The sequence below is a fragment of the Streptomyces fuscichromogenes genome (assembly GCF_014645815.1).
Taxonomy (GTDB): domain Bacteria; phylum Actinomycetota; class Actinomycetes; order Streptomycetales; family Streptomycetaceae; genus Streptomyces; species Streptomyces fuscichromogenes.
In genome coordinates, this window is sequence record NZ_BMML01000011.1 from 1 (window position 1) to 115,343 (window position 115,343).

At 70.8% G+C, this 115,343-nt stretch carries 88 protein-coding genes and 8 pseudogenes (1 of these 96 running past the window's edge); 37 read left to right on the top strand and 59 right to left on the bottom strand.

Going from position 1 to position 115,343, the window contains the following annotated elements; all coding sequences use genetic code 11:
• Positions 1-7,831, top strand: a 7,831-nt coding sequence (locus IEZ11_RS52005) for a non-ribosomal peptide synthetase (RefSeq protein WP_189264924.1), incomplete at its 5' end; no start/stop codon positions are given.
• 19 nt (positions 7,832-7,850) lie between these two features.
• Positions 7,851-8,453 carry a class I SAM-dependent methyltransferase gene (locus IEZ11_RS23985; RefSeq protein WP_189265164.1) on the top strand — a complete coding sequence of 201 codons (603 nt, stop codon included), beginning with the start codon at positions 7,851-7,853 and terminating at the stop codon, positions 8,451-8,453.
• Positions 8,454-8,573: 120 nt separating this feature from the next.
• Here IEZ11_RS23985 and IEZ11_RS23990 read toward each other — a convergent pair whose 3' ends face one another.
• The 6 genes from IEZ11_RS23990 to IEZ11_RS24015 form a co-directional block, all read right to left on the bottom strand.
• The gene (locus IEZ11_RS23990) at positions 8,574-10,355 is read right to left on the bottom strand and encodes an ABC transporter permease (protein WP_189264925.1); all 1,782 of its coding nucleotides are present in this window, start codon (positions 10,353-10,355) and stop codon (positions 8,574-8,576) included.
• 5 nt (positions 10,356-10,360) lie between these two features.
• Positions 10,361-11,098 (bottom strand): ABC transporter ATP-binding protein, encoded by a 738-nt coding sequence (locus IEZ11_RS23995; protein WP_189264926.1) that lies wholly within the window; start codon positions 11,096-11,098, stop codon positions 10,361-10,363.
• Positions 11,095-11,619 (bottom strand): PadR family transcriptional regulator, encoded by a 525-nt coding sequence (locus IEZ11_RS24000; RefSeq protein WP_189264927.1) that lies wholly within the window; start codon positions 11,617-11,619, stop codon positions 11,095-11,097. Before IEZ11_RS24000 ends, IEZ11_RS23995 begins: the two co-directional genes overlap by 4 nt.
• A gap of 150 nt (positions 11,620-11,769) precedes the next feature.
• Positions 11,770-12,558 carry a transcriptional regulator gene (locus tag IEZ11_RS24005; protein ID WP_229713311.1) on the bottom strand — a complete coding sequence of 263 codons (789 nt, stop codon included), beginning with the start codon at positions 12,556-12,558 and terminating at the stop codon, positions 11,770-11,772.
• Between the two features lie 780 nt (positions 12,559-13,338).
• Positions 13,339-14,823: a glycoside hydrolase family 76 protein gene (locus tag IEZ11_RS24010; RefSeq protein ID WP_189264928.1), complete on the bottom strand. Its 1,485-nt coding sequence runs from the start codon at positions 14,821-14,823 to the stop codon at positions 13,339-13,341.
• A 111-nt stretch (positions 14,824-14,934) separates the two neighbouring features.
• The gene (locus tag IEZ11_RS24015) at positions 14,935-16,446 is read right to left on the bottom strand and encodes a glycoside hydrolase family 3 protein (protein WP_189264929.1); all 1,512 of its coding nucleotides are present in this window, start codon (positions 16,444-16,446) and stop codon (positions 14,935-14,937) included.
• 279 nt (positions 16,447-16,725) lie between these two features.
• Between IEZ11_RS24015 and IEZ11_RS24020 the strand changes: the two genes are divergently transcribed.
• Genes IEZ11_RS24020 through IEZ11_RS24040 form a run of 5 tightly spaced genes read left to right on the top strand, consistent with a single transcriptional unit; the run spans position 16,726 to position 21,970 of the window.
• Positions 16,726-17,799 carry a phytanoyl-CoA dioxygenase family protein gene (locus IEZ11_RS24020; RefSeq protein ID WP_189264930.1) on the top strand — a complete coding sequence of 358 codons (1,074 nt, stop codon included), beginning with the start codon at positions 16,726-16,728 and terminating at the stop codon, positions 17,797-17,799.
• Positions 17,781-19,100 carry a DUF6271 family protein gene (locus IEZ11_RS24025; RefSeq protein ID WP_189264931.1) on the top strand — a complete coding sequence of 440 codons (1,320 nt, stop codon included), beginning with the start codon at positions 17,781-17,783 and terminating at the stop codon, positions 19,098-19,100. Before IEZ11_RS24020 ends, IEZ11_RS24025 begins: the two co-directional genes overlap by 19 nt.
• 8 nt (positions 19,101-19,108) lie before the next feature.
• Positions 19,109-20,287 (top strand): type III PLP-dependent enzyme, encoded by a 1,179-nt coding sequence (locus IEZ11_RS24030; protein ID WP_189264932.1) that lies wholly within the window; start codon positions 19,109-19,111, stop codon positions 20,285-20,287.
• Complete coding sequence (locus IEZ11_RS24035) at positions 20,284-20,829, top strand: GNAT family N-acetyltransferase (protein WP_189264933.1); 546 nt, start codon at positions 20,284-20,286, stop codon at positions 20,827-20,829. The genes IEZ11_RS24030 and IEZ11_RS24035 overlap by 4 nt, the downstream gene beginning before the upstream one ends.
• Positions 20,807-21,970 (top strand): MFS transporter, encoded by a 1,164-nt coding sequence (locus tag IEZ11_RS24040; protein ID WP_189264934.1) that lies wholly within the window; start codon positions 20,807-20,809, stop codon positions 21,968-21,970. The genes IEZ11_RS24035 and IEZ11_RS24040 overlap by 23 nt, the downstream gene beginning before the upstream one ends.
• A gap of 40 nt (positions 21,971-22,010) precedes the next feature.
• Here the strand turns inward: IEZ11_RS24040 and IEZ11_RS24045 are convergent, their stop codons facing one another.
• The 8 genes from IEZ11_RS24045 to IEZ11_RS24080 form a co-directional block, all read right to left on the bottom strand.
• Complete coding sequence (locus IEZ11_RS24045) at positions 22,011-22,751, bottom strand: class I SAM-dependent DNA methyltransferase (protein WP_189264935.1); 741 nt, start codon at positions 22,749-22,751, stop codon at positions 22,011-22,013.
• On the bottom strand, positions 22,738-23,607 hold the full coding sequence (locus IEZ11_RS24050; RefSeq protein ID WP_229713312.1) for a helix-turn-helix transcriptional regulator: 870 nt from the start codon (positions 23,605-23,607) through the stop codon (positions 22,738-22,740). The genes IEZ11_RS24045 and IEZ11_RS24050 overlap by 14 nt, the downstream gene beginning before the upstream one ends.
• Positions 23,608-23,768: 161 nt before the next feature.
• Positions 23,769-25,529 (bottom strand): hypothetical protein, encoded by a 1,761-nt coding sequence (locus IEZ11_RS24055; protein ID WP_189264937.1) that lies wholly within the window; start codon positions 25,527-25,529, stop codon positions 23,769-23,771.
• Positions 25,526-28,981 (bottom strand): vWA domain-containing protein, encoded by a 3,456-nt coding sequence (locus IEZ11_RS24060; RefSeq protein ID WP_189264938.1) that lies wholly within the window; start codon positions 28,979-28,981, stop codon positions 25,526-25,528. Before IEZ11_RS24060 ends, IEZ11_RS24055 begins: the two co-directional genes overlap by 4 nt.
• A gap of 3 nt (positions 28,982-28,984) precedes the next feature.
• Positions 28,985-30,148 (bottom strand): ATP-binding protein, encoded by a 1,164-nt coding sequence (locus IEZ11_RS24065; RefSeq protein WP_189264939.1) that lies wholly within the window; start codon positions 30,146-30,148, stop codon positions 28,985-28,987.
• A gap of 76 nt (positions 30,149-30,224) precedes the next feature.
• Entirely contained in the window at positions 30,225-35,165 is a 4,941-nt protein-coding gene (locus IEZ11_RS24070) for a hypothetical protein (RefSeq protein ID WP_189264940.1), read from the bottom strand.
• On the bottom strand, positions 35,162-36,016 hold the full coding sequence (locus tag IEZ11_RS24075) for a DUF4132 domain-containing protein (protein WP_189264941.1): 855 nt from the start codon (positions 36,014-36,016) through the stop codon (positions 35,162-35,164). The genes IEZ11_RS24070 and IEZ11_RS24075 overlap by 4 nt, the downstream gene beginning before the upstream one ends.
• A gap of 412 nt (positions 36,017-36,428) precedes the next feature.
• On the bottom strand, positions 36,429-36,821 hold the full coding sequence (locus IEZ11_RS24080) for a DUF5997 family protein (protein WP_189264942.1): 393 nt from the start codon (positions 36,819-36,821) through the stop codon (positions 36,429-36,431).
• A gap of 59 nt (positions 36,822-36,880) precedes the next feature.
• On the opposite strand from IEZ11_RS24080, the gene IEZ11_RS24085 reads away from it, so the two are divergent.
• Together IEZ11_RS24085 and IEZ11_RS24090 are read left to right on the top strand one after the other, a co-directional pair.
• On the top strand, positions 36,881-37,681 hold the full coding sequence (locus tag IEZ11_RS24085) for a LysR family substrate-binding domain-containing protein (RefSeq protein ID WP_189264943.1): 801 nt from the start codon (positions 36,881-36,883) through the stop codon (positions 37,679-37,681).
• A gap of 141 nt (positions 37,682-37,822) precedes the next feature.
• Complete coding sequence (locus IEZ11_RS24090; protein WP_189264944.1) at positions 37,823-38,854, top strand: methyltransferase; 1,032 nt, start codon at positions 37,823-37,825, stop codon at positions 38,852-38,854.
• A gap of 13 nt (positions 38,855-38,867) precedes the next feature.
• Here the strand turns inward: IEZ11_RS24090 and IEZ11_RS24095 are convergent, their stop codons facing one another.
• From IEZ11_RS24095 to IEZ11_RS24110, 4 genes are all read right to left on the bottom strand, one after another.
• Positions 38,868-40,316 (bottom strand): MFS transporter, encoded by a 1,449-nt coding sequence (locus tag IEZ11_RS24095; protein WP_189264945.1) that lies wholly within the window; start codon positions 40,314-40,316, stop codon positions 38,868-38,870.
• 130 nt (positions 40,317-40,446) lie between these two features.
• The gene (locus IEZ11_RS24100) at positions 40,447-43,236 is read right to left on the bottom strand and encodes a beta-L-arabinofuranosidase domain-containing protein (protein ID WP_189264946.1); all 2,790 of its coding nucleotides are present in this window, start codon (positions 43,234-43,236) and stop codon (positions 40,447-40,449) included.
• Positions 43,237-43,399: 163 nt separating this feature from the next.
• Positions 43,400-44,077 carry an HAD family hydrolase gene (locus tag IEZ11_RS24105; RefSeq protein WP_189264947.1) on the bottom strand — a complete coding sequence of 226 codons (678 nt, stop codon included), beginning with the start codon at positions 44,075-44,077 and terminating at the stop codon, positions 43,400-43,402.
• 15 nt (positions 44,078-44,092) lie between these two features.
• Positions 44,093-44,569, bottom strand: coding sequence for an Lrp/AsnC family transcriptional regulator (locus tag IEZ11_RS24110; protein ID WP_189264948.1), 477 nt, complete (start codon positions 44,567-44,569; stop codon positions 44,093-44,095).
• Between the two features lie 214 nt (positions 44,570-44,783).
• Here IEZ11_RS24110 and IEZ11_RS24115 point away from each other — a divergent pair.
• Both IEZ11_RS24115 and IEZ11_RS24120 read left to right on the top strand, forming a co-directional pair.
• Positions 44,784-45,647: pseudogene (locus IEZ11_RS24115) on the top strand (FUSC family protein); the annotation flags it as partial.
• Between the two features lie 199 nt (positions 45,648-45,846).
• Positions 45,847-47,346, top strand: a complete 1,500-nt coding sequence (locus tag IEZ11_RS24120; RefSeq protein ID WP_189264949.1) for an FUSC family protein — start codon at positions 45,847-45,849, stop codon at positions 47,344-47,346.
• Between the two features lie 204 nt (positions 47,347-47,550).
• Here the strand turns inward: IEZ11_RS24120 and IEZ11_RS52465 are convergent.
• Together IEZ11_RS52465 and IEZ11_RS24130 are read right to left on the bottom strand one after the other, a co-directional pair.
• Positions 47,551-47,922: pseudogene (locus tag IEZ11_RS52465) on the bottom strand (transposase family protein); the annotation flags it as partial.
• 170 nt (positions 47,923-48,092) lie between these two features.
• A pseudogene (locus IEZ11_RS24130) lies at positions 48,093-48,728 on the bottom strand (transposase); the annotation flags it as partial.
• Positions 48,729-48,957: 229 nt separating this feature from the next.
• Between IEZ11_RS24130 and IEZ11_RS24135 the strand changes: the two are divergent.
• Positions 48,958-49,278 (top strand): hypothetical protein, encoded by a 321-nt coding sequence (locus tag IEZ11_RS24135; RefSeq protein ID WP_189264950.1) that lies wholly within the window; start codon positions 48,958-48,960, stop codon positions 49,276-49,278.
• 488 nt (positions 49,279-49,766) lie between these two features.
• Here the strand turns inward: IEZ11_RS24135 and IEZ11_RS24140 are convergent, their stop codons facing one another.
• Positions 49,767-50,681, bottom strand: a complete 915-nt coding sequence (locus IEZ11_RS24140) for an IS982 family transposase (protein ID WP_189264951.1) — start codon at positions 50,679-50,681, stop codon at positions 49,767-49,769.
• A gap of 86 nt (positions 50,682-50,767) precedes the next feature.
• Positions 50,768-51,706 (bottom strand): helix-turn-helix domain-containing protein, encoded by a 939-nt coding sequence (locus IEZ11_RS24145; RefSeq protein ID WP_189264952.1) that lies wholly within the window; start codon positions 51,704-51,706, stop codon positions 50,768-50,770.
• Between the two features lie 529 nt (positions 51,707-52,235).
• On the opposite strand from IEZ11_RS24145, the gene IEZ11_RS52755 reads away from it, so the two are divergent.
• Positions 52,236-52,487: an ATP-binding cassette domain-containing protein gene (locus IEZ11_RS52755; protein ID WP_308426489.1), complete on the top strand. Its 252-nt coding sequence runs from the start codon at positions 52,236-52,238 to the stop codon at positions 52,485-52,487.
• 329 nt (positions 52,488-52,816) lie between these two features.
• On the opposite strand, the gene IEZ11_RS24155 is transcribed toward IEZ11_RS52755, so the two are convergent.
• A complete protein-coding gene (locus IEZ11_RS24155) occupies positions 52,817-53,971 on the bottom strand; it encodes a substrate-binding domain-containing protein (RefSeq protein ID WP_189264953.1) in 1,155 nt (384 codons plus the stop codon).
• A 437-nt stretch (positions 53,972-54,408) separates the two neighbouring features.
• Between IEZ11_RS24155 and IEZ11_RS24160 the strand changes: the two genes are divergently transcribed.
• Genes IEZ11_RS24160 through IEZ11_RS24175 form a run of 4 tightly spaced genes read left to right on the top strand, consistent with a single transcriptional unit; the run spans position 54,409 to position 58,430 of the window.
• Positions 54,409-56,922 (top strand): ATP-binding protein, encoded by a 2,514-nt coding sequence (locus IEZ11_RS24160; RefSeq protein WP_189264954.1) that lies wholly within the window; start codon positions 54,409-54,411, stop codon positions 56,920-56,922.
• A gap of 1 nt (position 56,923) precedes the next feature.
• Entirely contained in the window at positions 56,924-57,379 is a 456-nt protein-coding gene (locus tag IEZ11_RS24165) for a roadblock/LC7 domain-containing protein (RefSeq protein ID WP_189264955.1), read from the top strand.
• A gap of 48 nt (positions 57,380-57,427) precedes the next feature.
• Entirely contained in the window at positions 57,428-57,868 is a 441-nt protein-coding gene (locus IEZ11_RS24170) for a DUF742 domain-containing protein (RefSeq protein WP_189264956.1), read from the top strand.
• Positions 57,816-58,430: a GTP-binding protein gene (locus tag IEZ11_RS24175; RefSeq protein WP_189264957.1), complete on the top strand. Its 615-nt coding sequence runs from the start codon at positions 57,816-57,818 to the stop codon at positions 58,428-58,430. Before IEZ11_RS24170 ends, IEZ11_RS24175 begins: the two co-directional genes overlap by 53 nt.
• A gap of 207 nt (positions 58,431-58,637) precedes the next feature.
• Here IEZ11_RS24175 and IEZ11_RS24180 read toward each other — a convergent pair whose 3' ends face one another.
• Positions 58,638-59,546, bottom strand: coding sequence for an alpha/beta hydrolase (locus tag IEZ11_RS24180; RefSeq protein ID WP_189264958.1), 909 nt, complete (start codon positions 59,544-59,546; stop codon positions 58,638-58,640).
• An 81-nt stretch (positions 59,547-59,627) separates the two neighbouring features.
• Between IEZ11_RS24180 and IEZ11_RS24185 the strand changes: the two genes are divergently transcribed.
• Positions 59,628-60,278, top strand: coding sequence for a TetR/AcrR family transcriptional regulator (locus IEZ11_RS24185; protein WP_229713313.1), 651 nt, complete (start codon positions 59,628-59,630; stop codon positions 60,276-60,278).
• Positions 60,279-60,653: 375 nt separating this feature from the next.
• On the opposite strand, the gene IEZ11_RS24190 is transcribed toward IEZ11_RS24185, so the two are convergent.
• A complete protein-coding gene (locus IEZ11_RS24190; protein WP_189264959.1) occupies positions 60,654-61,001 on the bottom strand; it encodes a hypothetical protein in 348 nt (115 codons plus the stop codon).
• Between the two features lie 166 nt (positions 61,002-61,167).
• On the bottom strand, positions 61,168-62,169 hold the full coding sequence (locus IEZ11_RS24195) for an MBL fold metallo-hydrolase (protein WP_229713314.1): 1,002 nt from the start codon (positions 62,167-62,169) through the stop codon (positions 61,168-61,170).
• 118 nt (positions 62,170-62,287) lie between these two features.
• Between IEZ11_RS24195 and IEZ11_RS24200 the strand changes: the two genes are divergently transcribed.
• The 5 genes from IEZ11_RS24200 to IEZ11_RS24220 all read left to right on the top strand — a co-directional run bounded on the left by IEZ11_RS24200 (position 62,288) and on the right by IEZ11_RS24220 (position 66,406).
• On the top strand, positions 62,288-63,175 hold the full coding sequence (locus tag IEZ11_RS24200) for a LysR family transcriptional regulator (protein ID WP_189264961.1): 888 nt from the start codon (positions 62,288-62,290) through the stop codon (positions 63,173-63,175).
• A gap of 389 nt (positions 63,176-63,564) precedes the next feature.
• A complete protein-coding gene (locus IEZ11_RS24205) occupies positions 63,565-64,326 on the top strand; it encodes an alpha/beta hydrolase (protein WP_189264962.1) in 762 nt (253 codons plus the stop codon).
• Between the two features lie 557 nt (positions 64,327-64,883).
• Positions 64,884-65,531, top strand: a complete 648-nt coding sequence (locus IEZ11_RS24210; RefSeq protein ID WP_189264963.1) for an LUD domain-containing protein — start codon at positions 64,884-64,886, stop codon at positions 65,529-65,531.
• A gap of 49 nt (positions 65,532-65,580) precedes the next feature.
• Positions 65,581-65,934 (top strand): DoxX family protein, encoded by a 354-nt coding sequence (locus tag IEZ11_RS24215; protein ID WP_189264964.1) that lies wholly within the window; start codon positions 65,581-65,583, stop codon positions 65,932-65,934.
• Positions 65,935-66,031: 97 nt separating this feature from the next.
• Positions 66,032-66,406, top strand: coding sequence for a nuclear transport factor 2 family protein (locus tag IEZ11_RS24220; protein ID WP_189264965.1), 375 nt, complete (start codon positions 66,032-66,034; stop codon positions 66,404-66,406).
• A gap of 290 nt (positions 66,407-66,696) precedes the next feature.
• On the opposite strand, the gene IEZ11_RS24225 is transcribed toward IEZ11_RS24220, so the two are convergent.
• The 3 genes from IEZ11_RS24225 to IEZ11_RS24235 all read right to left on the bottom strand — a co-directional run bounded on the left by IEZ11_RS24225 (position 66,697) and on the right by IEZ11_RS24235 (position 69,578).
• On the bottom strand, positions 66,697-67,464 hold the full coding sequence (locus tag IEZ11_RS24225) for a 3-hydroxyacyl-CoA dehydrogenase (protein WP_189264966.1): 768 nt from the start codon (positions 67,462-67,464) through the stop codon (positions 66,697-66,699).
• 40 nt (positions 67,465-67,504) lie between these two features.
• On the bottom strand, positions 67,505-68,680 hold the full coding sequence (locus IEZ11_RS24230) for a thiolase family protein (RefSeq protein ID WP_189264967.1): 1,176 nt from the start codon (positions 68,678-68,680) through the stop codon (positions 67,505-67,507).
• A 100-nt stretch (positions 68,681-68,780) separates the two neighbouring features.
• Complete coding sequence (locus tag IEZ11_RS24235) at positions 68,781-69,578, bottom strand: crotonase/enoyl-CoA hydratase family protein (protein WP_189264968.1); 798 nt, start codon at positions 69,576-69,578, stop codon at positions 68,781-68,783.
• 211 nt (positions 69,579-69,789) lie between these two features.
• Between IEZ11_RS24235 and IEZ11_RS24240 the strand changes: the two genes are divergently transcribed.
• The 7 genes from IEZ11_RS24240 to IEZ11_RS24270 are packed head-to-tail and all read left to right on the top strand — an operon-like array spanning position 69,790 to position 77,941.
• The gene (locus tag IEZ11_RS24240; RefSeq protein ID WP_189264969.1) at positions 69,790-71,019 is read left to right on the top strand and encodes an acyl-CoA dehydrogenase family protein; all 1,230 of its coding nucleotides are present in this window, start codon (positions 69,790-69,792) and stop codon (positions 71,017-71,019) included.
• On the top strand, positions 71,016-72,650 hold the full coding sequence (locus tag IEZ11_RS24245) for a long-chain fatty acid--CoA ligase (RefSeq protein ID WP_189264970.1): 1,635 nt from the start codon (positions 71,016-71,018) through the stop codon (positions 72,648-72,650). The genes IEZ11_RS24240 and IEZ11_RS24245 overlap by 4 nt, the downstream gene beginning before the upstream one ends.
• Positions 72,647-73,852: a CaiB/BaiF CoA transferase family protein gene (locus tag IEZ11_RS24250; RefSeq protein ID WP_189264971.1), complete on the top strand. Its 1,206-nt coding sequence runs from the start codon at positions 72,647-72,649 to the stop codon at positions 73,850-73,852. Before IEZ11_RS24245 ends, IEZ11_RS24250 begins: the two co-directional genes overlap by 4 nt.
• On the top strand, positions 73,849-74,895 hold the full coding sequence (locus IEZ11_RS24255) for an LLM class F420-dependent oxidoreductase (protein WP_229713315.1): 1,047 nt from the start codon (positions 73,849-73,851) through the stop codon (positions 74,893-74,895). The genes IEZ11_RS24250 and IEZ11_RS24255 overlap by 4 nt, the downstream gene beginning before the upstream one ends.
• A 13-nt stretch (positions 74,896-74,908) precedes the next feature.
• Positions 74,909-76,078 carry an acyl-CoA dehydrogenase family protein gene (locus IEZ11_RS24260; protein ID WP_189264972.1) on the top strand — a complete coding sequence of 390 codons (1,170 nt, stop codon included), beginning with the start codon at positions 74,909-74,911 and terminating at the stop codon, positions 76,076-76,078.
• Between the two features lie 58 nt (positions 76,079-76,136).
• Positions 76,137-77,201, top strand: coding sequence for a phosphotransferase family protein (locus IEZ11_RS24265; protein ID WP_189264973.1), 1,065 nt, complete (start codon positions 76,137-76,139; stop codon positions 77,199-77,201).
• Positions 77,198-77,941, top strand: a complete 744-nt coding sequence (locus IEZ11_RS24270) for an SDR family NAD(P)-dependent oxidoreductase (protein ID WP_189264974.1) — start codon at positions 77,198-77,200, stop codon at positions 77,939-77,941. The genes IEZ11_RS24265 and IEZ11_RS24270 overlap by 4 nt, the downstream gene beginning before the upstream one ends.
• A gap of 781 nt (positions 77,942-78,722) precedes the next feature.
• Here IEZ11_RS24270 and IEZ11_RS24275 read toward each other — a convergent pair.
• From IEZ11_RS24275 to IEZ11_RS24310, 8 genes and pseudogenes are all read right to left on the bottom strand, one after another.
• The gene (locus IEZ11_RS24275) at positions 78,723-79,715 is read right to left on the bottom strand and encodes an NAD(P)H-dependent flavin oxidoreductase (protein ID WP_189264975.1); all 993 of its coding nucleotides are present in this window, start codon (positions 79,713-79,715) and stop codon (positions 78,723-78,725) included.
• Positions 79,716-79,818: 103 nt separating this feature from the next.
• Positions 79,819-80,319 carry an enoyl-CoA hydratase/isomerase family protein gene (locus IEZ11_RS51025; protein WP_308426490.1) on the bottom strand — a complete coding sequence of 167 codons (501 nt, stop codon included), beginning with the start codon at positions 80,317-80,319 and terminating at the stop codon, positions 79,819-79,821.
• Positions 80,246-80,554: pseudogene (locus tag IEZ11_RS52475) on the bottom strand (enoyl-CoA hydratase/isomerase family protein); the annotation flags it as partial. The pseudogene IEZ11_RS52475 and the gene IEZ11_RS51025, both read right to left, overlap by 74 nt.
• Positions 80,555-80,699: 145 nt before the next feature.
• Positions 80,700-81,656, bottom strand: a pseudogene (locus tag IEZ11_RS52480) (acyl-CoA dehydrogenase family protein); the annotation flags it as partial.
• Positions 81,544-82,338, bottom strand: coding sequence for an enoyl-CoA hydratase (locus IEZ11_RS24295; RefSeq protein ID WP_189264977.1), 795 nt, complete (start codon positions 82,336-82,338; stop codon positions 81,544-81,546). The pseudogene IEZ11_RS52480 and the gene IEZ11_RS24295, both read right to left, overlap by 113 nt.
• Before the next feature lie 191 nt (positions 82,339-82,529).
• Entirely contained in the window at positions 82,530-83,984 is a 1,455-nt protein-coding gene (locus IEZ11_RS24300; RefSeq protein ID WP_189264978.1) for an aldehyde dehydrogenase, read from the bottom strand.
• Positions 83,985-84,592: 608 nt separating this feature from the next.
• Positions 84,593-85,273 carry a TetR-type transcription factor C-terminal domain-containing protein gene (locus IEZ11_RS24305; RefSeq protein ID WP_189264979.1) on the bottom strand — a complete coding sequence of 227 codons (681 nt, stop codon included), beginning with the start codon at positions 85,271-85,273 and terminating at the stop codon, positions 84,593-84,595.
• A 131-nt stretch (positions 85,274-85,404) separates the two neighbouring features.
• The gene (locus tag IEZ11_RS24310) at positions 85,405-86,655 is read right to left on the bottom strand and encodes an oxygenase MpaB family protein (RefSeq protein WP_189264980.1); all 1,251 of its coding nucleotides are present in this window, start codon (positions 86,653-86,655) and stop codon (positions 85,405-85,407) included.
• 60 nt (positions 86,656-86,715) lie between these two features.
• Here IEZ11_RS24310 and IEZ11_RS24315 point away from each other — a divergent pair, with 60 nt between their 5' ends.
• Positions 86,716-87,408, top strand: coding sequence for a TetR/AcrR family transcriptional regulator (locus IEZ11_RS24315; RefSeq protein WP_229713316.1), 693 nt, complete (start codon positions 86,716-86,718; stop codon positions 87,406-87,408).
• A gap of 273 nt (positions 87,409-87,681) precedes the next feature.
• On the opposite strand, the gene IEZ11_RS24320 is transcribed toward IEZ11_RS24315, so the two are convergent.
• Complete coding sequence (locus tag IEZ11_RS24320) at positions 87,682-88,758, bottom strand: hydroxyneurosporene dehydrogenase (RefSeq protein ID WP_189264981.1); 1,077 nt, start codon at positions 88,756-88,758, stop codon at positions 87,682-87,684.
• Positions 88,759-88,917: 159 nt separating this feature from the next.
• On the opposite strand from IEZ11_RS24320, the gene IEZ11_RS24325 reads away from it, so the two are divergent.
• The gene (locus IEZ11_RS24325) at positions 88,918-89,448 is read left to right on the top strand and encodes a TetR/AcrR family transcriptional regulator (RefSeq protein WP_189264982.1); all 531 of its coding nucleotides are present in this window, start codon (positions 88,918-88,920) and stop codon (positions 89,446-89,448) included.
• On the opposite strand, the gene IEZ11_RS24330 is transcribed toward IEZ11_RS24325, so the two are convergent.
• The 9 genes from IEZ11_RS24330 to IEZ11_RS24370 all read right to left on the bottom strand — a co-directional run bounded on the left by IEZ11_RS24330 (position 89,437) and on the right by IEZ11_RS24370 (position 101,482).
• Positions 89,437-91,902 (bottom strand): ATP-binding SpoIIE family protein phosphatase, encoded by a 2,466-nt coding sequence (locus tag IEZ11_RS24330; protein WP_189264983.1) that lies wholly within the window; start codon positions 91,900-91,902, stop codon positions 89,437-89,439. The genes IEZ11_RS24325 and IEZ11_RS24330 overlap by 12 nt on opposite strands.
• A 128-nt stretch (positions 91,903-92,030) precedes the next feature.
• A complete protein-coding gene (locus IEZ11_RS24335) occupies positions 92,031-92,864 on the bottom strand; it encodes a pirin family protein (protein ID WP_373294962.1) in 834 nt (277 codons plus the stop codon).
• Positions 92,865-93,004: 140 nt separating this feature from the next.
• Positions 93,005-94,675: an NAD-dependent malic enzyme gene (locus IEZ11_RS24340; RefSeq protein WP_308426491.1), complete on the bottom strand. Its 1,671-nt coding sequence runs from the start codon at positions 94,673-94,675 to the stop codon at positions 93,005-93,007.
• A 42-nt stretch (positions 94,676-94,717) separates the two neighbouring features.
• Entirely contained in the window at positions 94,718-96,457 is a 1,740-nt protein-coding gene (locus IEZ11_RS24345) for a pyruvate dehydrogenase (protein ID WP_189264985.1), read from the bottom strand.
• Between the two features lie 122 nt (positions 96,458-96,579).
• A complete protein-coding gene (locus tag IEZ11_RS24350; protein WP_308426492.1) occupies positions 96,580-97,326 on the bottom strand; it encodes a maleate cis-trans isomerase family protein in 747 nt (248 codons plus the stop codon).
• Between the two features lie 29 nt (positions 97,327-97,355).
• Positions 97,356-98,168, bottom strand: coding sequence for an alpha/beta fold hydrolase (locus IEZ11_RS24355; protein WP_189264986.1), 813 nt, complete (start codon positions 98,166-98,168; stop codon positions 97,356-97,358).
• Between the two features lie 12 nt (positions 98,169-98,180).
• Positions 98,181-98,933 (bottom strand): acetoacetate decarboxylase, encoded by a 753-nt coding sequence (locus IEZ11_RS24360; RefSeq protein WP_189264987.1) that lies wholly within the window; start codon positions 98,931-98,933, stop codon positions 98,181-98,183.
• 14 nt (positions 98,934-98,947) lie between these two features.
• Entirely contained in the window at positions 98,948-100,126 is a 1,179-nt protein-coding gene (locus IEZ11_RS24365) for a homogentisate 1,2-dioxygenase (protein ID WP_189264988.1), read from the bottom strand.
• A gap of 39 nt (positions 100,127-100,165) precedes the next feature.
• A complete protein-coding gene (locus IEZ11_RS24370; RefSeq protein ID WP_189264989.1) occupies positions 100,166-101,482 on the bottom strand; it encodes an alpha/beta hydrolase in 1,317 nt (438 codons plus the stop codon).
• A gap of 185 nt (positions 101,483-101,667) precedes the next feature.
• On the opposite strand from IEZ11_RS24370, the gene IEZ11_RS24375 reads away from it, so the two are divergent.
• The 3 genes and pseudogenes from IEZ11_RS24375 (at position 101,668) to IEZ11_RS52020 (ending at position 103,544) form a co-directional block, all read left to right on the top strand.
• On the top strand, positions 101,668-102,474 hold the full coding sequence (locus IEZ11_RS24375) for a GntR family transcriptional regulator (RefSeq protein ID WP_189264990.1): 807 nt from the start codon (positions 101,668-101,670) through the stop codon (positions 102,472-102,474).
• A gap of 350 nt (positions 102,475-102,824) precedes the next feature.
• Positions 102,825-102,947 (top strand): annotated as a pseudogene (locus IEZ11_RS52015) (helix-turn-helix domain-containing protein); the annotation flags it as partial.
• Positions 102,948-103,028: 81 nt separating this feature from the next.
• A complete protein-coding gene (locus IEZ11_RS52020) occupies positions 103,029-103,544 on the top strand; it encodes an IclR family transcriptional regulator (RefSeq protein ID WP_373294966.1) in 516 nt (171 codons plus the stop codon).
• Between the two features lie 704 nt (positions 103,545-104,248).
• On the opposite strand, the gene IEZ11_RS24385 is transcribed toward IEZ11_RS52020, so the two are convergent.
• Genes IEZ11_RS24385 through IEZ11_RS24415 form a run of 7 tightly spaced genes read right to left on the bottom strand, consistent with a single transcriptional unit; the run spans position 104,249 to position 111,445 of the window.
• A complete protein-coding gene (locus IEZ11_RS24385) occupies positions 104,249-105,436 on the bottom strand; it encodes a cytochrome P450 (protein WP_189264991.1) in 1,188 nt (395 codons plus the stop codon).
• Positions 105,433-106,851 (bottom strand): alkaline phosphatase family protein, encoded by a 1,419-nt coding sequence (locus tag IEZ11_RS24390; protein ID WP_189264992.1) that lies wholly within the window; start codon positions 106,849-106,851, stop codon positions 105,433-105,435. The genes IEZ11_RS24385 and IEZ11_RS24390 overlap by 4 nt, the downstream gene beginning before the upstream one ends.
• Positions 106,848-108,005 (bottom strand): metabolite traffic protein EboE, encoded by a 1,158-nt coding sequence (gene eboE, locus IEZ11_RS24395; protein ID WP_189264993.1) that lies wholly within the window; start codon positions 108,003-108,005, stop codon positions 106,848-106,850. Before eboE ends, IEZ11_RS24390 begins: the two co-directional genes overlap by 4 nt.
• Before the next feature lie 7 nt (positions 108,006-108,012).
• Entirely contained in the window at positions 108,013-108,879 is an 867-nt protein-coding gene (locus IEZ11_RS24400) for a TatD family hydrolase (RefSeq protein ID WP_189264994.1), read from the bottom strand.
• Positions 108,880-108,881: 2 nt separating this feature from the next.
• A complete protein-coding gene (locus IEZ11_RS24405; RefSeq protein WP_189264995.1) occupies positions 108,882-109,574 on the bottom strand; it encodes an EboA domain-containing protein in 693 nt (230 codons plus the stop codon).
• Positions 109,575-109,623: 49 nt separating this feature from the next.
• Entirely contained in the window at positions 109,624-110,469 is an 846-nt protein-coding gene (locus IEZ11_RS24410; protein ID WP_189264996.1) for a sugar phosphate isomerase/epimerase family protein, read from the bottom strand.
• Positions 110,470-110,500: 31 nt separating this feature from the next.
• The gene (locus tag IEZ11_RS24415; RefSeq protein WP_189264997.1) at positions 110,501-111,445 is read right to left on the bottom strand and encodes an SCO3242 family prenyltransferase; all 945 of its coding nucleotides are present in this window, start codon (positions 111,443-111,445) and stop codon (positions 110,501-110,503) included.
• A gap of 196 nt (positions 111,446-111,641) precedes the next feature.
• On the opposite strand from IEZ11_RS24415, the gene IEZ11_RS24420 reads away from it, so the two are divergent.
• The gene (locus tag IEZ11_RS24420) at positions 111,642-111,947 is read left to right on the top strand and encodes an integrase core domain-containing protein (protein ID WP_189264998.1); all 306 of its coding nucleotides are present in this window, start codon (positions 111,642-111,644) and stop codon (positions 111,945-111,947) included.
• Positions 111,948-111,977: 30 nt separating this feature from the next.
• Here the strand turns inward: IEZ11_RS24420 and IEZ11_RS52835 are convergent, their stop codons facing one another.
• From IEZ11_RS52835 to IEZ11_RS52500, 5 genes and pseudogenes are all read right to left on the bottom strand, one after another.
• Complete coding sequence (locus tag IEZ11_RS52835; RefSeq protein WP_505996366.1) at positions 111,978-112,652, bottom strand: RHS repeat-associated core domain-containing protein; 675 nt, start codon at positions 112,650-112,652, stop codon at positions 111,978-111,980.
• Positions 112,653-112,795: 143 nt separating this feature from the next.
• Positions 112,796-113,080: pseudogene (locus IEZ11_RS52840) on the bottom strand (hypothetical protein); the annotation flags it as partial.
• 116 nt (positions 113,081-113,196) lie between these two features.
• Positions 113,197-113,598: pseudogene (locus IEZ11_RS52845) on the bottom strand (hypothetical protein); the annotation flags it as partial.
• A gap of 362 nt (positions 113,599-113,960) precedes the next feature.
• Positions 113,961-114,500 carry a hypothetical protein gene (locus IEZ11_RS24440; RefSeq protein ID WP_373294968.1) on the bottom strand — a complete coding sequence of 180 codons (540 nt, stop codon included), beginning with the start codon at positions 114,498-114,500 and terminating at the stop codon, positions 113,961-113,963.
• The gene (locus IEZ11_RS52500) at positions 114,493-114,906 is read right to left on the bottom strand and encodes a transposase (protein ID WP_189265001.1); all 414 of its coding nucleotides are present in this window, start codon (positions 114,904-114,906) and stop codon (positions 114,493-114,495) included. The genes IEZ11_RS24440 and IEZ11_RS52500 overlap by 8 nt, the downstream gene beginning before the upstream one ends.
• Before the next feature lie 300 nt (positions 114,907-115,206).
• Between IEZ11_RS52500 and IEZ11_RS24455 the strand changes: the two genes are divergently transcribed.
• Positions 115,207-115,343, top strand: partial view of a helix-turn-helix transcriptional regulator gene (locus IEZ11_RS24455; protein WP_229713318.1) — the 5' end (the start) only. The gene runs 2,131 nt beyond the window's last position; 137 of the gene's 2,268 nt are visible here — the first part of the coding sequence; it begins with the start codon at positions 115,207-115,209; its stop codon lies beyond the right edge, outside the window.

Sequence of the window (115,343 nt, forward strand, 5' to 3'; positions counted from 1 at the left end):
GGCGTGTCCGTTCGGGGCGTCGGGTGAGCGGATGTATCGGACGGGGGATCTGGTCCGTTGGTCGGTTGATGGTGAGTTGGTGTTCGTGGGGCGGGCGGATGAGCAGGTGAAGGTCCGGGGGTTCCGGGTCGAACCCGCGGAGGTCGAGGGAGTATTGGCCGCTCATCCCCGCGTGGCCCAGGCCGTCGTCGTTGCCCGTGAGGACACCCCGGGTGACAAGCGCCTCGTCGCCTATGTGGTGCCGGAGGGGGGCGGTGCTGGGGAAGCGGATCGGCTCCTGCCCGCGGAGCTCCGTGCTTTGGTGGGGCAGCGGTTGCCGGAGTACATGGTGCCGTCAGCGGTGGTGGTGCTGGACGCGTTGCCGCTGACGGTGAACGAAAAGGTGGACCGGGCCGCCCTGCCGGTGCCGGACTACGCGAGGACCGGTGACGGACGTGCGCCCGCCACCGTCGCCGAGGAGCTGATGTGCGGGGCGTTCGCCGACGTGCTCGGTGTGGACCGCGTAGGAATGGACGACAGCTTCTTCGAGCTCGGCGGGCACTCCCTGCTGGCGATGCGGCTGGTGTCGCGGGTGCGGTCGGTGTTCGGCGTCGAGCTGAGCGTGCGGGCCCTGTTCGAGGCACCGACGCCTGCGGGTCTGGCACTGCGTATCGGCGCTGCGGGTCCTTCGCGCGCCGGTCTGGTACGGCACACGGAGCGGCCCGAGCGGGTGCCGTTGTCGTTCGCGCAGCGGCGGTTGTGGTTCCTGGCCCAGCTGGACGGCCCCAGCCCGACGTACAACATGCCGATCGTGCTCCGCCTGACCGGATCGCTGGACACCGGGGCGCTGCGGGCGGCTCTGCGTGACGTGGTCGAGCGCCACGAGGTACTGCGCACCACATTCCCCACGGCGGATGGGGAGCCGTGCCAGCGCGTGCTGGGCGTGGGCGGGTTGGGTGAGGTCCTGCGTCAGGTCGGCTCCGCCACCGAGGACGACGTGGCGGCTCTGGTGGCGGCCGAGACGAGGCACGCGTTCGACCTGGGGGCCGAGATCCCCTTGCGGGCCCTGCTGATCGAGACCGGCCCGGATGCGCATGTGCTGGTGGTGGTGTTGCATCACATCGCGGGGGATGGTTGGTCGATGGGCCCGTTGGGCCGTGATCTGTCTGTCGCGTACGCGGCGCGACGCGAAGGCCGTGAGCCGGGATGGGCGGAGCTGCCGGTCCAGTACGCCGACTACACCCTCTGGCAGCACGACCTGCTCGGCAGCGAGAGCGACCCGGGGAGCGTGCTGTCCCGGCAGGTGACGTACTGGCGGAAGGTGCTCGCCGAGACCCCGCAGGAGCTGGAGCTGCCGGTGGACCGGCCGCGTCCGGTGGTGGCGTCGCATCACGGACATGTCGCGGCGTTCGAGGTGTCTGCCGAGGTGCATCAGCGGCTGACGGGGTTGGCGCGTGCCCAGGGCGTGACGATGTTCATGGTGGTCCAGGCGGCGTTGGCGGTGCTGCTGTCGCGGCTGGGGGCGGGGGAGGACATCCCGGTCGGTACAGGAGTGGCCGGACGGACGGACCAGGCGCTGGACGATCTGGTCGGGTTCTTCGTGAACACGCTGGTGCTGCGGACTGATGTGTCGGGTGACCCGACCTTCGCCGGTCTCCTGGAGCGGGTACGGGAGACGAGCCTGGCTGCCGTTGAACATCAGGACGTGCCGTTCGAGCGGCTCGTGGAGTTGCTGGCCCCGGACCGGTCGCTGTCCCGGCACCCGCTGTTCCAGGTCATGCTCACCGTGCAGAACCTGGCACAGGCGACCCTGGAACTGCCCGGCCTCCAGGTGGCGCCGATGGCAGCCGGCCCGGCGCCGGCGAAGTTCGACCTGGACGTGACGGTCGGCGAGGTGGCCGACGGCGACGGCCGTCAGCTGGGACTGCGGGGGTCGGTGACCGGGGCGGCGGATCTGTTCGACGCGGAGACGGTCGCGTTGCTCACCGAGCGCCTGGTGCGGGTGTTGGAGACGGTTGCTGCCGATGCCCAGGTGCGGGTGAGCCGGGTGCCGGTGCTGTCGGACGCCGAACGACAGAAGGTGGTGACGGACTGGAACGACACGGCGCTGCCGGTCGCGGAGGTGACCTGGCCGGTGCTGTTCGCCCAGCGGGTGGCTGAGGACCCGGACGCGGTGGCGGTGATCTGCGGGGCTGAGCAACTGACCTACGCGGAGGTGGACGAGCGGGCGTCGCGGCTGGCGGAGGTGTTGACGGAACTGGGGGTGGGCCCCGAGTCGCTGGTGGCCCTGATGATGCAGCGGTCGGTGGACGTGGTGGCCGCGGTGATAGGGGTGTGGAAGGCGGGGGGTGCGTATCTGTTCGCTGATCCGGCACTCCCGGCCGGGCGGGTCGCGGCGACACTCGCCGACGCGGGACCCGTGTGCGTGGTGACCACCAGCGATCTGGTGCCGACACTGCCGACGGGTGTCGCCGTACCGGTGCTGCGGATGGACGAACTCGGGCGGGCGGTGGAGCCGGCCAGGGAGCCGATGGCGGGGCGGCCGGGTGCTGCGGCGTACGTGATGTACACATCGGGTTCGACGGGATGGCCGAAGGGCGTGGTGGTCTCGCACGCTGCCGTGGTGCATCTGGTGGCGGCCCTGGGCCCGGTGACCGGCGTCGGGCCGGGGACGGGAATGCTCCAGTTCGCGTCGTTCGGCTTTGACGGTTCGGTGTTGGACATGGCGGTCACGTTGGCGTCGGGCGGCCGGCTGATGGTGGCGACCACGGCGGAACGCGCGGATCCCGCACTGCTGGCGGCGGCGCTGAACAAGGCCGGGGTGACGGTGGCGAGCGTGGTTCCGTCGCTGCTGGCGGTCATGGACCCGGGCGCGGTGGGGAGTCTGCAACGCGTGCTGGTGGGCGGTGAGTTGCTCACCGGCGAGCTGGCGCGGGCATGGGCTGACGGTCGCCACCTGGTCAACACCTACGGGCCGACCGAGGCGACGGTCATGGTCACCACCACGTCGGTGGAGGAGGACGCTGTTGCCGCGCCGCCGGTCGGCAGGCCCGTGGCGAACATGCGCATGTATGTGTTGGACCGATGGCTGCGGCCGGTACCGCCCGGTGTGGCGGGAGAGTTGTACGTGGCGGGGGCGGGTCTGGCCCGTGGCTACCGGGCCCAGCCTGCCCTGACCGCCGAGCGGTTTGTGGCGTGCCCCTTCGGAGCATCCGGCGAGCGGATGTACCGGACGGGGGATCTGGCGCGCTGGACGGCCGACGGTCAGTTGGTGTTCGCCGGCCGGGTGGATGATCAGGTCAAGGTGCGCGGCTTCCGGGTCGAGCCGGGTGAGGTCGAAGCGGTGGTGGCCGCTCACCCTGGGGTGGCGCAGACGGTGGTGGTCGCTCGCGAGGCTGTAGACGCCGGCAGTCGGCTGGTGGCCTACGTGGTGGCGGCCGAGGGGAGTCGTGCTGGTGGACTGCCTGCGGGGGTGCGGGCATTTGCCGCTGAGCGGTTGCCGGAGTACATGGTGCCGTCGGCGGTGGTGGTGCTGGACGCGGTGCCGCTGACGGTGAACGGGAAGGTGGACCGGGCGGCGCTGCCGACGCCGGAGTACGGGGTGACTGGCGCTGGCCGGGGGCCCGCCACGGTGTCGGAAGAGATCGTGTGCCGGGTGTTCGCCGAGGTGCTGGGCCTGGAGCGGGTGGGGGTGGAGGACAACTTCTTCGAGCTGGGCGGGCATTCGCTGTTGGCGGTGTCGTTGGTGCAGCGGTTGCGTGAGCGAGGGCTGGGTGTGTCGGTGCGGGCGCTGTTCGAGGCGCCCACTCCGGCGGCGCTGGCGTTGGCCGGCGACGGCGGTGGTGTGGTGGAGGTGCCGGCGAACGGGATCCCGGAGGGTGCGGAGGTGATCACGCCGGAGATGCTGCCGTTGGTCGATCTGTCCGCTGCGCAGGTGGAGTTGGTGTGTGCGGCGGTGGAGGGCGGGGCGGCGAACGTGGCGGACGTGTATCCGCTGGCCCCGCTTCAGGAAGGGATCTTCTTCCACCACCTGATGGCCGGGCCTGGCGCTGCGGATGTGTACCTGGCGCCGATGACGCTGGTCTTTGACGGGCGTGAGCGGTTGGACGGGTTCTTGTCGGCGTTGCAGTGCGTGGTGGACCGGCATGACATCTACCGGACCGCGTTGGTGTGGGAGGGGTTGCCGGAACCGGTGCAGGTGGTGCGGCGGCACGCGGCCGTACCGGTCACCGAGGTGACGCTGTCGGCGAACGGGATCGAACCTGCCGCCGAGTTGCTGGCTGTGGCGGGCGAGTGGATGGACCTCCGCAGGGCGCCGTTGCTGCGAGTGCATGTGGCGGCGGAGCCGGACAACGAGCGGTGGCTGGCGCTGGTACAGGTGCATCACCTGCTTCAGGACCACACGGGGCTGGAGGTGGTGATGGGTGAGGTCGCGACGCTGATGGCGGGGCGCGGGGCCGAGTTGCCGGCGCCGCTGCCGTTCCGTGACTTCGTGGCGCAGGCGAGGCTGGGGGTCTCCCGTGCGGAGCACGAGGAGTACTTCGCGGGGCTGTTGGGGGACGTGACGGAGCCGACGCTGCCGTTCGGTCTGTCCGACGCCCATGGCGATGGCACCGGTCTGAAGCGGGCGCGGTTGACCCTGGAGGACGGTCTGGCGGAGCGGATTCGGGAGGGTGCGCGTGGGTTGGGGGTGAGTCCGGCGACGTTGTTCCATGTGGCGTGGGCGCGGGTGTTGGCGAGTCTGTCGGGTCGTTCGGATGTGGTGTTCGGGACGGTGTTGTTGGGTCGGATGAACGCTGGTCGTGGGGCGGACCGGATTCCTGGCCCGTTCATGAACACGTTGCCGGTGCGGCTCGATACGGCGGCTCATGACGTGGTCGCGGCGGTCAGGGCGATGCAGTCCCAGTTGGCAGGCCTGCTGGTGCACGAGCACGCCCCGCTCGTGCTGGCTCAGAAGGCCAGCGGTGTACCCGCGTCGGCTCCGCTGTTCACCTCGCTCTTCAACTACCGCCACGGTGGGCGCGCCAGTGACACCGAGAGGCCGGTCGGGGGCCAGGGGATGCGCATGTTCCTGGCACAGGAGCGGACCAATTATCCGTTGGCTGTGGCGGTTGATGATTTGGGTGTTGGTTTTGGGGTGACGGTTGATGTGGTGGAGCCGGGGGATGCGGGGGTGGTGTGTGGTTTGTTGCGGACTGTGGTGGAGGGTTTGGTGGGGGCGTTGGGTGTGGGGGCTGGGGTGGGGCTGGGTGAGGTGGGGGTGTTGTCGGCGGGTGAGCGGGAGGAGATTCTGGCGGGGTGGGGTGTTGGTGTTCCGGTGTCTGGGGTGTCTGGGGTGTCTGGGGTGTCTGGGGTGTCGGGGTTGTCGGTGCCGGAGTTGTTTGCGGCGCAGGTGGTGTCGGATCCGGGTGCGGTGGCGGTGGTGTGTGGTGATGAGTGTGTGTCGTATGGGGAGTTGGATGAGCGGGTGTCGCGGTTGGCGGGGTTGTTGGTGTCGCGTGGGGTGGGTGCGGAGTGTGTGGTGGCGGTGGTGTTGGAGCGGTCGGTTGATCTGGTGGTGGCGTTGTTGGCGGTGTTGAAGGCGGGGGGTGCGTATTTGTTGGTGGATCCGTCGTATCCGGGTGAGCGGGTGGCGTTCATGTTGGGGGATGCGGGGCCGGTGTGTGTGGTGACGTCGGTTGGTCTGGTGGGGGTGCTTCCTGAGGGTTTGGGTTTGGGTGTGGGGGTGGTGTGTGTGGATGATCCGTTGGTGGTGGCGGAGTTGGGTGGGGTGGATGTGGGGGTGGTGTTGTCGGGGCCGGTGTCGGTGGGTGGGGCGGCGTATGTGTTGTATACGTCGGGGTCGTCGGGGGTGCCGAAGGGTGTGGTGGTGTCTCATGGGGGGTTTGGTGGTTTGGTGGCGGGTCATCGGGAGTTGTTGGGGGTGGGTCCGGGGTGTCGGGTGGGGCAGTTTGCGTCGCCGGGTTTTGACACGTTCGGGTGGGAGTGGTCGATGGGGTTGTTGACGGGTGCGGCGTTGGTGGTGGTGCCGGAGGGGGAGCGGTTGGGTGAGGGGTTGGTGGGGTTTTTGGGGCGGGAGGGGGTGACGCATGTGACGTTGCCGCCTGCGGTGTTGGCGGTGGTGGATGAGGGTGGTGTGGGTGGGGATGTGGTGGTGGTTGCTGCGGGTGAGGAGTGTTCGCGTGAGGTGATGGAGCGGTGGTCGGCGGGGCGGGTGATGTTCAATTCGTATGGGCCGACGGAGACGACGGTTGATGTGTCGTTGTGGCGGTGTGATGTGGATGCTGGGCGGGTGGCTATTGGTGGGCCGGTGTTCGGTACGCGGGTGTTTGTGTTGGATGGGGGGTTGGGGCCGGTTCCGGTTGGTGTGGTGGGGGAGTTGTATGTGGCGGGGGTGGGTCTGGCGCGTGGGTATCTGGGTCGTTCGGGGTTGACGGCGGAGCGGTTTGTGGCGTGTCCGTTCGGGGTGGCGGGTGAGCGGATGTATCGGACGGGGGATCTGGTGCGGTGGACGGCGGAGGGGGAGCTTGTTTTTGTGGGGCGGGCGGATGATCAGGTGAAGGTGCGGGGGCGGCGGATCGAGCCGGGGGAGATCGAGGCGGTTCTGGTGTCGTGTGTGGGGGTGGGGCAGGCGGTTGTGGTGGCTCGGGAGGATGTGCCGGGTGACAAGCGGTTGGTGGCGTATGTGGTGGCGGGGGAGGGTGCTGGGGGTGATCTGCCGGCCGGGTTGCGTGCTTTTGCGGGTGACCGGCTGCCGGAGTACATGGTGCCCACCGCTGTCGTGGTCCTGGACGAGCTGCCGCTGACCGCCCACGGCAAACTCGACCGAACCGCCCTGCCCGCACCCGAGTACGCGACCGTCGGCAGCGGCCGTGCGCCGGCGACAGCGGCCGAAGAAGTCATGTGCGGGGTCTTCGCCGACGTTCTCGGTCTCGACCGGGTCAACGCCGACGACAGCTTCTTCGAGCTGGGCGGGCATTCGCTGTTGGCGGTGTCGCTGACGCAGCGACTGCGCCTTCACGGATTCGACCTCTCGGTGCGTGCGGTGTTCGAGGCTCCGACACCCGCCGGGCTCGTCACCCGGCTGGATCTGCCCTACGAGGGCAACGAGTTCGATGTCCTCTTCCCGATCCGGCCTTCGGGAAGCCGGCCCCCGTTCTTCTGCGTCCATCCGGCCGGCGGACTCAGCTGGTGCTACATACCGCTGACCCACTATGCGCCGGAGGAGTATCCGCTTTACGGGCTCCAGGCCCGGGGCGTGAACGGCACGGGCGAACTGGCCGGTTCGGTAAGGGAAATGGCGGCGGACTACATCAGGCAGATGCGGTCGGTCCAGGAGTCCGGCCCGTACCACCTGCTGGGATGGTCGCTCGGGGGAATCGTCGCACACGAGATCGCGGTGCAGCTGCGGGCCGCGGGCCACGAGGTCGGCGCACTGGTCTCCATGGACGCGGTGCCGTTCAGGACGGGCGACCCGGAACCCGCTGACGGGGTGCGGGACGAGACGCCGGACGACCCTGACCGGGCCGAGGCGGAGTTCGCCAGGGCGGAAGAGACGCGCAGGCCCGGCGCCGCGCGCATGCTCAGGAACGCCGCGACGCTGAGTCTTGAGCACGAGATCGGCACCTTCGACGGAAACATGCTGCTCGTGACCGCCACCGAGGACAAGCAGGAAGGCGCGTCGAGTGCGGCTGCCTGGGAGCCGCATGTCTCGGGCGAGGTGGCGGAGACCTACGTTTCCTGCAAGCACACGGAGATGGCTCGTCCTGAGGTGCTGGCGCGGGTCTGGGCCGGTATTTCGGACTGGCTGGGCCGGGACGACGCCGCTGGTTCGGCGGAACCGGGCCGTTAGCGAGGGAGGTTGTGACGTGGTGACACGGTCGGCTGACTGGGACTCGATATATCAGGCATCGGAACAGGCACCCTGGGAGGCCGGGCGCCCGCAGGAGGCGTTCGTCCGTCTCGCGGAGAGCGGCCTGCTCTCCGGACGTGTGCTGGACGCGGGCTGCGGTACCGGCGACCACACCCTGCTGGCGGCTCTGCACGGTGCCGAGGCCACAGGAATCGACTGCTCGGCGACCGCCGTCGGCAGGGCACGCCGGAAAGCCGACGAGCGTGGGCTGAAGGTCCGCCTGGAGGTCGGTGACGTCCTCGACCTCGGCAGCCTCGGGACGACCTTCGACACGGTGGTCGACGTGGGGATGTTCCATGTCCTCGACGACGAGGAACGCCGACGGTACGTCGACAGCCTCACGTCCGTCACGGAGCCGGGCGGCACCTGCCATCTGATGTGCTTCAGCGACCGCCAGCCCGGCGCGCTCGGCCCCCGGCGCATAGCGCAGGCCGAGCTGCGCCGGGCCTTCGACGCGGGGTGGGAGGTGGCCGGCATCGTCCCGGAGACGTTCGCGATCGCCCCCCGGTTCGGCACGCAGGCTCATGCCTGGCTGGCCACCATCCGCCGGGCAGCGCTCTGACCGGCTGGACCCGGCGGACGTTCGTACAGTTCATGCAGCTGAGCCGGCTGAGATCACTCAGCCGGCTCAGGTCGCTCCGTCGGTTCAGGCCACTCGGTCGGTTCGGTTCCCTCGGTCGGCTCAGGTGATTTCGGCGCTGAGGGTCTGCGCGACGGACCGGCGGGCCGCGATGCGGGCGGGCAGGGCGGTGAGTGCCGCTGTGATCACTACCGTCGCGAGCGCGGCGCTGAACAGCCACCACGCGGGCGGGTAGACCGTCCCCGCGGCGCTGAAGGGCCAGACGAACGCGATCCCCAGGGGGATGCCGACGAGGGCGCCGGGCACGGTGGGCAGGAGCTGTGCGGCGGACAGTCCGGCGGTGACCTGCCCGGGGGTGGCGCCGAGGGTGCGTGCGACGGCCATGGTGTGCCGGGCCTCCAACGCCGTGGTCCATGTGGTCGTGAGCGTGTTCACGCCGGCGAGGACGACCAGCGCGGCGGCGACGACGACGATCATGTGTCTGCTCTGAGCGTCCTTGAGGTTGCCCAGGTGGGGTGAGTCGATGCCGTAACTCACCTGGCGCTGGACGAAGATGATCAGCAGTGCGGTGATCGTGATGACGGTCGCCGTGATGCTGCAGGCCTGTAGGAACGCGCGGCCGGGCCGGCGGGCGATCAGGCGCAGCCCGAGCAGGACCGGGACCGGCAGCATCGCGGACACCCGGGTCAGGCGGGACCGGTGGTCGGGTTGGCGTGCGGTGTCGGAGAGCGCGGCGACGGTTTCGGTGCGCAGGGCGCGCATGGTCGGGCCGAGGGTGGTCAGGATGGCCACGGCCAGGGCGACGACCGTGGTGAGAATGATGGTGCCGGTGCTCGGTCCGGCGGTGGTGGTCAGCAGGCTGGCGGTGGGGTTGACGACGGCGGGTTGGGTGAACCGCGCGGCCGTCAGACCGAGTGCGTCGGCGAGCAGTGCCAGGGTCACGTACTCCGTGAGCAGAACGGCCCCGATGAGGCCCGGGGTGGCACCGACGGCCTTGAGCAGTCCCACCCGGCGGGTCTGCTTCGCGGCCCGTCCCGCGGCGAGGGTGGCCACGCCGGCGATGGCGAGGAAGCTCAGCAGCCAGCTGCCGATGACCAGGATGGGCTGGCTGCCCTCGATGATCGTGGCGTCCTGGCCGATCATGAACTGCCAGCTCTGGAAGTTCGCGTAGACCGTGGGGCCGCGGTGGGCGCTGACGAACGCCTGGGTCGCGTCCGGGTCGCGCAGCTTGAGGTAGAGGAGCGAGGACACCGAAAGATGCTTGGCGGCCAGTGGCTTGGTGTCCTGCTTGGTCATCCAGACCAGGCCGCTGTAGTCGCTCGGCCCGCCGTCGGGACCGGTCAGCTGCGCGAACGGATAGACGGTGGTGGCGGCGCTCACGGCGGTTCCGATGACCGGCAGAGAGCGGCCGGCGACGGTGATGCGGTCGCCGACGCGGACGCCCAGCGCGTTGGCGAAGCCGCGTTCGACCACGACGCCTCCGGAGCGCACCCAGGTGCCCGAGGTCACCAGCGGGTGGTCCACCGCGCCCGGTTCGGCGTCGGCGGCCGTCACCACCACGTGCGAGGTGGAGCCCTTCGCCTTGAGCTTCGAGTAGTACTGGAGGTAGGGACCGCTGTGGGCGGTGACCGCGGGGTCGCTGGTCAGCGCGTCCTGGGTGCGGGCCGTGGCGGCGGAGTTGTCGGGGGAGACCGCGACCACGTCCGGACCGGCCGTGACGGCGCGGGTGTGGCGGTAGAGCGCCTCGGTCGCCCCGCCCAGCGACCCGCCCAGGGCGAGCATGCCGGTGGCGACCGAGAGGGAGAGGAGAAGCATCGCGGCCTGGCCGGGATGGCGGCGCACATCGGACCAGACGAGGCGGAACACGAGCAGGAAGCGGCCCATGGCGGTCAGCCCTCCCAGCCGTGGACGCCGTCCACCGGCTGCCTGCGGTCCGCCATCCAGGTGTCGTCGACGAGCCTGCCGTCGCGCATCGACACGAGCCGGTCCGCGGTGGCCGCGACCCGCTCGTCGTGCGTGACGATCACGAGGGTCTGTCCCGCGGCACGCAGGTCCTCGAAGAGCCGCAGCACGTCGAGGGTGGCCGCGGTGTCCAGGTTTCCGGTCGGCTCGTCGGCCAGCAGCACCAGCGGCTCGTTGGCCATGGCGCGGGCGATGGCCACCCGCTGGCGCTGTCCGCCCGACAGCTGCCAGGGCAGATGCCGGGCACGGTCGTCCAGCCCGACCTGTGCCAGCAACTCGTCCGCGCGACGCCGGGCGGTGCGCAGCGAGCGACCGGCCAGCAGTACAGGCAGTTCCACGTTCTCCGCCGCCGAGAGTTCCTCGACCAGGTGGAAGGCCTGGAAGACGAAACCCACGGAGCGACGGCGCAGTTGGGCCAGGGCCCGTTCGCTGAGATCGTCGATGCGCCGGCCGTCCAGCCACACCTCTCCGTCGCTGGGCCGCTCCAGACCGCCCAGCAGATGCAGCAGGGTGGACTTCCCGCAGCCGCTGGGGCCCATGACGGCCAGCATCTGACCGGCCGGAACGTCCAGGTCGACGCCGTCCACCGCGTGAACCAGGCTCTCCCCTCGGCCATGTGTCCTTAACAGGTCGCGGGCCTGGAGCACCGCCTGGAACTGGTTCATTCATCCTCAGCTTTGTTCTCGACCCTCGACCAGAATTGCTCGCAGGCCCGCAACCAGCGCAGATCCGCCTGGAGCCGCAGAGCGACACCCTCCAGCAGCAGGCCGGCGACCGAACCTTCCGGCTCGGCCAGCAGTGCGCGCTGCGCCTGCCGCAGGCGTCTCAGTAACTCGCGGCGGTGCGCGGCCACCAGCTCCACCGGATCGGCGAGCCGGGCGGCTCGCGCCGCCGCGAGTTTGAGGTGCAGCTCGGCCAGGTCCTGTTTCGGCCAGCTCACCTCGGTCAGCCAGGTGGTCACCCGCTGCTGCCCGGCCGGTGTCAGCGCGTACACCTTCCGGTCCGGCGGCCCTTCCGTTTGTTCGCGGACGACCAGTCCCGCTCGCTCCAGCCGGGCCAGGGTCACGTAGATCTGGCCCGCGTTCATCGACTCCCCGAGCGGACCCAGCGCCCGCCGCAGCCACTCACGCAGGTGGTACCCGTGCGATGGCTCCTTCGCAAGCATCGCCAGCACCACGTCTTGCATGCGTCCCCCTAACGGCTAGCTCATGAATAGCGGTTAGCCGTCACAGGAGTCAACCGAGGTCCCACCCGCACCTGTCACCTTCCGTGATCATGCCTGGTGGGGGTGGGTGACCCGCCGGGGTGCTCGGGGGCGTCGAACGCGGGACCCGGTTCAGGCCTCCCTACGGGACGCGTCCTGGGTGCACTTGTCGAGTTCCTTCGCGAACTCGTACCAGGTCTCGGCGTACTGCCGGGCCAGCTTCACCACGAGTTCTCTGCAGTGCGGCGGTACCGCGACGGTCAGTTCCGACGACATGGCGATCGCGTTCTGCTGCAGCAGCCGCAGCAGGTTCCGTCCCTCTTCGTTGTGGCGCAGCGAAGGATCCCGCAGGAGCTTTCTGAGTACCGGGGCGGGATCGACCTGTTCGAGTCGTCTCGGACTCCGGCTGCCTCTGACACCGATCTCCTGGGCGGGCGTGGCCGTGTCGGCGTGCGGGTCGTCCGCGCCGGGCCGTACGGCCACCGGCAGTTCGCCGAGCGCGATGCGTTTGCGTACGTCGCTCACCGTCGCCGGGGAGATTCCGGCTATCCGCGCCACCTCGCGCAGTGAGGCCTCCGGGCGTTCGGCCAGGACTTCGGCGGCCTTGAGGCGCCCCTCCACGCTGTTGAGCGGACGTACCTTTCCGTCGCTCCCGACCCGTGCGTTCACGCAGGTCACCGCGTCACCGGAAGTGCGGCGGATGGCGGCGACGGTCTTGGCCCCCAGGCCCGAGGCCCGCGCGATGGCCCGATCGGACATGTGCGGGTGCGATGTGACGATCCGTGCGGCCGCCGCTTTCCGGTCGGCGTGCGACAGCGGAAGTCCGTGTGTCACATTGGCCGTTACCCCGCGGAGGAAGGCGTCCTCCGTGCTGCCGTCGAAGAACTCGACCTCGATCGTCTCCTGCCCTTTGAGCACCATGGCGAAAAGACGATGAAGCCCGTCAATCACCCGCATGCTGCGGCGTTCGACGAGAATCGGTGGCAGCGGCTCCTCGATCTCGGCTAAGCGGGCGATATGCCTCTCGTCCTGTCCCTCGGACCGCGGAGAATCACCAGGCAGGAGGGAGGAAATGGGAACTCTTGCCGTTCCACAATCCGTTGGATCTGGGCCGGTGGATGACTGGTTCAAGATATTCACCCCGTTGGAACAGATATTCAGGACGCAGTTCTCTGAGGAAGGATGTCGGCGGAGGGGGCAGGAGATCAGCGACTCGCGGCACGGCCGGCTCTTCCTTCGGCGCCGGCGGCGCGCGGTCGTAGCCGCCGAGGACGGCCGGCATGAGGTCCGACAGGGACCTGGCCATGGCTGAGCCCTCAGCGCCTCCCCTCATCGCCGCGGACACGGTGCGCCCACGCTACGGCGGATGTCTACTTATCCATGTTGAGACTTGTCGGCGTGGGTGTCCAGAGGGCGTCCTTCCTTGTGCTGTTCTGATTCCACGTCTGTTGGACGACCTGGCTTGACTCCGCCGGTGACCTCACACCGATTCGGCGGTATACGGACGGAATGCGGAGGCCGGGGTGGTGGGCCTTCCGGCTGCCGGGTGCCCGACGGCGACGGCGCTGGCCGAAGTCGTGCGCCGCGGACCGGGTTTCACCTCTCGCCGACTGCCGGGCTCGCACGGGGGAAAGCCCATACTTTCGGTGGGCTAGGGGGATTTGGTGCACCGGACGTGATCCGGACAACGCCGTCGCAGGGTCAGGGCGCCGCGTCGAGCAGGTCGACGGCACTCTGCTGGCGGGCGGCGTCCACCTGGTCGAGGGGCCCGTACCAGTGCAGCCCGTACTGGTCGAGGGCGTTGCGGTCGCTCGCGAGGGCGCGGTCCGCCTGGAGCTTGAGGTAGGCGGTGTAAGGGTGGTCCGGCAGCAGCGAGTCGAACTCGCCGAGGCCGCGCACGTCGGCGCCCTTGAAGGACGGCCCGTCGGCTCCGCAGTCACCGCTCTCGCACGGATCACGCAGGATGCCGTCGGAGGTGTGGAGCAGGGAGCTCGTGGTGGCGGCGTCGGCGATCTGCCGCGCGCCGGTGAGCAGTTGGGCGTCGCCCGTGGCCCGGTACAGCTCGGCCAGGGCGCCGAGGACGACGCCCTGGTTGTACGACCAGACGGCCTGCCCGTTGTTGCCGCAGGTGGCCAGGTCGATGCCGTCGTTGACCAGGTGCGAGCCGTTGATCATGCCGGCGCCCTGGAACCAGGACCAGCCTGCCCGGGCCCGGTCGAGATACGTCGTGTCCCCCTGGACGCGGTTGTGGAGGGCCGCGTTGAGCTGGATGTAGAGGGAGTTGGCGATCGCGTTCTTGTACGTCCTCGCGGTGCTCCACCACACCCCGCCGCCGCAGGTGCCGTCCCAGTAGGCGGCCATGTGGTCGGCGTCGGCGCGGGCGGTGCCGAGATAGCGGCTGTCTCCGGTCAGGTCGTAGGCAGCCACCCAGGCGAGGCCCCACCAGCCGGTGTCGTCGAGGTAGTCGTTGCGGAACTGCCCGCCCTGGGCGTCGATGTTCAGGTCGTAGGTGCGGGCGATCGCGTACCGGTAACTGCCCATGCCCGTCACGCGGATGTTGTCGATGACCGCGGTCAGGGCGTTCGCGGAGTTCCACCAGCCGGTGGTGTCGAACAGGCCGGTTCCGTAGTCGTAGAAGGTCATCAGACCGGTGGCCGCGGCGGTGCGCGGCTCGCCCGCGTTCCAGGTGGTGCGGGCCCAGGGGGTGCACGCGATCTCGGCCCGGTCCGCCGCCTTTCCGCAGGCGCGCAGGGCGCCGACGCCGAGGTTGTTCCAGTCGTCCACGTTGTACATGAGCGTGCGCCAGCCCCGTTGCCCGCTGGGCACGGTGGTGTCGCCGAGTCTGCTGCCCGAGCTCCAGGAGCGGCCGCCGTCGAAGGAACGGTCGAGCCAGACCTCGTCGTCCGGGCTGCCGTTGTCGATGGAGGCCCAGCCCATGGCGTCCGCGTCATCGAAGTGCAGGACGAGCGACCGGGAGTAGATGCTCGCCGTGACCGGTGTGCGGTCACCCGGGGAGAGCGCGGGGTCCCGGGCGTCGCAGTACGTGTTGCAGACGGTGGCCGCCGCCGAGGTGCCGGCGGCGGATGCCGGGGGCGTGAGCGGGACGAGGACGGTGAACAGGGCCGGAGCGAGTGCCACCGCCAGTCGGCGAAGGAGGCGGCCTCTCGGTCTGCGGACGGACAACATGGGACCTCCCTGCTTCGCGGGACGGGCGTGAGAGCGCTCTCGGAACGTAGGGAAGAGGGAGACCGGGCGTCAACGTCGCGCGCGGGTACGGACGTTGCCCTCCGGCCTGCCCTAGAGGGCACCCGCCAGCACCTCTGCGGCGGCCACCCCGGAGGCGGCCGTGGCACCGTGCGTGAAGATCTGGGCGGCCGAGGGCACGACGGTCCCCGGCAGGCCCATCTCCACGACGATCGCGTCGGGGCGGGCGGCGACGAGCTCCGCGAGGGCCCGGGCCATCCACGCGTGCCGGGCCGCGTCGCGCACCACCACGACCAGGGGCCGTCCCGAGGCGGGCGCGAGGGCCTGCGCCTCCAGGGTTCCGGCCCGTGACAGCAGTTCCTCGCGGCCCACCCGGACGGAGGTGGTCCCGGGCAGCCGCTCGCCCAGCGGGGCCGCCACGCCCCACGGGGTCTCCTTCCCGATGGCCAGATTGGTGGTGGGCGCAAGTTCCACCACGTGCGGTGCGTTGACCAGCGGCAGGACGTGCCGTACCGCTCCGGTCAGCCGGATGGCGCGGCGGGCCGCCGCGAACCCGATGCCGTCGGCGTCCCAGACGGCGCTGCCGGCCGGGCTGAGCCCCGCCGACCAGACCGCGAACTCCCGGACACGCAGGCTCGCTTCGGCGAGCCGCTCCTCCGGCAGACCGCCCGCCAGGACGGCCTCGGTGAGGGCGTTGACGAGCAGGCCGACGGTGGCCTCATCGGCGTTCTCGCCGCCGACACAGACGGCGTCGGCACCGGCGGCGACGGCCCTGACCGTGGCCCCGCCGATCCCGTAGCGGCCGGTCACGGCGCCCATCTCGATCGCGTCGGTCACGATGACACCGTCGAACCCCAGCTCCTGGCGCAGCAGTTCGTCCAGGATGCGGCGGCTCAGCGTGGCCGGCAGGTCGGGGTCGTAGGCGGGGACGAGCAGGTGGCCGCTCATCACCGCACGGACGCCCGCGTCCAGGGCGGCACGGAACGGTGGCAGGGCCTGCTCGGCGATCCGGTCGCGGTCGGCGTCGTAGACCGGCAGCCCGTGGTGGGAGTCGACGGCCACGTCGCCGTGGCCGGGGAAGTGCTTGGCGCAGGCGGCGACACCGGCCGACTGGAGCCCCCGGATCCAGGCGCCGGTGTGCCGTGCCACCACCTTGGCGTCGACCCCGAAGGACCTGACCCCGATGATCGGGTTGTCGGGGTTGGAGTTCACGTCCGCGCTCGGCGCGTAGTCGAGGCTCACGCCGGCCGTGCGCAGCTGACGGCCCAGGTCGGCGGCGACGGCCTCGGTGAGCTCGGTGTCGTCGACGGTTCCGAGCGCGAAGTTCCCAGGCCTGGTCGAGCCGGTGGCCGACTCGATCCGGGTGACGTCGCCGGCCTCCTCGTCGATCGCGATGATCAGCTCGGGGTTCTCCGCGCGTAGTCGCCCGGTCAGGCGGGAGACCTGTTCGGGCGTGGCGATGTTGCGGGAGAAGAGTACGACCGAGGCCAGTCCGTCCCCGATCTCGCGCAGCACCCAGTCGGGGGCCGTGGTGCCCACGAACCCCGGTTGCAGGACGGAGCGCGCCAGTCGTCGCAACTCCTCGCCGTGCTTGTGGGAGACCATAGCGTGCGCCCTCCTGTTGGTACAGACCAATGCGTCACCGTCAGGCTAGCCGCACGTGTCAAGTGGGCCTAGGTCGTGCCCTGTTGGCGAAACGCGCCCTCAACTGTGGTGTTTGACAGGATGAGTTGGTCTAGTCCAAGTTGGAGATACGCGAGTTCGAAGAGGGGCTGGTGCGGCCCGTGGTGCAGTGACCCTGCCGAAACGGTCCCCGCCCCTCACTCCGCGCAGTTGGCGACCCGGTCGGGCCGCCGTACCCGAGATCGAGGTGTGGAGCACCGTATGTCCACGACTGACCGTTATCTCCATCGAGCCCCCTCGGGCATCCCCTACTTCAGCTCGGACGGCGAGACCTACCTCGCCCAGACACCCCTGCGGGACCTGACCAAGACCCGCCCGCTGCGAGTCCTCTCCGAAGAGGACCTCGCCCACTGGCAGACGTACGGCTATGTGGTGGTCAAGCAGGCCATCCCCGCCGCCTCGGCCCGTGAACTGCTCGACTTCGCCTGGGAGTTCGAGGGGCTGGACCCCGAACGCCCGGAGACCTGGTACGAGGAGCGCGAGTACCGCTCCGACCTCGACCGGGACCTGCACGTCTACGGCTTCGTCGAGGCCTACCACCACCAGCTCCTCTGGAACAGCCGCCAGGCCCGCCGGGTCTACGACGCGTTCGTCGACGTCTGGGACTGCGAAGAGCTCTGGGTGACGCTCGACCGGCTCAACCTCAACCCGCCCAACATCAGGAACCGTGACCGGGCCCTGATCCCGGGCACGCGGGAGGGCTTCGACATCGAGCTGCACTGGGACGTCGACACCACGCTCGGCGTCCTGCCGCAGCGCGTCCAGGGGATCATCGCGCTGACCGACACCCGGCCCGAACTCGGCGGCTTCCAGTGCTGCCCCGAGCTGTTCAAGCGGTTCGACCAGTGGAAGGCGTTCCAGCCGGAGGACCGCGACCCGATCCGCCCGAGGATCGACCGCACCGAGTTCCCCGTGGTGCGGCCGGAGCTCGAAGCCGGCGACCTGCTGATCTTCAACGGCCTGCTGGCACACGGCGTGGCGCCGAACACCTCCGAGCAGACCGTGCGCGCGGTCCAGTACCTCTCGATGATGCCGGCGCTGGAGTCCCACGACGCGCTCAGGCGTTCCCGGGTCGAGTCGTGGCGCACCCTCGCCACGCCCGACTGGAACGCGACCCTGCTGGGCGACGCCAAACGGCACGAGTCCCTGCGGTACGGAAGGGCCACCCTCGACGAACTCGGCGCCAGACTGCTGGGCCGCACGTCCTGGAGCGGTGCGGACCTCGACGGCACGGAGCTGCCGGCCGGAGAAGAGACATGCGCCGAATCTGCCTGACCCTGCCGACCAACCGGCCCTGCACGGCGACGATCACGGCCGTGGCCGAGGAAGCGGCCTACGCCGTCCGGCACTTCGACGTCGAGGTGCACCTCCTGATCCTGGACTCCTGCGCCGCACCGGCCCACGCCGAACACGCCGAGGCGGTGCGCCGGATACCCGCCGACCCACGGATCGTCGTACACCATCTCGACGAGGTGCGACAGCGCGACTTCCTGCGGCGCACGATCGACCGGTCCGCGGCCATGAAGCCCGACCTCCTGCTGGACCTGATGCTCCCGGCCCGCCTCTCCTACGGCGCCTGCACCAACCGCGCCTTCCTGCTCGCCGCCGCGCTCGGCTGCGAGTCCGTGCACCGCAGGGACTCCGACAGCCGGTACCAGGCAGTCGACGGCGAGCCCGCCTTCCCCGTCCACCACGAACTGACGTCACTCGGCAGCCGCGCGGCCGACGCCGCCCGCCACGTCACCGAGACCGCACTCGCCGCCGACCGCATGGATCGCCGGGTGGCGATGGTCGGCAGCTCCTTCGTCGGCGAACTGTCCGTGGACATCGGCGAGATACTCTCGCTCGACCCCCGCGTGTACCACGACATGGTCGGCCTGTGGGCACCCGCGCACTGGTCGCCCGAGCAGAAGCGGCAACTCGTCGACGAGTCCTTCCGGGGCGCGGGCACGGACCCCTTCACCGCGGACCACTCCACACTGACCGTGGTCGATCCCATGCGCGTGGACATGTGCAACATCGCCTTCCACGGCGTGCACGAACACGTGCCCCTGCCACCAGCGACCGACACCATCGGCAGCGACTACTTCCTGATCCACCTGGTCCACGACGCCGCGCTGCCGGGCGTCCTGCACAACCGGAACATCGTCAACTTCTACACCGGCGATCGCCGGACCGACGCCGGGTTCACGGCGTACCAGCTGCGCTTCGTCAAGTTCCTGCTGTCGATGCTCTACTTCAACTTCGTCTACGACCGTATGGCCCGCGCGGGCGGGTCGCTGCTCGACGGGCGGGGACAGGTGAGCGCGCCCGCCGTGGCCCGGCTGGCGAGGGAGAGCGCGGGGCTCGACCGCAGCGAGAACATCCACCGGCTGGACGTCCTCGACACCGCGTACCGCGAACTCGGCGGCCGGTACGCCGAGTTCGCCGACCTGCTGGGCCGGCGCCGCGAACGCCTGCTCGACGAGGCACGGGGCGACATCGAGGACTTCGCCCTGCTGACCGAGACCTGGGAGCAGCTGGTCGGCGCGGCCCGCCGCACCTACGTGCCCCGGACACCCGGGCAGCAGCGGTGACGGCGGCCATGGCCCACCCCTCCGCACCCCTGCTCGCCGCACTGGCGGACGCCACCGAGGACGGGATCTTCTTCGACCTGGCCGGGATCCGGCGCGGCTACGACACCCTCCGGCGCGAACTGCCCGGCGTGGACATCCGGTTCGCCATGAAGTCCTGCCCGGTGGACGAGGTGCTCGCCTGTCTCGCGAGCGCGGGAGCGGGGGTCGACGGCGCGAGCCCCCGCGAACTGGAACAGGCGCTGCGCGCCGGAGTGCCGGTCGACCGGATGCACTACGGCAACACCGTCAAGTCCGACCGGGACATCGCCGACGCCCACCGCCTCGGCGTACGGGACTTCGCGACCGACAGCGTCGAGGACCTGGCGGCGGTCGCGGCCCAGGCCCCGGGGGCCCGCGTGTTCTGCCGGCTGGCGGCGAGCGGTGACGGGGCGCTGTGGGGACTGAGCAACAAGTTCGGCTGCTCGCCCGCGGACGCGGTACGGATCCTGGAGACGGCCCGGGAGTCGGGCCTGACACCCTCCGGCCTGTCCGTGCACGTCGGCTCCCAGCAGATGACCGCGGACGCCTGGCACAGCGCCGTCGAGTGTCTGGCGGACGTCCTGGCCGTCCTCGGCCGGCGCGGGATCGTCCTCGACCATGTCAACCTCGGCGGCGGTCTGCCGGCCCTGGGATACCTCGACCGGCACGGCCGGCCCCTGGAACCCCCGCTGGACAAGATCTTCGCCGTCGTCCGCGAGGGCATGCGGCACCTCAGGGAGGTCCACGGCGAGCACCTCGCCTTCGTGATGGAGCCGGGGCGCCACCTCGTCGCCGACCACGGAGCCATCCGCGCCCACGTGGCCCGGCTGGCCGAGCGCCGCCGACCGGACGGCGAGCCGCGGCACTGGCTCTACCTGAGCTGCGGCAAGTTCAACGGCCTCTACGAGATGGACGCGCTGCAGTACCCGCTGGTCTTCCCCACCCACCCCGATGACGAGCACCTCCCCGCCGTCGTGGCGGGTCCCACCTGCGACAGCGACGACGCCTACCCGCAGGGACACGCCCTCGTCCACGTGCCGCGGGAGCTGGCGTCCGGCGATCCCGTCTGGGTGCTCGCCAGCGGCGCCTACGCGCTCAGCTACACCACCCAGGGTTTCAACGGCTTCGCCCCGCTCCCGTACACCTGCGTCGGCGGAGGCCGGCCATGAGCGGCGACGGCGTACGCGTACGCCACATCACCGACGCCGACTGGGACGCCATCGTCGCGCTGGAGTCCCGCGCCTATGCCGGACTCGGCCTCTCGGAGGGCCGCGCGGCCCTGCGGTCCAGGGCGGACGCCTCGCCGCAGACCTGCTTCGTCCTGGACATCGGCGCACGGCCGGCCGGGTACCTGCTGGCACTGCCCTATCCGCCCTTCGGATACCCGGACCTGGCACGGGCGGAGGAGCCCGTGGTCCCCTCGCACCCGCCACGCCACCTGCATCTGCACGACATCGTCGTCGCGGAGCAGCTGCGTGGCAGGGGACTGGGGGAGCGTCTCCTGAACCACCTCACCCTGGCCGCCGCCGCACGCGGATTCGAGCGGATCTCGCTGATCGCCGTCGGCCGCAGCGAACCGTTCTGGTCGGCACGCGGGTTCACCGCACACCCCGGGATCTCCCCGGCCGGATACGGCGCGAACGCCGTCTACATGTCCCGTACGACGGCCGAGTCCACGAAGCGAGTTGATGTGCGTGTTCCCTGTCCGTGATCCCTTCCGGCGCAGTCGGCTGGCCATCGCCGCGCTGTTCTGCACCCTCGGTTTCCAGTACGCCACCTGGGCCGCCCGGATCCCCGCCATCAAGGCGGACCTCGGGCTGACCGCGGCGGAGGTCGGGGTCCTGCTGATGGCGGCCGGCATCGGCGCCGTGGCCTCGTTCCCCCTGGTGCCGGCGCTCATGAGACGGCTGGGCTCCGCACGGCTGTCGCTGCTGTCGGCCCTCTGCCTGACCGTGCTGCTGCCGGCCCTCGCCCTCGCCCCGGACTATCCGGTCGCGCTGCTGGTCATGGTGGCCGACGGCGTGTTCGTGGGGTGCCTGAACGTGGCCATGAACGCACAGGGAACGGCCCTGGAGACCCGGTACGCGCGCAACACCATGGCCAGACTGCACGCGACGTTCAGCGCCGGCTCCCTGCTCGCCGCCCTGCTCGCCTCCGGCATGAACGCGGCCACCTCCTCCGTCACGGCGCACTTCGGCGTGGCCGCCGTCGTCCTGGTCCTGCTGGCGGCGGTGGCGCGCCCCGGTCTGCTCCAGGACGAGGCTCCCGCGCCGGAGAAGCCGAGCAGGAGCCGCTCCGGATGGAGCCTGCCGACCCGTGTGACGCTCTGGATGTGCGGCGCCATGGCGTTCGGCACCGTGACCGAGGGCGCCATGAACGACTGGTCCGCCCTCTACCTGAGGGAAGTCGCCAGGTCGACGGCGGAGTTGGCGCCGATGGGCATCGCCGTGTTCTCCGGGATGATGGTGCTGGCCCGCCTCTTCGCCGACGGCTGGCGCAGCCGCTGGGGCGACGGGCGCGTCGTGCTGCTCGGCAGCGCCCTGGCCGCCGCCGGGCTGGCCTTCGCCCTGCTGAGCGGGGGAGTGGTGGCGGCGCTGGCCGGGTTCGCCTGTGTCGGACTGGGCTGTGCGGCGGTGACCCCGTGCGTCTATGTCGCCGCGGCGAAACAGGGTTCGGAGGCCCTGGCACTGGTCGCGGCCATGGGCACGACGGGCCTGCTCGCCGGGCCGCCGGTCATCGGCTTCGTGGCGAGTTCGAGCAGCCTGGTGTGGGGCCTCGCACTCGTCGCGGCGGCGGCCGTCGTGGTCTCCCTGTGCAGTACGCGGATCCAGTGGACACCGGCGAGCGGCTGACCGCCGACCGCTGTCCCCGCCGGTCACGGCTTCCGGGCGGTCACACCGGTCTGCGCCACACCGAGATGTGCTTGGTGGACTCCTGGGTGAACGGGGAGCCGTCCCAGTCGGCCACCCGGCGCTCCAGCGTGAGGCCCGCGATCCTGGCCATCAGGTCCAGCTCCGCGGGCCATGCGTACCGGTGCCGGGAGGCGCCCCGGCGGTAGCGGCCGTCCGCGCCGTCCCGGGTGAGGTGGTGCGAGACGAGCATCTGCTCGGCCAGGTCGAAGGTGTCGAAGCCGAGGTGCCCCGCGGAGACGTCGAACGGCACCGCGACCTGACCGGGCGGCAGCAGCCGCAGCGGCGGCACCCCCAGCTCGATCACGAACCGGCCGCCGGGCCGCAGATGCCGGGCCGCGTTGCGGAAGCACTCGACCTGCTCGTCCTGGGTGAGCAGGTTCGAGATCGTGTTGTAGACGAGATAGACCAGCGCGAACTCACCGGGCACGGCGGCCGTCGCCATGTCCCCGATCACGACCGGCAGGGTCTCCTCGTCGGTCTTGCGGCGCAGCACCGCCACCATGTGCTCGGAGAACTCGATGCCCGCCACCGGCACCCCGCGCCCCCGGAGCGGGACACCGACCCGTCCCGTGCCGACGGCGAACTCCAACGCCCGGCCGTCTCCGGCGAGTTCGGCGAGGAAATCGACGGTCGGACCGAGCACGGCGGCCGAGGACATCTCGTTCTCCTCGCCGTCGTAGCGCTCCGCCTCGGCCTGGCTCCACAGTTCACTGGTCGTCACGATCGGTCACTGTGCCGTGCGGGCGAAGGCGCTGTCCACGGGATTTCCCGGCCGCCGGCCCACGGCCGTGCCGGGCCTGGCCGGGCGACGGAACCAGCCCGAGCCGCTGGGCGTGCAGCACCGTGCCGAGGCGGTCGCGGGTGCCGAGCTTGCGGTAGATGTTCTCGACGTGCTTGTGCACCGTACGCGCCGAGATGCCCAGCCGGCGGCCGATCGCGTCGGCGGTCAGGGCGTCGGTGAGCAGCAGGAGGACGGTGAGTTCCCGGGGCGTCAGCGCGCTGTCCGCCGCTCGCTCCTCCGGCTCCCCGGCCGACCGGCGCCACTGCCGGAGGAGTTGGCGCTGTTGCTCGACGGCGGCCAGCAGCGGTTGCGCGCGCTCGGCGATCCGTACCTGGTCGTCGGTGAAGTCCGTGCCGGAGCGGTAGACCAGACAGCCCGTGATCGGCGCGACGGTACCGGGCAGCGGAAGCGCCAGCACGTGGTTCAGGTCAAGGGTGCCGCCGAGCACCCGCGCGGTCGCGCTCACCGGCCAGGCGCGGCCCGCGAGCCGACGGGCCGTGACAGGGGCGCGGCCCGGTCCCCTCGCGTAGTGGTGGGCGAACGGGTAGCCCGAGCGCAGCACTCCCAGCGCCTCGTCGTCGAGCCGGCCCAGCGCGGTGGCGGCGGCGGGCGACAGGCCGAGCGTGCCCTTGTCCTCGCTCCAGTCGTCCAGCTTGTAGATCAGCGTCTCCCCGCCGCACAGGCCGGTCACGGCGTCCGCGAGCAGCGGCCAGAGCCGTTCGGGCTCGCGCTCGTTGAGCACGGCCACGGCCAGTGCGGTGAGGCGTTCGTAGGCCCTGTCCAGCCCCTGCGACACGTCTTCCTCTCCGCTCGTGCAGCTACGCAGTTGTACGCATACCCATGCGACGGCCCGGTGTCGCATGCTTCAACCTGGCACCGACACCGGACGGGACGACTCCGGTCACGCGGGCCGCCGGCACGGGGGAGCGGCGGCCCGCATCCGGTTGCGGTGCCAGGTCAGCCACCCCAGGCGGCGGCGCACAGCACCCGGTCGACCTCGTCCGTGTAGCGTGCCGCGGCCAGCCAGGCCCGCGCGAAGCGGCGGGTGTCCGCCGGAAGGAGCCGGCCGAAGGCGTCCCGCGAACGTTCCGCCGCCGCGGCGAGCAACTCGTCGAGGATATCGCCGGCCGTGCCCAGACCGTGCCGGTGCAGACGGTGCGCGTCGGCCGCGGAGTCACCGGGGAAGGCGAGCACCCGCCGTCCGCCCGAAGCCGCCTGCTCGACCCGGCGGCGCAGCAGGTGCAGGGGCGCCTCGGGCCCGGCATCACAGGCAGCCGCGGGCGCGGCGGCCGACGCGGGCGCCGGAGCCGGCAGGTCCGCGTGCTGGAGCCGGTCCAGCCCCAGGTCGACACGGGTCCCGACGCCGCTGGGATGCTCGGTCGCGAGGAGCTGGGCGCGGGCGTGCGGGGCCACGGCGAGGCGCGCGATCACGCGCAGTCGGCCGCCCCGGGCGCGGGCCAGCAGCCGCAGGTTGTCGCGGTGCGGGAGCGCCGGATGGTCGTGCGCCGCCGTCAGCCGCAACGGCACACCGCCGCAGTCGGCCAGCAGACAGTCACCCGCCGCCTCGCGCACCGCGCCGACCGGCGTCACCTCCAGGAACAGCAGATCGCGGCCGCCGCCCAGGGCCCGTCCGACCTGCTCGGCCACGGGCACCGCCCACAGCCGGTCCAGCGGCTCGGCCCGCCAGTCCGCACCGGACGCGCGCACCGCCCGCACCCCCGCGCCCGCACCCAGCCGGCCGGTCGGCGACACCGTCGCCCCGGACACCGCGAGACCCGCCCGCGCCAACTCCCGGTGCGTCAGCGCCGTGTCCCCGACGCGTACGGCACGGTCGGCGGCGCCCACCGCCCGGCCCGCGCCGCCCGGCGCCACGTCCGAGACCGTGTACAGGCGGCCCTCGGCGTCGGCGGTCCACGTGACCGCCCCCGCATAGCCGCTCGCGGTGAGCACCGGCTCCGAGAACAGGCCGTACAGCCGCAGCGAACCGTCCGGGGTGTACGGCTGCCGCAGCGTGCCGCGCAGTTCGGCCAGTTCGGCACCCGTGGCGAAGGGAACGCGGTGAGCCACGAACAGGGTCTCCGACACGGCGGTGACAAGCGCGGTGAGCCGGAACGCCGGGTCCGCCGCACGGGCCGCGCGCAGCGCGGTGACCACGGAGACCGCCGCCGCGGCCGCCCGGGGCAGACCGGCGAGGCGCGCGGCGTGCGCGGCCCGCAGCAGTTCCGCCTGGAGCACGGCACCGGAACCGTCCGTACCGGCGTCGAGCACGGCGGCCACGGCGCCGAAGACGGCGTGCGTGGCATCGAGTTGCGAGGGGGACGCGGACTCTTCGACGGCGGCTGCTCCGCCCTCCGCGCCCTCCCCAGCCCCGGCGTCCTCCTCGGTCCCCGCGCCTCCCGTGCTCTCGGCGGGCGCCGTCATGTCGGCCACCGGTGCCGCCGAAGCGGCCGCCGCGCGGTGCAGGCAGTCCGGGGCGAGCAGACAGCCGCACCGGATGGCCGCTGCGTCGGCCACGACACCTCCGGGAGCGTCCAGTTCGAGCGTGGAGCCCTCGTCGTCGACGGTGATGCGCACGGTGTCGCCGTCCCGGACCACCGGCCGGTCCGCCAGCTTGGCGATGCCCGCGTCGAGCCGTTTGCGCAACCGGGGCGAGAGGGCCGCGACCAGCTCGGCGGTCACGGCCGGGGCGACGGCGGGCAGGTCCCGTTCCGCGCTCATGCGATCTTCTCCCCTACCCAGCGGGCGAGTTCGAGCGGACTCAGGGCGGCGACCGGCATCCCGGCGGCGACCAGCTGTCCCGCGATTCCGGTGGAGTAGCGCGGCCGCCCCGAGTCGTCGAGACTCGCGCAGCCCAGGACCTGACAGCCCGCCCCGACCAGCGCCCTGACCTCGGCGAGGAGTCCGCCGACCGGATAGCCCTCCTCGAAGTCGCTGACCACGACCACGAGCGTGCGGGACGGCACGGTCACCAGTTCGCGGGCATGCCGCAGCCCGGCCGCGATATGGGTGCCGCCGCCGACGCTCACCTCCAGCAGCAGCGACAACGGGTCGTCGACGTGCCCGGTGAGGTCGATGACCTCGGTGGAGAACGCCAGGAAGTGCGTCGACAGGGTCGGCACCCCGGCCAGCACCGAGGCGGTGAGCGCCGCCCAGACCGTCGACGCCTCCATGGACCCGGACACGTCCGTGACCAGGATCAGCCGCCAGTCGGCGGCGCGCCGGGCCCGGGTCCGGAAGACCGGACGCTCCGGGATCACCTGGACCGTGCCGTCGGCCGCCCTGCGCGCGGTGGCCAGGTTGGCCCGCAGCGTGCGCGGCAGGTCCAGACCGCCGCCCGGCCGTCGACTGGGCCGTGGCAGGGCGGTGCCGTGCAGGGCGGGGCGCAGCCGGGTCGCCAGCTCCCGGGTCAGCGCGTCCACCAGCCGCCGTACCAGCGGGCGCAGCGCGGCCAGCCGGGCCTCGGGCAGCCCGCCCGCGTGCCGCAGCACCGACCGCAGCAGGTCCACGGAGGGCCGCACGCTGTCCGGATCCAGCTCGGCCAGCACGTCCGGCCGACCCGTCGCGGCGGCCGCCGCCAGCACCTCCTCCCGGATGCCCGGCCCGAACAGCGCCGCCAGCTCCTGCGACCACTCCCGCACCCCGGGATACGACGCCTCACGCCCGCCGCCCCCGCCGCCGAGGTCGCCCCGGCTGCCCTCGCCGCGGCCGCGGCCGTACAGCTCGTCCAGCGCGGTGGCCAAGGCGCCCGCCGACTTGGGGAGTTGCTCGGCGCGGCGGCCGAGCAGCAGACGCCAGCGGTCGGCGGGGGCCAGCCGGTGGTCCGCCACGGCCACCGCGGCGCCGGCCGGCTCGGGCGCCACGCGCGGACGTGGCGGGGGCAACAGGCCGAGCGTGCGCAGGGTTTCGCGCGCGGTGAGGTCCGCGCGGGTCCAGGCGGCCAGCGCGGCCGGGTCGATCGGGCCGGTGTCGGCCACCCGGTCGACGCCGAGCCGCTCCTCGACCCCGGTCAGCAGCCGCTCGCGGTCGGCCGGGCTCAGCGTGTCGAAACCGCCGCGCAGGGCCGGCAGCCGGTCGAGGAAGTCCCGGTCGGACAGCCCCGACACCCGCTCGGCCAGCGGCTCCAACGCCGGTGCGGCCGCCTCCAGCAGCCGTCCCGCGGCGGTCAGCAGTCCCGTCAGCCGGGCGGTGAGCGCGGACCGAGACGCGGCGTCGACCGCCCCGTCCACCCAGGAGGCGACCCGGCCGCCGAACGCCTCCGGTTCCTCCTGGCCGAGCAGCACCCGAACGGCTCCGGCGGCGCCCCGCATCAACGGGGAGCCGTCGGCGGCCAGCCGGGCCAGCGCGTCGGTGAGCCGGATACCGCCCGACAGGTCGGCGCGGTGCGCGAGTTCGAGCAGGGCGCGGGCGTCGGCCGGGTCCTGCGAACCGGTCAGGCCGTCCACCTGCCGCACCGCGGCCGCGGTCAGCAGCTCGGCCACCGCGACGGCTCTGGCCGTAAGGTCCTCGGTCACGTCGAGACCGGCGATGTGTCCGGTGCGCAGCCGGTCCAGCAGGGCCAGCCCGGTGAGGAGTTCGGGAAGCGTGCCGGCGTCCGGGAGCACCTTGGAGGTGTCGTCCAGCCGCTCCGCCACGAGGCCGGGCAGACCGCAGTGCGCCGCCTGCTCCAGGCCGACGAGCACCTGCGCCGCCGTCGGGCCACCGGCGTCCCGCTCCGTGCGGCCCCGCTCGCGCAGCAGGCCCTCGGCCGCCTGGGCGAGGGTGACCCCACGGACCCCGGCCGCCGTCAGCATCGCGGCGGTCGCCGGGGTCCAGCGCACCTCCCAGCGCGAGGTGAGAGCGTCCGCACCGCCCGTGCCGGTCACCGACCTGGACTCGGCGTACGGCACGGAGCACAGCGTCAGGCGGCGCAACAGCAGTTCGCGGCGCCGGTCGAGATCCGAGCGGAGGGGGTCGAGCCGCAGGTCCCGGGCGGCGCCGGGGCCGCTGTCCGCGGGGCCGGGCAGGCCGAGTCCGGTGAGCTCGGCCTCCACGGCGGGGGCGAGGCCGCTGCGGGGCGCCGTCGGAGCGGGACGGCCGACGCGGGTGCCGACCAGGACGTTCTCCATCGCCCGCGCCACCGCCCGCCCCCGGCCGTAGGGCTCGCCCTGGGCCAGCACGGTCTGCGTCGCCTCGACCAGCTCGCCGCGGCCTGCGGCGGGGAGGCCGCGAAGGCGGGCGAGGTCTCCGGCGAGGCGGGTGATCTCGCGGGCGTCGGCGGGGCCCGATGGATGGCCGAGACCGCGGAGTTCGGCGCAGATGCGGACAGCCGCGCTGGTCAACGCCTGTTCCAGAGCAACGGGATCTCCCGCCGCGTTCAGGACCATGTGCTGCCACTCGGGGTCGCGGATGCCGGCCGGGTAGCCGGAGCGCTCGTCCAGGAGGGCGTAGGTGTAGGGGACGAGGGAGGTCGTCCACTCGGGTGCGAGTGAGTGGGGGCTCGGCGCGCAGTTCCCCGCGCTCCCGAAGGGGCGCACCAGTGCCGGAGTGTGGAAGGCGCCGACGACTGCGGCTGCTCGCTCACCGTTCTTCGTGGCCTCGGCCAGCCGGGACCGCATCCACTCCTCCCGGCGCAGATCCACCTCCGGCACGGCCGACTCCTCCCGCAGCGCCCACCCCGTCAGCAGCGCGGCCCGCCGCAGCGCCTCGGGTGTCGAGCCGGGCGCGGCGGCCTCGACCAGCCGGTCCCAGAGGTCGTCGCCCGGCCGCCCGGTGAGCCGGGCACGCAGGGCGCCCGACAGCCGACCGGGCCCCTGCGCAGCACGCTCCTCTTCCCGCCGGCCCCGATCCGCCAGCGGCAGATCGCAGGCCACGACCGGTACCCCGCGCCGCGCGGCCCACCGCACCGCCGCCAGTTCCGGGGAGAAGTCGGCGAACGGATAGAACGCCGGGCCGCCGCCGTCGGCCGGTGCCGCCGCGAGGGCCACCGGAGCCCGGGTCTCCTCGTGGGCGAGCCAGGGCAGCCACTCCTGCAACTCCGCGGGGAGTTCGACGAGCAGCACGTCCGGCCCGGCCGCGTCCAGCAGCGCGGGTACGGCGGCGGCCAGGGAGGGCGCGTGGTGCCGTACGCCGATCAGGTACGGCCCCGCCGGGTCGGTGAGGGTGGCGAGGGCCGCCTCGGGGGAGTCGGACACCGGTCACGCCTCCAGGACCGTGCGCAGGTCCCACAGCGTGCGCCAGGTCGCCGAGCCCTGCTCCGCGCGCCGCCGTACCGGGCCGTCCCAGTAGCCGCGCAGCCGGGCCGAGTCGGCGGGATCGTCCTTGCGTACGACGCCGAGCAGGTGGCCCGGGAGCAGGCCGAGGACATCGCGGTCCCCGGGGAAGTAGGCCGCGGCCAGGGCCAGCGCGCCCGCCACCGCCACCGCCTCCGCCGTGCTCATCACCGTGGACGGGCGCTCCACCTCCCAGCCCTCCGCCGACCGCCCCTCGCGCAGGTCACGGAACGCGGTGACCAGGGCTTCCAGGACCGCGTCGTCGACCTGGAAGGGCGCCCCGGCCCGCTCCACCGACGCCCGCGCCTGGCCGCGTACCAGCGCTGTCTCGGCGTCGAGGTCCGGAATCGGGCCCACGGTCTCGAAGTTGAAACGCCGCTTGAGCGCGGCGGACATCTCCGAGACGCCCTTGTCCCGCAGGTTGGCCGTGGCGATGAGGGTGAAGCCGGGTGCCGCGTGCGCCAACGCGTCGTCGGTGCCCGCCAGTTCGGGTACCGCGATGCGACGCTCGGACAGCAGCGAGACCAGGGAGTCCTGTACCTCGGGCAGACAGCGGGTGACCTCCTCCACGCGGGCGACGGCACCCCGGGACATCGCGGTCAGGACCGGGGAGGGCACCAGCGCCTGGCGGCTCGGGCCCTGGGCGAGCAACAGGGCGTAGTTCCAGCCGTACTTGAGCTGGTCCTCGGTGGTGCCCGCGGTGCCCTGCACGACCAGGCCGCTGGTGCCGCACACCGCGGCCGACAGCAGCTCGGACAGCATCGACTTGGCGGTGCCGGGCTCGCCGACCAGCAGCAGCCCCCGCTCACCGGCGAGGGTCACCACACACCGCTCGACGAGGGCCCGGTCGCCGACGAACTTGTCTTCCACGAGGAGCCGGCGGGGCACCCCCTGGGGCGCCTCGGCGTCGTCGGGCAGCCGCAGCGCCTGGCCGCCGCTGCCCATGACGAAGGTGACGACGGCCCGGGGCGTGAGCCGCCAGGCGGGCGGGCGCGGACCGGTGTCGTACGCGGCGAGGAAGGCCAGCTCGGTGGCGAACCGGTCCTCGGGCGGGACGATCTGACGGAGGGGCGCGGTGCTGGCGGTCATCGGTGGTCGTCCTTAACGGCGGTACGGGCGGCGGTGCGAGTCGCGGTGGCGGTGGCGGTCGCGGTACGGATCGTGGTCATCGACGGCGGCCGCCGCGGGTCGCCCGCGTGGTCAGCTGCTCGTACGCGGGAGCGTCACCGGCGCGTACCCGCTCCCAGGCGCGGGCGAACAGCTCCGGCACCGGGACCAGCGGGAGGGTCCGGTTGCCGTCGGAGACCGGGTAGAGGGCTTCCTTCCAGGTCTCCAGCGGCAGGGCCGGAGCCCTGAAGTCGCGCCAGCCGCCGGGCAGGAAGAGGGTGCGGCCGGCGCGCGGCCGCTTCGCCTCGACGACCAGAGCGGTCGCCGCCAGTTCGGCACGCGCCTTCTTCGTCCGGGCGGGCTTCCAGCCGGTCCAGCGCGCGCAGTTGCGGTCGGTCGGGTCGGGCAGCGCCAGCAGCTGGAGGTAGAGCGCCGCCGCGTCCTGGCCGAGACCGTGCGCCTCGGCGACCTCCGCGACCAGCGCGGGCACGCTGACCGCGGGGTCCTGGGCGTACCCTGCCGGACCCTCGGCCGCGAGCGCACGGGCGAGGTCGTCGCCGAACAGCGCCCGCACGTCACGCAACCAGCGCGCACGCCCCTCGCCGACCAGACCCTCCAGCAACCCGAAGACGGGATCGTCGGCTCCGCTCAGCGCTCCCGGCCGGAGCAGCACATGCTCCATGTCCGCGTACCAGGGGCGCAGCACCAGCGCGTCACCGGCCCGGGTCAGCCCGTGCGCGTCGGCACCGCCGGTCTCGGGCAGGCCGAAGACCTTGCGCAGCCGCACACAGGTCGGGTCGTTCTTCTCGGTCCAGTCCAGGTTGAGGTCGAGCAGCAGCTCGGGGTCGGCCAGCCGGCGGCGCAGTGCGCCGAGCCCGTCCGCCAGGCCGGCCCGCAGCGGATGCCCGTACGGCAGCACGTACGCCAGCGCGGCCAGGCTGCCCACGGCCCCGGACAGCGTGTACGAACTGGGCACCGCCGACGGGTCGACGGGTGCGAAGTCGCCGTCCTTGTCGGGCCGGAACGCCGTGGTGCGGGCGAGCCAGGGTGTCCGCGCGGGGTTGAGCACGGCCTCGGCGTGCCCGACGCCCATGCCCGCGAGATCCGTGCTGAGCTCCTCCGGCAGACGCACCAGGCTGCCGAGGCGCTCGGCCCACAGCCGGCCCGCGGCCGCCGTGTCGGGGCCGGTCGTCCACAGCTCGGCGGGGTCGTCGGGCAGCAGTGCGCCGAGGAGCACCCGCTGCTCGTCCCGGCCCAGCGCGTCCAACAACTGCGCGCCGAAGGTCCGCTGACGGGGCTTGAGACCGACGACGGCGAGCCCCTCGGCGGTCGGGGAGTGCGGGTGGCCGGCCAGCAGCACCGTGGCCTGGAGGGGGCCGAGCGCGCCGTTCGTCGCGGCCGCCAGGGTCGCCGGGGCCTCGGGTCGCCAGGGCGCGGCGCCCTTCTCCCGGATCAGCCGGGTCAGTCCGGCCAGCCGGTCCGCCGGGATCCCGGCGGTGTACCGGGTCTCCCTGACCAGCGTGAAGTGCCCGACGGCACCGAACGCGCCGGTCGGGTCGTGGTCCAGCGCCAGCCACTCGACCGAGTCCCGTCGGGCGTCGACGCTCTGGCAGCCGAGCACCACCACCGTACGGCCGTCCCGGCGCAGCACCTGCCCCACCCGCTGCTGCTTGTCGTGCGGCTCGCTCAGCACGACCGTGCGCAGCGTCCCCCCGAGCCCGAGGAGCGGCCCCTCGGTGAGCGCCTCGAACAGCAGGAGCAGCGGCTCGCGCTGCACCTCGGTGAGGGCCGGCGAGGCGGCGCGGTAGGCGAGCGGCCGCAGGGCGCCCAGGACGGGCGTCCATTCCGCGCCGATGCCGGGGACGGTGTGCTCCTCGCTCAGCCAGCCGTCGCCGACGGCGAGCCCCTCGCGCTCCGGCAGCGGCTTGCCGTCGGCGGGCCGGCCCGACAGCACGTGGTTCACCGCGCGGATCTGGCGCAGCGCCGCCCAGCCGCCGTGCCACGCGTTCTGCAGGGTCACGACTCCCCTCGTGGCCTCGTCCAGCGTCCGGTCCCCGCCGTGGAGCGGGGAGTAGTCGGCGAACATCCCCTCGGTCCGCTGCCGGGGCCGCGGCCGCTCCTGCACGGGCCTGGCCAGGGTCGCGGCCACCTCGGCGAACCGCAGCGCCGCACGGACGAGGGCGGCGACACCGGTCAGCAGCCGCCGGTCGGTCAGATCGGGCAGCGCCCGCGCCACCGCCGTCACGGTGATCGCGTCGGCGGTCGGCACCGCGGCCCTGGCCCTGTCGTCCTTCCCGGCCTCGGCGAGCGCCTGCTGCCGCTCGCCCAGTGCCGTCGCCGCCGCCCGCATCAGCTCACCGGCCGACGCGTCGGTCAGGGCGCGCAGCACGGCCGACCCGCGCTCGTCGCGGGGGCGCAGCGCGTGCCAGAACGCGACCGGCGGCACCAGCCGGGTCCCGGCCGCGTACGCCCCGCCCGACTCGCCGAAGGACACCCGCCCGAGCTCGGTGCCGTCGTCCGCGTGCAGGGCGACGCTCTGGTACGTCTGCGCGGCGATCGGCGCGGCCCCGCCCGGCAGCCGCAGGGCGCCCAGCGGCACCCCCGGCACCCGGCCGCCCGGGGCCGCCCGCAGGGTCGCCGTCCGCCCGTCGGGGGTACCGGCGGTGGTCCGTGCCTCCGCGCCCTGGCCCTCCGTGCGCACCCACCGCCCGAGAACCGTGCCGTCGGTGCCGAACGGGCTGTGCTCAAGCCCGGGTTGCAGCGGCAGCACCTCGCAGGAACCGTGCAGCAGCGAGGCGTCCTCGCGGACGGCCGACGCCAGCAGCGCGGGCAGCGAGGCACGCCCGTGCTCGCCGGTCGCCGGGTCGTACTCCAGCCACAGCGACTGCCGTCCCTGCCTGCCCTGCCGCCAGTACGTGGTGCCGTCGCCGATCACCGGGCGGCTCGGCGGCAGCACCGTGTCCCCGGCGTGCAGGGTGCGGCCACCCGTGGCCCGGCCGCCGCCGGGCAGCGGGATCGACGCGTTCGCCGCGTCCATACCGGACCACCAGCCGGGGAACTGCTCACCGCCGAGCGTCACCACCTCGGACGGGCGGTTCGACCAGTAACCGTGCTGCTTCGAGCCGTCCCGCCACGTCACCAGCAACTCGCCGTCCACGTACCGGAACCGGGGGCGCTGCCAGCGGTCCAGGTCCGTGGGCAGCCGCAGGTCGTGGCTGAGCAGGATCCCCTCGGGGCCCACGACGACAGCCTTGTGACCCCGTGCCAGCACCAGCGCGGGCCAGGCCTCGGTCACCGACAGCGAGTTGTCCCGGTCCTTGCGCACCTCGCCGTCCAGCAGCGCCAGCGCCTCCTCCAGCGCGGACCAGCCCAGTTCGTCCAGGATCCCGGCGCGCAGCGTACGGCCGAGGACCGGCACGATGTCGTACTCCGTGAGCCCGCGGACGGCCTGCGGGCTCTCCTGGACCACCGCGCGGAAGGGGCGCAGCCGTTCCAGCTTCGTGTCGACACCGGGCAGCCCGGCGCAGGCGGCGAACTCGGCGGTCGCCTCCTGAAGCCACTCGCGCAGGACGTCCCCGAGCACCGGATGCGCGGCCACCTTGGGCAGCTCCGCCGGTCCCTGTCCCCGCCCGAGCCCCTCGACGGCCTCGGACAGCAGCGCCCGGTAACGGGGTTCGGCGGCGAGCGCCTTCAGGTCCCGCTCCCCGGGCTGCTCGTCGCGCAGCCAGACGGCGAGCGGCAGGTGCACCTGCGTGTCCGCGTCGGGGACGGCCAGCGCGATGCCCTCCGCCACGCACAGGTCCAGCAGATCGAGGTCAGCCCCCGGTTGCCAGCGCCCCGTGAAGAGATCGACGGGCCGCCCGGCCGCACGCAGCCGGGGCGCCATCCGCTCGGCCAGCGCCAGCGTCGCGGGGGAGCGGCGCGAGTACGCCGCCCCGTGCTTGCGGTGCTGGGCCCAACGGCCGAGCCAGTCCGCCGCGTCGGCCTCCCCGCCGTCCTCGGTGAGCAGCAGGTCCGACCCGCATTCGGCCAGCAGCGCCAGCCAGAACTCGTCGTCCGCCACCTCGCGGCCCAGGCCCGCCGGCATGATCTCCAGCAGCCGTGCCCGGGTCTGTGGCCGCCGCTCGGCGAGGACCGGCAGCAGGCTCCGGTAGGCGTTCCAGAAGGAGGCGGGTGCCCGAACCGCGGCCGGGGACGCGAGCAGGTCGGCGACCAGGGCGCACTCCTCGGTGACCCGGTCGAGCCCCGCCGCCCTGATCAGCCCGCGCGCGTCCTGCGGCAGCGAGGCGTACGGCGGCATGCCGGCCGCGCAGCGCTCCACCGTCAGCTGCCGGAACTGCGCCCAGGCGGTGACCGGTTCGAGCCGCCGCGCGAGATCCTTCACGTACTCCTTCAGCGCCTTGACGGTGAGCGCCCCGGCGAAGGCGAACTCCAGGAACACCGCCCGCTGCCGCTCCTCGTCGACGGCCAGCGCGTGCACCCGCTCGGCCTCGCGGGCCTTGCCGAAGAAGGCGCCCGCGTAGGTCGTGTTCTCGTGCTGGAGGAAGACCCGCGCGGCCTGCTCGTAGAAGGTCGGCAGGAAGTGCGGGACCGCGCGGCCGAGCCGCTCGCCGAGCGCCTCGAAGCCCTCCTTCGCGTTGCCCGGCTTGGACTTGGCCTGCCGGGCCAGCCGCTCGACGTCCTTGACCAGGGCGAGGGCGTGATGGCCGTTGGCCGGGTCGTGCACCAGCGCCCAGGCCGGGAAGCCCAGGGTCTCCCGGCGCACCTGACCGACCTCGGGCGCCTCCGGTTCCCGGGCCAGCCCCAGGAACTCGAGAGCCAGGTCCTCGGCCTCGCCGAGGGTGCCCGGCACCAGGCGGACCACCGTCCGCCCGTCCAGGGCGGCGTGCGTGTACGTGCGTGCGGTCAGGACGTCGGCGTCCTCCCGCGCGGTCGTGCCCGAGGGCAGGATCGCGCCGGCGTCGAGCAGCGCGGCCGTGGTGTCGTCGTACGTGGTCATGCCGCCCGCTCCTCGTCCTCGATGTCCCGTCCCGCGTACAGCGCCGCCGCCATCCGCATCCCCTCCGACCAGGCGACCGGGCCGACCGCACCCAGCCGCAGCGTCCGGCCCGCCGGATCGGTCCACGCCAGCGGGCCGGTCTCGGTCTCGAAGTAGCTGTCGTAGTCGCCGATCCAGACCCGGGCCTCGACCCCGCGGCCCTCCTCCAGCACCGAGCACACCGCGTATCCGCCGCGCACGCGGTACCCCAGCTGCGTGGCCCTGCCGTGCAGGAACCGCAGCTCCTTGAAGACCCCGCCCGCGTACTCCTCGATCTGGGTGGCCTCCGCGTCCAGCGCGGACGGGCGGTACCAGACCTCCCGGAAGAGCTGCTGTGCCTTCTGCTCGACACCGAGCTCCACGGCGAACTCGCGCAGCTCCTCAAGGTCTTCGAGGAGCACCGGGTGCGGCAGCCGGACCAGTTCGGGGGCGATGCGCACGGTGTCGCCGTCGAGGTCGACCAGGCCGAGCCCGCGCCCGGTGTCGGCGTCCCGCAGGAACCCGGCGACCTCGCCGTCGGCGCCGGTGACCACCAGGTCGCGCAGCGCCGCCTGCCAGGCGGGATCCGGCCAGACCCGGGTCAGCACGGCGAGCGGCACCGGAAGGGACCGGGTCATCCACCGCTCCACATCGGCCAGGCACTGCCGTTCGTGCCGCTCCAGCCACTCGGTGAGCTGCCGCAGCCCCAGGACCGCGGGATCGTCCGCCAACTTCGCGGGCACGGACTTCAGCCGTCGGCCGGCCGCGTTGCGGCAGACCACCTTCCCGTCGTCCAGGGCCACCTCGTAGTCCCCGGCCGTCACCCACCCCATGCGTGCCTCCCCGCACCGCAGTGATCAAGTGATGGCGACTGTAGGGGAGCCCACTGACAACGCCTCCCGCGGTAGCCGCCCGGCCGGGGAAACCGCAGCTCAGCGAGGGAACGCGGTGCCGATGGGGGATCGGGGCGAGGCGGCGGCGGAGGCGACCGGCGAAGGGGTTTCAGGGCGGAGGGAGCCGAAACGGCCCGCGGGAGCCGGGAGCCGGGAGCCGGGATACGGGACTGGGAGCTGGGGTGCGGGGTGCGGGGTGAGGGATGAGAGGTGGGAGGTGAGGGATGAGCGGTGGGATAGGCGGTGGGGGCGTGGTGGACCGGCGCGGAGGCGCGGGTGGGGACGGCGGCGGCCCCGGGGGCAGGCGGAGGTGCCTGGGCCGGGGCCGTGGGAAAGTCGCGTGGGTGCGGGCTCAGCCCTGCCCCGACTCCTTCTCCCGCTTCAGGTTCTTCAGCCGCACGGTCTCCTTGCGGACCTCGGCCTGCGTGGTGCGCTCCTTCTCCAGCCACTCGGGCAGCTCGCGCTTGAGCTCCTCGATCTGCTCGGTGGTGAGCGGCTCCGTCACACCGCCGCGTGCCAGCCCCGCGATGGACACGCCGAGCTTGGCCGCGACCACCGGACGCGGGTGCGGGCCCTTGGCCTGCAGCTCGCGCAGCCACTCGGGCGGATTCGCCTGGAGCTCGTTCAGCTCGGCGCGCGAGACGACACCCTCCTGGAAGGCGGCGGGTGTGGCGGGCAGGTACACGCCCAGCTTCTTCGCCGCGGTGGCGGGCTTCATCGACTGGGCGGTCTGGTGCGAACTCATGAGGTCAAGGGTATCGGCCGGGTGTGCAAGCCCTGACCACGGCCCGATAACCTGGGCTGGTGACAGGCTCGGAGGAAACACCGTCGTTCCGGCTCGCGTACGTCCCCGGCGTGACGCCCGCCAAATGGGTTCGGATCTGGCACGAGCGCCTGCCGGACATCCCGCTCGCCCTCCACCAGGTCCCCGCCGCCGAGGTGGCCGGTCTGCTGCGCGCGGGTGACGTGGACGCCGGCCTGGTACGGCTCCCGGTGGACCGTACGTTCTTCAGCGCGATCCCCCTCTACACCGAGACCACGGTGGTCGTCGTGCCCAAGGACCACGTGATCACGGCGGCCGAGGAGGTCACCGTCGCCGACCTCGGCGACGAGGTCATCTTCCACCCCCTCGACGACGTCTTCGACTGGGACGCCCCGCCCGGCGAGCCCGCCTTCGAGCGTCCCGCGACCACCGAGGACGCCGTCGAGCTGGTCGCCGCCGGGGTGGGCCTGCTGGTCGTCCCGCAGTCGCTGGCCCGTCTGTACCACCGGCGGGACCTCACCTACCGGCCGCTCACCGACGGCCCCGAGTCGATCGTCGCCCTGTCCTGGCCGGAGGAGGCCACCACGGACATGGTCGACGACTTCATCGGCATCGTCCGCGGCCGCACGGTCAACAGCACCCGCGGCCGGCAGGCCGCGGAGTCCTCGAAGCCGTCCAGGACCGCACCGGCCTCGCCGGAGAAGGCCGGGCGGGCGCAGAAGCCGGGCGCCGCGGCCAAGGCGACGCCGGCCGCCCGCGCCGCACGCGCGCGTGCGGCCGGCGCGAAGTCCGCCAAGTCCGGCAAGCCCGCGAAACGCGGCAAGCCCCGCCGTCGCTCGTAGGCCGCGGCCGCGCGAGCCCCCGCCTGCCTCACGGCCGCTCCCGATCTGCTCCCGCGCGCCCCGATCGCCTTGCGCGATCCCGGGCCCGCGCGATGTCACGATGCCAGCGGACATCCCGGACATCCACCGCTGGAGGCGCCCGTGAGCCCGGAAGCAGCCCCGGACGAAGCCGTAGACCCCTGTGCCTCGTCCGCTTTCCTCGTCAACGAATCGCTCGGCTACCTCTTCCCGGCCGCCCTGCGCGCCGCCGCGGTCGTCGGTGTGGCCGACCACCTGGCCCACGGTCCGCGCAGCCCGGCCGAACTGGCCGAGGCCACCGGCACCGACCCGCGGAACCTCTACCGGGTGCTCCGGCTGCTCGCGACCCGCGGCGTCTTCGAGGAGGACGCCGGCGGCCGCTTCCGGCTCACCGCGGCCGGTGACGCGCTGCGCACCGACGCACCCTGCTCGGCCCGCTCGGCCGTACTGATGAACACCGACCGCAGCATGTGGCTGCCCACCGCCGACCTGAGCCGCTGTGTGAGCGAGGGGACCTCCGCCTTCGAGCACCTCTTCGGGCTGCCGTTCTTCGACTACTTCGGGCAGGACGAGGACACCGCCGACGTCTTCCACTGCGGCATGGCCGCGATGTCCGACGCCGAGAACGGACCCATCGCGGCCGCCTGCGACCTCCCGCCCACCGGGACGGTCGTCGACGTCGGCGGCGGCCACGGCGGCCTGCTGCTGGCGGTCCTCGACCGCCACCCCGGTCTGCACGGCGTCCTGTACGACCAGCCGCACGTGCTGGCCGGACACCGGCTCGACACCCCCGGGACCGCCGGACGCTGGGCCACCGAGACCGGCGACTTCTTCGCAGCCGTACCCAAGGGCGACGTCCTGATGCTCAAGCGGATCATGCACGACTGGGAGGACGAGCAGTGCGTGACCCTCCTGGACCGCTGCCGTGCCGCGCTGGCGCCGGGCGGACGGATCCTGGTCGTCGACGCGGTGATCCCGCCGGGCAACGCACCGCACCAGGCCAAGGCGCTCGACCTGCTGTTGATGGCGTGTCTGGTGGGCCGGGAGCGCACCGAGGCGGAGTTCGCCACGCTGTTCGAGTCCGCCGGTCTGAAGCTGGCCCGGGTCGTGCCGACGCCGACCGTGCTCTCGGTGGTGGAGGCGGTGGCCGCCTAGGACGGCCCGCCGCTCAGTCCTCGGGTGCCGCCGGCGCCTTCGCGCGCTCGCCCAGATCGGCCACTGCCAGGCCCAGCGCCACCAGGATGAACCCGACAGAGGTGAGCAGGCCCAGCTGGAGCGCCTCGGTGGCCGGGCCACGGTGCGCGAGCTGGGCGAAGTACACCGAGCCCACCACCGCGATACCGGCCGCCGAGCCGACGCGCTGGCCGGTCTGGAGCACTCCGCCGGCCGCACCGGCACGCTTCACCGGGACCAGGGTGAGGGTGAGCGTGGTGTTGGGAGAGACGGTGATACCGGAGCCGATGCCTCCGATGATCATCGGTACCGCCGCGGCCCACCCGAAGTGCTCCAACGGCACCAGCCGTACCACCGCGATGATCCCGAGCAGCCCCACCGCCACCCCGGCGAGACCGATGACGACCAGCACGCGCCCGTGCCGCACCACCAGCCGGCCGCCCAGGGCGGCACCGACCGCCGAGGCGACCGCGAAGGGCAGCACCGTGACTCCGGCGGCCAGCGCGCTGTATCCCGCCGCGTTCTGGAGGAACAGGGCGAGGACGAAGAAGACCGTGGTGAAGCCCGCGAAGTAGCTGAAACTGATCAGCGCGCCGAGGGTGAAGGACCGCAGCGAGAACAGGTTCAGATCGACCAGCGGCGCCCGGCCGAGCCGGCCCTGCCGCCGTTCCCACACCCAGAACAGGCCCAGCAGCACCGCGCCCACCGGCATCAGCGCCCACTTCTGCCGTCCGGTCCACTGCTGCTCCTGGACCAGCGGCAGCATCAGCGCCAGCACACCGGAGCCGAGGAGCAGCACCCCGAGCGGGTCGAACCGCTCCCGCCGGTCCGCGGTCCCGGGGTACCGGGGCAGCAGCCGCAGGCCCGCGACGAGTGCGGCGATCCCGATGGGCAGGTTGACGAAGAACACCCAGCGCCAGCCGTCGTCGGTGCCGACGGCGTCGATGATCACACCGCCCGCCAGCGGGCCGACCGCGGTCGAGACCCCGATGACGCTGCCGAGCAACCCGAAGGCCTTGGCGCGTTCGGCGCCCTGGAACATCTGCTGGATCAGCCCCGAGGTCTGCGGCGCGACCATGCCCGCCGCCGCGCCCTGGATCAGCCGGAACACCACCAGCCGGTCCGGGCTCCCGGCCAGCCCGCAGGCCGCCGAGGCGACCGTGAACACGGCGAGCCCGATCAGGAATGCCTGGCGCCGCCCGCGCATGTCGCCGAGCCGGCCCGCCGGGACGAGCGCCAGCCCGAAGGTCAGGGCGTACCCGGAGACCACCCAGGACTGGGCGGCCTCCGTGGCCCCCAGCCCGCGTTCCATCGAGGGCAGCGCCACGTTGACGATCGAGGTGTCGAGCAGCGAGATGAAGCCGGCCGCGAGACAGACCCCGAGCGCCTTCCACCGCCGGTCCTCGGTGGTCGGCTGCTGCGGCTTTGCCCAGGTCGTGGTCATACGGCCACGCTATGCAGGCATTCCGGGCATCGCACGACCGGCGGAGCGAACGGATGGCCGAACTGCTCCTTCCGAGTGACGGCGCACCTGCCCTGCCCGCCGCGCCAGGACGTGTACGACGCCGCACGTGTCAGCGTACGTACGACGCCTCCCGCGCCGTGGCCAGCACCCGGTCGCCGTCCGCCGCCGTCACCAGCCCGTCCGCGACCCAGGCGTCCACCACCGACCGCACCCGGGTCACCAGCGCCGCCTTGTCGCGGAACGGCGCCGCGGCCCAGACCTCGTCCAGCAGCGAGCCGTCGGACCCGGCCGGGTTGGCGACCCCGGAGTCGAGGCCGCCGAACACCACCGTCGGCTCCGAGCGGCGGAAGTAGGCGTGCGTCGGATCCTCGGTCCCCTCGTAGAAGGGGGCGAACTCCGTTCCGGCCAGGGTGAAATGGAGCGGGCTGCCTGGTACCGGAGCCAGCGACGGCAGCAGGTCCCCGGAGAGTCCGGCGTTCCGGTACAGCCCCAACTCCAGGTACTCCGTGGCGGGGTTGCGCCCGACCAGCGTGACCGGCCCGTAGAACAGGGCCTGCACCGAAGGATCGTCGAGGGCCTGCTCGACCCGCAGCCGGAACGGGATCGACACCCGCACGGTGTCCCCGGGCCGCCAGGTCCGCGACACCGTGAAGTAGCTGCCCGGCCGCGGAGTGCCGGGCACGGCCCGCCCGTTCACCGACACCCGGAACCCGGCCGTCGCCCAGCCAGGCACCCGCAACCGCAACGCGAAGCGGGCCTGCCGTTGCCCGCCGACGGTGAGTGTGCTGCCCTGTTCCCGTGGATAACCGGTGTGCTGACGGACCGTGATGCCCTTCTCGGCCCAGGTCAGAGTGGACGGGCTGTAGAGGTTGACGTACAGGGCGCTGCCGTCGGCCGCCGCGAAGTACACCGAGTCCTGGTACTTGGTGGCGGACTCCATGCCCGTGCCCTCGCAACAGGTCGTGCCCTGCTTGGGCGTGTAGTCCCGCACATGACCGGGCGTCAGCCCGATGAAGTACGTGACCAGCGGCTTCTCGGCGTCGGCCCGGTCCTGCTTGGACCCGAGCACCTGGTTGTACAGGGCCCGTTCGTAGTAGTCCAGGTACGCCGGATCCGGCTCGTGGAAGAACAGCGCCCGGCTCAGCTTCAGCATGTTGTACGCGCAGCAGGTCTCGGCGGTGCTCGCGCCGAGGGTCCCCGCGATCACGTCCCGCGCCTTCCAGAACTCGGCGGTACTGGTGCCGCCGATGCCGTACATGCGGTGCGGTACGACCATGCCCCAGAAGTTCTTCGCCGCGGTCAGGTAGCGTTCCTCGCCCGTCGCGTCGTACAGCCGGACCAGGCCGGTGAAGACCGGGATGTGCTGGTTGGCGTGCAGGCCGTCGAGCGTGTCGGTGTTCGCCGCGCAGGCGTCGATGAGGCTGTCGAGGTCGAACAGCCGGGCCAGCGCGAGGTGTTCACCCTTGCCGGTGAGGTCGTGCAGGTCGCAGACCGCCTCGACGATCCCGCCGAACTCTCCGCTGGAGAAGATCCCCCACATCCGCTGGAGCGTGGCGGCGGGCAGCACGGACAGCCGGGAGTACATCCAGTCGCCCATGCCGGACGCGAGGTCCAGCGCCCGCTCGTCGCCGGTGGCGCCGTACGCGTCCAGCAGACCCCGGAGGATCTTGTGCGCGGTGTAGTACGGCGCCCACACCTTCGTGTAGTCGCTGCCGGCCATCGACTCCAGCAGGATGAACTGCGTCTCGGGGTAGGCCGCGAGGAACCCGGGATGGCTGGGCCCGCCCCAGGTGCGGCGCAGGACGGCGTCGAGGCCGCGCCCCGAGCCGTCCGCGAGACCCGGCCCCGACGTCTCCCCGAAGGCGTACGACACCAGGTCGCCGCTCGCCCGATCGCCCTGCAGACCGGCTATCTCGTCGCCGCTCAACGCCCTCGACCACACGTCGAACCCGCCGAAGGCCCCTGCGAAGACGGGGTCGGCGGTGTAGTGGGAACGGCCCAGCCAGTGGTGGGCGAGGGTGCCGAGGGCAGCCGGGGTGAGGGACATGGCCGGGTTGCGGGCCACCACCGTGCCGTCCACGTACAGCGTGCCGGTGCCGTCGGCGAGCGTCACGGCGAGGTGGCTCCAGCGGTCCAGGGGCAGCGCGGCGAGGCCGTCGAGCCCCTGTTCGGCGCCCGCGCCCCCGGTGGTGATCGCGAACCGGGGCACCCCGTTCGCGTTCCTGGTGGCCAGGTACAGGTACCGCGTGGTGTCGTTCCCGAAGTCGAACACCCGCGCCCAGGAGTCCTCGTGGCCGGGTTTCACCCAGGCGGCCAGGGTGACGGCGGAGGCGTCCCCGAGCACACCGGACGGCAACTCGACGTACCGGTACGACCCTCGCTCGTTCCCGGCGGCCCGGCCGCCGAACACCCCGGGCACGCTCAGCACGGACGGCTCCTGCCGCAGGGCCGCGCGCACCTCCTCCAACGCCCCCACCATGGTGCGGATCTTCGCCCCGAAGACCTCGTCGCCGGTGCTCGCGTACGCCTGCGCCAGCATGGTCAGGAAGTGCCCGGTGTAGTGCCCGCGCAGGTTCCCGTTGGCCTCCCCGTCCAGCCCCTCCCAGCCGCCGGGCGCGACCGCACCGCCCGTGTCCAGCCCCGCGTTGGCCCGGAACACCTGCAACAGCCGGTTCTCGTCGTAGCCGCGCGCGTGGTCGAGCATCAACTCGCGCTTGTCCGCGAAGAGTCCGGCCTCCAGCGCCACGTCCCCCAGCCCGAACGGCCGCACCGTCCAGGACGCTTCGGCCGCGCCGCCGACCGCGGCTGCCGCCGGGCCGGCCGCGGCACCGGCCGCGCCGGCGGCGGCGACCAGAGCCGTCGCCTGGAGAAGGGTCCTTCGGGAGAGGGGCTGGGCCATGGGCACCTCGTCTGGGTCTGGGGCCGGGTCTGAATCCGGGGCTGCGTCCGGGCCCGCGTCCGCGCCCGAGTTCGTGTCTGAAATATCGGACGGTGTTCGGGAATTCGTCCAGAAGATAGAGAAGGGGCGGGTGAGCGTCAACGGTACTGGCGGGTAAGGGAGTTCAGGCCGACGCGAGCCAGTCGTAGGCGACGCGTGCCGTGAACTCCGTCTGGCCGCCGCGGATCACCAGGTCGGCCGTGCCGAACTGATCGGCCTGCGCGGCGACGTACGGGATCGCGATGCAGCGCATGCCGGCCGCGTGTGCCGCGGCCGTGCCCGGCACCGCGTCCTCCAGGACCACGCAGTCGGCCGGAGCGGCCCCGAGGCGGCGGGCCGCCTCCAGGAAGACGTCCGGCGCCGGCTTGCCGCGGGGTACCTCGTCGGCCGAGACCGCCGTGCGCAGATGCCCGCCCAGGCCCGTGCCGGTCAGGATCGCCTCGATCGCCTCGGGGGAGGAGCCGGAGGCCACCGCCAGCGGCACGCCCTCGGCCGCGAGCAGTTCCACGAACTTCCGCATCTCGGGGTACGCGCGCGTGCGGGTCCGGGCCAGCTCCAGGTAGCGCCGGTTCGTCTCGGCGAGCAACTCGGCCACCGGGGGCCGCAGTCCATGGCGGTCGCGCAGCAGGGTCAGCGTCTCCAGCGTGCTGATGCCGACGAACCTCTCGTGCTCCGCCCAGGTGAAGTCCGCGACACCGTGTCCGGCCAGCAGCTGCCGCGTCGCCTCGTAGTAGTTCGGCTCGCTGTCCACGAGTGTTCCGTCGAGATCGAAGATGACCGAGAGGTTGCTGAGATCGCTCATGGGGCCAGGATGCCGTTATGCGCGGGCTGCCCGGCCGACGGACTCCACCAGCGGCAGCAGCCGGTGCGGAACACGCTCGCGCAGCGCCACCTCGGTACGGGTGCGCACCACGCCCGGCAGGCTGATCAGCTTCTGGATGACGTCCTCCAGATGCGCGTTGTCGCGCGCCACCACCCGGGTCAGCAGGTCCCCGCCGCCGGTGATCGAGAACGCCTCCACGATCTCCGGCACGGCCGCCAGCGCGTCCCCGACGTCGTCCAGATGGCCCTGGGTGACCTCGATGTGCACGAAGGCCAGCACCGGATGGCCGAGCGCGGCGGGGGAGAGCGAGGGGGCGGTCCCGGTGATCACGCCCTCCCGCTCCAGCCGGTCCAGCCGAGCCTGCAAGGTGCCCCGGGCGACGCCGAGGACCCGGGCGTACTCGCGCACGCTGGTACGCGGCTGCTCCAGCAGCAGTCGCAGAATGCGGGTGTCGAGCTCGTCCACGGTCATCGGACACGACTGTACCAATGGCTCACCGATGCTCCGCGGCTACCTGCGCCATTGGTAGGTCAGCTGCTGCCCGAAGTGCCCTGGGACCGGACCATTGGCCCAGTGAAAATGACGTCACTTGAGCCAGTCGCCCGGTCGATGCTCTCATGGCTGTGTCGATGGCGCTGCGGATCCCCGCGGCGCCATTTCCGTGCCGTCCGCGGGAGGGGAAGCAGTGCTGAAGAGGGTGTTCGTGGCGCCGGACCCGGGGCGGGTGCGGCTGCGCTTCGCCGCGCGGGCCGTGCTGGGCATCGGCCTCGCCGTGGCGGTCTGCGGACTGGCCGGGCACTCCCTCACGGGCGCCGTCACCGGTGGCCTCGCCGCCCTGCTCACGCTGTTCACCGTCACGGACGCCACGGTGCGCGGACAGGCCGTCACCACCGCGCTGCTGCCCGTCGTGGGCCTGCCGGTGCTCACGGCCGCGGCCGCACTGCACGACGTCCCGGTCGCCCGAGACCTGGTCTTCCTCGCCGTGGTCGGCGCGGGCGGGTACGCGCGCCGCTGGGGTCCGCGCGGCCACAGCCTGGGCGTGTTCGCCTTCATGACGTTCTTCGTCGCCCAGTTCCTGCACGCCGTCCCCGGACAACTGCCCGAACTGTCCGCCGCCGTCCTGCTCTCCGTGCTCAGTGCCGCCGCCGTCCGCTTCGGTCTCTGGTGCTACGAGCGCCGCCTGCCCCCGCCGGCGGTCCCCGCCCCGCCCGCCGGTACCGGCCTGGCCCGCGCGACCACCCGGCAGGCGGTCCAGGCGACCGCGGGTGCGGGCTTCGCGCTGGTCGCCGGCCAGTTGGTGTCCGGCCAGCGCTGGTACTGGGCGGTCGGCGCCACATGGTGGATCTTCGTCAACACCGCCTCGCGCGGCGAGACCCTGGTTAGGGGCTTCCGCCGGGTCCTCGGCACCGTCATCGGTATCGCGCTGGGCCTGCTGGCCGCCGCCCCCGTGCACGGCGCCCCGGTTCCCACCGCCGTCCTGGTCGCGGTCGCCGTCTTCGGCATCTTCTACACGGCCGCCGTCTCCTACACCTGGATGATCTTCTTCGTTGTGTCAACCGGGCGGATCGCGAGGGTGGCGGGCCTGGGGCCTGTTTTCGCAGATCAGGCAGGGTTTTCTTGGTGCCGCTTGATGTGCGGGTGTGGGCGTCTTCGGGAGTCTGTGGGCGGACTGATGCTGACTCTTTGCTGACTTTCTTGACGGTGTGCCAGTTGCGTGAGTTGATCGTTTTGGGTGTCAGGGGAGTCTTGTGTTGAAGCGGGTGTTCGTCGCGCCGGATCCAGGGCGGCTGAGGTTGCGCAGTGCTGTGCGGGGTGTCCTTGGTGTAGCTCTGGCGGTGATGGTGTCGGATCTGGCGACGCGGTCGCTGCCGGCGGCGATCGCTGGTGGGCTTGCCGCTTTGCTTGCTTTGTTCACGGTGGCCGATGCGTCGGTGCGAGGGCAGGCGGTCACGACGGCCCTGTTGCCGGTGGCCGGTTTTCCGGTGCTGGCTCTCGCGGCGGCGTTGCACGATTTCCCGTGGGTGCGCGATGTGGCCTTTGTCGCTGTCCTGGGTGCGGGGATGTATGCGCGGCGGTGGGGGCCGCGAGGGCATTCTCTGGGGACGTTTGCGTTCATGATGTTTTTCGCGGCGCAGTTCCTGCATGCGGTGCCGGGCCAGTTGCCGGAGCTTTGTGCGGCGGTGGCGCTTGCTCTGGTGGCGTCCTTTGCGGTGCGTTTTGGCCTGTGGTGCTATGAGCGGCGGTTTTCTCCGGCCGCTGTTGCGATGGTGGCTCCGGCGGGTGCGGGGTTTTCCCGGGTGACCACGCGCCAGGCGGTCCAGGGAGTGGTAGGCGGTGCTTTCGCCCTGTTGGTGGGGCAGTTGGTGTCGCATGAGCGCTGGTATTGGGCTGTGGGTGCGGTGTGGTGGATCTTCGTGAACACCACATCGCGGGGCGAGACCCTGGTGCGTGGTTTCCGTAGGGTCTTGGGCACCGTGATCGGGATCGCCGTCGGCCTCGTGATCGCTGTTCCGCTGGATGGGGCGGGTGCTCCGACCGCGGTGATTGTCGCGTTCTGTGTGTTCGGCATCTTCTATACGGCGGCGGTGTCGTATACGTGGATGATGCTGGCGGTGACGGTGATGGCCGGGCTGCTTTACGGGCTGCTGGGAGTTCTGAATCCAGGGCTGCTGGCTCTGCGCGTGCTGGAGACGGGGGTGGGCGCGCTGGGCGCGGCGCTCGCTGTTCTGTTGGTGCTGCCGGTGACCACGCATGCCACCACTGACGCGTGTATTCGGCGTGCGCTGCATTGCGTCCATGCGTGCGCTTCTGAGGCCGCGGCTCGCCTGGCCGGCTCTCCAGATGCGGATCCCGCCTGGTATGTCGCTGAGTTGGAGCTGCTGCTGGGAAGGGTCAGGCTTTCGGTGGCCCCGCTGGTGCACCCGTTCACTCCGCTGCGGGCGCGCAAGGGGCGGGCCCGTCAGGTGATCGGACTGCTTGACCGGTGTGCCCAGGAGGTGCGGGGCCTGGCGTCCGTCGCGGCGGACCCGGATGCTTCCCACGACGCCAGGCTCGCCGTTGCGTGCCGGCGAGTGGAAGCGGCGGTGAAGGCACTGACCACGCCCGAAACGGAGCGAGGCGATATCGAGGCACCCGGTGCCGCACCGCACCCTTCCGGCGGCGAAGTGGCTCTGGCTCACCTGCGTGGCCTGGAAGAGGCACTGAAGGCCCTCGCCGTCCCGTTGCGAGGCCCCGTCGCCCCCGCCTGACGGCCTGCATGGGACGTTGACGCTCGCCTGCATGACAGCAGACTCTTCGTCTGCTGGTGGTACAGCTCTTGCGCGCCCCTGACCAGTGCGAATGCGTAGCTCGCGGGGAGTTGACGGACTTCGGCCCGCGTATGGTCCGGATCTTGGTCGTGGGTCCGTAGGCCGCATGTGGGGTGGAGTGGCTAAGCTTGTCCTACTGTATAGGCGGACTTCCTGTTTCGCGCGGCTGATGGTCATGGCGGTGACGCCGAAGAGTTGGCCCAGGAGGTCCATGGTCGCGAGTTTTCGCAGGTGGAGCACGGTGACCAGGACTCGGTCGGCGGGGTTGAGTTTGGATTTGACACCTGTGCCAGGGGCCACCAGGTGCTCGTGACCGCGACGTGTGCGGAGCACTTGCTCGCGTTGGATCTCCAGCGCTGGAGTCAGTGCGTCGATGAGTTCGCTGAACTGCTGGCGGGTCATCCCGGTCAGTTCAGGGTCCTGCAGCGAACGCCGCGTGAGGCGAGGCGGTCTGCCTGCCGGGGCCTGGTCCGACGTGCCGTCGGTCATCGTCGTCACCATCGGATGCTGGGGGTGGTGAAGTCGGCCCGATGCGCGGTCTCGTCTTTCGGTCGAACCGTTTCTTCGGGCCGCTTCCCGCACCCGGCGTGCCACTCTCATGGCACCGGGCGCTCCACAAGTCCCGCTTTGCTGTCGGTGATCGTCCTCATGCCATGGTCGGCCAGGGGGAAGGGATGGCCGCGCCCCGATAGCGGTAGCGCGTTGATGTGGTCGACGGCGGTGTTGCTGCCCGCGTTGCCGGGCCGCAGCAGGCCCGCGACCGGCTCCCCGGTGCCGCCTCGGCCGTGGTCGACGAAGGCCATCAGTGGGTGGTGCCCGAACGTCTTCTTCCAGGTCGCGGTGGCGTCCTGCTTCTCGGAGTGGGCCAGCACGAGGACCCCGTCGATGTCCACGATCACCTGCCCGCCGGCGTCCGGTCCCGCTGGTCCGGCCAGCTTCCAGACGTGTGCGCGGACGTGGGCCCGTGCGGTGCGGATCGCTGCCAGGGCCTTCGGCCCGGCCGAGGCGAGGACACTGATGAGGCGGGAGACGGTGGGATCGGAGGCCACCGCACCGAAGACGGCCGGCTCGGCCCGCAGCATGCCCACATCGGCCAGACAGTCTCCGCCGAGCGAGACCGCCAGGGCCACATCCAGCAGGATCTTCCCCGGATCGTGCACCGTCCGCGACTTGCGCCACGGTGCCAGAGCTGCCGATATCGCCTGGTCCAGCCCGGTCTTACGGGCTGTCTCCACCAGCAGGACGCCTCCCGCCTGCGAGACCGCCGCCCGGCCACCACCCTCGACGCGGACACGCGGGTAGGACCCGATACGCTTCTTCACCTGGGAAGTGCCTCCGGCGGTGGCAGGAACAAGGACCTCGACAATCCTCATTCTTGCTGGTCAGAGGCACTTTTCGTTTGTCTGACCACCCGTCGGACACCACGCTTCATGAAAGCGCGAGGCTAGTAGCCGGTCGGGTGAACCCGCCCCGGACGGGCAGATGGGGGCCCGCCGAGATCGCTACGAAGATCACCACCCTGCTCGTGATCTTCGGAACGGAGACCCGACCGTGTGCCTCGTCCACACCCGACGCACTCTGATCACCGCGCTGCTCGCCCCGATCGCCACCACCGCCCACGCCGCCCCGGCCTCCGCGCACCGGCCCGTGCACCACGCGCCCGGCGAGACGATCACCCTGCCGGTCCGTGACGCGCGTGCCGCGCCGCCCGCTGCCGACGAGAATCGCGCTGGCTACTCCCGCGACAAGTTCAAGCACTGGACGGACGCCGACAAGGACGGCCGCAACGTGCGTTCCGAGGTCCGCCTGGAGGAGGCCGTCACCGCTCCCGAGGTCGGCCCGAAGTGCGCTCTGACCGGCGGCAGCTGGTAGTTGGCGTACGACGACCGGTCTATCGACAGCGCGAGCAAGCTGGACTTCGACCACCTGTTATCTCTACCTCCGACGGCTTTACCTACGTTCTTTGCTGGTCAAAGTGTCAGCGGTATGCCGCTGGAATCCATCGCCAGCCCAGGAAAGGCGTCACATCAGGTTGAGGGTTCTCTGAGCTATCGCCATCTGAAGTGGCAGGTCATGGGAACGGATCACGGGTCGGCCCGAATCAGCGCCGACGATCTGGATGCCGTGGTCGGAGTGGGCTTGACCTTGACGCTGGGTCAACCCTCCATCCCTTCGGTAGGAGGTTCCACGCAGTCGCCTGGAACAGCTCTGTGAAGGAGGCAGATGACCATGACGTCCCAGTCGATCGCCGGTCCGGCGATGCGAGTGCGGGGTCTGGGGAAGTCGTACAGGACACTCGAAGTGCTGCCTGCGGTGTGGATTTCGATCTAGATGAATGAGTCCAAGGGGTGCCGTCGCGGTCAGTGATCGTAGGCGATCAGGGATCGCTTGACGGGTTGGCCGGTCTTATCGTTCAGCCAGATCGCGGCGGTGAGTGCCAGGATGCGTGTCAGTACCCGGGCGATCACTCCGGAGGGAGTGCGCCCGCCGTGTTGTTCCAGGTCGAGCTGCCCTTTGAAGGTCTGGTTGATCGACTCGATGACCTGCCGCAGCGGCCTGAACAGGTGTATTTCGGCCCGTTCGGGTTCGCCCTTGCGGGCCGGGCGTAACAACTTCAGGTGACGATCGGCGAGATCGCGCTCGAAGCCGCGGCCGTAGTAGTTCTTGTCGCCGATGATCGTCTGTCCTGGATGGGTGGCGGCGACGTCGTGTGCGGTGTCGAGCATGTCGCGCAGTGTTTCGCGTTCGTCGGCCTTCGCGCCGGTGAGCGCGAACAGGACGGGCAGTCCGCCCGGCGTACACATCAGGTGCAGGCGCAGGCCCCAGAAGTACCGGGAGTGCGACGCGCAGTAGCCGTACTGTGCCCAGCCTGCGAGGGCCGAACGCCTGGCGGTCTCACGGGAGCAGCCGCAGCCGACCGGGGTGGAATCGACCACCCACACGTCGTCGCTCCACAGCGAGGTGTCCTGCGCCAGCATCCTGATCATGTGCTTGAGCAGCTCGGATGCGTTGCGGAGTCGCTTGTTGTAGCCGGACTGCTGAGGCAGATACGGGAAGAGGTGGCGTAAGTCCCGGCCGGCGCGCCGCAGCCACCTCCGCTCCGAGGTGTAGCCGAGTAGCGCCGACATCGCCGCGACGGTGACCAGTTCGGCGTCACTGAGCGTGGGCGCGATTCCGACGGCCGGACGCCACGGAGCCAGATGCGGCGAAGCCTTCAACGCGTCATCGATCCTGACATACAGTGCCGTTGCGAGGGTGTCCAAGTCCGTCATCACACACCGACATTGGACACCCTCGCGCCATGTCCGCAGGCCAACCTTTGGACTCATTCAGGGATCCCGGGCGGTCTCGACTACGGCGACTATGCGTCACGGTCATTTCGCAGGGCCTGCACGAGCCAGGGGTACACCGGAATCAGGTTCGGTACTACCTGCCAGCCGTTGACGATCCACACCAGCCGCCAGTACCGGTCCACCCGGGGATCGTGCGCCTCTTCGAACTGCTGCGCCATCCAGTCCCGGAATTCCGTGTCAGGGGTGCGCGCGAACACCTCGGCGAAGCGGTGCACGAGGTCGTCGATGACGGGTGCGACCCTGTCGCTGAGCGGGTCTATGCCTGACTCCATGGCCTCGGCCACCTTCTGACGGGTGAACTCCATCAGTTCCTCGCCGGCATCGCTCTCGATGTCGAGCGTGCGCCCGGCGGCCTGGCACATGGCCGTCCGGCGCATCCGGGCACGGAAATCCTCGTCGCCGACCAGCTCGGCGAGCTCCACCCACGCGGCGACCTGCTCGCCGGTCGGATCATCGGGGAGGTCGGGAGTGGCAGCGCGAACCATGGCCACCGCGGCCGGGTCGGCATCCACTGTGCCGAAGGTGCCATCCACGAAATCGTCGATCAAACGTCGGCGTTCCTCGCCGGACAACTGCGTGAGCCTGTGCATGAGCTTGGTCTCCTCGGGACTGGACCCGCGTCTGGCCACGACTCGCAGAACGCTCCGACGCAGTAGCAGCATCCGGATCTGGACGTCCATGGCGTCGGCGTGCGCCGCGGCGACTTCCGCCACCGAGAGCTCACGGTCCAGTACCCGTTGAATCGTAGGCAGGTCCATGCCCAGCTCGCGCAGTGTGCGGAGGAGTTCCAAACGAAGCAGTGCGTCGAGGTCGTAGAGCCGATAACCGCCGGGACTACGGGTGGTCGGCGCTACCACCCCCGAATCGGAGTAGAACCGGATCGTCCTCACGGACAAGCCGGTCCGCCGGGACAGCTCCCCGATCGAGTAGAGGGTCGTAACGTCCATGTCCCCCACTCTGCCGTCTCCAGTCACTGGAGACTCAAGGCCATTCCCCAGCTGGGCCCCGACCAAGACCTCCTCCGAGTTGCTGAAGCATGCGTCGCGTGCTCTCCGCTGACCGCCAGGATGAAACGGGCACGCCTTGCACGCGCTGGGCGAGCGATGGCAGCGACATGCGACACCGCTCGCTGGCGGCCTACGGCTACGAGCCCTTGGACTCAATCATCTAGTGCGGGGAAGTGCCTTCGCCCTGCTCGGCTCCAACGGGGGGCAAGACCACGACCGTGAGGATCATCGCCACGCTCCTGAAGGCCGACGCGGGGACGGCGAACGTCCATGGCTTCGACGTTGCCACACAACCGGCGATTGTGTGGGAGTCCACCAGTCTCACCGGGTAGTTCGCAGCCGTCGATGAGATACTCAGCGGTCGGGAGAACCGCGTACTCGTCGCCGGGCTGCGCTACCTCAAGGACCGGGCACGATCGCGGATGGCCTGCTGAGGCGCTTCTCGCTGGCCGACACCGGCGCGCGGCGAGTGTCCACGTATTTGGGTGGGATGCGCCGCAGGCTGGACATCGCGATGAGCCTCATCGGGAACTCGCCGGTAATCTTCCTGGACGAGCCGACGGCCGGACTCGACCCCGAGGCGCGAATCGAGGTGTGGGATGCGGTCAAGGATCTCGCTGGCCACGGAACGACGGTGCTGCTCACCACGCAGTACCTGGACGAGGCCGAGCAGTTGGCCGACCGGATCGATGATCCTCCACCAGGGGCGGATCATCGTTAACGGCACCGTCGACGAGCTCAAGCAGCTCTTCCCGCCCGCCAAGATCGAGTACGTCGAGAAGCAGCCGACTCTGGAGGAGATCTTCCTCACGTGGTGCCCGGGAGCGACAGGTGGGTGTGTTCGGGGTGTTGAGTAGCACAGGAGCGCTTTCGGGGAGTTCGCGGTAGATCTCACCCATGCCACCTTCGGGGAGGTAGCGGCGGGCGAAGGCGATCCGTTGCCGTCGAGCACGAGGACTTCGGTACCCTGCGCGGGATGCCACCGCTGTCGAGGGGTCGTAGGGCATCTTCCCGGCCTTCCCGCGCGCGGTACGGATTTCGCCGTGCGGCTTACCTGTCCCACATCTTGCGGTAGGCCTCGCGGTAGCCCTCGGAGTCCCAGGACGGTGCGCCGCCGCTGTTGGCCGCGGTGGTGATGTGGACAGGGGCGACGTACCCGCTCGGCGCCTTGCCTGCGAAGGCGCGGTTGAACTCGTCGATGATCTGCCAGCCCTGCTCGGACAGCGGTTCGGGCACGGTGGCGGCCTGGAAGTCCTTGCCGTTGATGCGGTCGAAGGCCGACGGGTCGCCGTCGCCGGCCCCGATGTTGAACGGGGCCCCCGCGCCGTCCTTTCCGGCGGCCCGCAGGGCGGAGCCCGCATAGCCGAAGTAGAGGTCGTTGATGGCGGCGGAGTAGGTCCACCTGCTGCCGAGACGGGCGGCGAGGGAGGTGACCCTGTCGACGGTGAGGCTGTTGGCCTGGGGGATCGGGATGTTCTCATAGCTCAGCAGCGTCACGCCGGAGCAGGTGGCGAGTTCCTTCTTGATCAGGTCGGACTTGTGCTTCGCAAACGGGATCGTGGCGTCGGTGAACAGCACGACGCCCGCACGGCCGTCGGACTGCGCGATGATCCAGTCGGCGCTGAGTCTGGCCACGTCCTCGACCCTTGTGGTGATGTTGGTGAACAGCTTCGGGTTCGAGCTGGGCCCGGGGGCGGTGACGGCGTGCCAGCCGATCAGCGGGATGCCGGCGGCGTTCGCCCGTGCAACCTGCTCGGCGGTGGGGGAGGGATCGAACCCGCCGATGACTATGCCGTCGGGTCTGAGCGCGAGAGCCTGGTCGAAGGCGGACTTGAGCCCTGCCGACGTGCCCTGGCCGTTGACGGTGCGGACGTGCCAGCCGATGATGCCGGCGGCTTCCTGGACGCCTTTGGCGACGCCCTCGACACCTGGATTGGTCAGCGTCTGGGCGATGTAGACGATGCTCCGGTCGGGGACGACCGCGGGTCCGCTGGTCGGTCCTGACCAGGGCGCGTCGACGTCCTCGGCCGCCTTGACGTCCTGCTTGGCACGAGCGAGGACGCCGGGGCAGCCGGGCTCGGCGGAGTCACCAGGGGGCGCGGCGACCGATCCGGCGGTCTTGGCGCCGTCGTCGCAGCCGGCGACGAGCGCGGCGGTGGCCAGGAGGGCGGTCGCGGTCAGGGCCGCTTTGCGAGTGGGATGCACGGGATCTCCAACACGGGGCATGAGGACGCGGTGAGGCTGGGCGGGGAGGGGAGACTTCGGGTCGGGCGACGGCTCCGGCGCGCGGCACCGTCACGAGGGCCCGCTTCGCCTCGGACGGAGAGGTCGGCGGGACAACGGCGTGACGGCGGTCCCGGGCGGTGGCCCGGGGTGGGAGGGGCGGCGGCACGCTTGCTGCCGAGGATCATGCTCAACCGGTCGGTTCGCGTCAATTCCCCCGTCCGGCACCGTACGTCCGGCGGTGGCGCGCCGTGCCACCGCGTCCATCCTGGATGTGGCGTCACGCTGTGTCGATGATGCCTGAAGAATCCGTAATCAATATTTGATGATCGGAAGCCTGTGATGTCGCTGTGCGTGTGGATACGATCACGCCGCCGGTTTCAGACACTGGCGTGATTTCATCGTCAAAGGAGGCCCGGGTGTCCACCAGCAGACGGAACCCGCCGCTTGCCCCCGACCCACCGGGGACAGTCGACCGCAGTCGGCGGCCGCGTCTGAAGTCGGCGAACGTCCTCGACCGGTGGCCCTTCCGCCGCAAGCTCAACGTCCTGGTGATCGCGCCGATCGCGGCAGTCGGCGTGCTTCTCGGAATCGGTGCCTTCGGCCAGGCCCGGCAGGCCCGGGACGCGGGCCGGATAGCGCAGCTGGTGCGCGACAGCGAACAGGTCGCGCAGCTCATCAACGAGGTACAGGCCGAACACCGGCAGGCGCTCCTGCTCTCCGTGCAGTACGACGCGGCCCGCCCCGGAGCCCCGCTGCCGTCGACCGTCGACTACCGCAGGGCCCAGCGGAACACCGATGCGCAGGTCACCGCCGTGCGTACGGCGTTCGCCGCGGGCCTGCCGCGCGAGGAGGTGCAGGCGCTCGACTACATCCGCGGCCTCGGTGTCCTGCGTGACAAGCTCGAACGGGGCTATGTCGCCGTCGCCGACATCGACCCCGCCTACGCTTCCGCGGTCGACTACCTGATCGACGGCATCGGCCTGGACCGTTACTCCGGCACCTCGTCGTCCACGGTCACGGGCCTTCTCGACACGGTGCTGCGCGCCGACGCCGCCCACGCGTCCTTCGAGAGCGCGGTGTTCTCCGCGCAGACCCGGGACGCCAACGCCCTCGACGAGTACAGCCGCGCGGTCGCCTCCCACGCCCTCTACGACCAGCAGTTGCGCCGGTTTCAGCGGATCGCCGCCCCCGTTCAGGCCCTGGCCATGGACGGCATCGAGCGCAGCTCCGAGCAGAACGGGATCGAGGCCGGGTTCGCGCAGCTGCAGATCGATCCCGGTGCCCTGCAGGGCAGGACACCGGCGCAGCTGCGGAGTGCGATCGCCGACGGAACGCGCCAGTCCGAGACCCGCCTCGGCATCACCCGGTCGCTGATCGAGCAGACCGCCGCCGAGGCCGACACCGCCTCCGCGGACGCTCTGCGAGGCGCGCTGTACCTGCTCGGTCTGGCCCTTCTCGGCTTTGTCGTCTGGCTGGCCTTCTGCGTCCTGGTCCGGCGCTCGGTCGTACGTCCCCTGGTGGCCCTGACCGACGCCGCCCAGCAGGTGGTCGACGTGGCGGGCGAGGAACTGGCCAGGGTCGCGGACGACGAGTCCGACGACACCACCGCGCTGCGACCGCGGCCGATCCCCGTCCCGGTGCGCGACGAGATCGGCGGACTGGCCGAGGTGTTCAACCAGGTACAGGTGACCGCGGCCCAGTTGCTGGAGCGGCAGGTACTGAGCCGCCGCAACGTGGCCGAGATGTTCGGCAACGTCGGGCGCAGAGTGAGCATCCTGACGACCCGCCAGCTGTTTCTGATCGACGAGATGGAGAGCGAGGAGACCGATCTCCAACTCCTCGAACAGCTGTACCGCATCGACCACATCGCCGTACGCCTCCAGCGCAACGCCGACAGTCTGATGCTGCTCGCCGGCGTCCGGGAGAGCGGCTTCGAGTCGCGGCCGGTCCCCCTGGCCGACGTCGTCCGGGCGTCGCTCGCCCAGATCGAAGGCTATGAGCGGGTGTCCCTGCGGTCCGGGACGGAGGCCGCCGTCGCGCCCGACATCATCGGTGACCTGACCCTGATGTTCGCCGAACTGCTGGAGAACGCGGTGGCGTTCTCCCCCTCCGACGCGCCCGTCGAGGTGGTGGTCCGCCCCGGCTCCGACATCACCGGGGACGGCGGGGCTCTGATCGAGATCATCGACCACGGCCTCGGCATGGACCCCGGACACCTCGCCGAGGAGAACGCCCGGCTGATCCGCCGGGAACGGCTGGATCTCGCACCGACCGAGGTGCTCGGTCTCTTCGTGGTCGGGACCCTGGCCCGGCGCTGGGAAGTGCGGGTGACGCTGACCCGTACGCCGGGCGGCGGCGTCACCGCCACCGTGTGGGTCCCTGCCGCGCTCCTGTCGGCCGTCAGCCTCGCGGACCTCCCGGAGCCCGTGACCACGGGCCCGGTCGCGAACGTGACGCCGTTCCCGGCCAGGCCGGAGCAGGAGACCAGCGGTCCGGAACCGTCGCCCCTGCCTGCCGCCGCCTCCGCCGTCCCCCCGCAGCGGCCGGGGGCTCCGTCGCCGAGCGGTGAGCTCCCCCGGCGCGTCAGGCCCCCAGCCGACGCGGGGCCGCCGACGGGGGAACGGACCGCCGCGCGGGCGGACGCGGAGCGGACCGCCGCCCCGGACGATCCGGCATCACCTCGTACCTCCCGGCCCCTGCGCCGGCGGGAGCGGGGAGCGACGCTCGCCCGGACCGGTTCCCCGGCCGACCGGACGACGTCGGCCGTACGGCAGCCCTCGGACGCGGAGGCCGTCCGTTCGGAACTCGACGCGTTCGAAGCCGCGGTACTCCGGGCGGAGCAGGACTACGACCACGCTCCGACCGGGCCCGCACCATCTCAGCACCAGGAATCCCAGAAGGAGCCGGGCAGTGCCCACGCCGACAGCTGACATGAGTTCCGAGAAGCCGGAACCGACCGATCTGCGCGCCGCCGCGGCCGATTTCACCTGGCTGCTGGAGCGGTTCGCCACAGACACCACCGGCGTGTCCGACGCCATCGCGGTGTCGTCCGACGGCCTGCTGATCGCCGCCTCCCGGCTGCGCGAGCAGGCCGACTCCGAACGGCTCGCCGCGATCGTGGCCGGTCTGACGAGTCTCGCCGCGGGCGCATCCGGGAACTACGGTCTCGGCGGTCTCAAGAAGGTCATCCTCGACCTCGAGCACGGCCATGTGCTGGTGTCGGCCATCGGGGCTGGCGCCGTCCTCGGCATCGTGACTTCCGAGGCCGCGAAGCTGGGCAACATCGCCTACGCGATGACCCTCTTCGCCAAACGGGCCGGGGCGGCGCTCACTCCCCAACTGGTGCTGGAGTTGAAGAACAGTGTCGGCGCGGCGTCGGCCCGCTGACCTTCCCCGGGCCGGGCACGGGTGCAGGCACATCGTGAAGGGAACGTGATGTCCGTCGTCGGACCGTCGCACGAGGCGGCAGGTGGCGCCGAGGGCTCGCCGGAGCCGCGGCGCCGCGCCCCCGCGATCCGGCCGTTCCTCCTGACCACTGGCCGGGTGTCGGCAGGCGGCAACACCCCGGCGATGCCGGTGGAGACCCAGATCGTGTCGACCTCGGCCGGGCTCCTGGCCCTTCACTCGCTGACTTTCGAACGCCACGACATCGTCGCGGCCGGCCGGCGGCCGCTGTCGGTGGCGGAACTGGCCGCCGGGCTGCGACTGCACCTCAACGTGGTGCGTGTGCTGGTCGAGGACCTGCGTGCCGCTGGGCATCTCGCGGTCCATCGGCCGAACACCGCGATCGCCCAGGATCTCTCCGTACTGCGAAGGGTTATCGATGGTCTCCGTGCCGTTCCCGACTCACGGGACACGCTCCGTGACACCAGCTGAACAGCCTCCGACACCGGTCAAGCTGGTCATCGCCGGCGGCTTCGGAGTCGGCAAGACCACGACCGTGGCCTCCATTTCGGAGATACGACCGCTGACCACGGAGGCCGCGATCACCGAGGTCGCGGCGGGAGTGGACGACCTCACCCACACTCCGGGCAAGACCACCACCACGGTCGCCATGGACTTCGGCCGTGTCACCATCGATCCGACACTGAAGCTGTACCTGTTCGGCACCCCGGGCCAGGACCGGTTCGGCTTCATGTGGGACGACCTGGTCGAGGGTGCCCTCGCCAGCCTGGTGATCGTGGACACTCGCCGACTCGACGACTGCTATGCGGCGGTGGATTACTTCGAGCACAGGGACGTCCCCTTCGCGGTCGCCGTCAACGCTTTCGACGGGGAGGTCGAGCACGACCTCGAAGAGGTGCGGTGGGCGCTGGACATCGCGGAGCACGTACCACTGATCGTCTTCGACGCACGGAACACGGGCTCGGTCCGCGACGCGCTGCTGGCCGCGCTGCAGGTCGCCGTGGACCGCGCGGAAGCCGCCGCGATGCCCTGACGGCGGAAGGCCGGCCGGCCGGCTGTGCCCGCGCCCCCGAGGTGTGCGGGACGCAGGAGACGAGCCGATCAATGGTGCATGCGTTCGGAACGAGTTCGGGACGCGAAGGCAGGGACGGATCGGCAAGGACCAGGCAGAAGCCCACCGCCGAGTGCGGCATCAGCGGCAGTCGGACGGACTTGAACGCCGGCAGGCGGCGGGACCGTCTCAGCCCGTCCGGACGGCTCGTGCGACGTGTCCGGTGATGAACTCGTATATCTGTTGGGTGACCTCGGCTGATTCGTTGCGGATGTCGTAACCGTGGGCGACGCCGAGCACTTCGCGGTACTCGGTCAGGGAGCCCGCCGCGTCCAGCTTGCGGGCGTAGAGCGCGCCCTCGGCGCGCAGGCGGTCGCGTTCGGCGGTGACGACCAGGGCGGGCGCGATGCCCTGGATGTCGTCGGCGTTGTCTTCGAAGACCGGCGACGCGAGGCGGTCGCGCCGCTGAGCCGGATCCCGGACGTAGCAGGAGTCCCAAGCCTCGCTCATCCACAGCGGTACGCCGGTTTTGCCCGCCGGGGCCGGCTTGTCACGCGGCGAGGTGACAAGGTCCAAAACAGGGTAGTGCAGCACCTGCAGCGCTATCTCGGGACCCTTGTTCTCCAGGGCGAGACGGGCCGCCGCCGCGGTCAGTGAGCCGCCGGCGCTCTGACCTCCGACGCACAGCCTGCTGCCGTCCCAGTCCCGCTCCTCCTCCGCCGCCCACGCGACCACGTCGTACACCTGCTCGGCCGGGATAGGGAATCGGTGCCGCGGCGCGGTGTCGTAGTCGACGTTGACCACGACGACGCCCGCGTACTTGGCCAGGTAGCGGCACCACGGATCGTCCTGCTCGGGGTACCGGATGGCGAACCCGCCGCCATGTACGTTCACGTAGACCGGCGGGCGCGGGGCGGCGTTGTGCGGCGAGCGGTAGACCGTGCACTTGACGCCTCCGTGCCTTGTCGGCGCGGTGACGACGCTCGTGTCCATGGCGAGTTCGGCGAACTCACGGCGCGGTCTCGGAGCCAGGTTGCTCAGGGCGCAGAACGCCCGGGCCACGGAATCCGCCACAAGGGGAACGGTGAAGAACGACATGCCGGGAGTCTGGCAGCGTCGCCCCTGGGCGGAGGATTTTTTTGACACTTGTTATTTTCCTGTCACGTGTAAAAATGCGGTGTGGATATCAGCCTGACGCCGCAGGACGCGGCCGATCGCAGGGTTCGCCGCTCGCGTGCGGCGTTGATGGGCGCCACGCTGGCGCTGGTGGCCGAGCGGGGCACGACGAACGTTCCGGTGTCCGACATCGCCCAGGCCGCGGACGTGAGCCGGCAGCTGGTATACCAGCAGTTCGGCGACCGGGAGACCCTGCTGCTCGAAACCGCTCTCGAACTGGCCAGGCGTGAGCTCCTGCCGCATGTCGGCGGCCCCCCGGAGGCGGCGCGGCCGGGCAGCCATGTCCTGTCGGCGGCGCAGCACTTCGCGGAGTACCGGCCCTTCTACCGGGCGATGATGACCGGCCCCTGCGCATTCGCGCTGAGCAAGGCGATGAACACCCTGTTCGCCCGGTCCAACCAGCAGCTTGTGCACCGGATGTCCGCAGTGCCGCTCGACCCGGGCCTGGCGGCGGACCTCACCCTGTTCGTCGGCGGCGGATGGGCCACCGTCGTCAGTTCCTGGGTTGTCGAAGCAGAGGATCCCCTCGACCCGGAGGCGTTCGCCGAGCGGCTGCAGCGGTTGGTGCCCGTTCTCCTGGCCGCCGCCGGCCACTCCACGGTCACCGAGGCGAGCGGACCGGGTGATGCCGGCGGGACCGGCCCGGCGGCCTGAGTCCGCGAGTACGCCCGGTCGGGGCGGTGGGCGGGCGGATGACCCGCGGAGCGGTGCGCCTTCGTGAACCGGCTGGGTGGCGTCGGCCGGACGGCCCCCGCGCGGCAGGCCCGCCCGCGGCTCCGGGACGGCGGCCCGCTGTCCGGTGGGCCGGTTGGACTACCTCGCCGCGCGGGCCGGGTTCACCGGACGCGGACGAGGGGACGCGCGTCCGTCTGTGGTCGCGGTGGGCCGAGGCCGGATGCCTGGCCTGACCACCCCCTCGTCCAGCGCGGGAAGCCAGGTCGGCGACTGCGACAGGATCATCCGCACCCGCACCCCGTGCCGTCAGCGTCTTCGTCGGGGCGCGTGGCCTTTGGCACTGCCGAAGCCGCGTCATCCGGTGCGCCGGCGCTCGTCCTGGTCGAGGAGCATGTAAGGGTGCAGGACCGGGCCGAGCACGGCGATGATCACGGCTACGGCCAGTGTGACGACGATCTCCGTGTGCGGCAGCACCGGGGTGAGCAGCCAGGTGCCGATCACCGCGATGACGAGCAGGGCGATTTTCGCGGCGACGAGCCGGGGCAGCGATGGCCGGGGACCGTGGGACTGCTCGCCCCGGGACCTCCGGCGTGACTGGACCAGGTGCGCCAACGGCGCCACGACCAGCACGATGAGGGACAGCCGCAGGGCGTGCTGCCACAGGGGACCGGACTGCACCAGCCAGAGGGCGCCGATTGTCACGCCGGCGAACATGTATCGGACGCGGTCCCGGACCGAGATGGCGGGTGTGGCCCTGTGTCGTTCCGTCCGAAGCCCTGAATGGGATGACATGGCACTCCTTCGTGGTGGGGTTGGATCGGGTGGCAAGACGCGAGAAGCGCGGAGTGGGGTGGCCGCACGGGAGCGGTCAGCGACGCAGAGGGATCCGGATGAGGTCTTCGCCGACGATCAGCCGGCCGTCGAACGCGTCGGCCGCCTCGTGCCAGCGGGGCCTGTCGAGCTCGGCGGGCACGAGATGGCTGAGCACGAGTGTGCCGACCCCGGCCTTCTGCGCGATCAGTCCGGCCTCACGGATCGGGGTGTGCGCGGTCGCGTGATGTGCGACCATCGCCCGCTCGCGGGCTGTCTCGCCGCGGTAGGCACGCTGCACCCACTGCTCGTCGATGGCCTCGTGCACGAGCACGTCGGCCCCGGTGGCGAGGGTGACGACGTTGTCGCACGGACCTGTGTCACCGGAGAACACCACGGATCCCTCAGCGGTGTCGAAGCGGAACGCGTACGCCGGGGTCATCGGGGCGTGATGCACGAGGATCGCGGTAACCCGCACCAACTCGTCCTCGTAGACGCGGAACGGCTCCATCGGCGGTGCCGGCGCGGTGGCGGGGTCGAAGGGAACGCCCGCCGGCAGCTCGATGTCGGCGGCCGCCAGGAGGCGATCAGGGTGACTGCGGCCGTTGTCGCGCATCCGGTCGTTGATGTCGGTGGCGAACGCCTGGTGGAGATGGCGCACCGTGGCGGCGAACCCCGGCGTGGGGTCGTCCGGGCATGCCACCTCCCGCGGGCCCAGGTCGGCGGCTGCCGTCGGCAGGCCGCCGCGGGAGCCGGGACCCAGGAGCCGGGCCGGCCGCGCCAGGTTCTCCAGATTCTGGTACCAGCCGAACAACAGCAGGTTCGCCAGGTCGGCGATGTGGTCGGAGTGCAGGTGGGTCACGAAGCCCGCCCGCAGGCGGGAGAGGTCCAGCCCCGCGAGCTTGACCTGTCGGCAGGCACCGTATCCGAAATCCACCAGGTAGACGGCGCCGCCGAGGACCACCGCCGAGGCGATGCCCGCGCGGGACGCTCGGACCCGCGGCCCGCCCGCCGTGCCGAGCAGGACGATCTCGGTCCCGGGAGTACTGGGTTCCCTCACTGGCGGCCCTCTCTGTGCTGGGATTTGCGTTATCCCGATTGCACACAAGGCCGCGCCATATAACAAATACAAGTTATCGTCGCGGGGGCATAGAGAATTCCTATGGCAGGAGCGGGACGTGGAGCGGCGCCAGATCGAGTACTTCCTCGCTGTCATCGACCACGCCGGGATCACGGCGGCGGCGACCGCGCTGCACGTCTCCCAGCCGTCACTCTCACACGCCATCAAGCTCCTGGAGTCGGACCTCGGCGCGAAGCTGTTTCACCGGATGCCCCGGGGGGTGCGGCTCACCCCCGCCGGGGAGGCCTTCGCCGGCTCCGCACGGCGCGTGCTGCGCGAACTGGACGCCGGTCGCGCCGCGGTGAAGGCGGTGTCCGGGCTCGTCGCGGGGCGGCTCGACCTGGTGTCGCTGCCGGGCCTGCTGCTCGACCCGCTCGCCGGGGCGGTCGGGCGGTTCCGGACCAGGTACCCGGAGGTCAAGGTGCGCATCGTGCCCGCCGAGCGGCCTCAGGCGGTCCGCGAGGCAGTGCGCTCCGGGGCGGCCGAACTGGGGCTGACCGACCACATAGACCCCGGGGAGCGCGATCTCGCCGGTGATCTGGTGGCCGAGCACGAGATGGTCGTCGCGCTCCCGCCGGGCAGCACTCCACCGCCCGGCGGCGTGTTCCCGGTCTCCCACCTGCGGGACCTGGACCTGGTCACCGGTGCTCGCGGCATGGTGGTCGACCTGCTGACGCAGGCCAGCGCTGAGACCGAGAGCGAGCTCACGCCGGCCGTGGAGATCGGGCTCCGTGCCTCCTCGCTGTACCTCGTGCTCGCCGGCGCCGGCGCCGCGGTGCTGCCCCGCCCCCTGGCCGAACTCGGCCGCCCGCACGGCGTAGTCATCGCCCCGCTCGATCCGCCGAAACGCCGCCAGGGCTACCTCATGCGCCGCGCGGCCCCGCTGTCCCCGGCCGCCCGGGCCATGCACACGCTCCTGCTGTCCGGCCGACCGGGCCCGAGCTGAGCCCTCCCGGCGACGCGGGCGAAGGCCGGCGCCCGTCGGTGGCGCGCGGGTCGGCGGGCCGGTGGCTTTACGACTTCCGCACCGGCCTGGCACGTCTGACCTCGGCATCTTCGCCCATGCGCCTCTTGTGAGCTTCCCCCTGCTGTGGGGACCATGACCGGATCCGCAGGACGACAGGCCGGCCGCAGGTCCCGGATCCGGTCCTTGAGCACGGTCAGGCCGCGGCCGCCCGGCCGCCCTTCGACCGGGAACTGGTACCCGTCGTGCAAGCGATCGGGAACCTTATGCCGCCCCTGTCCGACGAGACTCTCCTGATCGTCCGACGGTTTGCGATGGAGGGGGTGCCGGGCGAGGAACCGGTGGACCTGACGGCAGGCGGGAGGGTGAGGGTGGAGGAGCGCCAGGTCCCCGGACCGGAGGGCGGCCCGGACGTCACGCTGCTGATTCTCAGTCCGGCCGAGGACCGCGGTCCCAAAGCGGGCATCTTCCATGTTCACGGAGGCCCGTTCCTCCTCGACGGCAGTGCGGTCGTGGTGTCGGTCGAGTACCGCCTGGCCCCGGAGCACCCGGGCCCGGCGCCTGTCGAGGACTGCTACGCCGGGCTGGTGTGGACGGCGAAGAACGCGCCCGAGCTCGGCATCGACCGCGAGCATCTCCTCGTCTCCGGGTACCAGCGCCGGCGGCGGTCTTGCGGCGGGCCTCGCGCGCTGCTCGCCCGCGACCGGGCCTTCCCGAAGCTGAGCCACCAGGTACTGAGCTGCCCCATGCTCGACGACCGCTTCGAGACGTACAGCAGCCGCATGCTGGATCGGGAGGGACTCTGGGACCGCAACAGCAACCTGCACGCGGCTGGAACGCCCTGCTGGGCGAGCGTCGTGGCGGCCCCGACGTGTCACCGTACGCGGCGCCAGGCCGCGCCGAGGACCTTGGCGGACTTGCCCCGCACCTACATCGACACCAGTTCCGTCGAGGTCTTCCGCGACGACATCCTCGCCTACGCCCGCCGCCTGTCCGAAGTGGGCGTGAGCGTCGACCTACACATGTGGAGCAGTGGCTTCCATGGATTCGACGGCTTGGCGCCCCAGGCGGCGGTGTCGCGTGCCTCGATCGCAACGCGTGAGGAGTTCATCCGGCGGGCCATCGAGGGCTGAGTCGGGGGAGCTGGCCCAGAACGTGCCTCGGTGCGGTGACAACTGGCACTGCTCATGGCGACCCATTGGCCTTGTGGTGAAGAAACGGTCTGCCGTCGCTGCCGGGGCCGACGCTAAGGAGGTGCCCCGCTGGTCGCGCAACGTCGGCCGCGGGGCGACCCGAGGTCTGGTCTCGCGGGGCGCCCCGCTGCGTTCCGCCCGCCCTCGACCGGTCGGGCTCTGGGTCCGGCACTCGTCGCTCCGTGGGAGCGACTCCGGCCAATCGCCATCGACTCGAGGAAGATGCGCGCGAGCGGGGGTCGTGACGGATACGGGTCGACTGGTTACAGCAGGAGTAAGGGCTTGACCTTTCGCTAAATCACAGTAACTTAGGTGATTAAGCGATCGGTGATGCTCGGTGACCACCTCTGTAGTGACCACTGCGGAGCCGAATAGACCGACCGGCAACAAGGCCCGGACGGAAACATCGAGGTCAGACGCGTCTTGGTGGCTCCATGCGGGAGCCACCGTGCACCACCGGAACGTGGCCGTCCGAGCCGCACGACAAGGAATCCCCCATGACTGAGATCACCACCAGCCAGCAACTGCCCGTGGACGAGACCTTCAGCATTCCGGTCTCCGCCGCGAGCCTCGACCGGGCCGCAGAAGCCCTGAGCGCGAACGGCTTCACCGTACGGGTCGTGGACACGGCTGCCGACGCGCGTCGGCTCGTCAACGAGATCCTGCCGACCGACAGGGCCGTCTTCGTCTCCACCAGCGAGACACTGCGTAATTCGGGCATCGCTGAGGACATCGACGGTTCCGGGCGCTTCAACAGCGTGCGGGCCAATCAGGCGGACTGGGACCTGCGGGCACGGTACGACGAGGTGCGCCGTACTCGGTCGGCGCCCGACGTCGTGGTGGGCAGCGTCCACGCCGTCACGGAGGACGGACGCCTGGTCACAGCCTCCGCCAGCGGCAGCCAGCTCGCCCCCTACGCCTCCGGCGCCGCGAGCGCCGTGTGGGTGGTGGGAGCGCAGAAGATCGTGCCCGATCTGGAGACCGCTCTGCGCCGGATCGAGACCTACTCCTACCCCAAGGAGGACGCGCGCGCCCAGCAGGCGTACGGCCAGCGAAGCGTCGTCGCCAAGGTCCTGATCACGAGCCGGGAAGTCGTGCCCGGTCGCGCCACCGTTGTCCTGGTGCGCGAAGTCATCGGCTTCTGAAACCTCTCTCACACCTGATTCCGTCCCCTGTTTTCCCCGGAGTTCAACGATGTACATCACAGCCGTCGTATTCGCCGTCCTGCTGGCACTGGTCTATCTGGCCGCAGGATCCTCCAAGGCCCTCGGCCAGGACAAGGCTCTCGCACAGGCGGATCACCTCGGTGTTCCCCACGGCGCCTACCGGCTCATCGGAGCCCTCGAAGTCCTTGGTGCCGCAGGCGTCGTGGTCGGCCTGTGGGTGGCCTGGCTCGGAGTCGCGGCCGGAGCCGGCCTCGCTCTGCTCATGGTCGGAGCCGTGGGCACTCATCTCCGGGCCAAGGATCCCGGAAAGGCCGTCGTCCCGGCTCTTGTGCTCGGGCTGATCGCTGTCGTGTACGTCCTTCTCCGGCTGGCCACTGCCTGACGCGCCTGTGACGGAGCGTGTCGGGCAGTTGAGTGACCGTCGGTCGGCTGATCGTGACCGGCCGGCCGGCGGTCACGTTTTCTCTGGAAGGAATCACATGGACCATCTGGAATGGGTGCGCCGCCACTATGCCGAATCGGCTGTCGCGTTGGACGCCGACGCGTTCGTCGAGGGTCTCGGCGAAGACGTCCGCATGAGTCGTGGGGCCGTGGTCGTGGTGGGGCGGGAGGAGATCCGCAAGGCCTTCGTGCAGATGCAGGCCGCAGGTCTGCAAGCCATCAGGCACGACATCGTGGGCCTGTGGGAGCCCGAGCCCGGGGTGGTGATCGCGGAGGCGACCGTGGCGTACGAGTACACGACAGGAGCGACTCCCGCTGTCCCAGTGGTGAGCGTCTTCCGCTGGGACGGGGACGAGGTCGTTGATCTCCGTGTCTACATGGACAGCGCGCAGGCACCGCAGTCGTCCTCGTAGCCGGTGCGCACACAGCCCTGCTCGGACCAGGCCGTCGTATCGCCTGGTCCGAGCAGGGCTGTTCTCGTCAAGGCGCAAGGCCCGGAAGACCGGACACCTTGCGCCTATGCGCTCTTGCCGAGATTCACGCCGGTGCGCCTGTTGCGAACGGAAGGAACGCCGGGTGTACCCCACCGGATCCGTCGCGTGGCCTTGTCGAAGCCGAAGAACGCACTCCTGCCGGTTGGCTCTGCGCGCGAGACTCGGCGGACACGGTCAGGAAGCACTCCATCTCGCCGCGGAGCGCCGCGTCAGCGCGGTGCCATGCGAATCGCGCCGTCGAGGCGGATGACCTCGCCGTTGAGCATCGGGTTCTCCGCGATGTGCTGGACCAGCGCGGCGTACTCCTCGGGTCGGCCGAGGCGGCTGGGGTGCGGGACCTGGGCGCCGAGGGACGCCCTGGCCTCCTCGGGCAGTCCGGCGAGCATCGGGGTCTCGAACAGCCCGGGGGCGATGGTCATGACGCGGATGCGGTGACTCGCCAGGTCGCGGGCGACGGGCAGGGTGAGGCCGACCACGCCGCCCTTCGAGGCGGAGTACGCGGCCTGCCCGATCTGACCGTCGAACGCGGCCACGGAGGCCGTGTTGACGATGAGGCCGCGTTCTTCGCCGCCCTCGGCGGGTTCCAGAGCCGCCATGTGCTCGGCGGCCAGCCGGATCACGTTGAACGTACCGACCAGGTTGATCTGGACGGTACGGGCGAAGTCGGACAGCGGGAAGGGGCCCTTCTTGCTGAGGGTGCGGGCGGCGGTGCCGATGCCGGCGCAGTTGACGGCGATCCTCAGATCGCCGAGTTCGGCCGCCGCCGCCACCGCGGCCGTCACGTCGGCTTCGCTGGTGACGTCGGTGGGGGCGAAGACGGCCCGGTCGCCGAGCTCGGCGGCGGCCCCCTTGCCGTCTGAGGTGGGAAGGTCGGCCAGGACCACCGACGCTCCGGCGTCGTGCAGCCGCCGGGCGGTGGCGAGGCCGAGGCCGGAGGCCCCGCCGGTGATGAGGGCGACGCTGCCTGCGATGTTCATGGTGATGTTCTCCTTGTACTGCCGTGACTGTGCGGGTTCGTCACAGACGTTCGATGATGGTGGCGTTGGCCATGCCGCCGCCCTCGCACATGGTCTGCAGCCCGTAGCGGCCGCCCGTCGCCTCCAGGTGGTTGACGAGCGTGGCGAGGAGGCGTGTCCCGGAGGCGCCGAGCGGGTGCCCCAGCGCGATCGCGCCGCCGCGCGGGTTGAGGCGCTCGGGGTCGGCGTCGAACTCGCGTTGCCACAGCAGCGGCACCGGGGCGAACGCCTCGTTCACCTCGTAGGCGTCTATGGAGTCGAGGGACAGGCCGGAGCGGTCGAGGACCTTGCGGGTGGCCGGGATCACCCCGTCGAGCATGAGCAGGGGATCGGAACCGGCGACGGCGAAGGCGTGGTAGCGGGCGCGGGGGCGCAGGCCGAGCCGTTCTGCTGCCGCGGCGCTCATGATGAGGGTGGCGGAGGCGCCGTCGGTGAGAGGGGAGGAGTTGCCGGGTGTGATGCGCCAGTCGATCTCGGGAAAACGCTCGGCCGCCGGTACACCGGTGAAGGCGGGGCGGAGCCCGGCGAGGCCCGACGTGGTGGTCGTCGCCCGAATCGTCTCGTCCACCGTGTGGCCGTCGACGGGGACGATCTCCTTCTCGAAGCCTCCGGCCTCCGTGGTGGCCCAGGCGCGCTGGTGGGAGCGAGCCGAGAAGGCGTCCAGTTCCTCGCGCTCCAGCTTCCAGCGCACGGCGAGGAGTTCGGCGGAGACGCCCTGCGGGATCAGCCCCTCGGGATAACGGCGACGCAGCCCCTCCCCGCCAGTGTCGGCACTGCCGGCGCTGGAGCCCATCGGCACCCTGCTCATCGACTCCACACCGCAGGCGATCACGATGTCGTACGCCCCCGCGATCACGCCCTGTGCGGCGAAGTGCCCGGCTTGCTGGCTGGAGCCGCACTGCCGGTCGATGGTGGTAGCAGGCACTGTGTCCGGGAAGCCGGCCGCCAGCAGCGCCGTACGCGTGATGTTGAGGGCCTGCTGGCCGGACTGCGAGACGCACCCGCCGATCACGTCGTCGACCAGGGCGGGGTCGAGGCCGTTGCGCTCGACGAGGGCGGCGAGGACGGTGGCCAGGAGGTCGGCGGGGTGGTGGCCGGACAGCGCGCCACCGGGCTTGCCCCTGCCGGACGCGGTACGCACCACGTCGACGATGACGGCGTCGTTGGTGTTGGGCATGAGTGATCCTTTTGCGGCTCGGGCCGAATGCAATGGTCGGCGAGGGACGGAGGAGATGAGAGGGAGGCGAGAGCGGATGCGAGCAAACTGAGGCCGAAGGTCAGCGCCCGGTCCAGCGCGGTGCGCGCTTCTCGGCGAACGCGCGCGGACCTTCCTTGGCGTCGTCGCTGGTCAGGAGGGTCTGGAAGACGTGGTCGTTCTCGTCCCAGGCCCCGGTCTCGGCCTGCGTCTCGCCCAACGACATCAGCTGCTTGACGGCCTGTACGGCCAGCGGAGCGCCGAGCGCCACCCGCTCGGCGACCTCCAGGGCGACGTCGACCGACTTGCCCGCGGGCGCTACCCGGTTGAACAGGCCCCAGCGCGCGGCTGTGGCGGCGTCCACGGGGACACCGGTGAGGGCGATCTCCCGGGCGATGTTGCGCGGCACCCGGTGCTGGAGCCGGAGCACCCCTCCCGCGGCCGGGAACAGTCCGCGATGCACCTCGGGCATACCGAAGGTGGCGTTCTCATCGGCCACCACCAGGTCGCAGGCCAGGACGATCTCGGCACCGCCGCCCAGCGCCGGCCCGTTGACGGCGGCGACGATCGGTTTGTCGACCGTATGACGGACGATGCCCGCGAAACCCCGCTCGGGGTGCAACGGATCCGTCACGGCACGGCCCGCCGCCGCCTCCTTCAGGTCCATGCCCGCGCAGAAGGCCCGCCCGGCGCCGGTGAGGACGGCCGCCCGCAGCTCCGGATCGGCCGAGAAGCGCTCCAGCACAGAGCCGAGGGCGGCGGAGACCTCCGCGTTGACGGCGTTGAGGGAACGGGGACGGTTGAGTGTGATCAGGGCGACGCCACCGCGCCGCTCCAGCGTGACCACCGGCGTGGGTTCCTCCGTTGCGGCCGTGTGCATGGTGGCTGGCTCCTTCGGTCTGATCCATCGGTTTGATTTAACGATCGTTAGGAAAGCTAAGGCTGTCACTTCCGGAACGTCAAGGAGTCCTGGTGGAATTCGGGGCGGATTGGCTCGCGAATCACATCAGAGAGCTTGACCTGCGGCGCTGGTGATGCCTAGCGTTCGAACGAACGTTAAGTAATTGCCCTCCCGGAGCCGCGAGGACCGCATGGCGATCGATTTCACCCTTGAGCCCGAACTGGCCGAACTGGCCGACCGTACGGCTGAGTTCGTACGAACCACCGTGCTGCCCGCCGAAGCGGAGATGCTCCGAGGCCCCGGCAAGCCGGACGACTCGCTGCGTCACACGCTCCAGCGGGCAGCACGGGAAGCCGGGGTTTTCGCCCCGACCGTCCCGAAGCACCTTGGAGGTCTCGGTCTCGATCTGCGGGGACAGTCCGTCATCCTGGAAGAGGCCGGCCGCAGCCTGCTGGGCCCGCTCGCCCTGCACTGCGCGGCACCGGACGAGGGCAACATGCTGCTGCTGGAGAAGGTCGCCGACGCCGCCCAGCGGGACCGCTTCCTGAAGCCGCTCGCCACTGGGCAGGTGCGGTCCTGCTTCGCGATGACCGAGCCCGCGCCGGGTGCCGGCTCCGACCCCTCCCAGCTGGCCACCGTCGCCCGTCGGACGAGTGGCGGGTGGGTGCTGGACGGCCGCAAGTGGTTCATCACCGGTGCCGACGGAGCGGCCTTCGCCATCGTCATGGCGCGCACCGGCACCGCCGCCGAACCGGCCGCCACCATGTTCCTGGTTCCGGCCGACACTCCGGGTTTCCGTGTCGTCCGGCACATTCCGAGTCTTGACCAGGGTTTCACCGGCGGACACTGTGAGATCGAGCTGGACGGCTGCGAAGCCGGGGAGGACGCGGTTCTCGGCGAGGTCGACCGGGGTTTCGCCTACGCGCAGGTGCGGCTGGCCCCGGCCCGGCTGACCCACTGCATGCGCTGGCTCGGGCTGGCCCGACACGCCCACGACCTGGCCCTCGGCTACGCGGCCGAGCGTACGGCGTTCGGCAGCCGGCTCGGTGAACTCGGCATGGTGCAGCAGCAGCTGGCGGACAACGAGATCGACATCGCCGCGTCCCGCGCGCTGATCCGGGAGGCCGCCTGGGTCCTCGACCAGGGCCGCTCGGGCAAGCACGAGTCCTCCGTCGCGAAGACCTTCACCGCCGAGGCCGTCGGCCGGATCGTCGACCGTGCCATACAGGTGTGCGGAGCCCTCGGCATCTCCGGAGACCTACCCCTGTCGGCGTATCTGCGCGAGGTGCGGCCCTTCCGCATCTACGACGGCCCGTCCGAGACCCACCGCTGGTCGATCGCCCGCCGGGCACTCAGAGCCGCCGCCGCGAAGGAACCGAAGCCTGAAGGGGCCGAGGGCATGAAGGAGCCGCAGAGATGAAAAGCACGATGATGGACCGGGATCTCCAGATCGGCGATCTGCTGCGGCACGGGCAGCGGGTGCACGCGGGCAGCCGTGTGGTGCGCTGCGCGCAGGACGGCGGTGGGTCTTGGAGCTTCGCCGAGATCGCCGAGCACGCGGAGCGGCTCGCGGCCGCCCTGACCCGCCTGGGAGTCGAGCGCGGCGACCGCGTCGCGACCCTGAGCTGGAACACCCGCGAACACATGGCCGCCTATCTGGCGGTGCCGTCCATGGGCGCCGTCCTGCACACCCTCAACCTGCGCCTCCACCCGGATCAGCTCGGGTATGTCGTCCGGCACGCCGAAGACCGGGTACTGATCGTCGACTCCACTCTTCTGGGGCTTCTCGGCCAGTTGCGCGACCACCTCGCGACCGTCGGTCATGTGATCGTCATCGGCGCGGGCGTGCTCCCGGAGCTGCCCGGCCACATCCACGTCCACGGCTGGGAGGAACTGCTCGCCGCCGAGGAACCGGGCTTCCGCTGGCCGGAGGTCGACGAGCGTTCCGCCGCCGCTCTCTGCTACACCACCGGCACCACCGGCGACCCGAAGGGCGTGGCGTACAGCCACCGCTCCATCTGGCTCCACACCCTGGGCGTCTCATGCGGCAACGGTGCTGCCATGACCGACCGCGACCGGGTGCTGCCGATCGTGCCGATGTTCCACGCGAACGCCTGGGGCTGGCCCTATGCGGCCTGGCTGGCCGGCGCCGACCTCATCATGAACGGGCGTCACCTGCACATCGCGGGCCTCGCCAGCGTCATCAACGAGGAACGGCCCACGGCGGTCGCCGCCGTCCCCACCCTTTGGAACGGACTGCTGCACGAGGGGCCGGAGCACGCTCTCGACCTGTCCTCCGTCCGGCTGGCCGGCTGCGGCGGCTCCAGCCCCTCGCGCGCCCTCGTCGCCGGCCTCAAGGAGCGCTACGGCATCCGGCTCATCCAGGGCTGGGGAATGACCGAGACGAGTCCGCTGGCCACATGGTCGGCGCCGCCGCGCGACATCCCGGAGGACGAGGACGTCGACTGGCTCCTGAAGAGCGGCCGGTTGATGCCTCTGGTCGACGTGCGCGTCATGGGCATGGACGGCACCGAGCAGCCCTGGGACGGAGAGTCGGCCGGCGAACTCCAGCTGCGCGGACCATGGGTGACCGGCGCGTATCTGCACACCGAGAACACGGCCGACAAGTTCGACGACGGCTGGCTGCGCACCGGTGACCTGGGCACGGTGGGACCCGGCGGCTGGATCGTCGTACGCGACCGGCTCAAGGACGGCATCAAGAGCGGTGGCGAGTGGATCTCCACGGTGGAGCTGGAGAACGCCATCGCCGAGCACCCCGCTGTCGTCGAGGCCACCGTGGTAGGCGTACCCGATCCTAAGTGGGACGAGCGTCCCCTGGCCTGTGTCGCGCTCGCCGAAGGTGCCACCGTCTCCTCGGCCGAGCTGCGGGAGTTTCTCGAAGGTCGGGTCGCGAAGTGGTGGATTCCCGAGCGGTGGACGTTCCTGGACGCCATCCCGAAGACCAGCGTCGGCAAGTACGACAAGCGCGCTGTGCGGCGGCTGTACCGGGAGGGCGAGATGACCATCGAGATCGGCGGCAAGGCGACGTGAACCAGGACCGAACCACAGCCCCGAACGCCACTGGACACGGTCCCCTGTCCGGTCTGCGGGTCCTGGAGATAGCCAGCATGGCCCCGGGGCCCTTCGCCTGCACCGTGCTGGCCGACCTGGGCGCGGAGGTACTGCGCGTCGATCGTGCCTCGGACGTCGATCCGGACACCCTCGCGTCCGTCGATCCGCTGGCCCGGGGCCGGCGCTCGCTGGCTGTCGACCTGAAGCAGCCCGAGGGCGCCGCGCTCGTCAGGCGCCTGGCCGCTCGGGCCGACGTCCTGGTCGAGGGGTTCCGGCCCGGGGTCGCCGAGCGCCTGGGCATCGGCCCGGAGGACTGCCGGGCCGTCAACCCCCGGCTGGTGTACGGACGGATGACGGGCTGGGGGCAGAGCGGCCCGCTCGCTCCGCGCGCCGGGCACGACATCACCTACCTGGCCGTCTCCGGCGCTCTCGGCCTGATCGGTCCGCCGGACCGGCCGCCGGTTCCGCCGGTGAACCTGGTCGGGGACTTCGGCGGGGGCGGGTTGCTGCTGGCGTTCGGGATCTTGGCCGCGCTGTACGAACGCGAGCGCTCGGGCCTGGGCCAGGTCGTCGACGCCGCCATGGTCGACGGAGCAGCGCTCCTCACCACCGCCCTGCACGGACTGCGCACGGCCGGGCAGTGGGAAGGGGAACGGGGCGAGAACCTGCTCGACGGGGGAGCGCCCTTCTACACCACCTACGAGACGGCCGACGGCCGGTACGTGGCCGTCGGCCCGTTGGAGGAGAGGTTCTACGCCCAGCTCCTCGCCGGCCTCGGCCTGGCCGGCGACCCCGAGCTGCCCGGCCAGTACGACCGCGAACGCTGGCCCGAGCTGCGGCAGCGACTGGCCGCCGCGTTCAAGGAACGCACCCGCGACGAGTGGACCGCGATCTTCGAACCGACCGACGCCTGCGTGGCCCCGGTGCTCAGTCCCTGGGAAGCGCACCTGCACCCGCACAACGCGGCACGCACCGTCTTCGCCGAGACCGGCGGGACACGTCAGCCGGCGCCGGCGCCCCGCTTCGACCGTACTCCGGGCCGGATCCAGGGACCCTCGCCGGTCGTGGGCCAGGACTCCCGCGGCGCCCTCGCCGACTGGGGATTCGACGCTTCCGAAGCCGCCCGTCTGCTGGGCGCCGCGGTGGTAGTCCAGCACCCGCACACGGGAGAGAACCGGTGAGACTGGGCCTGAGCATGGGGCACTGGGGAAGCGCCGGAGGCGCCGAACCCCTGGCGCTCGGGCTGGAGGCGGAACACCTCGGCTACGACATCGTCTGGGCCGCCGAGGCCTATGGATCGGACGCGGTCAGCGTGCTGTCCTGGCTGGCCGGCCGGACCTCCCGCATCGGACTGGGCTCGGCGGTCATGCAGATTCCGGCCCGCACCCCGGCGATGACCGGTATGACGGCGGCGACACTGGACGCCCTGTCGGACGGCCGCTTCCACCTCGGCCTCGGCGTCTCCGGCCCTCAGGTGTCGGCCGGCTGGCACGGGGTCGAGTTCGGCAGGCCACTGGCCCGCACCCGTGAGTACATCGAGGTGGTGCGCAGTGTCGTACGACGCGACCTCGTCCGTCACGACGGCGAGCACTACCCGCTGCCCCTGCCGGGGCCGGGCGGCCGGCCCGGCAAACCACTCCGTCTGATCATCCATCCGGTGCGGGAGGCGATCCCCGTCTACCTGGCGGCCGTCGGTCCGCAGAACATCCGTCTCGCCGGTGAGATCGCGGACGGCTGGCTCGCCTTGTTCCACGCACCCTCCCACGCGGACACGAATCTCGCGCAACTGCGCGAGGGGCGAGGAGAACGAGGTCTGGCGGGCTTCGACATCGTGGCGAGCGTCCCGGTCTCGGTGGGGGACGACCTCGACGCCTGCGCCGACCGGGTCCGTGCCTACGCGGCGCTCTACGTCGGTGGCATGGGAAGCCGAGAGAAGAACTTCTACAACGCTCAGGCACGGGCCCTCGGCTACGAGAAGGAAGCACGGACGGTGCAGGACCTCTATCTCGCGGGCGAGACCGAAGCCGCCACTGCCGAAGTGCCGTTCGGGCTGATCGACGAGACGAGCCTGCTCGGGCCCGTGGACCGGATCGCCGACCGGCTCCGCGCGTTCGCCGCGAGCGGAGTCACCACCCTGTCCGTCATCCCCCACGGCGACAGCTACGAGGAGAAGGCAGCCTCGCTCGCCACCGTCGCCGACGCGCTGCACCGCGCGAACATCTGAGGAGAGAACAACCGTGGAACGAACGCTCTACGAACAGGACCACGAGGACTTCCGGGAGATCGTCCGGGAGTTCGTCGCACGCGAGGTCGTCCCGCACCAGGAACGCTGGGACGCCGACCACCTCATCGACCGGAGCGTGTGGACCGCCGCCGGCAAGCAGGGCCTGCTGGGACTCGCCGCTCCCGAGGAGTACGGCGGCGCGGGACAGGACGACTTCCGCTACCGCGCGGTGATGATGGAGGAGATCGCGAAGGCCGGCGCGGCCTCCCTGGGCTCGGGGTTCAGCGTCCAGGACGACATCGTGCTGCCCTACCTTCTGGACCTGGGCACCGAGGAACAGAAGCGGCGCTGGGTGCCCGGGGCCTGCTCGGGGGAGACCATCACGGCCATCGCCATGACCGAGCCCGGAGCGGGCAGCGACCTCCAGGGCATCCGCACCGCCGCAGTCCGTGACGGCGACGTGTGGGTGCTCGACGGGGCCAAGACCTTCATCACCAGCGGAATCCACGCGGATCTGGTCATCGTACTGGCGCGCACGGACCCCGCCGCGGGGGCCCGTGGGATGAGCCTCTTCGTCGTGGAACGGGATATGCCCGGCTTCACACGGGGCCGCAAGCTCGACAAGATCGGCCTGCACGCCCAGGACACCGCCGAGTTGTTCTTCGACTCGGTGCGCGTTCCGGCGGTCAACCTCCTGGGCGTCGAAGGACGGGGGTTCATGCACCTCATGGAGCGGCTGCCGCGCGAACGGATGGCCATCGCCGTGACTGCCCAGTGCGTCACCGAGACCGTGCTGGCCCAGACTCTGGACTACTGTGCCGAGCGCACCGCCTTCGGGCGCCCGGTCGCCGACTTCCAGCACAGCCGCTTCCTGCTGGCCGAGCTGACCACCGAGGCCGACGTCACCCGCGTCTATCTCGACCGTGCCGTCGAAGCCCTCAACGACGGGACCCTCACCGCCGTGGACGCGGCCAAGGCGAAGTGGTGGGCCACCGAACTGCAGACGAAGACGGTGGACCGCTGCCTTCAACTCCACGGTGGCTACGGCTATATGAGGGAGTACCCCATCGCCCGCGCCTTCCTCGACTCGCGTATCCAGACCGTCTACGGCGGGACGACCGAGATCATGAAGGAGATCATCGGCCGCGACCTGGCCGCTGCCAGGAAGGAGACCGCCCGATGACACGGAACCGCGCTTCCCGGCGCCGCACCGGACCGGCCGGAGCAGGACCGGTGACGCCATGACGCACTCTTTCTCTCCACCGGAGACCGCCGGCACGACCGACCCGCCCGGTCTCGACCTCGGTGCCGTCAGCCGCTGGTTCGACGCGAACGTCCCCGGCTGCCAGGGGCCGCTGTCCGCGAGGGTGCTGCACGGCGGACGTTCCAACCTCACCTACCTCGTCACGGACGGCCACTCACGATGGGTCGTACGCCGTCCGCCGCTGGGCGGTCTCACCCCCTCGGCGCACGACGTCGGCCGTGAGTTCCGGGTGATGTCCGCCCTCCGGGGCAGAGGAGTGGCCGTTCCCTCCGCGGTCGCCCACTGTACGGATCCGTCCGTGACCGGCGTCCCGTTCACCGTCGTGGCCTATGTCGAAGGGCGGGTCCTGCGTTCCCGTGCGGACACCGCCGGCCTCACGCCGTACGACCTCAAGCGGTGCGCCGACGGTCTCGTGGAGCAGCTGGCCCGACTGCACGCCGTCCCGTACGCCGAAGCCGGACTCAGCGGCTGGGGGCGGCCCGACGGGTACCTGCGGCGCCAGCTCGACCGCTGGCGCACCCAGTGGAACCTTGTCGCCACCCGTCCGCTGCCCGGACTCCCGCGCCTGCACAAGGCGTTGGAGGATGCCTTGCCGACGGAGAGCGCCGCGTCGATAGTGCACGGCGACTTCCGGGTCGACAACACCATTCTCGATCCGACCGACCTGAGCCGGGTACGCGCCGTCGTGGACTGGGAACTGTCCACACTCGGCGATCCACTCGCCGACCTGGGCACCTTCCTCGCCTACCGCGACCCCGCGGTCGACGCCCTGCTCGACACCCCGGCCGCCACGGCCCCCGGATTCCCGGGGCCACTCGAACTCGCCGAACAGTACGCCCTGCTGACCGGCCGGGACATCACGCTGATGCCGTTCTACCAGGCGCTCGCCTACTTCAAGATCGCCGTTATTTCCGAAGGCGTGTACGCCCGTCACCTGAAGGGCGTCACCGTCGGCGACGGCTTCGCCGGCGCGGGCGACTCCGTGCCCGCGCTCGTCAGGGCCGGACTCCTGGCCCTTGGCCGCGACGGAGCCGTCCTGTGACCGGTGCCCGGAGGGCGGCACTGGTCACAGGTGCCTCCCGCGGCATCGGCCGCGCCATCGCGCGGCGGCTCGCGCGGGAGGGGTACGACCTCACCCTCACCGCCCGCGACGGCGACGCACTGCGGGCCGCCGCCGAGGAGTTCGCCCGGCTGGGGGCGCGCACCGAGGTGGCCGTCGGCGACATGTCCGACGAGGACGCCGTACGGAGCGTGGCAGACGTCCACCGCGCGGCGTACGGGAGGTTGGACGCGCTGGTGGTCAGTGCCGGGGTCGGCTCGTCGGCGCCGCTGGGCGGCTATCCGATGCACCGCTTCGACAAGCAGTTCACCGTCAATGTCCGCGCGCCGTTCGTCCTCATCGACGCCTGCCTGGACCTGCTGCGGGAGACCGTCACACTGTCCCCGGAAACCGGCACGAAGATCGTCGCGATCTCGTCGATCACCGCCTTCGCGCCCGAGCCGGGACTGGCGGCGTACGGGGCGAGCAAGGCGGCGCTGGTCGCGCTGTGCGAGGCAGTGAACACCGAGGTCTCGGTGGCCGGGGTGGCCGCGACCGCGATCTGTCCCGGCTATGTCGACACCGACATGAGTGCCTGGATGCACGAACGCCTGGCTCCGACCGAGATGGTCACCAGCGAGGACATCGCGGAACTCGTCCTCGCGCTCACCCGCACCTCCCGGCGCGCGGTGGTGCCGCACCTCCCCGTGGTGCGCGCAGGAAGCGAACTCTGGCGGGCCTGAACGCCGCCAGGAGGTGATGCGGCACCGGGAGGCGGCACCGGCCCCGGCACGACTCGGCCGCGACTCGACGGACACGACGTGTCTGCGGTGACCGGGACATCTCGGCCACGACTTCGGCCATCGCGAGTCCTCCGTCGGCCAACGCACGACGCGGCATGCGAGAACGACCGACCGGCGGGGGCCGGTGCCGGGCTATCGCCTGCCGGTCGGTGCCAGGTCGGCCCGGGAGGACGAAGCCGGTGATCACGCCGTTCTCCGGGACAAGGAGCAGAAGGCCTTGGCGGCCAGGTCCGCTGAGGGGAGACCCGCCTGGGCGAGCAGCGGCGGCCCGGGACCCGTCGCCTCCACGAGACGCCGTCGGCTCGGCTGAGATGTCAGCTCGGGGAAGCGTGTGCGCGGCCGCGCACGGTCCGATCGAGGTTCTGTGCCTTCGGCGCCAGGGCGTGTTCCACGAACAGCCGGCCGGTTACAGGAGTCTCGCGCACGGGCGGCGCGGTCCGCCTCCATCGGCGTCAGGCAGCGAGCGACACAGTCCGTCACCATGGCTGCGAAGGGCGCGGCCTCGCTGGTGGTGCCGTGTCGGCGACCGTCGCCGGCCTGCCGGCCGGGTTCGCCTGAGGCCAGGCCGCCGGGATCGGTCGTACCAGGTATTCGCGCACTACCGCCACTGACACCTGCTGGCTCCTCCCACGGGAGAAGCCAGCAGGTGGGTCGTTCGGCGCGGTGACACATCCGAGCCGTGGAGAAGCCACGAGCCGTCAACGGCCCGGTGGCGCGTCGCCTATGACGCGATCCCGGCCGGGCGGCCCAGCACCGCCGCGAGCCTTCCCGTGATGATCTCGGCGGCTTCCCGGACGGTCCGCTCCACCAACTCGGCGCAGGTAGGGATGTCGCGGATGAGGCCCTGCGCCATGCCGACCGTCCAGATACCGTGGTCCAGGTCGCCGGACTCGTAGACCTTCACTCCCCGGGCGCCAGCCACGAGGTCGCGGATGTCGGCGAATGCCGCTCCCTCGTTCAGGCGCTGCACGACCTCGCGGCTGATCGCGTTGTCCGCGACCCGTGCGGTGTTGCGCAGTTGACGGAAGATAAGCTGGGTGTCCCGCTCGTCGGCCTCGACGAGCCGCCGCTTGACGTTCTTGTGGATCTCGGACTCGGCGGTGGCCATGAACCGGGTCCCCATGGTGATGCCGTCCGCACCCAGCGCGAGCGCGGCGACCAGGCCACGCGCGTCGGCGAAACCGCCCGAGGCCAGCAGTGGGACGGTCAGCGCCTCGGCTGCCGCCGGGACGAGAACGAGGCCCGGGATGTCGTCCTCGCCCGGGTGCCCCGCACATTCGAAACCATCGATACTGACCGCGTCGACGCCGAGCTGCTCGGCCTTGACCGCGTGCCGTACGCTCGTGCACTTGTGGATGACCTTGACCCCGTGCGCGTGGAAGTCAGCCAGGTGTTCGGCCGGGTTCGATCCCGCGGTCTCCACAATCGGCACGCCGGACTCGATGATCGCCTTGCGGTACTCGGCGTACGGCGGCGGACTGATCGTGGGCAGGACGGTCAGGTTCACCCCGAAGGGTCTGTCGGTGAGCTCCTGGCAGCGTGCGATCTCCTTCCGCAGGTCGTCGGGGGTGGGCTGGGTCAGGGCGCTGAGAAACCCGAGCCCTCCGGCGTTGGCCACGGCCGCCACGAGAGGCGCACGGGCGACCCACTGCATGCCGCCTTGGACGATGGGATGTGCTATCCCGAACTTCTCGGTGAACCTGGTGGTGATCACGCTTGTCTTCCTCTCTGCGTAACTGCTGGGTATCGCTTCTCGGCGGCGTCTCTTCGCACCGCTCTTTCGGAATGCGCCCGGCTTCTCCGGGCGTGGCTGCCGTTCAGCGGCGAGTGGCGTTCAGCCGGGCTGTCCGGTCCTCGGGCAGCCCGAATGGCAGGCTTCGTTCGAAGCGAAGCGCCTCGCCCCGGTCCATCGTGCTCTGCCGGGCGTAGAGCGCCTTGTAAATGCGGTTCGTCCCCGCGGAGTTGGCCGCGATCTCCGCGGTGAGTTCCGCGACCGCCCCGTCGAGGCGGTCGTCGGCGACGCACCGGTCGACCAGGCCGATCTCCGCCGCGCCGTGGCCGTCGACACGGCGGCTGGTGAAGCTGACTTCCCTGGCCACGGCCCGGCCGACCCGCTCCGGCAGTCGTACCGACATCCCCCACACCGGGGCCAGTCCCCAGGTGCCGTAGGCGTCGGCGAACCACGGACTCGGCGGCCACCAGAAGGTCGCAGGCCAGGGTGGGTTCCAGGACGCTGGTGAGGCAGGGACCCCGGATTTTCCCCGCAGTCGGCAGGGGAAACGCCTCGAGCAGGTCGATGGTCTCCGCCTCATGGACATGTTCGTCCGCCGACTCCGTCGAGGGCAGGGTGCCGAGGCCGTGTCCGGCGCAGAAGGGTCTGCCGGAGCCGGTGAGCACGAGTGCTCGCACGGTGTCGTCGTGCGCCAACTGGTCCAGCTGCGCGCGCAGTTCCCGGAACATCTCGGGGGTCAGCGCTCTGAGCTTCTCCGGCCGGTTCAGGGTCACCGTGGCGACGCCGTCCCGCACCGGGCGCAGCACCAGTGGGGTCCGCATGCGTCCAGTCGTAGGGGGCCAGTGCTCCGGCGAGCGCGGACACGGCGATGGAGAGCCGCTCCAGGGGAAGTCTCTCCATGAGGCGGGCGAGGCCCCTGCCCTCGGTACCGAGCAGGCAGTCGGCCGGGACTCGCACCTCGTTGAAGAACAACTCGGAGGTGCCGTGCCCGTGCAGGCCGATCCCCTGCGGGGTCCGCCCGCAGGCGGGCCCCGGCAGATCGCTGGGGACCAGCAGGAGGCTGAAGCCCTTCGATCCGCCCGCGGGATCGGTGCGTGCCACAATGATCACGACGTCGGCCTTGCTGCCGCCCCCGATGAACGCCTTCTGTCCGTTCAGGACGACGACGTCGCCGTCCCGCCTCGTGGTGGTCCGGATGCCCTGAAGGTCGCTGCCCGCGCCGGGCTCGGTCATCGCGATCGCGCCGATGAGCTGCCCGCCGGCCAGGCCCGGGAGCCAGGTGCGCTTCCGGCCTCCTTTCACTATCGCCTGGAACCGGTAGTCGTCCAGCCCCCCGCTGCCGTACTCCTCCGGTACCAAGGTTCCCGGCACAGGCCCTGTCTCCCCGCGGCGGTCCAGGCCTCGCGGGGTACGCGCGCATCGGCTTCCCAGCGCGTGTAGTGCGGTGCCACCTAGCGCTGGATGAGCCCGGACCGAGCCGCGGAACAACTCGTGCTCCGGTTCGTGGAGAGTGCGCTGCATGGGACTGCCTTTCAGGTGGATCAAGCCGTGGGACGGCGGACGACCGCGTGAGACATCGCGGTCGACGCAATCACCCCGGCCGGGGTTCGCGCCGGCGATGACTGAGGGCGTCCCGCACCGGACGAGTCCAGACGGCTTCCGGCAGGCAGCCCGGGCACGCTCCGCTCCCCGGTGAGGCCGGTGCCCGTCGACGAGGCGGTCATACCGATCCCTGATCTGCCGCCGACGTGGTCCTCCTGCGATGCGGCGCGATCCGTCGGCCGGCAGGGCGGGCGAGCCCCGGTCGCCGTCACACGCCGGAGAACCTGGGCGTGCGCTTCTCGCGGAATGCGGCGGTCCCTTCCGCGTGGTCCAAGGTCCGGAACAACGCGGACTGCCCTTCCCGCTCGGCCTCCAGCGCATGGGGAAGGTGCGCGAGAGCCGAGTCGTTGATCGCGCGCTTGGTGTACGCGTACGCCTCGGTGGGGCCTTCCGCGAGCCGCTGCGCGAGCCGGTCGACCTCGCCTTCGAAGACCTCGTCGGGGAAACTGGCCGCGATCAGACCCCATTCGACGGCTTGCGCGGCGGAGACGCGTTCGCCGAGGAGTGCCATGCGGGCGGCACGGGCCCGGCCCACGGCGGCCGGCAGCAGAGCGGTGGCGCCGCCGTCGGGCATCAGCCCGGCGTTGGCGAAGGCCATCAGGAAGTAGGCCGATTCCTTGGCGACGGTCAGATCGGCGGCGACCGCGAAGGAGCAGCCGACCCCGGCGGCGACACCGTTCACCGCTGCGATGACCGGCTTTGGAACCCGGCGCACGGCCGTGGTCAGCCGGTTGGCCGCGTCGATGGTGGCGACCTCTGGCCTTCCACCTCCCCGCGGCGCACCCTGGGAGGCGAGGTCAGCGCCGGCGCTGAAGGCCCGTCCGGCGCCGGTGAGCACGATGGCCCGTACGCGGGCATCCGCGGCGCTGTCCTCTATGGTTGCCGCCACGCTGTCCAGCATCGGAATGGTGAAAGCGTTGAGGCGGTCCGGACGGTTGAACGTCACCCGGAGAACCGCACCGGTCCGGGTGACTATCACATCGTCCTCGTGCTGCACGGGCATTGCTGACCCTTCTTGAGCGGCGACGGCATGTCGCAGGAACCCGATTCCCCCGGTTGCCTCATGTGGACGTACCGCGCCCATGGCGTCGTGTGGCCGTCGGGAACGAATCCGGGCACGGGTCCGACGTCTGTGTGCTTCGCGAGGCGGCCCGCGCCGGATACGCACGTGTACCGCCTCGCGAAGCCCCCTGATCAGGCCTGGAGGTAGACCGACTTCCACTCCAGGTACGCGTTCAGCCCCTCGGGGCCGTACTCGCGGCCCAGGCCGCTGGCGCCCCGGCCGCCGTACGGAGCGGAGAAGTCGAAGTTGTAGCCGTTGAGCCCGATGGTGCCGGTGCGCACCCGGCGCGCGATGGCCATGCCCCGCTCGTCGTCGGAGGTCCAGACGCTGCCGCCGAGGCCGAACTCCGAGTCGTTGGCCAGGATCACCGCCTCGTCGTCGGTGCCGTACGGGGTGACGGTGAGAACCGGGCCGAAGATCTCCTCGCGGGCGATCGTCATCTCCGGACGGACGTCCGCGAAGATGGTCGGTTCCACGTACCAGCCTCGTTCGGTGTGGGTGGGACGACCGCCGCCGGCCGTGAGCCGGGCCCCCTCGGACCGGGCGGAGGCGATGTAACCCTCGACGCGCTCACGCTGGCGGGCGGTGACGAGCGGCCCGACCGCGGTGGCGGGGTCCAGCGGGTCTCCGACCGTAAGGCTGGAGGCGAGCGTGGAGATCGCGTCGAGGATCTCGTCGTACCGGCTGGCGGGAGCGAGGATACGGGTGCTGAGGTAGCAGGTCTGTCCGTTGTTGGCGAGCGACGTCTCAGGGAGGCCCGCGATGGTGGCGGCCAGGTCGGCGTCGTCCAGGATGATCGCCGCGGACTTGCCGCCGAGTTCGAGGGTGACGGGGCGCAGCAGGCGTCCGCAGACCTCGCCGATGGCGCGGCCGGCCGGCGTGGACCCGGTGAACGCGACCTTGTCGACGCCGGGGTGCGAGACGAGGGCCTCGCCGGCTTCGAGGCCGCCGGGCAGGATGTTGAGGACGCCGGGCGGCAGACCTGCCTCGGCGGCGGCTTCGGCGAGGACGTAGGCGTCCAGGGAGGTCTCCAGCGCGGGCTTGAGGACGATCGTGCATCCGGCGGCGAGCGCGGGTCCGATCTTCGTCATCGCGAGCATCTGCGGGTAGTTCCACGGCACGATCGCCGCGACGACACCGACCGGCTCCCGCCGTACGACAGTGGTGGCACCGGTGAAGGCGGGGCGCCGCTCCTCCCACTCCAACGTCCGGGCGAGGCCCGCGTAGTACCGCAGGAGCGCGGCCGGGCCGTAGGCGTTGACCATCGGGGACATGGCGATGGGCATGCCGTTCTGGCGGCTGACCAGCCGGCTCAGCTCGTCGGCGCGGGCCTCGATGGCGTCGGCGAACCGCTCCATGGCGTCGGCGCGCTCAGCCGGGGTCGAGGTGGCCCAGGGCGCGCCGGGTGCGTCGAGAGCGCGGCGGGCCGCGGCCACCGCCGTGTCGACATCCTTCGCACCCGCGACGGGGATGTGGCCGATCTCCTCCTCGGTGGAGGGCGACACGACGGTGTACGTCTCCGTGCTGAGCGGTCGCTGCTGCTCGCCGTCGATGTAGAGGGAGGAGATGTCTCGGTAGGTGTCCATATGGAAGTCCCTGTGATCGGCTCGGGGAAAGAAGGAGGGAGCGGGTCTCAACGGGGGTGACGCGGCCTCGGCCGGCCGAGGCCGCTGGTGGCGCGGAGTCGGTCGCCGAATCCGCACCTGGGCGAGGATCCAGGATTTCCCGGCCCATCGCCGTCTGTCTGCGGCCCGCCGCCGCACGGAGCGGGCGTACGGCGGCGGAGATGTGTCCACGACGTTTGGGGACGATCAGCGGCGTTCTGCCGTGTGGATCAGGCGTGGCCGGGTTTTCCCGACCTGTCGTGGGCCTGCCCTTTAACGGTCCGATCTAACGATCGTTAATGCAAGCTAGGTCAGAGGCGGGGAAACCGTCAAGCAGTCGGACGGAATCGGCGGAGTGACCTTCCACCCCCTGCGACGTCCACCCGTCGGCACCGCGGAGTGTCGCGGCTCGGGGTCGGTGACTCCTGCGGACTCGGGTCATCGGTGCCCGGTGCGCACCGATGCCGATCGGGCCCGGAGCCGCGATGGCTGCGTGCTTCGCGATGCCGACTTCGATTCCCGGGCTATGCCGTCGCCGGCATCGGACGGCGCGCAGTGGCCGTGGCGCCGGGCTTTCGCGAGCGGACCGGTCACTTCGCCCGGGAGCGTGGCGCGGGCCGCACGCGGGCTCCCACGGTGCGCAGGGCGATCGCCACATAGCGGTCGGCGATGTCCTCGGGTGTCAGCGACCCGTCGGTGTGGTACCAACCGCTGACAGCCTGGCACATGCCGAGCAGGGCCCGTGTGGTGTCGGGGGCCCGGTCCACCTCGAACAGCCCCTGCGCGACGCCCTCATCGACGGTCTCCAGGAGAAGTTGCTCCACCTCCTTGCGCAGCGCCGCGTACTTCTTCCGGTTCTCGGGCTCCAGATACCGCATCTCGGCGTCCAGCGCGGCCGTCGCCGCCCGGTGCGTCATGTGGAGGACGATGCACTCGACGACCTTGGCGAACCGGTCCAGCACACGCCCTTCGGCCTCCGCGTCGGCGAGTCTCGTCCGTCGCAGTACCTCGCCCATGGCTCCTTCGAGCAGCGCCACCAGCAGGCCCTGCTTGTTGCCGTATCGGTAGTAGATCATCGGCAGGCTGACCTCGGCCTGACGGGCGACGTCGCGCACCGACGTGCCGTGGTAGCCGTGCTCGCGGAAGTTGTCCAGAGCGGCCACCAGGATCGGAGGGAGGTCGAGCGGCGCGAACTCGCGCCAGTCGTCGATCCGCACCTCGGGATCCGAGGTCGCCTGCTCCTTGGGCGCCGCTGGTACCTTCCCCGCCATCCCACCTTCTCCTTGCCCCTGCAGCCGACAACCGTCCGCATCAGTCTAACGAACGCTAAGTAAGCCGGAGGAGGTGAGTGGCGGCCGAAGGGAGATTCACAGACACACATACCTGCCAGGCGGAGCCTGGGTCAGAGCGGAAGCTCTCCGATCTTCTGGCGAGCGCCCTCGAACAGCAGGTCAATGCGCTTCTTACGGTACGCCGCGCCGGCCTTCTCGAGGTAACGGCGTCCGCCCGCGGTGCGATCCAGGACGGTGGAGGCCGCGAGGTTCTTCGCGAAGATAGCCGGCACCATCCACGGCAGCCCCACCGGTATGCGGAGCTCCTGCATGCTCTCCTTCCCCAGAAAGTACCTCAGGGTACCGAGCAGACGGGCGCGCGCGTACCAGGAACGAAGGGGGTGCAGTCGCCCACGGTCGACACGGCTTTCCCCTTCGAGGATCCCCTGGGTCAAGGCGCCGCCGGCGTCCGTCTGGCCGCTCTGGGCGATGAGCACGTGATAGTTGAAGGCGTTCTGTTCGCGTTCCGTGTCGAAGAGCCAGTCCTCGTTGATCCCGAGGAGCCAGCCGACGTACTTCCACAGGTGCATGAAGGCGGCGGCGTCCTCGGCGCTCACCCGCCAGCCCAGGAACCGCGTCCCCATGAGGAGGATGCTGTTGAACAGGCCGAGAGTGCTCGCCTGGTCGGTCTGGTTGATGGGGAGTCCCCAGCGCTCCGTTTCCCAGCGGCCGTTGTGCTCGTACCGGTTGTTCATGAGCGCGTGCATCAGCCGCACGTGGACGGTGAGCTTGAAGCCCTGCCCGTCGCGCCGCATCCCGCCCGCTCCGGCGACCGCGTGCGTCCAGGTCTCGGTCTCCCCGAGTCGCCGCATGGCCTTCGAGCTCGTCAGCGCGCCCGTGAGTGCCAGCAGGTCGGCGGGGCCGCCGTACCGGTAGGAGCCGATGAGGGACAGATTCAGCAGCACGTCGGTCGACACGCGCCCCATCCGCCACAGCACGCCGGCGCCCCGCTCGACCAGGTCGAAGTCGACCCAGTCCGGCACCTCGTCGACCACGGCGAAGAACCGCACGAGTGCGTCCGGAGCGTCAGGGACGACTCGGATCCCCTCGTCCAGCGCCTTGTTGAACTGCGCCATGGTGACGCGCCCGCTCGGGTCGGCGGCGTCGCTGCGCATCGCTTGGACCAGCTCGGCGCCCAGCTCGTCACGCTCGTACAGACGGCGGCCTATCAGGTCGAGCAGCTTTTCGTCGATCTGCTCGACGCCGGCTACGCGGCGCAGGACCTTGCCATGACGGGTACTCCGCTCCGGAGCTTCGCGGAAGCGCTGTGGATATGGTGATGCTGCTCGCGTGTCTTGTGCGGGGAGTGAGGGAGATGTCATGCTCGAAATGCTGACACGAATATTTACTCGCGTTCAATTCGCGTTTTAGGGATGAGAGCCGTGACCTCCAAGACGCATCGCGCTACCAGGCGCGCACCCAAACAGGATCGTTCCCGGGCCATGGTCGAGCGGATTATCGCGGCTGGTCGTGAGGTTCTCCTGGAGCGCGGGTACGAGGGAGCCAGCACCAGCCGTATCGCCGCCAAGGCGGACATCAGTCCCGGTTCCCTCTACCAATACTTCCCTGACAAGGAGGCCATCCTCACCCAGGTGCTCGACCGGTACATCGAGCAGCTGAACCGTCGCATCACCGACGCGTTCGTGGCCAACCTCGATGCCGCCGACAGCGTGCGCACAACCGTCGAGGCCCTGCTGGACGCTCTGGAGACCGACGCTGGCCTGCTCCGAGTGGTCTACGAGCAACTACCGCGTGACGCCAACACCCAACGGGCCGAATGCATGCGGCGCATCGACGACCTTGTGGGCACGTCGCTGCTGTTCAAGCACCCCCGCCCTGTGAGGCAGGTGGACGCCGCCGCCTGGATCATGGTGCGCGCCGTGGAGTCCGTGACGATCGGGTACATCCTGGAAGCGCCGCCCGTCAGCCGCGATGCGATCATCTCCGAACTCACCCAGCTCGTCGCGGGTTACCAAGCCGGTCTGGTGACCTCGAACAGCCGGACCGTGCCGGTCGCCGGAGCGCCGCGTCTCAAAGGGACGCCCCCCGAATACGGCGTCCCGTTCTTGTCCTAGCGGGCTTCTTCGGGTGGCTGTCTGTCGTGTGTCCTTCGCTCGGTCGTCGCGCCGCACGGCACGTCGCGGCCCGGGCCCGGACACGACGAAACGGCACGTCGGTCTGAACCGGCGTGCCGTCACAGGATGTCGAGTTCGTTCGGGCCGCTCTGAACGGGCAGGGGCGTCGTCGGTGATCACTCCCGCTGTCGCCCCGCCGTCAGGCGGCGCGTGTACGCCGACGTCCGGAGTGTCGTCCCGGGGCGACGGAGGGGATGAATCGTCGCTCGGGAGTCAGCGGGCGTGGCCGAAGTACATCAGCTCCCAGATGGCGGAGGCCGTGTGCGTCTCCGTGATCACCTCGCCGACCAGTTGCTCCACCGTCGCGCTCCCCGTGAACCGCAGGTAGCTGGCGTCGAAGCCGGCCGCCTGGGCCGCTTCGCGCTGAGGTCCCTCCAGGTCGTCGATGAAGTTGTTGCGGACGAGGACCTGCTCAAGGCCCAGGGTGAGGCGGTAGTGACCCTCCGGCCCGGAGTACTCGTACACCTCGCGCTTGTCGACCGGCTTGCCGGTGTGGTCGTCGGTGAGCCTGTCGCCGGTGCTGAGGGTGACGGATTTCGCGTCGTCGGCGACGATCCGGCCGTCCTTGGTGATCAGGAAGAGCGGGATGGTGTCGTCGCCGTACTGCTCCTCGGCGGTGATGTAGCACCAGACGAGGCTGTACGGCCCGACCTGGGCTCGGCCCCACCGCCAGTTGTGGATCAGCTGGTTGAGGGGCGCGTCGCCCCAGTTGTGGTCGTGGTAGCCGATACCGCGGAGAGTCTCTTCGACGCCGTCGAGGGTGAGGGTCGCCTCCACCGTGCCCACCGGGACCGGTGCGACCCAGCCCAGCAGCTTCTCGCCGGTGTCCCGACCGTCGTTGAAGTACATGTGCCCCGTCTCGGGCCGCCAGGAGGGGACCGTCCGCTCGAGGGTCACGTCCGCGGTGAACCCCTCGTCCTCGACGTGGATCGTGTAAGTCGCCAGGTCGCCCGAGAAGGTGTTCGCGGCGATCCGTACGTCGCAGCCGTCCCCGGACGCCGAGAACTGGTCCGGGGAGAACGTCAGTCGGCGCTCGATGGTGGTGCCGTCGGGTCGCTCCAGATCGATCCTGATCATGGGAGTCAGAGGCAGCGCGGGCGCGAGCATCGGTTTCGTGTAGAAGGTGATCACCAGCGCGGTGCCGTCCTCCAGGTGGGTGTCGAAGTACCACCACTCGAAGGTGGTGCCGCCCGGATCGGTGCGCAGGCCGTCCTCCGACGGCTTGACGACGCCCTTCTCAAGGCCCAGTGAGCGGTACGCGGACGGGGTGTCAGCCAGGTAGGCAGGCATGGTCTTCCTTCAACGTCGACTATACGATCGTTAAGTTGAATCGTAACCCATGGCTTTACGGGCGGAAAGTGATACACTTAACGTTCATATAGTTGACTGTTGGGGGCGAGTGGGGGTGTGATGAACGTTGCAGAGCGGTCGCGGGAGAGGATCGCCCAAGTGGCCCTCGGGCTCTTCGTCGAGAACAGCTACGAGGGAACCTCTCTTCAGATGATCGCGTCCGTGTTGGGTATCACGAAGCCGGCGATCACCTATCACTTCGGCACCAAGGAGGATTTGCTGGCTGCCGTCGCGGAACCCGCCTTCGTGGATGTGGAGAAGTATTTCGACTCGCTGGAAGGGCAGCAGACGACTGCAGTCCGCAGGCGCGAAGCGCTGACCGGCTATGTCGATCTGTTGGTGAGGCACCGGAGCCTGATGGTCTTTCTTCTCCAGGACGCTGGAGTGGTGCGGAACCAAGCCCTCAAGGGCAGGGTGGCCTGCCTCGCCGAACGGCTGACGCAGCCGTTCGTCCGGGATTGCGCCGATACCGGTGAGCGCGTGTACGTCGCCGCCGCGCTCGGCGGTCTGCGGAGCGCTACCGCGGCCTTCCCCGAACTGTCGGACGGCGAGCTGCACGCGTATCTGCTGGAGGCCGGCCGCCGCATGCTCTCCCGTCCGGCCCGGCGGTCCCCCTCGTCACCGGAATAAGTCCGGGGCGGTGACGCCCTGGGTTGACGGGCAGGCGCGAGCACGCTGGGGGAGGTCCTGTTCGGCCCAGATCGTCTTGCCGCGGGTGGTGTGGCGGGTGCCCCATCGGCCAGCCAACTGGGCGACCAGGAGAAGTCCGCGGCCGCCTTCGTCGAAGACGCGGGCGCGGCGCAGATGCGGCGATGTGTTGCTTGCGTCCGTGACCTCGCAGATCAGGGCGCGGTCGCGGATGAGACGGAGCTGGATGGGCTCTTCCCCGTAGCGGATCGCGTTGGTGACCAACTCGCTCACCACGAGCTCCGTGACGAAGGAGGCCTCCTCCAGTCCCCACTCGGCCAGCCGCTCCACGGCCTGCCTGCGGACGGTGGCCACGACGGCCGGGTCGGCGGGGACATCCCACGCGGCCACGTGGGAGGCGTCCAGGGCGCGGGTCCGAGCCAGGAGGAGAGCTACGTCGTCGACCGGTCGACTCGGCAGCAGAGCGGTCAGTACCTTGTCGCACAGGCCCTCCAGGGACTGTGTACGGCTGGTCAGCGCGGTGCGCAGCCGTTCGCTCCCCGCCTCGATGTCACGATCGGCGGCATCGATCAGACCGTCGGTGTAGAGGGCCAGAATGGTGCCCTCCGACAGGTCCAGCACGGCCGTCTCGAAAGGCAGCCCGCCGATACCCAGGAGCGGACCCGCGGGGACCTCGGGAAATTCGGCGGTGCCGTCCGGGTGGACCAGGACCGGTGGCGGATGCCCCGCCCGCGCCAGAGTGCAGCGGCGCGAGACGGGGTCGTAGACCGCGTACAGGCACGTGGCGCCCACCTCGCTCGCCGATCCCTCACCGGCTCCCTCGGCCTCCCCCTCCTCGGCCTGGTCTAGGCGCAGCACGAGATCGTCGAGATGGGTGAGGAGTTCGTCGGGCGGCAGGTCCACGTCGGCCAGGGTGCGTACCGCCGTGCGCAGACGGCCCATCGTGGCGGAGGCCTGGATCCCGTGGCCGACGACGTCGCCGACCACCAGAGCGACCCGTGCTCCCGACAGCGGGATGACGTCGAACCAGTCGCCGCCTATGCCGGCCTCCGATCCGGCCGGTAGATACCTGCCGGCCATCTCGACCGCCGCCTGCCTGGGGGGACGCTGCGGGAGCAGATTGCGTTGAAGCGCGATCGAGGTGTTTCTCTCACGGGCGTAGCGGCGCGCGTTGTCCACGCAGACCGCGGCCCGAGCTGTGATCTCCTGCGCCAGCAGCAGGTCGTCGTCGTCGAAGGGTTCGGGCGTGCGATGGCGGGTGAAGAACACGAAGCCCAACGGGGTCCCGCGCGCCCTCATCGGAACCAAGAGGAACGAATGGGTTCCGTACTCCGCCATCTTCGACACCAGGTCGGGACGCTCGCGGAGCCATTGGGGAGCCGTCTCCGGGCTGGCGTCGTAACGAGCGGCGATGCCCGCGGCCAGTGCGTCCGCCAGCTGTGAACCCTCGGGGAAGTGGCTCAGTTCGCCCGGCTGGAACCTGGCCTCCGGACAGCCTTCCAGAATCGAACGATTGACCGCGCGGCGCATCGCGGTGGCATCCGCCGGCCAGCCGGGCTTGGCCTCCTCGCCGCTGTAGACGGGATCGAGCAGGTCCACGGCGGCGAAGTCGGCGAACCGCTCGACGGCCAGCTCGGCCAGTTCCTCAGCCGTGCGCACGACCTCCAGGGTGGACCCGATCCGGACGCTCGCCTCGTTCATCACATCCATCCGGCGCCGGGCCCGGACCGCTTCGGTGATCTCCCGCGCGACAGTGGAGGCGCCGTACACCCGGCCGGTGGGGTCCCTGAGCGGCGTGACGAGCAGTGACCATGTGTGCGGTCGCGCGTGCTCGGTCGCGCGGGCCACCACCTCCCGGCACACCGGCGCACCGGTGTGTACAGCCTCGCTCACGGCCTTTGTCAGGTCGTGATGCAGGGGACCGGTGCCAAGTTCGTCGGTCCGGTGGCCGAGCACGTCGTCCGGTCGCAGGTCCAGCAGCCGGAGCGCCTCGGTGTTGGCGCGCGTCACCCGTGCCTCCGTGTCGTGGAGGAGCAGGGCCACAGGAAACTGGGGGAACGACCGTTCCAGCAAGCCGTCGCCGCTGTCCGTCGCCGGGGCCGGAGGACGGTTCAGCAGCCATATCCAGCTTGTCTCTCCGCGGATGTCCTGCTGGGGGACGGCATGGACGAGAACGCTGACCCGGGTGCCGTCGGCCCTGCACAGCGCCATCGTGGCCGTCCAGTCCGTCCGTCTGGCCAGGCGGACTTCGACAGCCGCCGGGAGGGGTGCGGCGAGCAGGTCGGTGGCCGGGCGTCCCACGATGCTGTCGGTCTCATAACCGAGCAGCCGTGCGGCCTCGGCGTTCCACGCGCTCACCAGGCCACGGGCATCAAGGGGCACCGCGGCCGTGCCTTGCGCACCGCGGTCGTCGTGCCAGCAGACTTCGTTGTCCATGACAGCTCACTTCGGCATGACACGGGCGAAGCCGTGCTCAGCACACGGTCGCCGATGTCCCCATTCCAGAATCGTGCCTCACAGGTCTTGCGACAACCCGTTGCCCAGCCCGACGGCGCAGCCCGTCGTCAGGCCGCCGAGGCGGGAATCACTCCCATGCGGCCGCTCTGGTAGTCCTCGATGGCCTGGGTGATCTCCTCGTGGGTGTTCATCACGAACGGTCCGTAGGCCGCCAGCGGCTCACCCAGCGGCAGGCCACCCAGGAGCAGCACCTCCATCTCGCCGGTACGGTTCGCCTGACGGTCACCGGCCGTCACGGTCAGTGTCTCGCCCGCCCCGAAGTAGGCGATCTGTCCCTCGACCGTGGGCCGCCGCTCGGCTCCGAACGTACCCCGCCCGGACAGGACGTACGCCATGGCTGAGAAGTCCGGCCGCCACGGCACGCGAAGCCGGGCTCCCGGTGCGATCGAGACGTGGGCGAGGGTGATCGGGGTGTGCGTGACGCCGGGGCCGCGGTGACCGGCGATCTCGCCGGCGATGACGCGCACCAGAACGCCGCCGTCCCCGGAGGTCAGCAGCGACAGCCGGGAGCCCCCGATGTCCTGGTAGCGCGGGGCCGTCATCTTGAGCGTGCTCGGCAGGTTCACCCACAGTTGTACGCCCTGGACGGCACCGCCCTCCATGACCAGCCGTTCCGAGGGGCTCTCGTGGTGCTGGATGCCGGAGCCGGCCGTCATCCACTGGGTGTCGCCGCCTCGGATGACTCCGCCGCCGCCGTGTGTGTCCTCGTGCTCGATCTCGCCGTCGATCAGGTAAGTAGCGTCCCTTCGCCGTGCGGGGCTCCACGACGGTGTCGGCGCGGTGGTCGAGCAGGAGGAAGGGGTCGGCCATGCGCATGCCCGCGCCGGGGACGGGAAACACCCGGCGGACGCCGAAGCCCTCGGTGGGCGCCTCGTCCACACTGGTCTTGAGGTGGGCGACCGGGCGGTCCGTGGCGATGCCGTCCAAGTCCGGAATCCGGGGCAGGACCAGCAGGTCCGGAGCGGTTATCGCGGGCATGGGAACCTCCTGTGAGCACGCGGGTGGAAGCAGGGCGGCGCCGTCACGAGGCGACCGGTGCCGTGCTGTAGTGGGGAGTCCACCGCGTCGCGGCGATGGCTTCGCGCAGTTCCTCCTCGGTCGCCTTCGGCGCCACGCCGTCCTCGACCGCGGCGAGTGCGGCGGCCAGTGCGATGTCCCGGGCTGCCTCCCGCATGCCGGCGAGTGGCGGCAGCAGCCGGGCCGGTCCTTCGCCGGCGTCCTGCGCCCGTGCGGCGCACCGGGCGACGGCGCGGGCGGCCGCCACCAGCATCCGGTCGGTGACCCGGGTGGCGCGGCTCGCCGTCACCGCGAGTCCGATGGCGGGGAAGACGTACACGTTGTTCGCCTGGGCCACCGGCACCTCCTGCTCGTCCACCAGCAGCGGCGGGAACGGCGAGCCGGTGGCGATCAGCGCCCTGCCGTCCGTCCAGCGGGCGAGGTCGGCCGGATCGGCCTCGGCGTGCGAGGTCGGGTTGGAGAGCGGGAAGATGATCGGCCGCTCGCAGGCCGACGCCATCTGCCGGACGATCTCCTCGCTGAACGCGCCGTGCGCCGTCGACAGCCCGATCAGGGCGGTGGGCGCGACACGGCGTACCACCTCGGCAAGGCTCGTGCCGTTCCAGCCCGTGGCCTCGGTGTCCTCGCGCGCGTACACGCGCTGCTCGTCCGTCAGGTCGGTGCGAGAGCGGGTGAGCAGGCCGTCGATGTCCACGACCCAGAAGCGCCCGGCGGCCTCGGCCGCCGACAGACCCTCCTCGATCACGGCCGTCCGGATCATGTCGGCGACGCCGATGGCGGCGGAGCCCGCACCCAGCACCACCAGACGCTGCTCAGGCAGCGGCGTACCGGCCACCGCCGCGGCGGTGGACAGGGCACCGAGGGCCACCGCCGCGGTGCCCTGGATGTCGTCGTTGAAGGTGAGCAGGCGGTCGCGGTAGCGGGTGAGGATGGGGCGCGCGTGCGGGGTGGCGAAGTCCTCCCACTGCAGCAGCGTGCCCGGCAGCTCCGCCTCGACGGCTGAGACGAAGGCCTCGATCATCTCGTCGTACTCGGCGCCGGTGAGACGGTGTTCGCGCCGACCGAGGTAGCGCGGGTCGGCGAGCAGTTCCTCGTTGTCCGTGCCGACGTCGAGAAGGATCGGCAGGGTGCGCGCGGGGTCGATGCCGCCGATGGCTGTGTAGAGGCTGAGCTTGCCGATCGGGATGCCCATGCCGCCGACGCCCTGGTCGCCGAGGCCGAGGATGCGCTGGCCGTCGGTGACGACGATGACGTCCACGCCCTCGTCGCCGTGGGGGCGGTTGCGCAGGATCTCGCGGAACCGGTGGCGGTCCCCCCAGGAGAGGTACAGCCCGCGGGGCCGACGGTAGATCGAGCTGAAGCGGCGGCAGGCTTCACCGACGGTCGGGGTGTAGATGACCGGCAGCAGCTCTTCCAGGTGGTCGGTCACCAGGCGGTAGAAGAGCACTTCGTTGGTGTCCTGAAGCTGCCGCAGATAGATGTGCCGGTTCAGCGCCTTGCCGTAGTCGTGGAACGCCTCGTAGGCGCGGCTGACCTGTTCGTCGAGGGTCTCCACGGCGGGTGGCAGCAGGCCGTCGAGTCCGAGGTCGGCCCGTTCGTGTGGGCTGAAGGCCGTTCCCTTGTTGCGGAGTGGGTCGGCGAGGATCGTGGCGCCCTGGGCATGGGGATCGGTCATTGCTCGTTCCATGAGGGTCGAGGACGGTGGGGAGGGTACGGATCAGGGCCGCGGAATGTTGCGCAGGTTGGCCCTGGCCAGGTCCAGCATCTTTCCCACACCTCCGTTGAGGACCGTCCGGCCGGCGGAGAAGGCGAAGCCCTTCACGTGTTCGCCGCTGATGTGCGGGGGGATCGACAGCGCGTTGGGGTCGGTCACGAGGTCCACCAGACAGGGTCCGTCGTGGGCCAGCGCCTCCTTGAGCCCCGCTCGGATCTGCGCGGGGTCCTCGATGCGAATGGCGTGGATCCCGACGGCCTGCGCGATGGCGGCGTAGTCGACGGGTCCGTGATCGGTCTCGTGGTCCGGCATGCCGTCGGCCATCATCTCCAGCTTGACCATGCCGAGCGAGGAGTTGTTGAACACGATGGTCTTGACCGGCAGATCGTGAAGTTTGACGGTGAGCAGCTCGCCCATGAGCATGCCGAGCCCGCCGTCGCCGGACATGGAGATCACCTGTCGGTCTGGGTAGGCGAACTGGGCGCCGATCGCGTGCGGCAGGGCGTTGGCCATCGTGCCGTGCAGGAACGAACCGATCACCCGGCGGCGCCCGTTGGGGGTGATGTAGCGGGCCGCCCAGACATTGCACATGCCGGTGTCGACGGTGAACACGGCGTCGTCGGCGGCGAGTTCGTCGAGGATCGCGGCCGGGTACTCCGGGTGGATCGGGGTGTGGTGTTCGACCTTGCGGGTGTAGGCGGAGACGACGTTCTCCAGAGACTTCGTGTGGCGGTTCAGCATCCGGTCCAGGAACGAACGGTCCTGCCTGCGGTCGACCAGCGGCAGAACCGTGCGCAGCGTCTGTCCGACGTCGCCGTGCACCCCCAGGTCCAGCGGGGTGCGTCGCCCGATCCGTCCCGCGTCGTGGTCGATCTGCACGGTGTGGGCCTGCGGCAGGAAGTCGTCGTACGGGAAGTCGGTGCCGAGCAGTACCACCAGATCGGCTTCGTGCATCGCGTCGTAACAGGCGCCGTAGCCCAGCAGCCCGCTCATGCCGACGTCGTACGGGTTGTCGTACTGGATCCATTCCTTGCCGCGCAGGCTGTGGCCGACCGGCGCGTTCAGCCGGGCCGCGAGTTCCATGACCTCGTCGTGCGAGCCCTGGACGCCGGCGCCGCAGAACAGCATCACCTTCTCCGCGGCGTTGAGCCTCGTGGCGAGGTCCCAGACCTGCTCGGTGGGCGGTGTGACCCGGCCGAGAGCGGTGACGAAATTGCTGGATCCGGTGGGGTGGCCGGCGGGGGCGTGGGCCAGGTCGCCGGGCATGACCAGCACTGAGACGCCGTTGTCGGCGATGGCGCGCTGCATGGCGATCCGCAGCACCCGGGGCATCTGGGAGGGCTGGACGACCATCTCGCAGTAAGTGCTGCACTCGGTGAACAGCCGCTCGGGGTGGGTCTCCTGGAAGAAGCCCGTGCCGATCTGCTTCGAGGGTATGTGCGAGGCGAGAGCCAGTACGGGGGCGCCGGAGCGGTTGGCGTCGTACAGGCCCTGGATCAGATGGGTGTTGCCCGGTCCGCAGCTGCCGGCGCAGACGGCGAGCCGCCCGGTGAGCTGGGCCTCGGCGGCCGCGGCGAACGCCGCGGCCTCCTCGTTGCGTACGTGGACCCACTCGATGCCGTCGGTACGGCGGATGGCGTCCACGATCGGGTTGAGGCTGTCGCCGACGACGCCGTAGATCCGTTCCACCCCGGCTTGCAGCAGCACGTCCACGAACTGCTGTGCCACGGTCGGGTTGCGCATTGCGTTTCTCCTTGGAGATTGTTGCGTGACAAAGGGGCGCGGGGACGGGATGGGGACGGGGGCGCGCACGGTGCGGGGAGGAGATCCGTGAACGGCCGGGCACCTGGGTGCCCGGCCGGTCGTCAGTTCTTCTTGAGCAGTGCCCCGGCGCCGTCGGCGACGGTCTCCAGGCCGAGGGTGCGCAGGACCTTCCACGAGGTGGCCGCGGCCGCCGTGACGATGGGCAGGCCGAGGCGCTTCTCCGCGGCGGGGATCGCGGGGAGGGACGGCATCTGGACGCAGGCGGAGAGGACCACGGCGTCCACACCGCGGGTGTCGAGGTCGGCCGCGATGTCCGGCAGGCGGGACGGGTCGAGTCGGCCGACGGCGAGGTTGTCGTCGACTTCGAGGCTGATGGAGTCCTGGACCTCGATGCCCTCGGACTCGATGTAGCCGGCCACCAGCGCGGTGAGGGGCTTCATGTACGGGGTGACGATGGAGACCTTGCGGGCGCCGAGGTGGTGCAGGCCCTCGACCAGCGCGCCGGCGCTGGAGAGGACGTCCACGGCGCAGCCGTTGTCGGCGGCGGTGCGGGTGAGGTCCTCTTCGATGCCGCGGTGGACGCCGTTGCCCTGGGACATGATCGCGACGAGGCAGGCGTAGGCCATCACCTCGACCTGCGCGTCGGCGAGTTCGATCGCCGCCCGGCCGGCGTCGGCGTTCATCGCGGCCAGTTCGCTCTTCTCGACGGTCTTCATCCGCATGCGGCTCGCGTGGAAGGTGAACTGATCACCCGTCAGCGCGCTCTGGCGACGGAGGATCTCGGGGATCTCCGTCTCCATCGTGGTGTTGGAACTCGGCACCAGCAGGCCGATCCGGTGACTGGACATGTTTTTCCTTAGGGATGGTTGAGGGCCGGTCAGGCCAGGAGGAGCAGGTTCTCCAGGAGGGGCCAGACGGACTCGGGACTCTGGACGTGGGGGTAGTGGCCCGCACCGGGCAGGACGGTCGCCGCGGGGCGCGTTTTCAGCAGGTCGGACGGCGGGCACAGCGGATCGTGTTCGCCGGCGGCCAGCAGGACTTCCCGGGCTCGGGACGCGGCGAGCAGGCCGGGCAGATCGGGTGCTCCGACCCCTAGGGACGCGGGGTCGGTCACGGGCTCCCACTGATCCCCGTCGCCGATCACCAGGCGGTCGCACAACGGCGACGCGGGGTCGACGGCGTCGCCCATGGCGGCGACCGCGAGGACGAACCGCACGGCGTCGTCCCGGGTGGGGAACACCGGTGCCGGTGCCGCCGCCGCGGCCGCCGTCATGGCCACCTCGTCCTCGGTCCACAAGGGCTTGGTGCCGATGGCGCAGACTGTGGACACGTCTATGCCGAACCACCCGCTGGCCAGGGTCAGCCCGACGACACCGCCGAGCGAGTGCCCGAGGACGTGCACCGGCGTGCCCGGCGTGACGTGTTCGGTCACGGCCTGCGCGACCTGTGCGGCCATCAGGCCGTAGCTGTAGTGGGGCAGCCGGGTGGAGCGGCCGTGGCCGGGCAGGTCGGGGACCAGCCAGCTGCCCGGCCAGCGTTCCGCCAGAACCACCTCGACGCCCTGCCAGACGTCGCCGTTCCCGAGCCCGCCGTGGAGAAGCACCAGTACAGGTCCCTCCGGGAGGCCAGAGCGACGGAGGTAGAGGCCGCTCTTGGAGGCGGCCCTGCCAAGCAGAGCGTCGGATGTCATCGTGGAGTCTTCCTACGGGCGCTGAACGTGGTCGAGGTAGCTGTAGACGGGCTTGGCGGGGGCGAGGGACAGGTCGGTGTTGATGTGGCTGGCCGAGACGACCTCCAGCACCGGCAGGTCCGCCAGCGGAGCGAGCGCGTGCTGGAAGAGCTGCAGGCGGGCCGGCCCTGTCCAGGCCTCCTTGACCGTGACCTCGGTGATCTGGGTACGGACCAGGTCGGAGACGATGGGCCTGCCGTCGTAGCCAGGAATGATCTTCACCATGAAGGTCGGCACGCTGATCTGGCGGCGGGCCTCTTCCTTGTCGAGTACCTGGTGCTTGTATCCCATGGTCGCGGTGGCCACCCGCAGGGATCCGAAGTCGAGGGTGCCCACGAGCGTGCCGTGGTCGACGTAGAGGCTGGGCTTGCCCATCACCTTGGGATAGGCGGACAGCTCCCGACCGCCGGCTGTGGCCGGGAAGTTGTCCAGGTACATGGAGTGCAGGTACTCGCCCTGCTCGCCCTCGAAGTCCACCGGGATCGCGATGCCGGCCTCCGTGTAGGGGCCGAAGGCGCTCACGTCACCCATGTGCATGACCTCGAAGCGCACTAGCGGCTCGCCGACCGTCAGCGGCTCGGGCACGATGGCCCGCAGCGCCTCGGGGTCGGTGCGGTAGACGATGTTGAGGTACTCCCGGTCGATCCACGGGGTCATAGAGGGGAACGGGTAGGCGGGTGCGGTCAGCGGGGTGTTGAGACTGCGGAGGATTTGATCGGCCTGCACGGAATTGCTCCTTTTCAGGCGTTGCGCCAGGTGGCGAGGTAGTCGGAGTCCTCGCTGGCCAGCGAGGCTTCGCCGAGTTCGAGCGGCCGGAAGGTGTCGATCATGACGGCGCGCATGTTCTTGATCTCGATCATCCCGGCGTTGTACGCCTGGACGGCCATCTCCAGTTCGTTCGTGTGCGGTCCGTGGATGAAGCCGGCGGGGTGCCAGGTGATCGTGCCCGCGTCGATGCCGTGCCCAGCCCGTGCCCCGCCCGCCGCGTCCACGTAGAACATCAGTTCGTCGGAGTCGACGTTGGCGTGGTTGTAGGGGACGATCACCGCGTCCGGGTGGTACTCGACCTTGTGCGGGACGAAGGAGCAGATCACGAAGCCCGGCGCCTCGAAGGCCTGGAACGTGGGCGGCGGCTGGTGGATCCGGCCGATGATCGGCTCGTAGTCGTCCATGTTGAACGCGTACGGGTAGAGGTGGCCGTCCCAGCCGACGACGTCGAACGGGTGGTGGGCGTAGGTGTAGATGGTGCCGCCGGCCCGGTGGCGCACGTACACGTCGACATCGTCGCCCTCGACGATCAGGGGCTCGGCGGGGCCGCGCAGGTCGCGCTCGCAGTAGGGAGAGTGCTCCAGGAACTGGCCGCTCTTGGACACGTAGCGCTTCGGGGGACGGATGCCGCCGTTCGACTCCGCGATGAGGAGGCGTACGGGCTCGTCTCCCGTGGGAACCCAGCGGTGAGTGGCCGAGGTCGGCATGATCACGAAGTCACGGGGGCCGACCTCCAGCGCGCCGAAGACGGTCTCGACGCGGGCGGTGCCGGACTCGACGAAGTACATCTCGTCGCCCATGGCGTTGCGGTAGAGGGGGCTGGGCTGGTCGGCGACGACATAGCTGACCCGCACGTCCTCGTTGCTGGCGAGCAGGCGGCGGCCGGTGACCGCGTCACCGCCCTCGTCCACCTTGTGGGTGTGCACCAGACGCGGCTTGAGCGGGTGGTTCGGCGTCGTCTCACGCCCGTCGATGTCCCAGGTGGTGACCGCGACGACGTCGGTCGGGGCGTAGGTGTGGTACAGGAGCGCGGAATCGGAGGAGAAGCCCTCGGTGCCCATCAGCTCCTCGCGGTACAGCCCGCCGTCGGGCTTGCGGAACTGGACGTGGCGCTTGTGGGGCACCTGACCCAGGGAACGGTAGAACGGCATGTCGGCTCCAGATGTGAATGAGTGGTGGGGCGAGGGGGCTCAGGACGCGTCGACGCGCTCGCCGAGCCACTTCGTGACGATCTCTCCGGCCTTCTCGCGCGGGTTGTAGTCGACCGGCGCGTTCGGCAGCAGGAAGAGGTAGTGGTGGGCGTGGGGAAGGCCGGTGAACGTCTTGTCGGTCGCCGGGATGCGGGAGTAGATCTCCTCCTGCTCCTCCGGGTAGGCGTCGGTGTCGCCCATCGGCGCGACCACGAGGGTGGGAACGGTGATGTGCTCGGCCGCGTGTGTCCACTCGGCCCGCGCGGACAGCCCGCTCCAGGTCGAAAGCCAGGCCCGGGCGGTAAGGATCCGGCCCAGCGCCAGCGGGCCGAAGGAGCCGCGCAGCGGGTGGCCGTGGGAGAAGATGCTGCCGGGCACCCGGTGATTGGGGTGGATGCTCGGGTCGGTGTGCGCCGGGTTGGCGACCGTGCCGTAGATGCTCATGAACGGCGACATGAGAGCCCTGCGCGCGGTGGGCGAGCCGAGGTTCTCACGGTCGACGGCCTGCCTCGCCTCCTCGTAGTCGGCGATGAGGGTGCGGGCGATCACGTCCAGGCGGTGGGCACGGGCCCGCTGCGCCTCGCGGTAGGTCGCGAGCCATTCGGTGTCGTACTTGCTGGGCTCCGGGAAGGGCTGGTAGCCGTTGGCCGGGTTGAACATGTCGAGGGCCGGGTCGATCGCCGTCGGGTTCGACTCATCGACGACGGCCGGGTCGAGCATGTTGAGCATGATCATGCCCTCGCCGGCGTGCGGGGCCAGAGCGATGTAGAAGTCGGCCGGCGGCATGTCCTCCTCGGCGAACCGGGTCGGTGTGCCATGCGGGCCGTGGGTGTGCCGCTCCTCGGGCGGGAGGGACGCCTGCCACTGGTAGTACGACAGGAGCGAGGTTCCGCCGCTGCTGCCGATGAGGACGATCTTCTCGAAACCGCGGTCCTTGAGCATCCGGATGCCGGCAGCGGTGTCCTTGACGACTTCCTCATGGACCATGTCGCTGTCGTTGTTCAGTGCGCGGCTGGTCTGGCCCCACACCGCGTATCCCGCTGCCAGCAGGTACGGGCTCAGGTACTGACGGGACTGGTTCTCCCGGGGGTGCATGAACACCGCGACCGTCTTAGGCCGGGGGCCCGGCGGCAGGTGCAGCAGACCGAAGGAGAACGCCCCGTCGGTGGCGGTGATGTCGATGAACTCCCGCTGTGTGCCCTCTGGAAGCTGGTCCATCCGGTAGGCGTTCACGCTGCCTCGTGCGAGGCGTTCCGGAGCGACGAACAACTCGGGGAGCGGCAGGTCGGGAATGCGGTACCTGCTCTGTGCAGTCATGGCGGGTCCTCACAGGGGCGACAGGGGGTAGCGATCTCGGGTGGGCACGCAGACCGGTCCTGGCGAGGGCCGCGGCGCCCGAAAACCTTGAATCACATATTCATAGGGGAAAGATGGAAAGTCAAGCGAGGGTCGGTCATAATGGCGTGAGAAGCTTGAGCACCTGATCAGGAGGGGCCGTGTACATGCCGAACGAGTCCGCTGCCGCCGACACCCCGAGTCCGGCGGTGGACGACGGTGACGTCCTGAACCCGGACGTCCCGATGCAGCAGCAGATCTATCGGCAGTTGCGCGCCGAGATCATCGACGGCCTGTGGGTCGGTCGTACGGACTTCCCAGGGGAGCGCGAACTGGCCGAGCGGTTCAACGTGAGTGTGGTGACCGCCCGTACTCCTCTGGAGCGCCTCGGCGAAGAGGGGCTCGTGGAGCGCGGCCGCGGCAAGCGCCCCCGTGCCGTCTACGTTCCGCCGGACCACGAGGCCGGCGGTCTCCCTGTCTTCTATCCCGAGGAGGAAGGGTCCGAGTACGGGTACGAGCTCCTTGAGGTCGGTGTGTGCGTCGTCCCCGCGGAGGCCTCCCGCCTGTTCGGGCTCCCTGCGGGCAGCAGACTCTGGCAGTGCGTCCGGCTCCGGGTCTTCGAGGGGGTCCCCCACCTGGTGTCACACAATGTCCAGCTACCCGAAGTCGGTCAGCGCCACAGCCTGGAGGACCTGAGAACCAAGCCGATGATGTCGATCCTGAGCGCGGAGGGAATCGATGTCACCACGATCCGTAGACGGCTCTACGCCGGCACCCCGCCGCCGATCGTCTCCCGCCACCTCGGTCTCTATCTCGACTCGCCGGTGTCCGTGTGCGTCATGACGCTGCACGACGAGAACGGCGCACCCATCGAGTGGATAAGGTCGTACGTGGACCCGAAACTGCCCGTCGGTGAGGAAGTCCGAGACGTCCGCAAGGGGTACTGGATGATGCCGACGCGCGAGGCGAACTGACAGCAGGCGGCGCCCCTGGTCGCCTGCCTCGGCGAGACGTGCCGGGTCGGCCGTCGACGGTGCGGAGTCGACGGGCAACGCTCCACACCCCCGGTCAACGACGCCCTTGCGGAAGGTTGGCCGACGGGGGCCGGTCAGGAACCGATGCTGAGCTCCGGTGGGCACCCGGGCGGTCATGGACGTCGTGGCACCTGAACCTTGACGACACGGGCAGCGGCTCGTCACCAGCACGCTTTGGTCTGCAGACATCACCGGTGCGAGCACGGCTGACTGGTGACGTGCGGATGTGAGGAAACGGACCGTATGCCCCCCACGCCAACGCTTCCCATCGCTCGCTCGTCGAGCGGACGCTCGCCGTCCTCGGCGCATTCGACCGGGACAACCAGACTCTGACAGTGAGCGACATCGGCCGTCGCGCAGGGCTTCCGATCGCCACCGTCTACCGAATCGTCGGCAAACTCCACAGTTGGGGAGCCCTGGAGCGCTGCCCGGACGGCGGTTGCCACATCTGCTTGCGTCTATGGGAGAAGGGCGTTCTCGCGCCGCGCTCCGAGTTGATCGAAGCGGCCCGGCCGCACCTGGCGGAGTTGTGTCGACGGACTTCGACGGTGGCGACCCTGGCCGTCCATGACGGTGGGGACAGTGTGTGTCTGCTGTCCCTCCCCGGCGAGGCCGAACTGCAGGGTGTGCTGATGGAAGCAGGCCGTCGGCTGCCGCTGCACGCCACATCATCGGGTCTTGTGCTGCTGGCCCAGGCGAGTGTGTCGCTCCAGGACGAGATCTGCGACGGGCCGTTGCATGCCTGTACGGCGGCGACGATCACCGACGGGGCCGCCCTGAGGAGTTGCCTGGCCATGGTCAGGCGGGACGGGTACGCGGTTGTCCGGGGAGCTTTTACCGAGGGCCGGGGCGGGATCTCCGCCCCGGTGTTCGGTGGCGATGGCGCGGTGGTCGCTCCCCTCGGTGCCCTTCGTGTGACGCAACTCCTTTCGGAGACCCGTGTCGCCGCCGACGCCGTGACGAAGCGCATCCGAACCGAAACGCCGCGGTTCACCGAGACGGGACCTTGACCCGGGATCCTGCAGATGGCGGAGTTCGTCGTGCGGCCCGCCGACGCGTGTCGGGATCAGGCAGTCGGAGGCGTGGTCGCGGAGGACCGAGGCGTCGGGGGTGGATCGGCGGATCTGGCGGCGGTGGCAAGTGCGTACGGAGGGTGTCATTTCAGCGTCAAGATATCGCCCGTAACGCCCACACCGCACATAGCGCACACCGTTCAAATTCGCAGGTCAGGCGGCCTTTGTGGCCGGTTCAAGGATCGCGACGCACTCCACGTGGTGGGTCATCGAGAACATGTGCGACCGCCCCCCTGGAGAGAAAAGCCAGGTCAGACCCCGTTTCCGGCCCTGCAGGCGGGGCGCTCAGCCTTCCGTGCGTCTATTGTGCGTCACGCCGATCACCCCCGAAAGCGGCGGCGTCCGACTTCATCATCGGCACAGTGCGACTTCTCCTCCGGCATAGCCGATGTCCTCCGACTCGACCCAAAGACTTCACCCTGCCGAAGTCCGCACCAAGTGCCGTCTCCGGCGACCACGCTTCGCGTCACTCCTTCAGTCGGCGTGGTTTCCACCGTCGGGACACCGGGCCAACGCCTCGTACACCGTTAGCCGAACAGGATGAACCCTACCTCTTCGGCTGTTTCCGGGATGTTCCGCACCGCCTTCACTGCGACGCGTGCCGCCGCGTTCCACGATCGCGTCGGCCGTCGTCCGCGGGTTCACCGCCAGGCGACGGGCAGCGTCTGTACCCCGTGGACCGTGCTCGTCGAGAGGGCGAGGGAGTCGGGCGAGGCTGTCAGGCGCAGGGTGGGCAGCGTACGGAAAAGGGTCGACAGGCCGAGGCGGAGTTCGGCGCGGGCCAGCGACTGGCCGATGCATTGGTGCAGGCCGTGCCCGAAGGCAAGGTGGCCGCTCGCGTCGCGGCGGGCGTCGAGGACGTCGGGGTCGGGGTACGCCGACGGGTCGCGGTTGGCGGCCTGGAGGGCCACGATCACGCCTTCCCCCGCGCCGATGCGGACCCCGGACACCTCGACGTCCTCCGTGGCGATCCGCCGTATCCCGGAATGGATGACGGTCAGATGGCGCAGGAGTTCCTCGACGGCGGACGGCCACAGTGAGTCGTCGGCGTGCAGGGCGTCGAGCTGGGCCCGGTTCTCCAGCAGCGCCACCACGGCCAGCGAGAACATGTTCGCCGTCGTCTCGTGTCCCGCCAGGAGCAGCAGCGAGATCATGCCCGTCGCCTCCTCCGGGGTGGCCTCGCCGGTCGCCACCCGCTCGGTGGCGAGCCGGGAGACCAGGTCGTCGGCGGGGTCGCCGACGCGCCGCTCGACCAGGGCCCGCAGATAGCCGTAGAGCGCCATACGCGCGGCCATCGCCTCGGCCGGGTTGCCAGCGACACTGGTGAGGGCGCTGGACTTCGCGCGGAAGAAGCCGCGGTCCTTGTAGGGGACGCCGAGGAGTTCGCAGATGGCGAGGGTGGGGAGTGGGAGCGCGTACGACGCGACGAGGTCTGCCTCCGTCGCGCCGCCCGCGGTCATGGCGTCCAGCAGGTCGTCGCAGATCCGTTGGATCGCGCCGTCCAGCTGCTCGATGCGCCGGAAGGTGAAGTCGGGGATCAGCATGCGGCGCAGCCGGGTGTGGTCCGGCGGGTCCATCTGGTGGAAGAGGCCGGGTGCCTGCGGTGGTGCTCCCGGGCGGGTGTGGGGGAAGGCGGGGTGATTCGCGTCGGCGCTGAAGCGGGGGTCGGCGAGGATGGTGCGGGCGTCCTCGTAGCGGGTGATCAGCCAGGGGGTGTGGTCGCCCCAGATCGCCACCCGCCGGATCGGTTCCCCGGACTGCCAGTTGGCGTACTCGGGGGCCGGGTCGAGCAGCGGACGGATCGTGGGGAGGGGAGGGTGAGTGGTCAACGCGTTGTGCCTTCCGGGAGGTCGGGGGTCTTCTCGGTGAGGCCCGCCAGGCCCAGCAGCAGGGACTTGACCTCCGTCGCGGCGTACGCCTCTCTCCCCTCTTCCGGCCGCGAACACAGGAGTACGGGGCCGTGGTCGGGGTCGGCGGGAAGGCGGCCGTGGCTGCCGCGGACGCCCGAGGGGGCCAGGGGGACGGTCCGGATGCGGTAGCGCAGGCCGAGCTTCTTGCGGGCGACTTGGCCGACGGCGCGCAGCTTCACCGCCGGGACCTCGTCGTCGTAGAGGAGTTCGGCGGGGTCGTAGCCGGGCTTGCGGTGGATCTCGACCTGGCGGGCGAAGTCGGGGGCCCGGTCGTTGTCCAGCCAGTAGTAGTACGTGAACCAGGCGTCGGGGTCGGCGATCGCGACCAGTTCGCCCGAGCGCTCGTGGTCCAGGCCGTGGGCGGCCTTGCCCTCGGCGTCCAGCACCTGTTCCACGCCGTCGAGTTCATCGACGAGCTTGGCGACGCTCTCGGTGTCGGCCGGGTCCCGTACGTAGACGTGGGCGATCTGGTGGTCCGCGACCGCGAAGGCGCGGGAGGTCCAGGGGTCGAGGTATTCCATGCCGTCCTGCGTGTGTACCTCGAGCAGTCCGGCCCGGCGCAGGGCGCGGTTGATGTCGACCGGGCGGGAGACGGGGGTGATGCCGTACTCGCTGAGCGCCACGACGGTGGCGCCCTCGCGCGCGAAGTGGTCGAGCAACGGCCGCAGGGCGTCGTCGAGTTGGCGGGCGGCGCGGTAGGTGGCGGGTGAGTCGGGGCCGGAGCGCTGGGGTTCGTAGTCGAGGTGCGGGACGTAGACGAGGGTCAGGTCGGGGCGGTGTTCGTCGAAGACCTGGCGGGCGGCGGCCAGGATCCACTGGGTGGAGGGCAGGCCGGCGTTCGGGCCCCAGTAGGTGAACAGGGGGAAGGGGCCGAGCCGGTCGGTGAGTTCGTCGTGCAGGGATGGTGGCCAGGTGTAGCAGTCGGGTTCCTTGCGGCCGTCGGAGTAGTAGACGGGGCGCGGGGTGACCGTCCAGTCGACGTCGGCGCCCATCGCGTACCACCAGCAGATGTTGGCGACCTTGTAGTCGGGGTTCGCCCTGCGCGCGGTCTCCCAGATCTTCTCACCGCCGACGAGGGCGTTGTGCTGCCGCCACAGCAGGACTTCGCCGAGGTCGCGGAAGTACCAGCCGTTGCCCACCGCGCCGTGGCCTGAGGGGAGTTCGCCGGTGAGCAGGGTGGACTGGACGGTGCAGGTCACGGCTGGGAGGACGGTGTTGAGACGGGCTCTGAAGCCGCGCTCGCCGAGGGCGGTCACGGCGGGCATGTGCTCCAGCAGTTTCGGGGTGAGGCCCACGATGTCGAGGACGACGAGGCGGTTCACGGAGTCGGTCATGCGGGGTCCTCCTTGAGGCCGAGGCCGGTCAGCCGGTCCCGTGCCCAGGCGAGTTCGGCGGCGATGCCGGCGGCGAGGTCTGCAGGTGGCTGGGGCAGGACGGACCAGGTGTAGGTCTCGACCTCGATGTGGTGGCAGTCGGCCGTGGGGCCGCCGAGCAGCTCGGTGAGGACCTGGCCCAGCTGGTCGGCGGTGCTGCGCAGCGGGGGTTCGGGGTCGGTGTGCAGCGGGGCGTGGAAGTGGACGCGCCAGGGGCCTCTGTCGTCGGGGAGTTCGCCGTTCAGGGCGTCCGGGAGGTCGTCGACCCCCTGGACACCGCCGGCGGTCGCCGTCCGCGTCTGGTGCAGGAACCGGGGTTCGGCGAGCCTGCGCAGCGCCGCGCGGGCGGCGGGGTCGGCCGGGTCCCGGGCCTCCACGGCGCAGGACGCCTGGATCTTGACCACGGGCAGCCCGGCGTCCGCGAGCCTGTGCAGAGCTGCGGCGGGTTCCTCGAACTGGACGGCGAGATGGCAGGCGTCGAGACAGATGCCGAGCCGGTCGGGGTCCAGGCCGCCGAGTTTCCGTACCGCCTGCGTGGTGGTCTCCACGACACAGCCGGGTTCCGGTTCGAAGCCGACGCGGATACGGCGGCCGGTCCACGACTCCAGCGTGGCGAGGCCGGTGGTCAGCCGGTCCAGGGCGCGGCGGGCGGCCTCGGCGCGCTCCCGCGGCCAGGGGGTGCGCCAGGCCAGCGGCAGCGTGGAGACGCTCCCGAGGGCGGTGTCGTGCGGGAGCAGGGCGGCGAGGACGCGGGCGCAGTCCAGGGTGTACTGCAGTCGCGCCTCGTCGGCCCAGTCGGGGTCGTAGACGCCCTTCTTGACGACCTCGCGGTGGAACCCGGCGTACGGAAAGGCGTTGAGGGTGACGGTCTCCAGGCCGCGGGCCAGCAGCTCGGTCTTGAGGCGGCCCAGCGCCCTCTCGTCGGCGGCGAGTTCGGTGACGACGCCGCGGGCCAGCCACAGCCCGATGCCGAGCCGGTCGACGCCGAGGTGTTCGCGTACGGGTTCGGCGTGGTCGGCGAGTTGGGCGATCACGCCCCGGAGGTCCTCGGCCTGGTGGACGTTGCTGCAGTAGCCGAGGTGGACGGTGGTGCCGTCCGGGTGCAGGAAGCGCATGGCACGTTCACGCTCCCCCGCGACGGATGGAGTTGCCCTGGAAGGTGGCGTCCTCGTCGCGCCCGGGTTCGTCAGGACAGGGGTCGAGCTCCAGCCGTCCGCTCTGGCCGTAGAAGGCGACGGGGTTGCGCCACATCACCGTGTCCACGCGGTCGTCGTCGAACCCGGCGGCGAGCATGGCGTCGGCGGTCCTGCGGGTCTTGAGCGGGTCCGAACGGCCCCAGTCGGCGGCCGAGTTGACGAGGACGCGCGCGGTGCCGAACTCCTTGAGGATCTCGATCATCCGGTCCTCGCTCATCTTGGTCTTCGGGTAGACCGAGAAGCCGGCCCAGCAGCCGCTGTCGAGGACCATGCCGACGGTGAGTTCGTTGAGGTGGTCGAGGACGACCAGTTCGGGGGCGATGCCCGACTCCCGTACGACGTCCAGGGTGCGCCGGGTACCGGCCGTCTTGTCGCGGTGCGGGGTGTGGACGAGGGCGGGCAGGCCGTGCTCGACGGCGAGCTGGAGCTGGCGGGCGAGCGCCTCGTCCTCCTCGGGAGTCATGGAGTCGTAGCCGATCTCGCCGACGGCGACGACCCGGTCCTTGGCGAGGTAGCGGTCGAGCTCGTCGAGGACCGGGGTGCAGCGCGGGTCGTTCGCCTCCTTGGGGTTGAGCGCGATCGTGCAGTAGTGCTGGATGCCGAACTGGGCTGCGCGGTAGGGCTCCCAGCCCAGCAGCGCGTCGAAGTAGTCGTAGAAGCTCTCGGGTGAGGTCCGGGGCTGGCCCAGCCAGAAAGCGGGCTCGACGACGGCGCGCACACCGGCGGCGTGCATCGCCTCGTAGTCGTCGGTGGTGCGGGAGGTCATGTGGATGTGGGGGTCGAAGATGCGCACGGTCAGATCTGTTCCTTGAGGTCGCTCTTGAGCTGCTTCTCGACGGCGGCGGGTGCTTCGCTGATGACGTCCGGGAAGGCGCGGACCACGGGCCGGATGTCCTGCGGTACGTCACGTCCCGCGGCGATCCGTTCCTGTGCGAAGGCGGCCAGCATGCGGGCCAGTTCACGGTCGGCGCGGGTGTGGACCCCGTGGACGCGGTCGAGTGGGATCTCGTAGAAGACGCACTTCAGTACGGCCTGGCGGTACTCGGCGTCCGGGAGGTGTGCGGTGGCGTACGGGCCGAGGGCGGCCTCGATCAGGGTGGTGTCGTTGCCGCGCAGGGCATCGCGGACGACGGGGAGGGCGAGTTCGCCGAGGTCGAGCAGCGGGAGGGTGCGCAGGACGGCGCGCTGCTCCGCCGGGTCGCCGTGCCGGTGGAGCAGGGTCACCTCGTCGGCGAGCGCCGGACCGGTCCGGGGCAGGGCGGTGAGCAGAACGGCTCGGGCGGCCTCGTCGACGGTCCAGTGCTCGGTGAGACGTGCCCGTCCGCAGCGCCTTCGCGCGGCGGGGAAGAGTCTTCGTATCGCGGCGGGTTCGGCGGTGATCGTCGCGGCGGCCTCGTCTAGCCAGACGCGGGCGGCCGTGTCCAACGCGGCGCGCAGGGCGGTGTGCGGAACGGCCGGGGTGGGAGGGAAAGGGTCGGCGACACTCATGGCAACCTTCGCAGAAGACAAGAGGAGTTCGCTGGGGAGAGGTCGGCTGTCAGGCCGATGCCGCGCGCAGGAACTCGATCGAACGTCGGGCGATGTCGGGGGCGTCGAGCGACCCGCCCTGGATCTCGACGGACACCAGCCCCTGGTGCCGAAGGTCGCGCAGGGCGGCGAGCACGGGCGGGAAGTCGATCTCGCCGGAGCCGAATTCGAGATGGTGGTGGACACCGCGCCGCATGTCCTCGATCTGCACGTTGCGCAGCCTCGGCGCGGCCTGGCGCACGCAGTCGAGGACCGGCCGTTCCTCGACGCAGTGCGCGTGGCCGATGTCCAGGGTGATCCCGAACAGTTCGTGCCCGTCGACGAGTTCGGCGAGGTGCAGGCACCGTTCCACGGTGTCGACGAACATGTACGGTTCGGGTTCGAAGGCCAGCGCCACGCCGTACGTCTCCGCCGTCGGCAGCAGGGCCTCGATCCCGGCGGCGAGCCGCTTCCACGCGTCCTGCTCGGGCAGCCCGTTCGGCGCGGGCCCGCTGCACAGGTGGACGGTGGGCGAGCCGAGGTCGGCGGCGATGCGCAGGGCGCGCCGCAGCAGGTCGGTCCTCGCCTCGGCGCCGTCCGACATCAGCGTCGGCAGGTGTTTGCCCGAAGGGTCGAGGAAGTAGGGCGCGCCGGTCTCCACCGTGATGTCGAGGCCGTGCCGGGCGAGTTGCCCGGCCAGCACGCTCACGCGTCGGGACAGGTCGTCGGCGTACGGGTCGAGGTGGATGTGGTCGAGGGTGAGGGCGACTCCGTCGTAGCCCAGGTCGGCGAGGACGGCGAGGACGTCGGCCAGCCGGTGCTGGGTGAAGCCGTTGGTGCCGTAACCGAAACTGAGGGGGGCGGGGAGAGGGCTCAAGGTGTTGGTCCTCACAGGGAGGTGGTGGGTCTCAGGTGGGGGATACACGGCGGGCCAACCGCCCAGCTAGAGGGTGGAGGATGCCGAGCGCCGCGGCGAGGGCGGGCGCCCCGCCCCGCGCGGTCAGTGCCGCCTGCAGGGGCATCAGCCCGAGGATCCCGGCGCCCACAGCCCGCCGCACGTTCTCCCCCGAGGGCTCCTGCACGGCGCGGGCCTGGGCGGATCCATAGGTGCCGAGGTAGGCGAGGGCGCCGGCGGCGGCGAGGCCGGCGCGCGGCTTCGCGTTTGTGGCGCGGGCCTTGGCCGGGAGCGCCGTGGCCAGTGCGGTGGCCGCCGAGACGGCGAGCGTCGAGGCCGGCACGCGCGCCGGGGCACCCGAGATCTCGTGGCGGCTGAGGGCCATCAGTGTGCCGGTGTGGATGCCGACCAGTGCGGCGGGTACGGCGCTGCGCCGCAGCGCCTCGGCAGTCGAATGGGCACCCGGGCCGGGGACGAGTGCTCCGGCCAGGACGTCCAGAGTGCGGGCTCCCGCCATGGCGACCGCGCCCGCCGGGGTGGACTTGAGCTTCAGGTTGTACGCCCAGACCAGACCCGCCAAGGGGAGCGCCCCCAGCAGGCTGCGGCGACCGCCCGCCGCGGCGGCGAGGCCGAGGCCCGCAGCGGTGAGTCCGCCGGCCACGGCGAGCGCGGCACGGCGCGGTACGCGCCCCGAGGGCACCGGGCGCTCGGGGCGTTCCACGGCGTCGACGGTGGCGTCGGCGTAGTCGTTGAGGGCCATTCCGGCCCAGTAGAGGCACACAGAGGATCCGATGATTCCGAGAGTGCGGGCGCCGGTCGGGCGTCCGGCGGCGGCCGCTCCCGCGATCACGTCGCCGGGGACACTCAACGCGGCCGGCGCTCTCACGAGCAGCGCGAGGTCGGCGAGGCGCACGGCAGACCGGGATCCGAAGCGGAGGACCGCTTTCCGATCTTTCATGACCGCACTTTACTCACGACAGTTGAACACTCGGCCAGTCCATCTCCAGTTGAGTCAAGTGACAAACAGTACATAGGTTTTCCATAGCGTGAAGCGCCAACTCCGTTGTAAATGTGGAAAGTTCGTGCGGTCTCACGTTGCCTGTCACCACCGTGAACCGTTCCGGGTTCGGTGGAGGGCGCTGATCCTTGGAAGGATGCACACCTCGATCGCCTTCACCGAGCGCCTGGCCCACGCCGGCATCGCCCCCTCGGTCGGCAGTGTCGCCGATGCGTACGACGACGCCCTCGCCGAGTCCACCATCGACCTGTTCAAGACCGAGCTGATCAACCGCCGCGGACCGTGGAAGTCCTTCACGGACGTCGAGTTCGCCACCGCCGAGTGGATCGACTGGTACAACCATCACCGACTCCACGGGGCTCTCGGCCACACATCACCAGCCGAGTACGAAACCGCCTACCATCACCAGCACACCCGCGCCAACGAACCCGTCAGCGCGTGACATCCCAGCTCTCCACCGAACCCGAACGGTTCACCGCGCTGACGTTGCAACTGTTGTAGCTGGCGGCCTCGCCATCCAGCCAGGCTTCCTCTTCCTCCTCGATCTCCCAGGACTTGGCGTACCGCTGCTGCTCCAGTATGTAGATCTCTGCCTCGAGCTCCGCCTCCTCCTCAATCTCGTAGAGGGGGCCCCAGAATGACGAGTACTGACTGGAGATGGCGCCGGCGATCTGCGCTGGGCCGCGGCGATCTCGTTGCTGTAGTTGCCCCCGGAGCTGCGGTGGGAGCTGTGATGGCGGGAGCTGGAGGAACTGTGGGAGTACGACGGCGAGCTGTGCCCGTACAAGCCTCCGTAACCGCCGGATGAGCCGCCCGTGTACGAGTGGTACGTGCGATAGGACGCGTCGGACGTCTGGCAGGAGCTGTCGCCCGAGGGGTCGGCGTTGGTCAGCGGGTCGTCGTCGCCGTAGGCGAAGGCGTTGGCATTGACGGACGGGACGGGTGTCTGGCTGGTGCCGTCGTGGCTGGTGAAGTCACCTGTCGACGGGTCGTACCAGCGGCTGGCGGTGGCGACGCGGTGGGAGCCGGGATCGGTCCAGCCGCCCTGATAGCCGAGGTCGTGCTGAGTGCCGCTGGTGGCGGTGGTCTGACCGTAGGGGTCGTAGGCGGTGGAGCCGGCAAGGCTGGTGCCGGTCGCGGTGAAGATGCTGGTGAGGTCGCCGTGCTGGTTGGTGTAGGCGAGGGACGCGCCGCCGGGGCCGCTGACGCCAGGGGTTCGCCGTCCGGTCCGCGGCCGTAGTTCTCGGTCCCGTCGGAGACCGTCTGGTCGTCGGTGCCGTCGTAGGCGAAGGTGCTGCTGCCCGCGGTGGCCAGGCGGCCGAGGTCGTCGTGGGTGTAGGTGGTCCTGCCGTCCGTGGTGAGCCGGTCGAAGGCGTCGTAGCCGAGGTTCTCGGTGCCCTGGGCGCCGGTGACCGAGTCCAGGGTGCCGCGGGCCGTGTAGGCGTACGTCGTCGAGGCCGGGCCGGAGCTGGTGCCGGTGAGCTCGTCGCGGGCGTTGTAGCTCGCGTTGGTCGTGGTGGATCCGCTGGTGACGCTGGTGCGGTTGCCGGCTTCGTCGTAGCCGTAGGAGGCGGATGCCTCGGTGGTGCCGCCAGGAGCGGTGAGGGTGTCGCTGGTGAGGCGGTGCGGGGGGTCGTAGCCGAAGCTGCGGCTCGCGTTGCCGCCGCCGTGGCGATGCCGCTGACCTGGCCGGTGGAGTTGTAGGTGTAGGTGAGGGCGGAGCCGGTGGTCGCGTCGGTGGCGGTGTCGACCTGGCCGTCGGGGTTGTAGGTGAAGGTCGCGGTGCCCGCCTTGTCGGTGCGGGAGGCGAGCAGACCGTCGGAGTTGCAGCGGTAGATGGCGTTGCCGGACGGGCCGGAGGCGGAGAGGACTTCGCCGCGGTCGTCGTAGGAGTAGGTGTCCGTGCCGCCGGGTGCCCCGGTGGAGGTGAGACGGCCGTCGGTGTCGTAGCCGTAGCTCCGGCTCAATGTGGTGGCCTCCGCACCCGTGCCGGACGTTGCGGTCAGGCGGCCGTCGACGTCGTAGGTGTCGGTGAGCGTGACGCCGCCCGAGCGGGTGACGCTGGTCGGGTTGCCGTTGGCGTCGTAGGCGATCGTCGTGGTGCGGTCGGCGGTGTTCGGGAACGCGGTGGTGCTGGGCTAGATGGTCGATTCCGGCAGTTCGAGCGTGTTGAAGGTGGTGATGGTGGCGTTGTTGTCGCAGTCCGTGTAATGGGTGAGGTCGCCCGCCGCGTCGTAGCCGAAGCTGGTGGTGATCGTCGAGGTGGAGCTGATCGGCTCGGTCTGCTGGATCAGCGCGTCACTGGCGTCGTAGGCGTAGGTGGTGGTGTTCTGGTCGGCGTTCTTGACCGAGGTGGGATTACTAGCCAGGTCGTAGCCGTACGACGTCCCCGTCAGGGTGGTGCCGGAGGCGTCCGGTTCGCGGTGGCGGTCAGGCGGCCGGCGGCGTCGTAGGTCTAGGTGGTGGCGGTCTGGCCGGGCAGGGCGGTCTTGGTGAGCCGCCCGTCCAGGTCGTAGGCGTAGTGGGTGGTGTTGGTGCGGGCGTCGGTGGTGGTGAGGGGGTCGCCCGCGGTGTCGTAGGTGGCGGTGGAGTTCTCGCCGCCGGGCAGGGTGAGGGAGGTTTGGTTGCCGGCCTCGTCGTAGCCCAGCTTCGTGGTGTCCGTGGTGGTGGACGGCTGGCGGACGACCGAACTGGCGGTCACCGGGCGGCCGAGGTCGTCGTAGGTGGTCTGGGTGACCGCGCCGGTGGGGTCGATCGCGGACAGGTTCTCGCCGTCGGTGTCGTAGGTGAGGTGGGTGGTGGGGGTGGTGCCGCCGACGGCGGGCTGCTGGATCTGCGCCACGTCGCCGAGTTGGTCGTAGGTGTAGTGGGTGGTGGTGTTGTCCCCGTCGGTGGCCGCGGTGAGGCGTCCGTCGGTGTCGTAGGCGGCGGTCGTGGTCGGGGTCCCGCGTCGTAGGTATAGGTGGTGATGTTGCCGTCGGCGTCGTCTACGGATCTCTGGTCGCCGAAGGTGTCGTAGCCGTACAGGGTGATCGGGTGGATCTGCTGCGGGGTGCCGCCGTCGGTTTCGGCGTTCGCGGTTGGCGCGGTGACCTGGATGACGCGGTCGGCACGGTCAGAGGGGTAGGCGGCGGCATCGGCGCAAGGATCTCCTTCTCGAGCTCCAGCTCACGGACCTGCTTGCGCAGCCTGCGCAGTTCCTCCCGCTCCTCCTGGTTCAACGGACCCTCACCACCCACACCCGAGGGCGACGCGGCAGCGCGTGACCGTGCGACCCACTGGCGCAGCGACTCCGGGTTGACACCCAGCTCGCGCGCCACCGACGAGATGCGCCGCCCGCTGGACTCCACCAGCGCAACTGCGTCCCGCTTGAACTCCCCCGAGTACCTCGCAGTACCCACGAGGACATCCTCTCCACAGACCCCAAGATCCGCTTCTCAGAAGTGTCCGCTGTTCGGGGTGATGCCCATTGATCGGCTACACCAGGACAAGGGGCACGATCGCGGCGGCCGTGCGGCTGGTGACGGAGCGAGGCGCGTCCGATGTGTCGGTAGCAGTCCGTCGACGTTGTTGCGCCAGGACAGGGCGCGGCGGGCGCGCGGCCGACAGTGATCTCGCACACTAAGCGCTGGTGGGAGGCATTCCACCCGGCAGGATGAAGAGCAGGGCCACAGCGTAGCCACAGGAAGGGCGAGATCCAGGTGTCACCGACGTCCCGGGCTGCCGACACCCTGCCGACAGCTCTGCCGAGTTTCGTCGGACGACAGGAAGACACCGCCGAGGTCCGTCGCCTTCTGGGCAGAGCCCGGCTCCTCACCCTCACCGGCGTCGGCGGGGT

Bases quoted from the DNA above. Each gene is read 5' to 3' on its own strand.
- IEZ11_RS24095 (WP_189264945.1), bottom strand. From the start codon at position 40,316: ATGACCACGACCTGGGCAAAGCCGCAGCAGCCGACCACCGAGGACCGG.
- IEZ11_RS24215 (WP_189264964.1), top strand. From the start codon at position 65,581: ATGTACATCACAGCCGTCGTATTCGCCGTCCTGCTGGCACTGGTCTAT.
- IEZ11_RS24165 (WP_189264955.1), top strand. From the start codon at position 56,924: ATGAGTTCCGAGAAGCCGGAACCGACCGATCTGCGCGCCGCCGCGGCC.
- IEZ11_RS24020 (WP_189264930.1), top strand. From the start codon at position 16,726: ATGTCCACGACTGACCGTTATCTCCATCGAGCCCCCTCGGGCATCCCC.
- IEZ11_RS24010 (WP_189264928.1), bottom strand. From the start codon at position 14,823: ATGTTGTCCGTCCGCAGACCGAGAGGCCGCCTCCTTCGCCGACTGGCG.
- IEZ11_RS24100 (WP_189264946.1), bottom strand. From the start codon at position 43,236: ATGGCCCAGCCCCTCTCCCGAAGGACCCTTCTCCAGGCGACGGCTCTG.
- IEZ11_RS24000 (WP_189264927.1), bottom strand. From the start codon at position 11,619: ATGCAAGACGTGGTGCTGGCGATGCTTGCGAAGGAGCCATCGCACGGG.
- IEZ11_RS24110 (WP_189264948.1), bottom strand. From the start codon at position 44,569: ATGACCGTGGACGAGCTCGACACCCGCATTCTGCGACTGCTGCTGGAG.
- IEZ11_RS24170 (WP_189264956.1), top strand. From the start codon at position 57,428: ATGTCCGTCGTCGGACCGTCGCACGAGGCGGCAGGTGGCGCCGAGGGC.
- IEZ11_RS24145 (WP_189264952.1), bottom strand. From the start codon at position 51,706: ATGGACGTTACGACCCTCTACTCGATCGGGGAGCTGTCCCGGCGGACC.
- IEZ11_RS24390 (WP_189264992.1), bottom strand. From the start codon at position 106,851: ATGACCGACTCCGTGAACCGCCTCGTCGTCCTCGACATCGTGGGCCTC.
- IEZ11_RS24240 (WP_189264969.1), top strand. From the start codon at position 69,790: ATGGCGATCGATTTCACCCTTGAGCCCGAACTGGCCGAACTGGCCGAC.
- eboE (WP_189264993.1), bottom strand. From the start codon at position 108,005: ATGCGCTTCCTGCACCCGGACGGCACCACCGTCCACCTCGGCTACTGC.
- IEZ11_RS24320 (WP_189264981.1), bottom strand. From the start codon at position 88,758: ATGCCTGCCTACCTGGCTGACACCCCGTCCGCGTACCGCTCACTGGGC.
- IEZ11_RS24365 (WP_189264988.1), bottom strand. From the start codon at position 100,126: ATGCCGTTCTACCGTTCCCTGGGTCAGGTGCCCCACAAGCGCCACGTC.
- IEZ11_RS24075 (WP_189264941.1), bottom strand. From the start codon at position 36,016: ATGGGGTGGGTGACGGCCGGGGACTACGAGGTGGCCCTGGACGACGGG.
- IEZ11_RS24055 (WP_189264937.1), bottom strand. From the start codon at position 25,529: ATGAGCGCGGAACGGGACCTGCCCGCCGTCGCCCCGGCCGTGACCGCC.
- IEZ11_RS24005 (WP_229713311.1), bottom strand. From the start codon at position 12,558: ATGGTGCTCAAAGGGCAGGAGACGATCGAGGTCGAGTTCTTCGACGGC.
- IEZ11_RS24210 (WP_189264963.1), top strand. From the start codon at position 64,884: ATGACTGAGATCACCACCAGCCAGCAACTGCCCGTGGACGAGACCTTC.
- IEZ11_RS24350 (WP_308426492.1), bottom strand. From the start codon at position 97,326: ATGTCCAGTCACCGGATCGGCCTGCTGGTGCCGAGTTCCAACACCACG.
- IEZ11_RS24030 (WP_189264932.1), top strand. From the start codon at position 19,109: ATGGCCCACCCCTCCGCACCCCTGCTCGCCGCACTGGCGGACGCCACC.
- IEZ11_RS24415 (WP_189264997.1), bottom strand. From the start codon at position 111,445: ATGAAAGATCGGAAAGCGGTCCTCCGCTTCGGATCCCGGTCTGCCGTG.
- IEZ11_RS24300 (WP_189264978.1), bottom strand. From the start codon at position 83,984: ATGGACACCTACCGAGACATCTCCTCCCTCTACATCGACGGCGAGCAG.
- IEZ11_RS24245 (WP_189264970.1), top strand. From the start codon at position 71,016: ATGAAAAGCACGATGATGGACCGGGATCTCCAGATCGGCGATCTGCTG.
- IEZ11_RS51025 (WP_308426490.1), bottom strand. From the start codon at position 80,319: ATGTCCATGAGGCGGAGACCATCGACCTGCTCGAGGCGTTTCCCCTGC.
- IEZ11_RS24340 (WP_308426491.1), bottom strand. From the start codon at position 94,675: ATGACCGATCCCCATGCCCAGGGCGCCACGATCCTCGCCGACCCACTC.
- IEZ11_RS24330 (WP_189264983.1), bottom strand. From the start codon at position 91,902: ATGGACAACGAAGTCTGCTGGCACGACGACCGCGGTGCGCAAGGCACG.
- IEZ11_RS24295 (WP_189264977.1), bottom strand. From the start codon at position 82,338: ATGCCCGTGCAGCACGAGGACGATGTGATAGTCACCCGGACCGGTGCG.
- IEZ11_RS24375 (WP_189264990.1), top strand. From the start codon at position 101,668: ATGCCGAACGAGTCCGCTGCCGCCGACACCCCGAGTCCGGCGGTGGAC.
- IEZ11_RS24355 (WP_189264986.1), bottom strand. From the start codon at position 98,168: ATGACATCCGACGCTCTGCTTGGCAGGGCCGCCTCCAAGAGCGGCCTC.
- IEZ11_RS24230 (WP_189264967.1), bottom strand. From the start codon at position 68,680: ATGCCCAACACCAACGACGCCGTCATCGTCGACGTGGTGCGTACCGCG.
- IEZ11_RS24040 (WP_189264934.1), top strand. From the start codon at position 20,807: ATGTGCGTGTTCCCTGTCCGTGATCCCTTCCGGCGCAGTCGGCTGGCC.
- IEZ11_RS24180 (WP_189264958.1), bottom strand. From the start codon at position 59,546: ATGTCGTTCTTCACCGTTCCCCTTGTGGCGGATTCCGTGGCCCGGGCG.
- IEZ11_RS24175 (WP_189264957.1), top strand. From the start codon at position 57,816: ATGGTCTCCGTGCCGTTCCCGACTCACGGGACACGCTCCGTGACACCA.
- IEZ11_RS24105 (WP_189264947.1), bottom strand. From the start codon at position 44,077: ATGAGCGATCTCAGCAACCTCTCGGTCATCTTCGATCTCGACGGAACA.
- IEZ11_RS24035 (WP_189264933.1), top strand. From the start codon at position 20,284: ATGAGCGGCGACGGCGTACGCGTACGCCACATCACCGACGCCGACTGG.
- IEZ11_RS24405 (WP_189264995.1), bottom strand. From the start codon at position 109,574: ATGAGTGTCGCCGACCCTTTCCCTCCCACCCCGGCCGTTCCGCACACC.
- IEZ11_RS24235 (WP_189264968.1), bottom strand. From the start codon at position 69,578: ATGCACACGGCCGCAACGGAGGAACCCACGCCGGTGGTCACGCTGGAG.
- IEZ11_RS24025 (WP_189264931.1), top strand. From the start codon at position 17,781: ATGCGCCGAATCTGCCTGACCCTGCCGACCAACCGGCCCTGCACGGCG.
- IEZ11_RS24015 (WP_189264929.1), bottom strand. From the start codon at position 16,446: ATGGTCTCCCACAAGCACGGCGAGGAGTTGCGACGACTGGCGCGCTCC.
- IEZ11_RS24370 (WP_189264989.1), bottom strand. From the start codon at position 101,482: ATGACTGCACAGAGCAGGTACCGCATTCCCGACCTGCCGCTCCCCGAG.
- IEZ11_RS24345 (WP_189264985.1), bottom strand. From the start codon at position 96,457: ATGCGCAACCCGACCGTGGCACAGCAGTTCGTGGACGTGCTGCTGCAA.
- IEZ11_RS23990 (WP_189264925.1), bottom strand. From the start codon at position 10,355: ATGGGCCGCTTCCTGCTCGTGTTCCGCCTCGTCTGGTCCGATGTGCGC.
- IEZ11_RS24310 (WP_189264980.1), bottom strand. From the start codon at position 86,655: ATGACATCTCCCTCACTCCCCGCACAAGACACGCGAGCAGCATCACCA.
- IEZ11_RS24220 (WP_189264965.1), top strand. From the start codon at position 66,032: ATGGACCATCTGGAATGGGTGCGCCGCCACTATGCCGAATCGGCTGTC.
- IEZ11_RS24420 (WP_189264998.1), top strand. From the start codon at position 111,642: ATGCACACCTCGATCGCCTTCACCGAGCGCCTGGCCCACGCCGGCATC.
- IEZ11_RS24065 (WP_189264939.1), bottom strand. From the start codon at position 30,148: ATGACCGCCAGCACCGCGCCCCTCCGTCAGATCGTCCCGCCCGAGGAC.
- IEZ11_RS24265 (WP_189264973.1), top strand. From the start codon at position 76,137: ATGACGCACTCTTTCTCTCCACCGGAGACCGCCGGCACGACCGACCCG.
- IEZ11_RS24070 (WP_189264940.1), bottom strand. From the start codon at position 35,165: ATGACCACGTACGACGACACCACGGCCGCGCTGCTCGACGCCGGCGCG.
- IEZ11_RS24225 (WP_189264966.1), bottom strand. From the start codon at position 67,464: ATGAACATCGCAGGCAGCGTCGCCCTCATCACCGGCGGGGCCTCCGGC.
- IEZ11_RS24080 (WP_189264942.1), bottom strand. From the start codon at position 36,821: ATGAGTTCGCACCAGACCGCCCAGTCGATGAAGCCCGCCACCGCGGCG.
- IEZ11_RS23995 (WP_189264926.1), bottom strand. From the start codon at position 11,098: ATGAACCAGTTCCAGGCGGTGCTCCAGGCCCGCGACCTGTTAAGGACA.
- IEZ11_RS24305 (WP_189264979.1), bottom strand. From the start codon at position 85,273: ATGGCGGGGAAGGTACCAGCGGCGCCCAAGGAGCAGGCGACCTCGGAT.